This is a genomic window from Pseudomonas fluorescens (assembly GCF_002837185.1).
In the GTDB taxonomy this organism is placed as follows: Bacteria; Pseudomonadota; Gammaproteobacteria; order Pseudomonadales; family Pseudomonadaceae; genus Aquipseudomonas; species Aquipseudomonas fluorescens_AM.
The window spans coordinates 57,672-173,014 of sequence record NZ_KZ477994.1 but is presented as its reverse complement, the minus strand read 5'-3'; the positions used below and the strand labels follow the sequence as shown (position 1 = coordinate 173,014).

The 115,343-nt window shown below is 61.3% G+C and carries 100 protein-coding genes and 1 tRNA gene (1 of these 101 only partly in view); 49 read left to right on the top strand and 52 right to left on the bottom strand.

What is annotated here, in order from left to right; genetic code table 11:
- The first annotated feature begins 189 nt into the window (after positions 1-189).
- Positions 190-834, top strand: coding sequence for a cAMP-activated global transcriptional regulator CRP (crp, locus tag CIB54_RS12290; RefSeq protein WP_101219915.1), 645 nt, complete (start codon positions 190-192; stop codon positions 832-834).
- Here the strand turns inward: crp and CIB54_RS12285 are convergent.
- The 4 genes from CIB54_RS12285 to CIB54_RS12270 form a co-directional block, all read right to left on the bottom strand.
- On the bottom strand, positions 831-1,526 hold the full coding sequence (locus CIB54_RS12285; RefSeq protein WP_101219923.1) for a lipoate--protein ligase family protein: 696 nt from the start codon (positions 1,524-1,526) through the stop codon (positions 831-833). The two genes, crp and CIB54_RS12285, sit on opposite strands and share 4 nt — an antisense overlap.
- Positions 1,527-1,688: 162 nt before the next feature.
- Positions 1,689-2,525, bottom strand: coding sequence for an indole-3-glycerol phosphate synthase TrpC (gene trpC / locus CIB54_RS12280; RefSeq protein ID WP_101219914.1), 837 nt, complete (start codon positions 2,523-2,525; stop codon positions 1,689-1,691).
- Positions 2,522-3,571, bottom strand: coding sequence for an anthranilate phosphoribosyltransferase (gene trpD / locus CIB54_RS12275; RefSeq protein ID WP_101219913.1), 1,050 nt, complete (start codon positions 3,569-3,571; stop codon positions 2,522-2,524). The genes trpC and trpD overlap by 4 nt, the downstream gene beginning before the upstream one ends.
- Before the next feature lie 9 nt (positions 3,572-3,580).
- Entirely contained in the window at positions 3,581-4,174 is a 594-nt protein-coding gene (locus CIB54_RS12270; protein ID WP_101219912.1) for an aminodeoxychorismate/anthranilate synthase component II, read from the bottom strand.
- Between the two features lie 420 nt (positions 4,175-4,594).
- Here CIB54_RS12270 and estP point away from each other — a divergent pair, with 420 nt between their 5' ends.
- Positions 4,595-6,517: an esterase EstP gene (gene estP, locus CIB54_RS12260; RefSeq protein ID WP_101219911.1), complete on the top strand. Its 1,923-nt coding sequence runs from the start codon at positions 4,595-4,597 to the stop codon at positions 6,515-6,517.
- A gap of 160 nt (positions 6,518-6,677) precedes the next feature.
- Here the strand turns inward: estP and trpE are convergent, their stop codons facing one another.
- The 10 genes from trpE to CIB54_RS12210 all read right to left on the bottom strand — a co-directional run bounded on the left by trpE (position 6,678) and on the right by CIB54_RS12210 (position 18,427).
- The gene (trpE, locus tag CIB54_RS12255; protein WP_101219910.1) at positions 6,678-8,159 is read right to left on the bottom strand and encodes an anthranilate synthase component I; all 1,482 of its coding nucleotides are present in this window, start codon (positions 8,157-8,159) and stop codon (positions 6,678-6,680) included.
- Positions 8,160-8,229: 70 nt separating this feature from the next.
- On the bottom strand, positions 8,230-9,048 hold the full coding sequence (locus tag CIB54_RS12250; RefSeq protein WP_065950900.1) for a phosphoglycolate phosphatase: 819 nt from the start codon (positions 9,046-9,048) through the stop codon (positions 8,230-8,232).
- The gene (rpe, locus tag CIB54_RS12245) at positions 9,045-9,719 is read right to left on the bottom strand and encodes a ribulose-phosphate 3-epimerase (RefSeq protein ID WP_065950901.1); all 675 of its coding nucleotides are present in this window, start codon (positions 9,717-9,719) and stop codon (positions 9,045-9,047) included. Before rpe ends, CIB54_RS12250 begins: the two co-directional genes overlap by 4 nt.
- An 83-nt stretch (positions 9,720-9,802) precedes the next feature.
- Positions 9,803-10,951, bottom strand: a complete 1,149-nt coding sequence (locus tag CIB54_RS12240) for an iron-containing alcohol dehydrogenase (protein ID WP_101219909.1) — start codon at positions 10,949-10,951, stop codon at positions 9,803-9,805.
- 217 nt (positions 10,952-11,168) lie between these two features.
- A complete protein-coding gene (locus CIB54_RS12235; protein ID WP_065950903.1) occupies positions 11,169-11,993 on the bottom strand; it encodes an ABC transporter permease in 825 nt (274 codons plus the stop codon).
- 12 nt (positions 11,994-12,005) lie between these two features.
- The gene (locus tag CIB54_RS12230; protein ID WP_101219908.1) at positions 12,006-13,232 is read right to left on the bottom strand and encodes an ABC transporter permease; all 1,227 of its coding nucleotides are present in this window, start codon (positions 13,230-13,232) and stop codon (positions 12,006-12,008) included.
- 148 nt (positions 13,233-13,380) lie between these two features.
- Positions 13,381-14,421: an ABC transporter substrate-binding protein gene (locus CIB54_RS12225; RefSeq protein WP_101219907.1), complete on the bottom strand. Its 1,041-nt coding sequence runs from the start codon at positions 14,419-14,421 to the stop codon at positions 13,381-13,383.
- A 43-nt stretch (positions 14,422-14,464) separates the two neighbouring features.
- A complete protein-coding gene (locus CIB54_RS12220; RefSeq protein ID WP_065950906.1) occupies positions 14,465-15,577 on the bottom strand; it encodes an ABC transporter ATP-binding protein in 1,113 nt (370 codons plus the stop codon).
- 204 nt (positions 15,578-15,781) lie between these two features.
- The gene (locus tag CIB54_RS12215) at positions 15,782-16,411 is read right to left on the bottom strand and encodes a response regulator (RefSeq protein WP_101219906.1); all 630 of its coding nucleotides are present in this window, start codon (positions 16,409-16,411) and stop codon (positions 15,782-15,784) included.
- A 21-nt stretch (positions 16,412-16,432) separates the two neighbouring features.
- On the bottom strand, positions 16,433-18,427 hold the full coding sequence (locus CIB54_RS12210; RefSeq protein ID WP_101219905.1) for a sensor histidine kinase: 1,995 nt from the start codon (positions 18,425-18,427) through the stop codon (positions 16,433-16,435).
- Positions 18,428-18,504: 77 nt separating this feature from the next.
- Between CIB54_RS12210 and CIB54_RS12205 the strand changes: the two genes are divergently transcribed.
- Positions 18,505-19,473, top strand: a complete 969-nt coding sequence (locus tag CIB54_RS12205; RefSeq protein ID WP_101219904.1) for an alpha/beta hydrolase family protein — start codon at positions 18,505-18,507, stop codon at positions 19,471-19,473.
- 148 nt (positions 19,474-19,621) lie between these two features.
- Here CIB54_RS12205 and CIB54_RS12200 read toward each other — a convergent pair whose 3' ends face one another.
- The 3 genes from CIB54_RS12200 to CIB54_RS12190 are packed head-to-tail and all read right to left on the bottom strand — an operon-like array spanning position 19,622 to position 22,087.
- Positions 19,622-20,389, bottom strand: coding sequence for a TerB family tellurite resistance protein (locus CIB54_RS12200; protein ID WP_065950910.1), 768 nt, complete (start codon positions 20,387-20,389; stop codon positions 19,622-19,624).
- 1 nt (position 20,390) lies between these two features.
- Entirely contained in the window at positions 20,391-21,065 is a 675-nt protein-coding gene (murU, locus tag CIB54_RS12195) for an N-acetylmuramate alpha-1-phosphate uridylyltransferase MurU (protein WP_065950911.1), read from the bottom strand.
- Positions 21,062-22,087, bottom strand: coding sequence for an aminoglycoside phosphotransferase family protein (locus tag CIB54_RS12190; protein ID WP_101219903.1), 1,026 nt, complete (start codon positions 22,085-22,087; stop codon positions 21,062-21,064). Before CIB54_RS12190 ends, murU begins: the two co-directional genes overlap by 4 nt.
- A 130-nt stretch (positions 22,088-22,217) precedes the next feature.
- On the opposite strand from CIB54_RS12190, the gene CIB54_RS12185 reads away from it, so the two are divergent.
- From CIB54_RS12185 to CIB54_RS12135, 11 genes are all read left to right on the top strand, one after another.
- A complete protein-coding gene (locus tag CIB54_RS12185; RefSeq protein WP_065950913.1) occupies positions 22,218-24,995 on the top strand; it encodes an LPS-assembly protein LptD in 2,778 nt (925 codons plus the stop codon).
- Entirely contained in the window at positions 24,976-26,310 is a 1,335-nt protein-coding gene (locus tag CIB54_RS12180; RefSeq protein ID WP_083217966.1) for a peptidylprolyl isomerase, read from the top strand. Before CIB54_RS12185 ends, CIB54_RS12180 begins: the two co-directional genes overlap by 20 nt.
- Positions 26,307-27,296 (top strand): 4-hydroxythreonine-4-phosphate dehydrogenase PdxA, encoded by a 990-nt coding sequence (gene pdxA / locus CIB54_RS12175; RefSeq protein ID WP_065950915.1) that lies wholly within the window; start codon positions 26,307-26,309, stop codon positions 27,294-27,296. Before CIB54_RS12180 ends, pdxA begins: the two co-directional genes overlap by 4 nt.
- A complete protein-coding gene (gene rsmA, locus CIB54_RS12170; protein WP_065950916.1) occupies positions 27,293-28,111 on the top strand; it encodes a 16S rRNA (adenine(1518)-N(6)/adenine(1519)-N(6))-dimethyltransferase RsmA in 819 nt (272 codons plus the stop codon). The genes pdxA and rsmA overlap by 4 nt, the downstream gene beginning before the upstream one ends.
- 202 nt (positions 28,112-28,313) lie before the next feature.
- Complete coding sequence (gene apaG / locus CIB54_RS12165) at positions 28,314-28,694, top strand: Co2+/Mg2+ efflux protein ApaG (protein WP_065950917.1); 381 nt, start codon at positions 28,314-28,316, stop codon at positions 28,692-28,694.
- Entirely contained in the window at positions 28,694-29,545 is an 852-nt protein-coding gene (locus CIB54_RS12160; RefSeq protein ID WP_101219902.1) for a symmetrical bis(5'-nucleosyl)-tetraphosphatase, read from the top strand. Before apaG ends, CIB54_RS12160 begins: the two co-directional genes overlap by 1 nt.
- 9 nt (positions 29,546-29,554) lie before the next feature.
- On the top strand, positions 29,555-29,884 hold the full coding sequence (gene glpE, locus CIB54_RS12155) for a thiosulfate sulfurtransferase GlpE (protein WP_065950919.1): 330 nt from the start codon (positions 29,555-29,557) through the stop codon (positions 29,882-29,884).
- Between the two features lie 285 nt (positions 29,885-30,169).
- Positions 30,170-32,092 (top strand): PrkA family serine protein kinase, encoded by a 1,923-nt coding sequence (locus CIB54_RS12150; protein ID WP_065885503.1) that lies wholly within the window; start codon positions 30,170-30,172, stop codon positions 32,090-32,092.
- 97 nt (positions 32,093-32,189) lie between these two features.
- A complete protein-coding gene (locus CIB54_RS12145; RefSeq protein ID WP_065950920.1) occupies positions 32,190-33,461 on the top strand; it encodes a YeaH/YhbH family protein in 1,272 nt (423 codons plus the stop codon).
- Complete coding sequence (locus tag CIB54_RS12140; RefSeq protein WP_065885501.1) at positions 33,458-35,023, top strand: SpoVR family protein; 1,566 nt, start codon at positions 33,458-33,460, stop codon at positions 35,021-35,023. The genes CIB54_RS12145 and CIB54_RS12140 overlap by 4 nt, the downstream gene beginning before the upstream one ends.
- 63 nt (positions 35,024-35,086) lie before the next feature.
- Positions 35,087-36,319 carry a multifunctional CCA addition/repair protein gene (locus CIB54_RS12135; RefSeq protein WP_101219901.1) on the top strand — a complete coding sequence of 411 codons (1,233 nt, stop codon included), beginning with the start codon at positions 35,087-35,089 and terminating at the stop codon, positions 36,317-36,319.
- Between the two features lie 72 nt (positions 36,320-36,391).
- Here the strand turns inward: CIB54_RS12135 and folK are convergent, their stop codons facing one another.
- A complete protein-coding gene (gene folK, locus CIB54_RS12130) occupies positions 36,392-36,910 on the bottom strand; it encodes a 2-amino-4-hydroxy-6-hydroxymethyldihydropteridine diphosphokinase (protein WP_101219900.1) in 519 nt (172 codons plus the stop codon).
- Positions 36,901-37,254 carry a dihydroneopterin aldolase gene (gene folB, locus CIB54_RS12125; protein ID WP_065894165.1) on the bottom strand — a complete coding sequence of 118 codons (354 nt, stop codon included), beginning with the start codon at positions 37,252-37,254 and terminating at the stop codon, positions 36,901-36,903. Before folB ends, folK begins: the two co-directional genes overlap by 10 nt.
- 74 nt (positions 37,255-37,328) lie before the next feature.
- Here folB and plsY point away from each other — a divergent pair, with 74 nt between their 5' ends.
- On the top strand, positions 37,329-37,898 hold the full coding sequence (gene plsY, locus CIB54_RS12120; RefSeq protein ID WP_057723660.1) for a glycerol-3-phosphate 1-O-acyltransferase PlsY: 570 nt from the start codon (positions 37,329-37,331) through the stop codon (positions 37,896-37,898).
- A 19-nt stretch (positions 37,899-37,917) separates the two neighbouring features.
- On the opposite strand, the gene tsaD is transcribed toward plsY, so the two are convergent.
- Positions 37,918-38,943: a tRNA (adenosine(37)-N6)-threonylcarbamoyltransferase complex transferase subunit TsaD gene (tsaD, locus tag CIB54_RS12115; RefSeq protein ID WP_101219899.1), complete on the bottom strand. Its 1,026-nt coding sequence runs from the start codon at positions 38,941-38,943 to the stop codon at positions 37,918-37,920.
- 202 nt (positions 38,944-39,145) lie between these two features.
- On the opposite strand from tsaD, the gene rpsU reads away from it, so the two are divergent.
- From rpsU to CIB54_RS12090, 5 genes are all read left to right on the top strand, one after another.
- Positions 39,146-39,361 carry a 30S ribosomal protein S21 gene (gene rpsU, locus CIB54_RS12110; protein WP_002551877.1) on the top strand — a complete coding sequence of 72 codons (216 nt, stop codon included), beginning with the start codon at positions 39,146-39,148 and terminating at the stop codon, positions 39,359-39,361.
- Between the two features lie 442 nt (positions 39,362-39,803).
- Entirely contained in the window at positions 39,804-41,774 is a 1,971-nt protein-coding gene (dnaG, locus tag CIB54_RS12105) for a DNA primase (protein ID WP_101219898.1), read from the top strand.
- Positions 41,775-41,841: 67 nt separating this feature from the next.
- On the top strand, positions 41,842-43,692 hold the full coding sequence (rpoD, locus tag CIB54_RS12100) for an RNA polymerase sigma factor RpoD (protein ID WP_065950926.1): 1,851 nt from the start codon (positions 41,842-41,844) through the stop codon (positions 43,690-43,692).
- A gap of 135 nt (positions 43,693-43,827) precedes the next feature.
- Entirely contained in the window at positions 43,828-47,199 is a 3,372-nt protein-coding gene (locus CIB54_RS12095) for a bifunctional diguanylate cyclase/phosphodiesterase (RefSeq protein ID WP_101219897.1), read from the top strand.
- Between the two features lie 17 nt (positions 47,200-47,216).
- Positions 47,217-47,293, top strand: a tRNA-Ile gene (locus CIB54_RS12090).
- Between the two features lie 138 nt (positions 47,294-47,431).
- Here the strand turns inward: CIB54_RS12090 and CIB54_RS12085 are convergent.
- Positions 47,432-47,680, bottom strand: coding sequence for a CsbD family protein (locus CIB54_RS12085; RefSeq protein ID WP_065885492.1), 249 nt, complete (start codon positions 47,678-47,680; stop codon positions 47,432-47,434).
- Between the two features lie 263 nt (positions 47,681-47,943).
- Here CIB54_RS12085 and CIB54_RS12080 point away from each other — a divergent pair, with 263 nt between their 5' ends.
- The 9 genes from CIB54_RS12080 to pqqE all read left to right on the top strand — a co-directional run bounded on the left by CIB54_RS12080 (position 47,944) and on the right by pqqE (position 56,840).
- On the top strand, positions 47,944-48,390 hold the full coding sequence (locus tag CIB54_RS12080; RefSeq protein ID WP_065950928.1) for an Lrp/AsnC family transcriptional regulator: 447 nt from the start codon (positions 47,944-47,946) through the stop codon (positions 48,388-48,390).
- 167 nt (positions 48,391-48,557) lie between these two features.
- Positions 48,558-50,240, top strand: a complete 1,683-nt coding sequence (locus CIB54_RS12075; protein WP_101219922.1) for a flavin monoamine oxidase family protein — start codon at positions 48,558-48,560, stop codon at positions 50,238-50,240.
- Positions 50,241-50,250: 10 nt separating this feature from the next.
- Positions 50,251-51,045: a carbon-nitrogen hydrolase family protein gene (locus CIB54_RS12070; RefSeq protein WP_101219896.1), complete on the top strand. Its 795-nt coding sequence runs from the start codon at positions 50,251-50,253 to the stop codon at positions 51,043-51,045.
- Between the two features lie 48 nt (positions 51,046-51,093).
- Positions 51,094-53,466 (top strand): pyrroloquinoline quinone biosynthesis protein PqqF, encoded by a 2,373-nt coding sequence (pqqF, locus tag CIB54_RS12065; RefSeq protein WP_101219895.1) that lies wholly within the window; start codon positions 51,094-51,096, stop codon positions 53,464-53,466.
- 159 nt (positions 53,467-53,625) lie between these two features.
- Complete coding sequence (pqqA, locus tag CIB54_RS12060; RefSeq protein WP_003194766.1) at positions 53,626-53,700, top strand: pyrroloquinoline quinone precursor peptide PqqA; 75 nt, start codon at positions 53,626-53,628, stop codon at positions 53,698-53,700.
- A 70-nt stretch (positions 53,701-53,770) separates the two neighbouring features.
- The gene (pqqB, locus tag CIB54_RS12055) at positions 53,771-54,682 is read left to right on the top strand and encodes a pyrroloquinoline quinone biosynthesis protein PqqB (protein ID WP_065950931.1); all 912 of its coding nucleotides are present in this window, start codon (positions 53,771-53,773) and stop codon (positions 54,680-54,682) included.
- Positions 54,683-54,692: 10 nt separating this feature from the next.
- Positions 54,693-55,445 (top strand): pyrroloquinoline-quinone synthase PqqC, encoded by a 753-nt coding sequence (gene pqqC, locus CIB54_RS12050; protein ID WP_057723649.1) that lies wholly within the window; start codon positions 54,693-54,695, stop codon positions 55,443-55,445.
- Positions 55,442-55,717 carry a pyrroloquinoline quinone biosynthesis peptide chaperone PqqD gene (gene pqqD, locus CIB54_RS12045; protein ID WP_065950933.1) on the top strand — a complete coding sequence of 92 codons (276 nt, stop codon included), beginning with the start codon at positions 55,442-55,444 and terminating at the stop codon, positions 55,715-55,717. The genes pqqC and pqqD overlap by 4 nt, the downstream gene beginning before the upstream one ends.
- A complete protein-coding gene (gene pqqE / locus CIB54_RS12040; RefSeq protein WP_065950934.1) occupies positions 55,659-56,840 on the top strand; it encodes a pyrroloquinoline quinone biosynthesis protein PqqE in 1,182 nt (393 codons plus the stop codon). Before pqqD ends, pqqE begins: the two co-directional genes overlap by 59 nt.
- A gap of 5 nt (positions 56,841-56,845) precedes the next feature.
- Here the strand turns inward: pqqE and CIB54_RS12035 are convergent, their stop codons facing one another.
- On the bottom strand, positions 56,846-57,004 hold the full coding sequence (locus CIB54_RS12035) for a YqaE/Pmp3 family membrane protein (protein ID WP_003194776.1): 159 nt from the start codon (positions 57,002-57,004) through the stop codon (positions 56,846-56,848).
- Positions 57,005-57,185: 181 nt separating this feature from the next.
- Positions 57,186-58,448: an aspartate aminotransferase family protein gene (locus tag CIB54_RS12030; RefSeq protein WP_101219894.1), complete on the bottom strand. Its 1,263-nt coding sequence runs from the start codon at positions 58,446-58,448 to the stop codon at positions 57,186-57,188.
- A gap of 209 nt (positions 58,449-58,657) precedes the next feature.
- Between CIB54_RS12030 and CIB54_RS12025 the strand changes: the two genes are divergently transcribed.
- Positions 58,658-59,557 (top strand): LysR family transcriptional regulator, encoded by a 900-nt coding sequence (locus CIB54_RS12025; RefSeq protein ID WP_065885481.1) that lies wholly within the window; start codon positions 58,658-58,660, stop codon positions 59,555-59,557.
- Between the two features lie 226 nt (positions 59,558-59,783).
- On the opposite strand, the gene CIB54_RS12020 is transcribed toward CIB54_RS12025, so the two are convergent.
- From CIB54_RS12020 to bioB, 10 genes are all read right to left on the bottom strand, one after another.
- On the bottom strand, positions 59,784-61,562 hold the full coding sequence (locus tag CIB54_RS12020) for an acyl-CoA dehydrogenase C-terminal domain-containing protein (RefSeq protein ID WP_101219893.1): 1,779 nt from the start codon (positions 61,560-61,562) through the stop codon (positions 59,784-59,786).
- 146 nt (positions 61,563-61,708) lie between these two features.
- Complete coding sequence (locus CIB54_RS12015; protein ID WP_101219892.1) at positions 61,709-63,478, bottom strand: acyl-CoA dehydrogenase C-terminal domain-containing protein; 1,770 nt, start codon at positions 63,476-63,478, stop codon at positions 61,709-61,711.
- Between the two features lie 90 nt (positions 63,479-63,568).
- A complete protein-coding gene (locus tag CIB54_RS12010; protein ID WP_065950938.1) occupies positions 63,569-64,858 on the bottom strand; it encodes a GGDEF domain-containing protein in 1,290 nt (429 codons plus the stop codon).
- Positions 64,859-65,199: 341 nt separating this feature from the next.
- Positions 65,200-67,005: a phenylacyl-CoA dehydrogenase gene (locus CIB54_RS12005; RefSeq protein ID WP_101219891.1), complete on the bottom strand. Its 1,806-nt coding sequence runs from the start codon at positions 67,003-67,005 to the stop codon at positions 65,200-65,202.
- 336 nt (positions 67,006-67,341) lie between these two features.
- On the bottom strand, positions 67,342-67,623 hold the full coding sequence (locus CIB54_RS12000; protein WP_065950940.1) for a pyrroloquinoline quinone biosynthesis protein PqqE: 282 nt from the start codon (positions 67,621-67,623) through the stop codon (positions 67,342-67,344).
- Positions 67,624-67,729: 106 nt separating this feature from the next.
- Positions 67,730-68,410: a dethiobiotin synthase gene (gene bioD, locus CIB54_RS11995; protein WP_101219890.1), complete on the bottom strand. Its 681-nt coding sequence runs from the start codon at positions 68,408-68,410 to the stop codon at positions 67,730-67,732.
- A complete protein-coding gene (gene bioC, locus CIB54_RS11990) occupies positions 68,407-69,219 on the bottom strand; it encodes a malonyl-ACP O-methyltransferase BioC (RefSeq protein ID WP_101219889.1) in 813 nt (270 codons plus the stop codon). The genes bioD and bioC overlap by 4 nt, the downstream gene beginning before the upstream one ends.
- Complete coding sequence (locus tag CIB54_RS11985; protein WP_101219888.1) at positions 69,212-69,943, bottom strand: alpha/beta fold hydrolase; 732 nt, start codon at positions 69,941-69,943, stop codon at positions 69,212-69,214. Before CIB54_RS11985 ends, bioC begins: the two co-directional genes overlap by 8 nt.
- Positions 69,936-71,117: an 8-amino-7-oxononanoate synthase gene (gene bioF, locus CIB54_RS11980; RefSeq protein ID WP_065950944.1), complete on the bottom strand. Its 1,182-nt coding sequence runs from the start codon at positions 71,115-71,117 to the stop codon at positions 69,936-69,938. The genes CIB54_RS11985 and bioF overlap by 8 nt, the downstream gene beginning before the upstream one ends.
- Positions 71,118-71,200: 83 nt before the next feature.
- Complete coding sequence (gene bioB, locus CIB54_RS11975) at positions 71,201-72,259, bottom strand: biotin synthase BioB (RefSeq protein WP_101219887.1); 1,059 nt, start codon at positions 72,257-72,259, stop codon at positions 71,201-71,203.
- 92 nt (positions 72,260-72,351) lie between these two features.
- Between bioB and CIB54_RS11970 the strand changes: the two genes are divergently transcribed.
- The 5 genes from CIB54_RS11970 (at position 72,352) to rarD (ending at position 78,114) form a co-directional block, all read left to right on the top strand.
- Complete coding sequence (locus CIB54_RS11970) at positions 72,352-73,089, top strand: ComF family protein (RefSeq protein WP_101219886.1); 738 nt, start codon at positions 72,352-72,354, stop codon at positions 73,087-73,089.
- Positions 73,090-73,146: 57 nt separating this feature from the next.
- Positions 73,147-73,911, top strand: coding sequence for a TOBE domain-containing protein (locus CIB54_RS11965; RefSeq protein ID WP_101219885.1), 765 nt, complete (start codon positions 73,147-73,149; stop codon positions 73,909-73,911).
- A gap of 79 nt (positions 73,912-73,990) precedes the next feature.
- Positions 73,991-75,889 carry a PhoX family protein gene (locus CIB54_RS11960; protein WP_101219884.1) on the top strand — a complete coding sequence of 633 codons (1,899 nt, stop codon included), beginning with the start codon at positions 73,991-73,993 and terminating at the stop codon, positions 75,887-75,889.
- A 182-nt stretch (positions 75,890-76,071) separates the two neighbouring features.
- Entirely contained in the window at positions 76,072-77,046 is a 975-nt protein-coding gene (locus CIB54_RS11955; protein WP_003176519.1) for a serine/threonine protein kinase, read from the top strand.
- A gap of 183 nt (positions 77,047-77,229) precedes the next feature.
- Positions 77,230-78,114, top strand: a complete 885-nt coding sequence (gene rarD, locus CIB54_RS11950; protein ID WP_065934285.1) for an EamA family transporter RarD — start codon at positions 77,230-77,232, stop codon at positions 78,112-78,114.
- Between the two features lie 221 nt (positions 78,115-78,335).
- Here the strand turns inward: rarD and CIB54_RS11945 are convergent, their stop codons facing one another.
- Positions 78,336-78,848: a glycine cleavage system transcriptional repressor gene (locus CIB54_RS11945; RefSeq protein ID WP_065949521.1), complete on the bottom strand. Its 513-nt coding sequence runs from the start codon at positions 78,846-78,848 to the stop codon at positions 78,336-78,338.
- Positions 78,849-79,211: 363 nt separating this feature from the next.
- Here CIB54_RS11945 and CIB54_RS11940 point away from each other — a divergent pair, with 363 nt between their 5' ends.
- Positions 79,212-81,389: a malate synthase G gene (locus CIB54_RS11940; RefSeq protein ID WP_101219883.1), complete on the top strand. Its 2,178-nt coding sequence runs from the start codon at positions 79,212-79,214 to the stop codon at positions 81,387-81,389.
- A gap of 163 nt (positions 81,390-81,552) precedes the next feature.
- Here the strand turns inward: CIB54_RS11940 and CIB54_RS11935 are convergent, their stop codons facing one another.
- Positions 81,553-81,999: a response regulator gene (locus CIB54_RS11935; protein ID WP_065949519.1), complete on the bottom strand. Its 447-nt coding sequence runs from the start codon at positions 81,997-81,999 to the stop codon at positions 81,553-81,555.
- A gap of 244 nt (positions 82,000-82,243) precedes the next feature.
- Between CIB54_RS11935 and CIB54_RS11930 the strand changes: the two genes are divergently transcribed.
- The 8 genes from CIB54_RS11930 to CIB54_RS11895 all read left to right on the top strand — a co-directional run bounded on the left by CIB54_RS11930 (position 82,244) and on the right by CIB54_RS11895 (position 91,220).
- Positions 82,244-84,166 (top strand): putative nucleotidyltransferase substrate binding domain-containing protein, encoded by a 1,923-nt coding sequence (locus CIB54_RS11930; protein WP_178084412.1) that lies wholly within the window; start codon positions 82,244-82,246, stop codon positions 84,164-84,166.
- Complete coding sequence (locus CIB54_RS11925) at positions 84,163-84,870, top strand: 3'-5' exonuclease (protein WP_101219881.1); 708 nt, start codon at positions 84,163-84,165, stop codon at positions 84,868-84,870. The genes CIB54_RS11930 and CIB54_RS11925 overlap by 4 nt, the downstream gene beginning before the upstream one ends.
- A gap of 94 nt (positions 84,871-84,964) precedes the next feature.
- Complete coding sequence (locus CIB54_RS11920; RefSeq protein ID WP_057723624.1) at positions 84,965-85,483, top strand: RNA polymerase sigma factor; 519 nt, start codon at positions 84,965-84,967, stop codon at positions 85,481-85,483.
- Positions 85,480-86,448 (top strand): FecR domain-containing protein, encoded by a 969-nt coding sequence (locus CIB54_RS11915; protein WP_101219880.1) that lies wholly within the window; start codon positions 85,480-85,482, stop codon positions 86,446-86,448. The genes CIB54_RS11920 and CIB54_RS11915 overlap by 4 nt, the downstream gene beginning before the upstream one ends.
- A gap of 204 nt (positions 86,449-86,652) precedes the next feature.
- On the top strand, positions 86,653-89,082 hold the full coding sequence (locus tag CIB54_RS11910) for a TonB-dependent siderophore receptor (protein ID WP_101219879.1): 2,430 nt from the start codon (positions 86,653-86,655) through the stop codon (positions 89,080-89,082).
- Positions 89,083-89,144: 62 nt separating this feature from the next.
- Entirely contained in the window at positions 89,145-90,248 is a 1,104-nt protein-coding gene (locus tag CIB54_RS11905) for a PepSY-associated TM helix domain-containing protein (RefSeq protein WP_101219878.1), read from the top strand.
- Entirely contained in the window at positions 90,245-90,427 is a 183-nt protein-coding gene (locus CIB54_RS11900) for a hypothetical protein (RefSeq protein WP_101219877.1), read from the top strand. Before CIB54_RS11905 ends, CIB54_RS11900 begins: the two co-directional genes overlap by 4 nt.
- Before the next feature lie 163 nt (positions 90,428-90,590).
- On the top strand, positions 90,591-91,220 hold the full coding sequence (locus CIB54_RS11895) for a glutathione S-transferase family protein (RefSeq protein ID WP_065949512.1): 630 nt from the start codon (positions 90,591-90,593) through the stop codon (positions 91,218-91,220).
- 91 nt (positions 91,221-91,311) lie between these two features.
- Here CIB54_RS11895 and creD read toward each other — a convergent pair whose 3' ends face one another.
- From creD to CIB54_RS11875, 4 genes are read right to left on the bottom strand one after another with little or no spacing between them, the layout of a single operon-like run.
- Entirely contained in the window at positions 91,312-92,661 is a 1,350-nt protein-coding gene (gene creD / locus CIB54_RS11890; RefSeq protein WP_101219876.1) for a cell envelope integrity protein CreD, read from the bottom strand.
- 51 nt (positions 92,662-92,712) lie between these two features.
- Entirely contained in the window at positions 92,713-94,152 is a 1,440-nt protein-coding gene (gene creC / locus CIB54_RS11885) for a two-component system sensor histidine kinase CreC (RefSeq protein ID WP_101219875.1), read from the bottom strand.
- Positions 94,152-94,820, bottom strand: a complete 669-nt coding sequence (gene creB / locus CIB54_RS11880; RefSeq protein ID WP_065949509.1) for a two-component system response regulator CreB — start codon at positions 94,818-94,820, stop codon at positions 94,152-94,154. Before creB ends, creC begins: the two co-directional genes overlap by 1 nt.
- A gap of 9 nt (positions 94,821-94,829) precedes the next feature.
- Positions 94,830-95,330 carry a retropepsin-like aspartic peptidase RloA2 gene (locus tag CIB54_RS11875; protein ID WP_101219874.1) on the bottom strand — a complete coding sequence of 167 codons (501 nt, stop codon included), beginning with the start codon at positions 95,328-95,330 and terminating at the stop codon, positions 94,830-94,832.
- 173 nt (positions 95,331-95,503) lie between these two features.
- Between CIB54_RS11875 and CIB54_RS11870 the strand changes: the two genes are divergently transcribed.
- A complete protein-coding gene (locus CIB54_RS11870) occupies positions 95,504-96,391 on the top strand; it encodes an acyltransferase (RefSeq protein ID WP_065949507.1) in 888 nt (295 codons plus the stop codon).
- On the opposite strand, the gene CIB54_RS11865 is transcribed toward CIB54_RS11870, so the two are convergent.
- A complete protein-coding gene (locus tag CIB54_RS11865) occupies positions 96,388-96,960 on the bottom strand; it encodes a DUF2780 domain-containing protein (protein WP_065949506.1) in 573 nt (190 codons plus the stop codon). The two genes, CIB54_RS11870 and CIB54_RS11865, sit on opposite strands and share 4 nt — an antisense overlap.
- 124 nt (positions 96,961-97,084) lie before the next feature.
- Here CIB54_RS11865 and CIB54_RS11860 point away from each other — a divergent pair, with 124 nt between their 5' ends.
- Positions 97,085-97,543, top strand: a complete 459-nt coding sequence (locus CIB54_RS11860; RefSeq protein ID WP_065949505.1) for an anti-sigma factor domain-containing protein — start codon at positions 97,085-97,087, stop codon at positions 97,541-97,543.
- Positions 97,544-97,602: 59 nt separating this feature from the next.
- Here the strand turns inward: CIB54_RS11860 and fdhA are convergent, their stop codons facing one another.
- From fdhA to CIB54_RS11820, 8 genes are all read right to left on the bottom strand, one after another.
- Positions 97,603-98,802 (bottom strand): formaldehyde dehydrogenase, glutathione-independent, encoded by a 1,200-nt coding sequence (gene fdhA / locus CIB54_RS11855; protein ID WP_005792122.1) that lies wholly within the window; start codon positions 98,800-98,802, stop codon positions 97,603-97,605.
- Between the two features lie 182 nt (positions 98,803-98,984).
- Positions 98,985-99,842 carry a formyltetrahydrofolate deformylase gene (gene purU / locus CIB54_RS11850; protein ID WP_016977808.1) on the bottom strand — a complete coding sequence of 286 codons (858 nt, stop codon included), beginning with the start codon at positions 99,840-99,842 and terminating at the stop codon, positions 98,985-98,987.
- A gap of 161 nt (positions 99,843-100,003) precedes the next feature.
- Positions 100,004-100,636 (bottom strand): sarcosine oxidase subunit gamma, encoded by a 633-nt coding sequence (locus CIB54_RS11845; protein WP_101219873.1) that lies wholly within the window; start codon positions 100,634-100,636, stop codon positions 100,004-100,006.
- Positions 100,637-100,752: 116 nt separating this feature from the next.
- Positions 100,753-103,770: a sarcosine oxidase subunit alpha gene (locus CIB54_RS11840; protein WP_101219872.1), complete on the bottom strand. Its 3,018-nt coding sequence runs from the start codon at positions 103,768-103,770 to the stop codon at positions 100,753-100,755.
- Positions 103,767-104,069: a sarcosine oxidase subunit delta gene (locus tag CIB54_RS11835; RefSeq protein WP_065885450.1), complete on the bottom strand. Its 303-nt coding sequence runs from the start codon at positions 104,067-104,069 to the stop codon at positions 103,767-103,769. Before CIB54_RS11835 ends, CIB54_RS11840 begins: the two co-directional genes overlap by 4 nt.
- Before the next feature lie 15 nt (positions 104,070-104,084).
- Positions 104,085-105,335: a sarcosine oxidase subunit beta gene (locus CIB54_RS11830; RefSeq protein WP_010207084.1), complete on the bottom strand. Its 1,251-nt coding sequence runs from the start codon at positions 105,333-105,335 to the stop codon at positions 104,085-104,087.
- Between the two features lie 22 nt (positions 105,336-105,357).
- On the bottom strand, positions 105,358-106,611 hold the full coding sequence (glyA, locus tag CIB54_RS11825) for a serine hydroxymethyltransferase (RefSeq protein ID WP_065949501.1): 1,254 nt from the start codon (positions 106,609-106,611) through the stop codon (positions 105,358-105,360).
- Between the two features lie 251 nt (positions 106,612-106,862).
- Positions 106,863-107,591: a TraX family protein gene (locus CIB54_RS11820; protein ID WP_065949500.1), complete on the bottom strand. Its 729-nt coding sequence runs from the start codon at positions 107,589-107,591 to the stop codon at positions 106,863-106,865.
- Between the two features lie 90 nt (positions 107,592-107,681).
- Between CIB54_RS11820 and CIB54_RS11815 the strand changes: the two genes are divergently transcribed.
- Together CIB54_RS11815 and CIB54_RS11810 are read left to right on the top strand one after the other, a co-directional pair.
- Complete coding sequence (locus tag CIB54_RS11815; RefSeq protein ID WP_065929441.1) at positions 107,682-108,722, top strand: threonine aldolase family protein; 1,041 nt, start codon at positions 107,682-107,684, stop codon at positions 108,720-108,722.
- A gap of 187 nt (positions 108,723-108,909) precedes the next feature.
- Positions 108,910-109,113 carry a hypothetical protein gene (locus tag CIB54_RS11810; protein ID WP_101219871.1) on the top strand — a complete coding sequence of 68 codons (204 nt, stop codon included), beginning with the start codon at positions 108,910-108,912 and terminating at the stop codon, positions 109,111-109,113.
- 96 nt (positions 109,114-109,209) lie between these two features.
- Here CIB54_RS11810 and gbcB read toward each other — a convergent pair whose 3' ends face one another.
- On the bottom strand, positions 109,210-110,310 hold the full coding sequence (gene gbcB / locus CIB54_RS11805) for a glycine-betaine demethylase subunit GbcB (protein ID WP_065949498.1): 1,101 nt from the start codon (positions 110,308-110,310) through the stop codon (positions 109,210-109,212).
- Positions 110,311-110,592: 282 nt separating this feature from the next.
- On the opposite strand from gbcB, the gene gbcA reads away from it, so the two are divergent.
- Positions 110,593-111,888, top strand: coding sequence for a glycine-betaine demethylase subunit GbcA (gene gbcA, locus CIB54_RS11795; protein WP_065949497.1), 1,296 nt, complete (start codon positions 110,593-110,595; stop codon positions 111,886-111,888).
- Between the two features lie 838 nt (positions 111,889-112,726).
- Here gbcA and CIB54_RS11790 read toward each other — a convergent pair.
- The 3 genes in view from CIB54_RS11790 to dgcB are tightly spaced (at most 10 nt apart) and all read right to left on the bottom strand, a layout consistent with a single transcriptional unit that may run on beyond the window.
- Positions 112,727-113,497 (bottom strand): electron transfer flavoprotein subunit beta, encoded by a 771-nt coding sequence (locus CIB54_RS11790; RefSeq protein ID WP_101219921.1) that lies wholly within the window; start codon positions 113,495-113,497, stop codon positions 112,727-112,729.
- A gap of 10 nt (positions 113,498-113,507) precedes the next feature.
- On the bottom strand, positions 113,508-114,728 hold the full coding sequence (locus tag CIB54_RS11785; RefSeq protein WP_101219870.1) for an electron transfer flavoprotein subunit alpha: 1,221 nt from the start codon (positions 114,726-114,728) through the stop codon (positions 113,508-113,510).
- Positions 114,728-115,343 carry the 3' portion of a dimethylglycine demethylation protein DgcB gene (gene dgcB, locus CIB54_RS11780; RefSeq protein ID WP_101219869.1) on the bottom strand. It continues 1,328 nt past the right edge of the window, so the window shows 616 of its 1,944 coding nt (coding positions 1,329-1,944); its start codon lies beyond the right edge, outside the window — the gene reads right to left on this strand; it ends in the stop codon at positions 114,728-114,730. Before dgcB ends, CIB54_RS11785 begins: the two co-directional genes overlap by 1 nt.

Sequence of the window (115,343 nt, the reverse complement as noted above, 5' to 3'; positions counted from 1 at the left end):
GCCGTGCGCTGCATGAAAATGATCAATAACCGCGTTTGCCGGTGAAATACGTTAATCGAGTCAGAATGTGTCTGGTAAGCTGGCGCCAAATCAATGGCGCATTGCCATCCTTTGTACAGCGTGCATCAATGCCAGCATCGCTGATAAAAACAAATCCAACCCCATCGCGCAGTCTTTCGGGATACAACCATGGTTGCTCTTACTCCCACACCCAAGATCAAGAACCTCGACAAGCTGCTGATGCATTGCCAGCGCCGGCGTCATCCGGCCAAGCACAACATCATCTGCGCGGGCGAGCGCTCCGAAACACTGTTCTTCATTATCAAGGGCTCGGTCACTATCCTGATCGAGGACGAAGACGGTCGCGAGATGATCATTGCCTACCTCAACACCGGGGATTTCTTTGGCGAACTGGGACTGTTCGAGCAGGCGGGCAAGGAGCAGCAGCGCAGCGCCTGGGTGCGCACCAAGGTGGAATGCGAAGTGGCCGAGATCAGCTACACGAAATTTCGCGAACTGGCCCAACAGGATCCGGGCATTCTGTATGCCTTGAGCGGGCAGATTGCCCAACGCCTGCGGGATACCACGCGCAAGGTCGGCGACCTGGCATTCTTCGATGTGACCGGACGTGTCGCTCGCTGCCTGCTGGAGCTGTGCAAGCAACCTGACGCCATGACCCACCCCGATGGAATGCAGATCAAAGTCACACGCCAGGAAATCGGGCGCATCGTGGGCTGTTCGCGGGAAATGGTGGGGCGCGTGCTCAAGGATCTGGAAGAGCGCAACCTGGTGCACGTCAAAGGCAAGACGATGGTGGTGTTCGGAACCCGTTAACCGGGCAGCAAGCCCGCCAACATCTGACGGTACAAGGTGTCGAGCCGGGTGATCGCGTCCGGCGCGGTGAAGACCTCGTGCAGTGCGATATGACTCTCGGCCCGCACCCGCTGCTCCAGGCCACAGGCTTCATTGAAACGATTGACCGCCATGATCAACTCATCGCGATCGTTGTCCAGCAATAAAGCACCGTGCACCAAGCCCACCGGGCGGCCACCGCTCTGCCGCCAACGCTGGGCCGTGCCGACCATTTTTCGGCCGTTGAGATTGACGTTGTAACGACCGTCGCAGAACGCGCCGTCGATTTCGCCAACGGATGCGTCGCCGCCCAACTCGATCAACACATCACAAATCGGCTGGCACAACCGTTGGTAGCCGGTTTCGATGCGCCCTTGATCACCTTCACTGTGCGGGGGCGCGTAGACCAGGGCGATATTGACCGTAGCGGCGGACTGCGGTACCGGCTCACCGCCGGTTTCGCGCAACAACACCGGCCAACCGGCGTCTGCCGAGACTTGGCTGGCGGCCTCAAAGGCCGGTAATCGGCTCAAACGGCGCGGCATGACCAACGCTTGGTCGCTGGGTTGCCAGAACAACAGTCCGAATGCCTGCTCTCCCGCACAAACGGCGGCCAGCAGCGCTTGTTCGGCTGCAAGCCCTGCTTCTACAGTCATTGAAACCGGCTTGGTCATCAACATTTACCTACCTGAAGGAGCACAAGACCAATGTGGGAGGGGGCTTGCCCCCGATAGCGGTGCATCAGCTGCGAATCAGCCAACTGAACCACCGCTATCGGGAACAAGCCCCCTCCCACACTTTTACTGCATGTCAAAAACATACCGACTGCGCTGGAATCAATCCAGGGTCGAACCGCTGACCGACACGCCACGCTCCGGGAAGAACAGACGCTGCAGTTCGGCCCCTGGGTTCTCAGCGCGCATGAACGTCTCGCCGACCAGGAACGAATACACTTCGCTGATTTCCATCAGCTCCACATCGGCGCGGTTGACGATGCCGCTCTCTGTGATCACCAGGCGATCACGCGGGATACGCGGCAGCAGATCGAGGGTAGTTTCCAGACTGACGTCGAAGGTATGCAGGTTACGGTTATTGACCCCCACCAGCGGGGTGTCGAGGATGTTGAGTGCGCGTTCCAGCTCATCACCGTCGTGCACTTCGACCAATACATCCAGGCCGACACCCTTGGCCACAGCCGCCAGCTCGGCCATCTTCACGTCATCCAGGGCGGAAACGATCAGCAGCACACAGTCGGCACCCAAAGCGCGGGCTTCGACGATCTGGTAGGGATCAACCATGAAGTCCTTGCGGATCACCGGCAACTTGCACGCGGCGCGTGCCTGCTGCAGGAATAAGTCTGAACCCTGGAAGTAATCGATATCGGTCAGTACGGACAGGCATGTCGCCCCACCCTTTTCATAACTGACGGCGATTTCATGTGGCACGAAGTGCTCGCGGATAACGCCTTTGCTCGGGGATGCCTTCTTGATCTCAGCGATCACAGCCGGCTGCTTGAGCTTGGCCTGGGCAATCAAGGCATTGGCAAAGCCGCGCGGTGCATCGGCAGCCTTTGCTTGGGTTTCCAATTCAGCCAGACTCACACGGGCACGGCGCTCGGCAACTTCTTGAGCCTTGCGCGCCAGGATTTTTTCCAGAACGGTCGGAACACTCATGCTTCATTCTCCATCTTGAATACGGCGGTGAATGCTCCGAGTTCTTCGAGTTTCTCGCGAGCCAGACCGGTGTGCAGTGCATCGTGGGCCAAGGCCACACCTTCCTTAAGACTATAGGCATGGTCCGCTGCGTAAAGTGCCGCGCCAGCATTGAGCACAATCATTTCCGCGGCTTTTTGACCGTTCTCAGTCTTGCGTCGCCCCAATGCATCGCGAATCAATTCCAGCGACGCCGCCGGGCTTTCCACCGCCAGGCCGTGCAGGCTCTGGCTCTTCATGCCCAGGTCCTCAGGCTCGACCCAGTATTCAGTGACCTGGTCGTTCTTCAACTCTGCCACGAAGGTCGGTGCGGCCAGGCTGAATTCATCCAGGCCATCTTTGGAGTGCACCACCAGCACATGCTTGCTGCCCAGGCGCTGCAGCACTTCAGCCAACGGCCGGCACAACGCCTGGCTGAAGACACCGACGACCTGATGTTTCACACCGGCCGGATTCGTAAGCGGGCCGAGCATATTGAACAGGGTACGCAGGCCGAGGTCCTTGCGCGGGCCGGCGGCGTGTTTCATCGCGCCGTGGTGGGACTGGGCAAACATGAAGCCAATGCCGACGCTGTCGATGCAGCGCGCCACCTGGATCGGCGTCAGGTTCAGGTAGATACCGGCTGCTTCCAGCAGGTCGGCGCTGCCACTTTTGCCGGACACCGCGCGGTTGCCGTGCTTGGCCACGGTGCAACCCGCTGCCGCGACCACGAACGAGGATGCCGTCGATACGTTGAAGATGTTCGCACCGTCGCCGCCGGTGCCAACCACATCGACCACGCCGTCGAGGGTCTTGAGTTCGACCTTGTCCGCCAGTTCACGCATCACCGACACGGCGCCAACGATTTCGTCGATGCTTTCGCTCTTCATGCGCATGGCCATCATAAAGGCACCGATCTGTGCGTCGGAGCACTGACCGGTCATGATCTCGCGCATCACATCGCTCATTTCAGCGGTGCTCAGGTCCAGGTGGCCGACGATACGACCCAGGGCAGTCTTGATATCCATGGAAAGTCCTTAGCGCGTGCCGCCGCTCTGCTTGAGAAAATTGGCGAACAGCTCGTAGCCCTGCTCGGTCAGGATCGATTCAGGGTGAAACTGCACCCCTTCGATATTCAATGTCTTGTGGCGCAACCCCATGATCTCGTCGACCGAGCCGTCCTCCAGCTGGGTCCAGGCCGTCAGTTCCAGGCACTCGGGCAGGGTTTCGCGCTTGACCACCAGGGAATGGTAACGGGTCACGGTCACCGGATTGTTCAGGGCCTGGAATACTCCCAGATCCCTGTGAAATACCGGGCTGGTCTTGCCGTGCATCACCTGGCGCGCGCGCACCACATCACCGCCAAAGGCCTGGCCAATGGACTGGTGCCCCAGGCACACGCCCAGAATCGGCAGCTTGCCGGCGAAATACTGGATGGTTTCCAGGGAGATGCCCGCTTCGGTCGGCGTGCACGGGCCGGGCGATACCACGATGCGCTCAGGGTTCAGCGCGGCAATCTGGGCGACTGTCAGCTCGTCGTTGCGCACCACCTTGACCTCGGCACCCAGCTCGCCCAGGTACTGCACAACGTTGTAGGTAAAGGAATCGTAGTTATCAATCATCAGCAACATGTGGGTTCAAACCTCTTGAATTCACTGATTTCAAATGACCGCCTTCAAAGCGTTTGGCCCGCTGCCAGACGCACGTTCCGGTTGCCGGGTGAGTGGCAAGGGGCGTCAAACAGGGTGAAGAAGGCAAATCGGTACAGGTCCGGCCAGGCCGGCAGAGAAAAATGTCAGGCGCGCCAACGCCAACGGGCGTGTGCCTTGACTACTCGCATCAAGAGTCTGCTGATGATCAACACGGGGAGGGTCTCATTCATACGTCCAGGCACAGTAACGTAGCCTCGCCAACGGTGCAATATGGCGCCGCAAATACGGGCTGCGCTCAAGGCGATGCCCACAGCAAAATTCGGTTTTGCGCTATAGAAAACGCTCGATACTTTGCTAGTGTTTCGGTTCCGACACAAAAACAACTCAATGGAATTTTCCATGCTCAGAACTCCGTTCTTCGCGCCCCTGGCCGCCGGCTTGCTTTCCCTGGCTTGTGCACAGGCTCATGCAGCATCGTCACCCTATTCAACGATGGTTGTATTCGGTGACAGCCTGGCCGATGCCGGCCAGTTTCCCGACGGCAGTGCCGGATCGACCCTGCGCTTCACCAACCGTACCGGGCCGACGTTCCAGGGAGACTATGGTCTGGTTTCTTCGACGCTGCTCGGCGCGAAGCTGGGTGTAGCGCCAAGCGACCTGAATGCCTCCACCTCACCGGTGCGCGCGATCCAGGGCTTGCCGGACGGAAACAACTGGGCGGTCGGCGGCTACCGTACCGACAATATCCTCGACTCCATCACCAACGTCTCCAACGCTGCGATCCCACCCGGCAATGCCGGGGGCGGCACGGTGCTGCGCAGTCGACAGGGTTACCTGCCGGCAAACGGCGGGCTGGCCGATCCGAATGCGCTGTACTTTCTGTCCGGTGGAGGCAATGATTTCCTCCAGGGTCGCGTACTCAGCCCCGCTCAAGCGGTCGCCGCCGGCGGGCGATTGGCCGACAGTGCCCAAGCCCTGCAACAAGCCGGTGCGCGTTACATCATGGTATGGATGTTGCCCGACATCGGCCTGACGCCGGCCGTCAACGGCACGCCGCAGCAGGCAGCGACGTCGGCCCTGAGCGCTGTTTTCAACCAGTCCCTGGTACAGCGCCTGTCGCAGATCGATGCGCAGGTCATCCCTCTGAACATTCCATTGTTGTTGAATGAAGCCTTCGCCAATCCGGCCCGCTTCGGCCTCGCCACCGGGCAAAACCTCACGGGCACCTGCTTCAGTGGCAACAGTTGCACCGCCAATCCGGTATACGGCATCGGTGGCACCAACCCGGACCCGACCAAGCTGATCTATAACGACTCGGTCCACCCGACCATAGCCGGGCAACAGCTGATCGCCGACTACGCCTATTCGCTGCTCGCCGCGCCGTGGGAAATCACGCTGCTGCCGGAAATGGCCCAGGGCACATTGCGCGCTCATCAGGATGAGTTGCGCAATCAATGGCAGGCAGACACCGGCCACTGGCAAGCCGTCGGCCAATGGCGAGCGATCGTGGCAGCCGGTGGCCAACGGCTGGATTTCGACGACCAGAACAGCTCGGCAAGCGGCGATGGCAGCGGTTATAACCTCAATATCGGCGGCAGCTACCGACTCAACGAAGCCTGGCGCGTAGGTGTCGCCGCAGGCCTGTACCGCCAGACACTGGAAGCCGGCGCCAGCGATTCGGATTACAAGCTCAACAGCTACATGGGCACCGCGTTTGCCCAGTATCAGCACAATCACTGGTGGGCCGATGCGGCGTTGACCGGCGGCAAACTGGACTTCGACAACCTCAAGCGCAAGTTCGCCCTGGGCGTCAGCGAAGGGTCGGAGAAAGGTGACACCGATGGCTGGCTCTGGGCCTTGAGCGGCCGCGTGGGCTACGACATCGCTGCGCCCGGCAGCGACTGGCACCTGTCGCCCTTCATCAGCGCCGACTACGCGCGCGTTGAAGTGAACGGCTACTCGGAGAAAGACAGCCGCTCCACCGCCCTGACCTTTGATGACCAGCAGCGCGACTCCAAGCGCCTTGGCGTCGGCTTGCAAGGCAGCTACCGCATCACCCCGCAGACCCAGGTGTTTGGGGAAGTGGTTCATGAGCATGAGTTCGAGAACGACACGCAGAAGGTCAACATCGCGCTCAACAGCGTGCAGGGGATCGACTTCAAGCTGGACGGGTACACGCCGCGCAGCAATTCGGATCGCTTGAGCCTGGGTGTCAGCCACAAGCTGACGCAGGAGCTGGCGTTGCGGGCGGCGTATAACCTGAGGAAGGACGACAACCTGACCCAGCAAGGGGTCAGTGTCGGGGTGAGCCTGGATTTCTAACGACAGCACAATGAAGGTCTAATGTGGGAGGGGCGGTGCGACGATTCGACTTGCCCCCGATAGCAATGTGTCAGCCAGTGCATCATGACCTGAAAGACCGCTATCGGGAGCAAGTCGAATCGTCGCACCGCCCCTCCCACAGTTTGATCTACATTTGGCTTTAGTCCTGCGGGGTCTGCTCCGCCAACGCCACCGCCCGGAACATCGCCCGGCGCTTGTTCAGGGTTTCTTCCCATTCCAGGGCCGGCACCGAGTCAGCCACAATGCCGCCACCGGCCTGCACATGCAGTTCGCCATCCTTGATCACTGCCGTACGGATCGCAATCGCGGTGTCCATGTTGCCGTTCCAGGCGAAATACCCCACGGCGCCGCCATAGACGCCCCGCTTGACCGGCTCCAGCTCGTCGATGATTTCCATCGCGCGAATCTTCGGCGCGCCCGACAAGGTACCGGCCGGCAGAATGGCACGCAGTGCGTCCATCGCGGTCAACCCGGCTTTCAGTTCCCCGGTGACGTTGGACACGATGTGCATCACATTGGAGTAGCGTTCGATGACCATCTTCTCGGTCAACTTCACCGAGCCGATTTCCGAGACACGCCCCGTGTCATTACGCCCCAGATCAATCAACATCAGGTGTTCGGCGATTTCCTTGTCGTCGCTCAACAGGTCTTCTTCCAGCGCCAGGTCCGCTTCTTCGGTGGCGCCCCGCGGGCGCGTACCGGCGATGGGGCGCACGGTGATCAGGTTGTCTTCGACGCGCACCAGCACTTCCGGTGAGCTGCCCACCACGTGGAAATCACCGAAGTTGAAGAAGTACATGTACGGCGTCGGGTTGAAGCAACGCAGCGCTCGGTACAGGTCAATCGGCGCCGCCTTGAAATCGATGGACATCCGTTGCGACGGCACCACCTGCATGCAGTCACCGGCGAGGATGTATTCCTTGATGGTGTCCACCGCGCGTTCGTAGTCCGCCTGAGTGAAGCTGGAGCGAAACACCGGATCTGCGGCAAGCGGACGGCCGAGGTCCAGGCCACGACGCGGCGTGATCGGTTGGCGCAGCTTGTCCAGCAATGCTTCGAGACTGGCCTGGCCTTGTTCGTAAGCATCCGCCTGGGACGGGTCGGCCAACACAATCGCGTGCATCTTGCCGGCGAGGTTGTCGAACACCACGACCGCATCGGAGACCATCAGCAGGATGTCCGGCACGCCCAGCGGGTCCGGGTTCGGACATTTACCCAGGCGCTGCTCCACGTAGCGCACGCAGTCATAACCGAAATACCCCACCAGGCCGCCGTTGAAACGCGGAAGGCCGGCAATGGTCGGCACGTTGTAGCGCGCCTTGAAGACCTCGACGAAGGCCAGGGGGTCGTCTACGTCATGGCTTTCGATCTCGACGCCATCATGAGTGATGCTCACATGATGGTCGTGAACCCGCAGTACCGTGCGGCACGGCAGGCCGATGATCGAATAACGGCCCCACTTCTCGCCGCCCTGTACCGACTCCAGCAGATACGAGTTCGGCTCGTCGGCCAGTTTCAGGTAGATCGACAGCGGCGTGTCGAAGTCGGCCAGGGTTTCGCGGGCCATCGGGATACGGTTGTAGCCGGCAGCGGCCAAACGCAGGAATTCTTCGCGGATCATCAGGTGCCTCGTGGTGTGAGGGTCAATCGGTCAGGTAGGCAAACGTGCCGCAAAATGCGGCCAGGATCAGTCAGGCGCGCCAACGCCAGCGGGCCAGGGCCTTGATGACTTTCATCCAGAGTTTGCGAGTGACCACCACGATGGGATTTCCAGAAGGAGACGGATCAATATCGGGCAACGTTATCTCAGCGCCCGCGCCCAGGCAACCGGGGATTAACAGACGCAGGTCGTCAATCACCAGCGCCGGCGATTCTTCGGCAATCGGCCGGCCATGGTTGTAGCCGTAACTCAAGGCCACGCACTGCACCCCTGCAGCTTTTGCCGCCAATACATCGCTGCGCGAATCGCCCACGAACAACGATTGGGACGCCGGGATATTCGCCATTTTCATCACGAAGAACAGCGCCGCCGGGTCGGGTTTTTTCTGCGGCAGGGTATCGCCGCCGATGATCCAGCGAAAATACCGGCCGATCTTCATCTGGTCCAACAGCGGTGCGACGAAGCGCTCCGGCTTGTTGGTGATCAAAGCCATTTCCACGCCCTGCTTGCTCAACCATTTGAGGGTGTCACGCACGCCGGGATACACCACCGTCAGTTCGTGGCTGCTTTCATAGGCGGCATTGAACAACTCCAGGGCATGTTCGGCCTCGACCTCATCCACACCGCTGGCGTCGATATTACCGGCCAGCGCCCGGCGCACCAGCATCGGCGCGCCGTTGCCGACCCATTCGCGAACCGCCTCGAGCCCCGCAGGCTTGCGCCCCAGTTTGAGCAGCATCTGGTCCACCGCCGCCGCCAGGTCGGGCACCGAGTCGATCAAGGTACCGTCCAGATCGAACATCACCAGCCGTGGCAATTTGCCGGGGAACAGCTGCTCAAAGCCGCTCATGGACGCGCCAGCGCCAGTTCGGCGTGCATCTTGGCGATCACTTCCTGGTAATCCGGGGCATTGAAGATCGCCGAACCGGCCACGAACGTATCAGCCCCCGCGGCAGCGATCTGGCGAATATTGTTGACGTTGACCCCACCGTCGATTTCCAGACGGATATCGCGGCCCGACGCATCGATCAGCGCCCGCGCTTCGCGCAGTTTGTTCAGGGTGCCGGGGATGAACTTCTGCCCGCCAAAGCCCGGGTTGACGCTCATCAACAGCACCATGTCGACCTTGTCCATCACGTATTCCAGCACACTCAACGGTGTGGCCGGGTTGAACACCAGGCCCGCCTTGCAGCCGCCTTCGCGGATCAGTTGCAGGGTACGGTCGACGTGCAGCGTGGCTTCCGGATGGAACGTGATGTAGGTCGCACCGGCGTCGATGAAGTCGCCGACAATGCGGTCCACCGGGCTGACCATCAGGTGTGCGTCGATCGGCGCGGTAATCCCGTACTTGCGCAACGCTGCGCAGACCATCGGGCCGATGGTCAGGTTGGGCACGTAGTGGTTGTCCATGACGTCGAAGTGCACGAAGTCGGCGCCGGCGGCCAACACCTTGTCCACTTCTTCGCCCAGGCGGGCGAAGTCGGCGGAGAGAATCGATGGAGCAATGACGAAGGGCTGCATGACGCACCTTTTTTGAGCTAAATCACGATGGCGCGCATTGTATACCTCAGCTTTGCCCTGCGCACCGTGACCTCACTCAACGATTAATATGCCGCCCGGTAGATTTTTTCGATATCGGCCGCGCTGAGCTGGCGCGGATTATTGCGCATCAGGCGCTCGATGCCCGCCGCTTCGGTGGCCATCGCCGGGATAGCCTCCTCAGGCACGCCGAAACTGCGCAGGCCGGCAGGGATCTCGACGGCGGCGCACAGTCGCGTCATCGCCTCGACAGCCTGATCGGCGGCATCATTCACGCTCAGCCCGCTGACATTCACGCCCATGGCCTGCGCGATGTCGCGCATCCGTTCGACACAGGCCAGCTTGTTCCAGTGCATCACATAGGGCAGCAACAGCGCATTGCTCACGCCGTGGGCGATGTTGAACCGGCCGCCCAACGGATACGCCAGTGCATGCACTGCGCCCACGCCCGCGTTGCCGAAGGCCATGCCGGCCATCAGGCTGGCGGTGGCCATATCGTCACGGGCCTGCAAGTTGGCCGGGTTGGCGTAAGCCTTGGGCAGTGCGCCAGCAATCAGCTTGATCGCGCCAATCGCCAGGGCATCGGTGATCGGTGAGGCGTTCAGCGACAGGTAGGACTCAATTGCATGCACCAGCGCGTCGACACCACTGGCGGCGGTGACGCTGCGGGGGCAAGTGAGGGTCATTTGCGGGCTGATCAGCGCCACATCCGGCAGCAGGTAGTCGCTGACGATGCCTTTTTTCAGCTGGGCGACCTTGTCCGAGAGGATTGCCACGTTGGTCACTTCCGAGCCGGTGCCCGCCGTGGTGGGAATGGCGATCAACGGTGGGCCCTTGCGCGGTACCTGGTCAACACCGAACAAATCCGCCAGGGCGCCGTGGTAACCAGCGTAAGCGGCCACGCTCTTGGCGATGTCGATGGCACTGCCGCCGCCCACGCCGATCAGGCCATCGTGCCCGCCATCGCGGTAGGCCTGCATGCAGTCTTCGACAATGGCGATTTCCGGGTCGGGCAGCACGCGGTCGAAAATTTCATAAGGGCGCCCGCCCAAGTGCTCGAGCGCCAGCGCGATCGTGCCGGACTTGACCAGCACGGCATCGGTGACGATCAACGGGTTATCCACATCCAGGCGGGTGAGTTCGGTGGCGAGCTGTTCGATGGCGCCAGCGCCGGTGAGCAGTTTATGGGCGATCTTGAATGAGGAAGTACTCATGTGCGCGGCCTCTTATTGAGAGATGGGCTGGCACAAGAGTAGCTCGGGATTTTGGGTTGCCCAGCATTCAGCAACTGAATGGTCATTATCTGAGTGAACACAAAACCAATGTGGGAGGGGGCTTGCCCCCGATAGCAGTGTATCAGCCAGCACATCTGAGACTGATACACCGCTATCGGGGGCAAGCCCCCTCCCACATTTTGCTCTGTTCGAGGCTTCAGACCTGGGCAGTGCGCAGCTTTTCGCCGCGTCCGCGCAGCCATTCAAGCGTCAGCAACAGCACCACTGAAAACCCAATCAGTAACGTCGCCGCCGCCGCAATCGTCGGGCTGAGGTTTTCACGGATGCCGCTGAACATCTGCCTGGGCAAGGTAGCTTGCTCCGGCCCGGCGAGAAACAATGTCACCACCACTTCGTCGAACGAGGTGGCGAATGCAAACAGCGCACCGGAAATCACCCCCGGCGCGATCAGCGGCAAGGTCACCCGGCGAAACGCGGTCAACGGTGACGCGCCCAGGCTGGCCGCCGCCCGCACCAGATTGTGGTTGAACCCCTGCAAGGTCGCCGACACGGTAATGATCACAAACGGCACACCCAGCACCGCGTGCACCACAATCAACGAGAAGAAGCTGTTACCCAGCCCCAGCGGGGCAAAGAACAGGTAACTGGCCACGCCGATAATCACCACCGGCACTACCATCGGCGAAATCACCAGGGCCATCACCAATGCCTTGCCGGGGAAGTTGCCGCGCGTCAGGCCAATCGCCGCCAGCGTGCCGAACACCATCGCCAGCACCGTGGCCGCCGGGGCGACGATGAGGCTGTTGCGCAGGGCGCGCATCCATTCGGCCGACGCGAAAAAGTCCTGATACCACTGCAGCGAAAAGCCCTGCAACGGGTACACCAGGAAACTGCCGCTGTTGAACGACAGCGGGATGATCACCAGTACTGGCAGGATCAGGAACAGCAGGATCAGGCCGCACAGAATCCGCAGGCTGTAGAACCACAGCCGCTCCACCGGTGACCTATATGGGCTCAGCATTGCAAGGTCTCCTCAGCTCAGGCGCAGGCGACTGGCGCCCACCAGCCGGTTGTAGATCAGGTACAGCAGCACCGTCGCCAGCAGCAGCAAGCCGCCCAACGCCGTGGCCATGCCCCAGTTGATGCTGGTGTTGGTATAGAAGGCCACGAAGTAGCTGACCATCTGGTCGTTCGGGCTGCCCAGCAAGGCCGGGGTGATGTAGTAACCAATCGCCAGGATGAACACCAACAGGCAGCCGGCACCGACACCGGCGTAGGTCTGCGGGAAGTACACGCGCCAGAAGCTGGCGAAGGGGTGACAGCCCAGGGAAATCGCCGCACGCATGTAAGTTGGCGAAATGCCCTTCATCACGCTGTAGATCGGCAGAATCATGAACGGCAGCAGGATATGCACCATCGAGATGTACACACCGGTACGGTTGAACACCAACTCCAGCGGCGTATCGATCAGGCCCATGCCCATCAGGGCGCTGTTGATCAGGCCGCCGGATTGCAGCAGTACGATCCACGCTGCCACCCGCACCAGGATCGAGGTCCAGAACGGCAGCAATACCAGGATCATCAGCAGGTTGCTTTTACGCGCCGGCAGGTTGGCCAGCAGGTACGCCAGGGGATAGGCCAGCAGCAGACAGATCACAGTGATGACCAGGCCCATCCAGAATGTTCGGGCGAAGATATCCAGATAGATCGCCTGGTCGGGTGTGGCCGGCGCGATTTCGCCCAGGTCGTCGATGCGGTGATCGACGGCCGCCAGCAGGTAGTAAGGCGTCAGGCTGCTGGTATTGCGTCGGATCGCCTGCCAGTACGCCGGGTCGCCCCAGCGTTCGTCGAGGGTTTCCAGCGCAGCTTTATAAGAGGCCGGCGCGTCGGTGAACGGCAGCGCCCGCGCGGTTTTGGTCAGCAGGCTGCGATAGCCGGCCAGTTCCATGTTCAAGCGTTTGGACAGATCGCCCAGGGTCTGGTTTTTGCGCGCTTCGCCCAGGTCTTCACTGAGCGCCTGGTACACCGGCTCGCCAGGCAAGCCACGACCGTCCCAGGCCGTCACTGCCACCACTGTGCGCGGCAAGCCTGCCACCACTTCCGGGTTGCCGACGCTTTTGTAGAGCAGCGCAACAATGGGCACCAGGAACACCAGCAGCAAAAACAGCACCAGCGGCGCAATCAAGGCCTGGGCTTTCCAGCGATTGAGCCGCTCGGCACGGGCCAGGCGCTGCTTGAGGGTGGGGATGGCGAGGGCCATGGAAAACTCCGGGTCTTGAAAGTGGATGCAATCTGTCAAACACAACAGATCCCCTGTGGGAGGGGGCTTGCCCCCGATGGCGGTGGATCAGTCAAATCAGCCGTCGTCTGACACACCGTCATCGGGGGCAAGCCCCCTCCCACATGGATTATTTAGCAGCCCAGGAATTGAAGCGCTGCTCGAGCTGCTCGCCGTTATCCGCCCAGAAGCTCACATCGATCTGCACCTGGTTGGCGATATTTTCCGGGGTGGTCGGCATGTCTTTGAGCACGTCTTTGGCCAGCAGCGGCACGGCCTGGGTGTTGGCCGGGCCGTAGGCGATGTTTTCCGAATAGATCTTCTGCTGTTGCGGCTGCACCGAGAAGGCGATGAATTTCTTCGCCGCTTCGGCGCGGTCCTTGGCCAGGCCCTTTGGAATGGCCCAGGCGTCGAAGTCGTAGATGCCGCCGTTCCACACCACTTTGAGGTTGCTTTCTTTCTGCACGGCGGCGATCCGGCCGTTGTAGGCCGAGCTCATCACTACGTCGCCCGAGGCGAGGTATTGCGGCGGCTGTGCACCGGCTTCCCACCACTGGATCGACGGTTTGAGTTCGTCGAGTTTCTTGAACGCACGGTCCTGGCCATCTTTGCCGGCCAGCACTTTATAGACGTCCTTGGGCGCTACACCGTCGGCCATCAGCGCGAATTCCAGGGTGTATTTGGCGCCTTTGCGCAGGCCGCGCTTGCCGGGGAATTTCTTGGTGTCCCAGAAATCCGCCCAGCTGGTCGGTGCACTGGCGAGTTTGTCGGCGTTGTAGGCGAGCACGGTCGACCACACAAAGAAGCCCACGCCGCAGGGCTGGATCGCGCCTTTGACGTAGTCGGCGGGGTTGCCGAACAGTTTCGGGTCCAGGGGCTCGAACATGTCTTCGTCGCAGCCACGGGACAGTTCCGGCGACTCCACTTCCACCAGGTCCCAGGACACGCTCTTGGTGTCGACCATGGCTTTGACCTTGGCCATCTCACCGTTGTATTCACCGGCGATGATCTTGCCGTTGCCCGCGCTTTCCCACGGGGCATAGAAGGCCTTGACCTGGGCCGCCTTGTTCGCGCCGCCAAAGGAAACGACAGTCAGGTCCGGGCCTGCCATGACCTGTGTCGCGCCCATCAAGCCGATAGCCAGGGCCGAATACTTAAGGGATCTCAACATTGTTGTGCTCTCCACGTGCAGGGTTGGTGAAGCCAGGGGGCGATCAATTCGCCTCTAGAAGTGGGTCGAGTGCGCGAACGTGCTCGACTTGCCAGCCAATCGGTACTACGTCGCCGACCGTCAGGGCCGGGTCCAGCTCGGCAATCGGTTGTTTCACGAAAAAATCGGTCTTGCCGCAGACTTCCAGGCGCACACGCACGTGGTCGCCCAGGTAGATGAACTCCGCCACCCGCCCGGAGAAACGGTTGATGCAGCGGTCACTTGCGCCATTGAGGCTGACGCGCTCCGGACGCACCGACAGGGTCACCGGGCCGCCGATCGCGCCGACATTCACCGCCAGCGCCTCGACCTTCTCGCCGCGCGCCAGCTCCACCACACAGCGCTCGCCGGTGTGGCTGTGCAGACGGCCATTGAGGCGGTTGTTTTCGCCGATGAAGTTGGCCACAAAGGTGTTCTTCGGTTCTTCATACAGGCTGCGCGGCGCGGCGATCTGCTGGATTTCGCCCTGGTGGAACACCGCCACACGGTCGGACATGGTCAAGGCTTCGCCCTGGTCATGGGTCACATACACCACGGTCACGCCGAGGCGCTGATGCAGGTGCTTGATTTCCATCTGCATGTGTTCGCGCAATTGCTTGTCGAGGGCACCCAGGGGTTCGTCCATCAGCACCAGTTGCGGTTCGAACACCAATGCGCGGGCCAGTGCCACCCGCTGTTGCTGGCCCCCCGACAGTTGCGCGGGGTAGCGCTGGGCGAAGGCGTCGAGCTGGACCATGCTCAGCACGCGCTTGACCCGCTCGCTGATGTCGGTCTTGCTCAAGCCACGCACGGACAGGGGAAACGCCAGGTTCTCGGCCACGGTCATGTGCGGGAACAATGCGTAGTTCTGGAACACCATGCCAATGTCGCGCTTGTGCGGCGGCACGTTATTGATCGAGCGTCCGGCCAGCTGGATTTCGCCGGCGGTGGGGGTTTCGAAGCCGGCCAGCATCATCAGGCTGGTGGTCTTGCCCGAACCGGACGGCCCCAGCAGGGTGAGGAACTCGCCCTTGCGAATCTCCAGGTTGAGGTCTTTGACGATCAGGTTTTCGCCATCGTAGCTTTTCTGCACGCCACGAAAGCTGACCAGCACATCATTTGTATCCGCCTCGCTCATACCCGCACCTTTGTGTTTTGGACCGCTGTGACACAAGCGTAGTCCACGCGCGAGGCCCCGGAAATCGGGGGCCAGGAGAGAATCGCATCAGCCGGATGGAAGGTTCGGGGTAGGGATCGCCCTACCCGGATGACGGGCATGGGACAGTGCAGCGGCAAGCCCGTGTCGGGCGGCGCTTGCGAGGTGTCGTTAATGGATACGCCGCTACAGCAGCTTGTGTTCCATGGCGTATTTCACCAACTCGGCCAGGGAGGTGATATTGAGCTTTTGCATCAAGCGCGCCTTGTGGGTGCTGATGGTCTTGCTGCTCAGGGCCAACTGCAGGGCGATGTCGTTGACGTTGGCGCCTTGTGCCAGACGTTCGAACACCGAGAACTCGCGCTCCGACAGCAGCGAGTACAAGGGGCGCGAATCCGTCAGGCCGACTTCGAAGACCATGCGGTCTGCCAGGTCCGGGTCGATATAGCGCCCGCCCGCCGCGACCTTGCGAATCGCCATCAGCAGCAGTGCCGGGTCGCTGTCCTTGGTGGCATAGCCGGCCGCGCCGACCTTGAGGGCGCGAGCAGCCATTTGCGCCTCATCGTGCATGGACAACACCAGGATCGCCGGCGGGTTGCTCAGCGCCCGGATACGCGCGATAGCCTCCAGGCCATTCACGCCGGGCATGGAGATATCCAGCAACACCACCTCGCACGGCACATGGCGCAGGGTCTCCAGCAATTGCTCGCCATTGCTCGCTTCGCCCACCACCAGCAGGTCCTTGGCCAGGCCGATCAATTGCTTGAGGCCTTCTCGGACAATGGTGTGGTCTTCGGCTACCAGTACGCGGATCACAGGGGTTTCCTCTTATTGTTGTCAGGCATCCAACGGCACCGTGACACTCAGGGTGGTGCCCTCCCCCAACTCGCTGACCAGGCTCAACTGCCCGCCCATGATCAGCACCCGTTCACGCATGCCGACCAGGCCGAACGACACCGCTCGCCCCTGCGCCTGCACGAAGCCGATTCCGTCATCGCTGATGGTCAGTCGCAGGTTCGGGCCATCTACGCCCAGCGTCAGCTCCACAGTATGCGCCTGGGCATGGCGCATCACATTGGTCAGCGCTTCCTGCAGGATGCGGAACAGACCGATGGCCTTGGCGTCGCTCAGTACCGGCGGGTTTTCCGGGACGCGTACCAGACAGGGAATCTGCGTGCGCGCTTCGAAACGGCGCGCCTGCCATTCGATGGCCGAGGCAATGCCGGCGTCGAGAATCGGCGGTCGCAGCGCGGTGGCGACATCACGGACCAGCTGGAAAAGCTGGGCGATCAGGCGCTTCATGCTGTTCAAGCGCTCGTTCAGGCCCGGGTCGAGTTGCGCATAGGCCAATTCACACATAGAGGTTTCCAGTTTGAGCACGGTGAGCATCTGCCCGAGTTCGTCGTGTACCTCGCGGGCGATACGCGCCTTTTCTTCTTCGCGCACCGTTTCCAGGTGGGCCGACAATTCGCGCAACTGTGCCTCGCTCTGCAGCAAGGCGGCCACATAACGGCGGCGCTCGGTGACGTCAGTCAGGTAAACCACCAGGTACTCGCCGTCGGCAAAGCGCAGAAAACTCAACGATACGTCCGCCGGCAGGATGCTGCCGTCGGCGCGCAGGCAGTCGGTGGCGAAGGTCTGCGCGCCTTCCTCGCTGGCACGCCCACGCTTCCACAGATTGAGCCAGCGGTCCATGGTCAACGTCGGGTCGAAATCGATCAGCGGTCGCTCGATCAACGCGCCAGCGCCATAGCCGAGCATGGTTTCGGCGGCGCGATTGGCGTAACGCACGTGACTGTCCCAATTCACCCACAGGATGCCGACCGTACTTTGATCGATGGAAAACTGCGTCAGGCGCAAGGCTTCAGCGCCAGCGGCGCGCGCTGCACTTTCCTCCCGCGCCGCCAACAGGTCGTGCTCCAGGTGACGCTGTTGGCGGCGCTGCCAGAGCACCGCCGCGAGGCTGGCGAGCAGCATCAGCCCCAACAGCACGCTGAGGTTTTTCCACAAGCCCATGGCGTCCGATAAACGCGGGTACTGAGGTTGCAGCCAGCGGCTGTGCAATTGATCCAGGTCGCGGGCGGGTATCGCCCGCAAGGCGCTTTGCATGATGCCGGCCAGCTGCGGCCATTCACGCCGAGTGGCCACTCGCAGCAACTGCGGCAAGCCGATATCGCCGACCACCGCCAGCCCGGCAAACTCCGCCTCGCCGGACAACCGCCCCAGTTGCGCCTCATCCACCACTGCATAGCGCGCCTGCCGACTCACCAGTAACTGCAGGGCCTGGCGCTCCATGGGCACGCCTTGCAGGTTAAGGTTGGGGTACGTACTGCGCAGGTAATCGGCCACCGTGCTGGGCATGCGCACCGCGATGCGCGATTGTGCGTCGAGTTTTTCCAGCTCCACCGCGCCGCCGCCTTCGCGAATACCGACGATATGCTGGGGCACACGCATATAAGGGTCGCTGAACAACCACAGGCGCAAGCCGGCCGGGGTTTGCTGCAGGCCCGGAGCGATATCCACCTCGCCATCGCGCACGGCGGCTTCCAACTGCTGCTGATCGGGAAAGTTGCGCCAGGTCAACTCGATGCCAAGCGCCTTGGCCAGCCATTGCATCAACTCGACATTGGCCCCGGACAACCGCTGCAGCCGTCGGTCGTATTGCGCGTAAGGCGCCTGCAATACCAGGCCCACCCGCAGTTGCGGGTGCTGCGCCAGCCACGCACGCTGCTGCGCATTCAGCTGCGCCTGGGGCACGACGGGAGCAGGCGCGGCGTTGCCCATCAAGGCAACACACAGACAGCCGATAACCAGCAGCAAGCGAAAACCCATGATCCACGTCTCACATCACTGACAAATACCGATCAACCCATTAGGCTGCTGGAATCACTTCTGGCCGGGATTTAACGATGCCACCTCGAAACCGTTCGGCACTGCCAGCATTGTGCCTGTCGCTGCTATTTACCAGCGCCTTTTCTGTTCAAGCCGCCGATGCGCCAGCAGCCGTCGCGGAAAAACCCGCCGAGCGCCAGCCCTTGCCCGAGCGCAGCGAGGCAGAAGCGCGCGCGCTCGAACGTCAGGTTGCGCAACAGGAACAACAACAATTGCAGGCCGGCAGCGAGTCGTTCCTGGCCCTGTGGAAGCCCGCCAACGGAGCCGACCCCCAAGGTGTGGTGATTATCGTGCCAGGCGCCGGCGAAAATGCCGACTGGCCGCAAGCAATCGGCCCGTTGCGCCGTAAACTGCCGGACGCTGCCTGGGGCACCCTCAGCCTGTCATTGCCGGACGTCAACCTGGACACCTTGCCGCCACGCGTCATCGAGCCGCCCAAAGCGGCGGTCGATACCAGCAGCAAGGACGGCAGCACGGTCGCCAAACCCGTCGAACAGGCTGCCAGCGCGGAAGCCGAAGGCACTGACCCGGCGGTGGTACCGGGCGCGGATGAACAGGACAAGACCGACGCCAAACGTATCTTCGACCGCATCGACGCTGCCGTCGCTTTCGCCCAGACCCAGGGCGCCCGCAGTGTGGCACTGCTCGGTCACGGCACCGGTGCATGGTGGGCTGCGCGCTACCTGAGCGAGAAACAACCCGCCCAGGTGCAGAAACTGGTGATGGTGGCCGGGAAGACACCCGCCGCTCGTCAACCGGACCTGCAGCAGTTGGCGCCGGCGTTGAAAGTGCCTACCGCGGATGTGTTCTACCAGGACGGCGCCCAGGACGGCAAAAATGCACTGGCCCGTATGCAGGCGGCCAAACGCGGCAAGAATGACGGCTACAAGCCGGTGCAACTCCACGCCCTGCCCGGCAACGATGCCGCCGAGCAGGAGCAGTTGTACCGCAGAGTTCGCGGCTGGTTGAGCCCGCAGGCCGATTGAACACATTTTTCGAAAGTGCTGAATAACCAATGTGGGAGGGGGCTTGCCCCCGATAGCGGTGTATCAGCTGCCACACGTGCTGACTGACACTCCGCCATCGGGGGCAAGCCCCCTCCCACATTCGATCGGCGTTCTCAGGCTGGCACTATCAACGAAAGTCCCGCCGCTCGCGAATCAATGCGTAAGCGTTATGCAACTCACGGGTACGCTCGGTCGCCTCGCGCACTTGTGCGGGGCTGGCGCCACTGCCGGCGATCTTGTCCGGGTGGTGGCGGCTGAGCAAGCGGCGATAGGCGTGCTTGATCACCGAGGGCTCAGCGGTTGCCGTCACTCCCAGAATCCGCAGCGCTTCCTGATAAGCCCCGCCACGGTTGGCCAACGGCTTGCGCGCCGGCGCGTAATCGGAAGCCAACGCGCGGATTTGCTGCGGCGTCCAGCCCAGCCATTTGCCCCACAACTGGATCAGCTCACGCTCGGTATCATCCGCCCGGCCATCGGCCCAGGCCATGCGCCAACAGGCACGTAGAACCCCCTCGGCGGCATGGGGTTGCGCCTTGAGCACGCGCAGATAACGGCGGACACGGTCAGTGCCGGACTTGCCGCGATTGAAGGCCATGATGGCTCGGCGCTGGGCCGGCTCGGTCATGTCCAGCGCGCGCATTTCCTGGCGCGCCTGCTGGATATGCCCGTCCACAATGCGCCCATTGCTTTTGGCCAGACGCCCCAGCAGCACGAACAACAATTCGTCGTTGCGCAACGCGGGGCGACCGCCAAGGCGTTCGCGTAACTGCGCCCAGCTGTGCAATTGCAGGCGCCGGTCCAGCGCCTGCCCCAGCAATGCACCCAACAAAGCCCCCGGGATGCTGGCAATCGCAAAGCCAGCCCCGGCGCCGATCAGCGTCCCTGGCCACAACATCCTATCGTCCTGCTGTCAGCAAGGTTTCGACCTGCGCCAGACGTTCAAGCGTTCCGACATCCACCCAGCGTCCCTTCATGTGTTCACCCGTTACCCGACCTTTGGTCATCGCCGCACGCAACAACGGCGCAAGCTTGAAGGCACCCGCACTGCAACCCGCGAATAATTGAGGGTCAAGCACAGAAATGCCACTGAAGGTCAGGTTATCGGCACCGGGCGCCGCATCATGAAGCACGCCGTCGCTCAGGTGGAAGTCACCGCCGGACGGATGATGCGCCGGGTTGTCGACCATCACCAGATGGGCCAGGCCCTGGAGCGGTCGCTTCAATTGGCTGAAGTCGTAATCGGTCCAGATATCGCCGTTGACCACCAGGAACGGCTCGTCCCCCAGCAACGCCAGCGCCTGGAAAATTCCGCCGCCGGTTTCCAGCGGCTCGCCTTCGGCTGAATAACGGATACGCACGCCGAACTGGGCACCGTCCCCCAGATAGCTTTCGATCTGCTGACCGAGCCAGGCATGGTTGATCACGATCTCGGTGAAGCCGGCCTTGGCCAGCGCTTCAAGGTGATACTCGATCAGCCGTTTGCCGCCTGCCTGCACCAGCGGCTTGGGCGTATGCAGCGTCAGCGGGCGCATGCGCTCGCCCTTGCCGGCCGCCAGGATCATCGCCTTCATACGCAAGCCTCGGCCGGTTGGCGCAGGCTGCCGAGCAGTTCGCCCAGGTCGCTCAACTCAGGTCGGTCGGCGAGCACCGCTTCTATATAGGCAAAGAAGCGCGGCACGTCCGCCAGATAGCGCGGCTTGCCATCACGGTGACAGATCCGCGCGAAGATACCGATGACCTTGAGGTGACGTTGCACGCCCATCAGGTCGCTGGCGCGCAGGAAGTCTTCAAAATCATCCTGCACGGGGATGCCCAACTGCCCGGCGCGTTCCCAATAGCCGCGCTGCCACGCGCGCACGCGGACCTGGGGCCAGCTGAGGAAGGCGTCCTTGAACAGGCAGGTAATGTCATAGGTCACCGGGCCATAGACCGCATCCTGGAAATCCAGCACCCCAGGGCTGGGCTCACTGATCATCAGGTTGCGCGGCATATAGTCGCGGTGCACCAGCACGTTGGGCTGGGCCAGGGCGCTTTCGATCAACCGTTCACTGACCCGCTGCCAGAGGGCCTGCTGCCGGGTATCAAGCTCGATACCCAGGTGCCGGCGTACATACCATTCAGGGAACAACTCGAGCTCGCGACGCAACAAGGCGACGTCATAGCTGGGCAGCGGCGCGTCCATCGGCAACTGCTGAAACGCCAGCAACGCATCGATGGCGTCGGCGAACAATTGATCGGCGTTTTGCTCGTCAATCACGTCCAGGTAGGTTTTTCGGCCCAGGTCATTGAGCAAAAGAAAGCCACGGGGCAAATCTTCTGCATAAATTTTTGGCACATTAATTCCCGATTTCGCGAGCAAATGCGCGATATCGACGAAAGGTTTGCAGTTTTCCTGGGGCGGTGGCGCGTCCATCACGACGAATGTATGCGCCCCGCCCTCCCACCGGAAGTAGCGCCTGAAACTCGCGTCACTGCTGGCCGCGGTCAATGTGGCCGGGGGTACGGCGCCCCAGTCCTGAGCGTTGAAGAGAATCGGCAACTGCTCATCCAGCCAGACTTCCAGCTGTTGTAAACGTAGATCGTGCTCGGGCATTACAAGGGTCTCCGACGGCGCTAGCCGTCAAGCGGGGCATGCTTTATTATCACGCATCTTTTTCAGACCATCGAGAGGCGTGCGGCCCAAACCGCGGGCAGATGGCACGCAGGAAGCCCGGACTAATAAGATGGCATTGAAATCCCCCGCGTTTCGTAGAAAATTTCCGTTGCTGGTAACCGGCAGTCTGCTGGCCTTGCAACCTTTCGCCACCTCATTCGTGGTCGCCGCGGAACAGTATGACTGCTCAGTCTCTGCTTCGGGTGCCTGGGATTGCGCGCCGAAGACGGCCGCCGCCCCATTGCCACCGCGCCCGGTGCATGACGGTTCTGCCGTCAGCTCGGCCAACAGCACGCCGCAGGGCGAAGCTGGCGGCAGCGTCGACGCCGAGCCCAAGACCATGCTGGTCACCGAAGCCAAGGGCCGTGGGCTGCGTTCGCGCAGCAAAGACTACAGCCACCTGGACTGGGTGCCTCGCGAGAAACTGACCGCAGCACAGCTGGCCGAAACCGGCCCTTACTGCGGCGGCTCCTACATCGAGCCGACGCGTCCTGGCATGAACGACAAGACGAACAAGAGCGATGCGCCGACTTTCATCGGTGCCAAGGCCTCTCGTTACGAGCAGGAACAGCAGGTTGCCACACTGGCCGGTGACGTCGTCATGCGCCAGGGCAGCATGCAGCTGGAGTCCGACGAAGCCAGCCTGTACCAGGCCGAGAACCGTGGCGAGCTGAACGGCAACGTGCGCCTGCGCGACAACGGCGCGCTGATCGTGGGCGACCGTGCCCAGGTCCAGCTCGATACCGGCGCGGCCCAGATCGACAACGCCGAGTACGTGATGCACAAGTCGCGTATCCGCGGTAACGCGCTGTACGCCAAGCGTGCCGAGAATGCGATCATCCGTCTCAAGGACGGTACGTACACCACCTGCGAGCCGGACAGCAACGCCTGGCAGCTCAAGGGCAACAACATCACGTTGAACCCGGCCACCGGTTTCGGTACCGCCACCAACGCGACGTTGCGGGTCAAGAACATCCCGATCCTGTACACCCCTTACATCTACTTCCCGATTGACGACCGCCGTCAATCAGGCTTCCTGCCGCCGAGCTTCAGCACCGGCAGTGAAACTGGCTTTACCCTCGTGACGCCGTACTACTTCAACCTGGCACCGAACTACGACGCCACGTTGTACCCGCAATACATGACCAAGCGCGGCCTGTTGATGGAAGGCGAATTCCGCTACCTCACCAAGTCCAGCGAAGGCCAGTTCGGCGGGGCGTACCTGAACGACGATAACGACGAGCGCAAGAACCAGACCGATTACGAAAAAACCCGCTACATGCTCAACTGGCAGCACAGGGGCGGGTTGGATTCGCGCCTGACGTCCCAGGTGGACTACACCAAGATCAGCGACCCTTATTACTTCCAGGATCTGAAGTCGTTCGAGGAAGGTGTAGAGAACCAGGACTTCCTGAACCAGCAGGGTTCCCTGACGTATCGCGGCGACTCTTATCAGGCTCGCTTGAATGTCCAAGCGTACCAGCTGTCCACAATCTCTCAGATCACGCCGTATGACCGGTTGCCGCAGCTCACGCTGAACGGCCAACTGCCGTTTCATCCGGGCGGCTTGAACTTCAGTTATGAAACCGAAGCCGTACGCTTTGATCGTGACTTGCAGAGCGGTACGTTCACCGACGAAAACGGCTTGGTTTCACCTCGCCTGGATAGCAACGTACTGGGTCTTACCCGCGCCAACGGTACTCGTCTGAACGTCGCGCCAGCCGTCGAATACCCGATGAACTGGACCTACGGCTTTATCACGCCGAAGCTCAAGTACGTCTACACCAAGTACGATCTTGACCTGGATGGTACAGGCAAGAGCCAAATGGCCCTTGCCGGTCAAACTTTCAAGAGCTCCCAGGACCGCGCAATACCTGTAGCCAGCGTAGACAGCGGCCTGTACTTCGACCGCAGAACCAATTTGTTCGGCAAGGACTTCAACCAGACCCTCGAACCGCGAGCCTACTACCTCTACGTACCAAACAAGGACCAGAGCGATATTCCGGTGTTTGATACCAGCGAATACTCGTTCAGCTATTCCTCATTGTTCCGCGACAACCGCTTCAGCGGTTCCGACCGGATCGGTGACGAGAACAAGCTGTCCCTGGGCGTAACCAGCCGCTGGATCGAAGATAACGGTTTCGAGCGCCAACGCGTTTCGGTAGGTCAGGCCGTGTACTTCAAGGACCGTGAGGTTCAACTGCCAGGCGTATTGGCCGCCGATCGTGATGACGCGCGTACCGACGTATCGCCTATCGCGCTGGAATACGAATTCCACTTCAACCGCGACTGGCGCGCCACAGCCGACTACAACTGGGATCCCGAGAGCCACTCTCCACGGTCCGGCAGCGCGATGTTCCACTACCAGCCGGAGAACGACCCGAACAAGGTTATCAACCTCGGTTATCGCTATCGCAACGACCAGGTCGTCTATAACCAGCTGACCAACAAATGGCAGTTCGGTGGCGACTACGGCAGGCCAGGCGAAGAGAACTACGTGAAGGATTACTACAAAATCCAGCAACACGACTTCTCGATGATGTGGCCGATCATTCCACAGTGGAACCTGATCACCCGCTGGCAGTATGACTATGCACGCAACCGTACCCTGGAAGCCTTTGGTGGTTTCGAGTACGACAACTGCTGCTGGAAACTGCGCGTGATCAACCGTTATTGGGTTTCCAACGACGAATATACCCAGATCGCCCCCCTTAACGAAAAGGGTGACCACGGGCTCTTCTTCCAGATCGTCCTTAAAGGACTCGGCGGCCTGACCGGCGCCAAGGTAGAGAGCTTCCTCGACAAAGGCATTGAAGGTTATCGTGAACGTGAAGACAAAGCTTTCTGAGTGTTTGCGCCCGCTAGTGCTGGGCGCGCTGTTCCTGGGTGCCGCCTCGGCGCATGCCGCGGTGCAACAGCTGGATAAAGTCGCAGCCATCGTCGATAACGACGTGATCATGCAGAGCCAGCTGGACCAACGGGTCAAGGAAGTTCAGCAAACCATCGCCAAGCGTGGCGGTGGGGTACCGCCGACCAGCGTCCTGGAACCCCAGGTGCTGGAACGCCTGATCGTCGAAAACCTGCAACTGCAGATCGGCGAACGCTCCGGCATCCGTATTTCGGACGAAGAGCTGAACCAGGCCGTCGGTACCATCGCTCAACGTAACAACATGAGCATCGATCAGTTCCGCGCAGCCCTGGCGCACGATGGCCTGTCCTATGAGGACGCGCGTGACCAGATCAAGCGGGAAATGATCATCAGCCGTGTACGCCAACGCCGCGTAGCGGAGCGGGTTCAGGTGTCGGAGCAGGAAGTGAAGAACTTCCTGGCCTCGGACCTGGGCAAGATGCAACTCTCCGAAGAGCTGCACCTGGCCAATATCCTGATCCCGACGCCAGACAGTGCCAACGCCGAGCAGCTCAATGCCGCTGCGGCCAAAACCCAGGCGATCTACGACCGCCTCAAGGCGGGCGCTGATTTCGCGCAGATGGCGATTGCCCAGTCCGGCAGCGACAACGCGCTCGACGGTGGTGACATGGGCTGGCGTAAAGCCGCGCAACTGCCACCGCCGTTCGACCGTGAGCTGAGTGCCATGAACGTGGGTGACATCACCCAACCGGCGCGTACCCCAGGCGGTTTTATCATCCTCAAGCTGCTCGGCAAGCGCGGCGGCGAGACCTCGCTGAAAGACGAAGTACACGTTCGTCACATCCTGGTCAAACCGAGCGAAATCCGCACCGAGGCACAAACCAAGGAGCTGGCCCAGAAGATCTATGACCGCATCGAAAGCGGTGAAGACTTCGCCACCCTGGCCAAGAGTTTCTCGGAAGACCCAGGCTCGGCCCTCAACGGCGGCGACCTGAACTGGATCGACCCGAAAGCTCTGGTGCCCGAGTTCCAGCAGGTGATGGCCGATACGCCGCAAGGCGTGCTGTCCAAGCCGTTCAAGACCCAATACGGCTGGCATGTACTGGAAGTCCTTGGCCGTCGCGCCACCGACAACACCAACCAGGCCCGCGAACAGCAAGCCCTGACCGTACTGCGCAACCGCAAGTACGACGAAGAGCTGCAAACCTGGTTGCGTCAGATCCGTGACGAAGCCTACGTAGAAAACAAGCTGCCAGGCGCCGAGCAAACAGGCACCGACCAGGCAGCCCAGTGAAACCCCAGCGTTTCGCGGTAACACCCGGCGAGCCGGCCGGCATTGGTCCAGACCTGTGCCTGCTGCTCGCCTCGCAACCCCAGCCACATCCCCTGATTGCCATTACCAGCCGCGACCTGCTCCTTGAGCGGGCCGCGCAACTGGGTGTGGCCGTCAACCTGCTGAGCGTCGCACCGGACAATTGGCCCGACCTGCCGGCGCCAGCGGGCAGCCTGTACGTGTGGGACACCCCTTTGCACGCCAGGGTCGTCGCCGGACAACTGGACAAGGCCAATGCCGCCTTTGTCCTGGAAACCCTGACCCGTGCCGGGCAAGGCTGCATCGACGGCGACTTCGCCGGCATGATCACCGCGCCCGTCCATAAAGGCGTGATCAATGAATCCGGCATCGCCTTCTCCGGCCATACCGAATTCCTTGCCGAACTCACCCAGACCGAACAAGTCGTGATGATGCTGGCCACCCGTGGCCTTCGCGTCGCGCTGGTTACCACCCATCTGCCGCTGCGCGATATCGCCGACGCCATCACCGCCGAGCGCATCGAACGCGTCACGCGCATCTTGCACGCCGACCTGCAACAAAAATTCGGCATTGCCCAACCGCGCATCCTGGTCTGTGGGCTCAACCCCCACGCCGGTGAAGGCGGCCATTTGGGCCATGAAGAAATCGACATCATTGAACCGACATTAGAGCGCCTGCGCCAAGAAGGCATGGACCTGCGCGGCCCATTGCCTGCAGACACTCTGTTTACCCCCAAATATCTGGAGCACTGCGACGCAGTGCTGGCGATGTACCATGACCAGGGGCTGCCCGTGCTGAAATACAAAGGCTTCGGCGCCGCAGTCAACGTGACACTGGGCCTACCGATCATCCGCACCTCCGTCGACCATGGCACTGCCCTGGACCTGGCAGGCAGCGGCAAGATCGATACCGGCAGCCTGCACGTGGCCCTGGAAACCGCCTATCAGATGGCCGAGACCCGTATATGACCGAGCATTACCAACACCGGGCGCGCAAGCGCTTCGGGCAAAACTTCCTGCACGACGCTGGCGTGATCGACCGCATCCTGCGCTCCATCCATGCCAAGCCAGAAGACCGCCTGCTGGAAATCGGCCCGGGCCAGGGCGCTCTGACCCAAGGCCTGCTGGCCAGTGGCGGTCAACTGGATGTGGTGGAGCTGGACAAAGACCTGATCCCGATCCTCAATCAGCAATTTGCCGACAAGCCCAACTTCAACCTGCATCAGGGCGATGCGCTGAAGTTCGACTTCAACACCCTCAACGCCGCGCCCAACAGCCTGCGCGTTGTCGGTAACCTGCCGTACAACATCTCCACCCCGCTGATATTCCACCTGCTGAACAACGCCGGGATCATCCGCGACATGCACTTCATGCTGCAAAAAGAAGTGGTGGAACGCCTGGCCGCCGGCCCAGGGGGTGGCGATTGGGGCCGCCTGTCGATCATGGTTCAGTACCACTGCCGCGTCGAACACCTGTTCAACGTCGGCCCGGGTGCGTTCAACCCGCCGCCGAAGGTCGACTCGGCCATCGTGCGCCTGGTGCCGCATGCGGTACTGCCGCACCCGGCCAAGGACCACAAACTGCTGGAGCGCGTCGTGCGCGAAGCGTTCAACCAACGCCGCAAGACCCTGCGCAACACGCTCAAGGCGCTGTTGAGCAATGCCGAGATCGAAGCAGCCGGCGTCGATGGCAGCCTGCGTCCCGAGCAACTGGACCTGGCCGCATTCGTGCGCCTGGCCGACCAGTTGGCCATCCAGCCTGCGCCAGTAGCAGACCAGGTGTAAGCACACATGTGGGAGGGGGCTTGCCCCCGATTGCGGTAGACCAGTCAATATATTCAGCGACTGGTACACCCCTATCGGGAGCAAGCCCCCTCCCACCTGTGAACCGCGTCATACCCGATAGCATGTCTGGCCTAGTGCCCTGCTCTTGGCCTAGACTGATCCGCATCTGCTGTCCTCCGCTTTTGCTTTTAAGGCCTCTTGCATGTCCGATCCTCGCTACCAGATCGACGTCAGCGTCGTCACCCGCTTCCTGGCGGACCAATCGCAACCTGAACTCAACCGCTTTGCCTTTGCCTACACCATCACGGTGAAAAACAACGGGCTGGTGCCGGCCAAGTTGCTGTCACGCCACTGGGTGATCACCGACGGTGATGGTCAGGTTGAAGAAGTACGCGGCGCGGGCGTTGTCGGCCAGCAACCGGTGATCGACATCGGCGCCAGCCATACCTACAGCAGCGGCACGGTGATGACCTCCAAGGTTGGCACCATGCAGGGCTCGTATCAGATGAAAGCCACCGACGGCCATTTGTTCGACGCCACCATCAAGCCCTTCCGCCTCGCGGTGCCCGGAGCCCTGCACTGATGGCGACATACGCGGTCGGTGACCTGCAAGGGTGCCTGGAGCCCCTCAAGTGCCTGCTTGAACGGGTTGCCTTCGACCCCGCGAACGATCGCCTGTGGCTGGTCGGCGATCTGGTCAATCGTGGCCCGCAGTCGCTGGAAACCCTGCGCTACCTCTATAACCTGCGCGATTCGCTGGTCTGCGTGCTGGGCAACCATGACCTGCACCTGCTCGCGGCCGGCCAGAACATCGAGCGCCTGAAAAAAGCCGACACCCTGCGCGAAATCCTCGACGCACCGGACCGGGCGCAGTTGCTCGAATGGTTGCGCCGACAAAAGCTCATGCACTACGACGAGGCCCGCAACATCGCCTTGGTCCACGCCGGCATCCCACCGCAATGGACCTTGAAGAAAGCCCTCAAGTGCGCCGCCGAAGTCGAAAGCGCCCTGGCCGATGACAACCTGTACACCGCCTATCTCGACGGCATGTATGGCAACGAGCCAGTGAAGTGGGACAACGCGCTCACCGGCGTCGCCCGCCTGAGAGTGATCACCAATTATTTCACGCGCATGCGTTTCTGCACGGCGCAGGGCAAGCTGGACCTCAAGAGCAAGGAAGGCGCCGACACCGCCCTGCCCGGCTACGGGCCCTGGTTCGCCCACAAGGAACGCAAGACCCGAGACACCAAGATCATCTTCGGTCACTGGGCCGCCCTTGAAGGCAAATGCGAAGAACCCGGCGTGTTCGCCCTCGACACCGGCTGCGTGTGGGGCGGCGCCATGACCCTGATGAACATCGACACCGGCGAGCGTATCAGTTGCCAGTGTGAATCCCCTGCACCCACCCTACAAACGGCCGCCGCCAAGCCCTAGGAGCCCGCCATGAGCGAATTCAAACGTATCCCTCCCGAACAAGCCCAGGCCTTGCGCGAGCAAGGCGCCGTGGTTGTGGATATCCGTGACCAGCCGACTTACGCCGCAGCCCACATTGCCGGCGCCCAGCATCTGGACAACGTCAACATCGCGGACTTTATCCGCGCCGCCGACCTCGACGCGCCAGTGATCGTGGCGTGCTATCACGGTAACTCCAGCCAAAGCGCCGCAGCCTATCTGATCAGCCAAGGCTTCTCCGACGTTTATAGCCTGGATGGCGGCTTTGAGCTGTGGCGTGCGACCTATCCTGCGGAAATTTCTTCAGGCGATTCGCAATAATTTTTTTCACACCCCGCTACCCCGCGTGACGCTTGGGCTTGCGCCGCTTCTGACGAACGGCGCAGCCAAACTAATTACGTATCGCGCCTTGACCTCCCCGATTCCGAACTATCCTTAAGCGCAGGCCATCCAAATCAGGGGAGAGCCGGTACACCGGCGCGCGGGTCATCGGTAACGTTTCAGGGTGTTCTGGGGGGAAAACAGCCATTGGGGAACACCAATGGCTGCCAGCATCGACTGATTGATCCGGCGTCGGCTCCACGTATCGAGCGAGGTGACGACGTCATGAGTATCTTTAGCCACTTCCAACAACGTTTCGAGTCCACGCAGCAGGAAGAACTCACGCTTCAAGAGTATCTCGAGCTGTGCAAACGGGACCGCAGCACCTATGCATCTGCCGCCGAACGCCTGCTACTGGCGATTGGCGAGCCGCAGTTGGTGGACACCTCGAACAATTCGCGCCTGTCGCGAATATTCTCCAACAAGGTGATCCGGCGCTACCCGGCCTTTGAAGACTTCCATGGCATGGAAGAATGCATCGACCAGATCGTCTCCTACTTCCGCCATGCCGCCCAGGGTCTGGAAGAGAAGAAACAGATTCTCTACCTGCTCGGCCCCGTTGGCGGCGGCAAGTCGTCCCTAGCTGAAAAACTCAAACAGCTGATCGAAAAAGTGCCCTTCTACGCGATCAAGGGCTCACCGGTGTTCGAGTCGCCCCTGGGCCTGTTCAACGCCACCGAAGACGGTGCGATCCTCGAAGAAGACTTCGGCATCCCACGGCGCTACCTCAATACCATCATGTCGCCCTGGGCCACCAAACGTCTGTCCGAGTTCGGCGGCGATATCAGCCAGTTCCGCGTGGTCAAACTTTATCCGTCGATCCTCAACCAGATCGGCGTCGCCAAGACCGAGCCGGGCGACGAGAACAACCAGGACATATCGGCGCTGGTGGGCAAGGTCGATATCCGCAAACTCGAAGAATTCCCGCAGAACGACGCCGACGCCTACAGCTACTCGGGCGCGCTGTGCCGGGCCAACCAGGGCCTGATGGAGTTCGTGGAGATGTTCAAGGCGCCGATCAAGGTGCTGCACCCGCTGCTCACGGCCACCCAGGAAGGTAACTACAACAGTACCGAAGGCCTGGGCGCGATTCCGTTCACCGGCATCCTGCTGGCGCACTCCAACGAATCGGAATGGCACACCTTCCGCAACAACAAGAACAACGAAGCCTTCATCGACCGTATCTACATCGTCAAGGTGCCGTACTGCCTGCGGGTCAGCGATGAGATCAAGATCTACGACAAATTGCTGTTCAACAGCTCACTGGCCAAGGCCCATTGCGCACCCGACACCCTGAAGATGCTCGCCCAGTTCACCGTGCTGTCGCGCCTCAAGGAGCCGGAGAACTCGAATATCTACTCGAAAATGCGCGTGTACGATGGTGAAAACCTCAAGGACACCGACCCCAAGGCCAAATCGATCCAGGAATACCGTGACACGGCGGGCGTCGATGAAGGCATGAACGGGCTGTCGACGCGCTTCGCGTTCAAGATCCTCTCCAAAGTCTTCAACTTTGACCCCCACGAGATCGCCGCCAACCCGGTGCACCTGCTCTACGTGCTGGAGCAGCAGATCGAGCAGGAACAGTTCCAGGCCGAAACCCGCGAGCGCTATCTGCGCTTCCTCAAGGAATACCTGGCGCCGCGCTATATCGAATTCATCGGCAAGGAAATCCAGACCGCTTACCTGGAGTCCTACAGCGAGTACGGCCAGAACATCTTCGACCGCTACGTGCTGTACGCCGACTTCTGGATTCAGGACCAGGAATACCGCGATCCCGAAACCGGCGAAATCCTCAACCGCGTGGCGCTCAACGAAGAGCTGGAGAAGATCGAAAAACCTGCCGGCATCAGCAATCCGAAGGATTTCCGCAACGAAATCGTCAACTTCGTGCTACGCGCCCGCGCCAACAATAACGGCAAGAACCCAACCTGGCTCAGCTACGAGAAACTGCGGGTGGTGATCGAGAAGAAAATGTTCTCCAACACCGAGGATCTACTGCCGGTTATCAGCTTCAACGCCAAGGCGAGCAAAGAGGACCAGCAAAAACACAACGACTTTGTCACACGGATGGTCGAGCGCGGCTACACCGACAAACAGGTACGCCTTCTTTCGGAATGGTACCTACGGGTCCGGAAATCGCAATGAAGTAGCTGCAAGCTTTTAGCTACAAGCTGCAAGTAAAAGCCGATCCGCTTTTACTTGTCGCTTGCAGCTTACAACTTGAAGCTCCCCGGAGGGGCCCATGAGCTATGTGATCGACCGACGCCTCAATGGCAAGAACAAGAGCACGGTAAACCGCCAGCGTTTCCTGCGGCGTTACCGTGACCACATCAAAAAAGCAGTTGAAGAGGCCGTCAGCCGGCGCTCCATCACCGACATGGAGCATGGCGAACAAATCAGCATTCCCGGACGCGACATCGACGAACCCGTGCTGCACCACGGCCGGGGCGGCAAGCAGACGGTTGTGCATCCCGGCAACAAGGAATTCACCACGGGTGAACACATTGCACGCCCTCAAGGAGGCGGTGGAGGCAAGGGCGCGGGCAAGGCCGGTAATTCCGGCGAAGGCATGGACGAGTTCGTGTTCCAGATCACCCAGGAGGAGTTCCTGGAATTCATGTTCGAGGACCTGGAGCTGCCCAACCTGGTCAAACGCAACCTGACCGGTACCGACACTTTCAAAACCGTACGTGCCGGTATCAGCAACGAGGGCAACCCGTCCCGTATCAACATCATCCGCACCCTGCGCTCAGCCCACGCCCGACGTATCGCCCTGTCAGGCAGCAGCCGTGCAAAACTCAAGCATGCCAAGGAAGAGTTGGCGCGCTTGAAGCGTGAAGAACCGGATAACTTCGGTGATATCCAGGAAATAGAGGCCGAAATCGAAAAACTCAGTGCGCGCATTCACCGTGTGCCGTTTCTTGATACCTTCGATTTGAAATACAACCTGCTGGTCAAGCACCCCAACCCCAGCTCCAAGGCCGTGATGTTCTGCCTGATGGACGTGTCCGGTTCCATGACCCAGGCCACCAAGGACATCGCCAAGCGTTTCTTTATCCTGCTGTACCTGTTCCTGAAACGAAACTACGACAAGATCGACGTGGTGTTCATCCGCCATCACACCAGCGCCCGGGAAGTGGACGAAGAGGAATTCTTCTACTCGCGCGAAACCGGCGGCACTATCGTCTCCAGCGCACTGAAACTGATGCAGGAAATCATGGCCGAACGCTACCCGGCCAATGAGTGGAACATCTATGCGGCCCAAGCGTCCGACGGTGACAACTGGAACGACGATTCGCCAATCTGCCGGGATATCCTGATCAACCAGATCATGCCTTTCGTGCAGTACTACACCTACGTCGAAATTACCCCCCGTGAGCACCAGGCGCTGTGGTTCGAATACGAGCGCATCGGTGAAGCCTTTGCCGACACGTTCGCCCAGCAGCAATTGGTCTCGGCCGGCGATATCTACCCGGTCTTCCGTGAACTCTTCCAGCGCAGGTTAGTGACATGACCGCCAAAAAAGAGCATAAGCGCCAACCTATCTCCACCGGGTCCGAGTGGACCTTTGAACTGATCCAGGCCTATGACCGGGAAATCAGCCGCATCGCGGCGGGTTATGCGCTGGACACCTACCCCAACCAGATCGAAGTGATTACCGCCGAACAGATGATGGATGCCTACGCCTCCGTCGGCATGCCGCTGGGATATCACCATTGGTCCTATGGCAAACACTTTCTCAGCACCGAAAAGTCCTACACTCGCGGCCAGATGGGCCTGGCCTACGAGATCGTGATCAACTCCGACCCGTGCATCGCCTACCTGATGGAAGAAAACACCATCTGCATGCAGGCGCTGGTGGTGGCTCACGCGTGCTACGGGCATAACAGCTTTTTCAAGGGCAACTACCTGTTCCGCACCTGGACCGATGCCAGTTCGATCATCGATTACCTGGTGTTCGCCAAGCAGTACATCATGCAGTGCGAGGAGCGCCACGGCATCGACGCGGTAGAGGACTTGCTCGACTCCTGCCACGCCCTGATGAACTACGGCGTCGACCGTTACAAACGCCCCTATCCGATTTCCGCAGAAGAAGAACGTCTGCGCCAGCAGGAGCGTGAGGAACACCTGCAGAAGCAGATCAACGATCTGTGGCGCACCATTCCAAAGCGTGCCGGCAAAAACAGCGACAAGGACAATGCACGCTTCCCCGCCGAACCTCAAGAAAACATCCTGTATTTCCTGGAAAAACACGCCCCGTTGCTGGAACCATGGCAGCGGGAAATCGTGCGCATCGTGCGCAAGATCGCCCAGTACTTTTATCCACAGCGCCAGACTCAGGTGATGAACGAGGGCTGGGCAACGTTCTGGCATTACACGCTGATGAACGACCTGTACGACGAAGGCCTGGTCACCGACGGATTCATGATGGAGTTCCTCACGTCCCACACCAGCGTGGTATTCCAGCCCGGGTTCGATAGCCCGTATTACAACGGCATCAACCCTTACGCACTGGGCTTTGCGATGTACCGCGACATCCGGCGCATGTGCGAGCACCCCACCGAGGAGGACCGTCGCTGGTTCCCGGAAATCGCCGGCAGCGACTGGCTCTCCACCATCAAGTTCGCCATGAGCAGTTTCAAGGACGAGAGCTTCATCCTGCAGTACCTGTCCCCCCAGGTCATTCGCGATCTGAAGCTGTTCAGCATCATGGACGACGACCTCAAGGAGGACCTGGTAGTCCCGGCAATCCATGACGAGCCTGGCTATCGGACTATCCGCGAGACCCTGGCAGCGCAGTACAACCTGGGCAATCGCGAGCCCAACGTGCAGATCTACAGCATCGACGTGCGGGGGGATCGCTCGCTGACCTTGCGTCACCAGCAGCACGACCGCAAACCCCTGGGCGAATCCACCGAGGAAGTGCTCAAGCATCTGCACCGGCTATGGGGCTTCGATATCCACCTGGAAACCCTGCAGGGCGACCAGGTGATGAAAACCCATCATGTCCCACCGCGCAGCGATCACAACGACAACGACTACGGACGCCTGGACCTGGCCGTCGTGCATCTCTGAAACGGTAAAGCCTCCATTGGCCAGGCACAGGCGGTATCCTGTGCCGCTAATGGAGGCTTTTTCATGAAAATCTACAAAGTCGGCGGCGCGGTGCGTGATCGCCTGCTGGGCATCAAGGTCACCGACATCGACCGCGTCGTCGTCGGCGCCACCACCGAAGAGATGCTGGCCAAAGGCTTCAAGCCGGTCGGCGCTGACTTCCCCGTGTTCCTGGACCCGAAAAACGGCGATGAATACGCCCTGGCCCGCACCGAACGGAAAAGTGGCAGGGGTTACGGCGGCTTCGTGTTTCACGCCAGCCCCGAGGTCACGCTGGAAGAAGACCTGATTCGTCGCGACCTGACCATCAATGCCATGGCGGAAGACGATGACGGCAATCTGACCGACCCCTACCACGGCCAACGCGATTTGGACGCGCGGACTTTACGTCACGTATCGCCCGCTTTCGCCGAAGATCCGTTGCGAGTCCTGCGCGTTGCGCGCTTCGCCGCGCGTTATGCGCACCTGGGATTCACTGTGGCTGCGCCAACGCTTGCGCTGATGCGTCAGCTCAGCGAATCCGGCGAACTGGATGCGCTGACCCCGGAGCGCAGCTGGAAAGAAATTTCCCGGGCATTGATGGAAGATCAACCTCAGGTGTTTATCCAAGTGCTGCGCGACTGCAATGCGCTGAAAACCTTGATGCCGGAGGTGGATGCGCTGTTCGGCGTGCCGCAACCCGAAGCCCATCATCCCGAGATAGACACGGGCCTGCACACGTTAAGCGTGCTGGAGCAGGCGGCCTTGTACAAGCAACCGTTGACCGTACGCTGGGCCTGCCTGTTGCACGACCTGGGCAAAGGCCTTACACCTGTGGATAAGTTGCCGCAGCATATTGCCCATGAACACCGGGGCTTGAAGCTGATCAAGACCGTCAATGAACGCTTCAAAGTGCCACGGGATTGCCAGGAACTGGCGCTGCTGGTGGGCCAATATCACACCCACGGCCATCGAGCCCTGGAGCTGAAGGCTTCGACGCTACTGGAGTTGCTGCAGAGTTTTGACGTCTACCGTCGTCCGCAACGCTTTGAGGAGTTTGTGGTCGCCTGCGAGATGGATGCGCGGGGTCGCAAGGGCTTTGAACAGCGCACTTATCCACAGGCCGATTATCTGCGTGGTGCGGCGAAGGTTGCGCGCGAGGTGCAGGTAGCACCGTTGCTGGACAAAGGCTTCAAAGGCCCTGAGCTGGGCGAGGCGCTCAAGCGCGAACGGCTTGACGCACTCAAAGCCTACAAGGAACAACAAAGCTCATTGTAGGAGCGAGCTTGCTCGCGAAAAACCTGAGAGCGCTGCGTTATCGTTCACGCTCTTCGCGAGCAAGCTCGGCTCCTACAGAAGCACGTCTGCCGTGAGTTGCAGGCCCTGCCATTCAAACCCGACAGGCGCCAGCACCTGGTCAATCTGCGCATCGCGCCACAGCTCGGCCATGCTCTTGCCCGCCTCAGGGTGAACACGATCCGGTGCCATCATCGACAGCGGCCACAGCACAAAAGCGTTTTTCAGGATTTCTGCCCGCGGCAGGATCAATCCATCGAAATTCCCCACCAGATCGCCATACAGCAGCACGTCGATATCCAACGGCAAGCCTTTACGATCGGGTGCATAACGACCATTGTCGGCCTCGATGGATTTCAACCGGCGGTCCAGCTCCATCAACGGCAGGTCGGTACAGCCCGATACCACCAGATTGAAGAAGGGCCCGCTCTTGATACCCACCGGCTGGCTTTCGAACACCGACGAACAGCGCATGTCCGTCAATAAGCTCGCCAGCGCATCAAGGCCCGCACGTAAATTGAGCTCGCGCTCGATATTACTGCCAAGGCCAAGGTAAACCTGAGTCAGCGACATCCGCGCTCGATCTCCACGCCCACGCCCTTGGCGGCCGGGACGGCGCCTGGCTTGGTCAATTTGAGGTGCAGCCAGGGAATCTGGAATTCACTCATCAGCACCTGGGCCAGGCGCTCGGCGAAGGTTTCCACCAGTTGGTACTGGGACTGCTCGGCAAAGGCCTGGATGCGCGCGGACACGCTGGCATAATCCAGCGCCAGGCTCAGGTCGTCACCAGCGGCGGCCGGACGGTTGTCCCAGGCAAAGCTCAGGTCCAGGCGCAGGCATTGACGGATACCGCGCTCCCAGTCGTAGGCGCCGATCACGGTGTCGACTTCCAGGCCTTCGATAAACACTCTGTCCAAGCACTCTTCTCCGCAGCACGACAAGGGCGCGATGCCCCGTTAGAATCAGGGCGTCCTCGCCCGGAATAGTTAGCATGTTTTGGTCACTGGCGATTCTCGCCTACCTGCTCGGCTCGCTGTCCTTTGCCATTTTGCTCAGCCGCCTGACGGGAAATCCCGATCCGCGAATGAGTGGCTCAGGCAATGCCGGCGCCACCAATATGTTGCGCCTGGCCGGCAAGAAACTTGCCGTGCTGACGCTGCTGGGCGACCTCTGCAAGGGCCTGTTGCCCGTACTGATCGCCAGCCTTGCGGGCCTTACCCTGCAACAGCAGGCCTGGGTGGGCATCTGCGCCGTCCTCGGCCACCTGTTCCCCCTGTACTTCCGCTTTCGCGGCGGCAAAGGTGTCGCCACGGCGGCCGGCATGCTGTTGGGGATCTACCCTCCGGCAGCCTTACTGGCGGTGCTCGCCTGGCTGCTGACGTTCTACCTGACCCGTACCAGCTCACTGGCGGCACTGATCGCCACACCGCTCACCCTGCCCTTGCTGGCCTGGCAGGAACCGGCGGCGCTGCTGCCGATGAGCGTGCTGACACTGCTGATCGTCTGGCGCCACCGCGGCAATCTACGCGACCTGTTTGCCGGGCGCGAACGGCATTTTTAAATAGGGTCCACGTTAACCCCTACAACGGCGACAACTGCTCCATCGGCCAACGGGCCTGCACGCTGATCGCCAGGCTTTCATGTTGCCCGGCCTGCAGGCGTTGACAACCGGCGTAGGCGATCATCGCGCCATTGTCGGTGCAAAACTCGGGACGCGCGTAGAACACATCGCCCCTCATCTCCCCGAGCATCTTCTCCAACGAACTGCGCAAGGCCTTGTTGGCGCTGACGCCGCCGGCAATCACCAGCCGCTTCATGCCAGCCTGCTTCAGGGCACGCTTGCACTTGATGGTTAAAGTCTCTACCACGGCTTGCTGGAACGCCAGCGCGATGTCGCAACGGGCTTGCTCGCCGTCGTCCCCGGCGCTGACGCTCTGCTGCCAGGTATTCAACGCCGAGGTTTTCAAGCCGCTGAAGCTGAACATCAAACCAGGGCGATCACACATCGGCCGCGGGAAGGTGTAACGACCGGCCACGCCTTTTTCGGCGAGGCGGGCGATTTCCGGTCCGCCGGGATAATTGAGCCCCATCATCTTCGCGGTCTTGTCGAATGCTTCGCCCGCGGCGTCGTCCAGCGACTCGCCCAACAACGTGTATTGACCGATGCCGTCGACCTGAACCAGCTGCGTATGGCCCCCCGAAACCAACAAAGCGACGAACGGGAACGCTGGCGGTGTTTTTTCCAGCATCGGAGCCAGTAAATGACCTTCCATGTGGTGCACACCGAGGGCCGGAATGCCCCAGGCAAATGCCAGCGCCTGGGCACAGGAAGCCCCAACCAGCAGGGCTCCGACCAATCCGGGGCCTGCGGTATAGGCAATTGCATCGATCTCGGTCGGCACGCAGCCGGCCTCGTCCAACACCTGGCGGATCAATGGCAGCATGCGTTTGACGTGATCGCGGCTGGCAAGCTCCGGTACCACGCCGCCATAGGCGCGATGCAGGTCGATCTGACTGAACAGTGCATCGGCCAGAAGCCCGCGTTCACTGTCGTAAAGTGCGACACCGGTTTCGTCGCAGGAGGTTTCAAGTCCCAGTACTAGCATGGGTTTGCGCCTTGTAGAGGCTGAATTCGAAGGCGCGCATAATAGTCGCCACTCCCCCTCCCGACTAGCGGTTTTCGATCAGAGGCTTTGCATTCCTGCCAATGAGGGGTTAACATCCGCAACCCTTAAAAACCGACGACCTCAGCCGCGAATTTTTTGCGACGAGAACGTTGATCCCGGTAATGAAAGAAGGTAGCTCTGGATGCCAGCCGTCAAAGTAAAAGAGAACGAACCCTTCGACGTAGCTCTGCGTCGTTTCAAGCGCTCCTGCGAAAAAGCCGGTGTTCTGGCTGAAGTTCGTAGCCGCGAATTTTATGAGAAGCCAACTTCTGAGCGTAAGCGTAAAGCAGCAGCCGCTGTTAAGCGTCACGCCAAGAAAGTTCAGCGCGAGCAGCGCCGCGCCGTTCGTCTGTACTAATACACAGACGTTCGTAGCAAGCTTCTGCCAAGCCCGGCCCTCAGCCGGGCTGTTGGCATTTGCGGACATCGCTTGATGCTTCATCGTCGACGCCGCACACGCGACCGAGACACCGCTTCAAACGTCAGGACTGGCTCTTTTGCCAGCGGTGCACGTCTCTTCTGACGAGCCTAACAAGGCTACTGACGAGCACACCTAATTCTTCAAGCAGGCGATCATACTGTGTCGACTGTGCCCACTGTCGAGCTTCCGAGACCGCCCGCAGGTCAAGACCGGACTCACGGGCAACTTTTATTCGTCGAACACTGATAGAGACTAACGTCAGCGAATGTTCGACAGATACACTCTCTGACATCCCATGCAGACGACAATGATCAGGCACCCAACGTGCGCTTGAACATTTCACGGGCCCTCATTTACACGAAGTGATGACGAGAACGCCATGGCCGGGCTGATTCCCCAGAGCTTTATTGACGACCTTCTGAACCGCACCGACATCGTCGATGTGGTCAGCTCACGCGTGCAATTGAAAAAAGCCGGCAAGAACTACACCGCCTGCTGCCCGTTCCATAAAGAAAAAACCCCGTCGTTCAGCGTAAGCCCGGACAAGCAGTTCTATTACTGCTTCGGTTGCGGTGCAGGCGGCAACGCCCTCGGCTTCCTGATGGACCACGACAACCTGGATTTCCCCCAGGCCGTCGAGGACCTGGCCAAAGCCGCCGGCATGGAGATCCCCCGCGAAGAAAGTGGCCGCGCGCACAAACCGCGACAGCCCACTGACTCGCCGCTGTATCCACTGCTGACCGCCGCTGCCGACTTCTATCGACAGGCACTTAAAAGCCATCCGCAGCGCAAAGCCGCCGTCGATTACCTTAAGGGCCGCGGCCTCACCGGTGAAATCGCCCGGGACTTCGGCCTCGGTTTTGCACCGCCCGGCTGGGACAACCTGTACAAGCACCTGAGCAGCGATACGCTCCAGCAAAAAGCCATGATTGATGCCGGCCTGCTGGTGGAAAACGCCGAGACCGGCAAGCGCTATGACCGCTTCCGTGACCGCGTGATGTTCCCCATCCGCGACAGCCGTGGCCGCATCATCGCGTTCGGTGGCCGAGTGCTGGGGGACGACAAACCCAAGTACCTGAACTCGCCGGAAACCCCGGTTTTCCACAAGGGCCAGGAACTCTACGGCCTGTTTGAGGCGCGCAAGAACAACCGCAACCTCGACGAAATCATCGTGGTTGAAGGCTATATGGACGTCATCGCGCTGGCCCAGCAAGGCCTGCGCAATGCGGTGGCGACGCTCGGCACCGCCACCAGCGAAGAGCACTTGAAGCGCCTGTTCCGCGTCGTGCCCAGCGTGCTGTTCTGTTTCGACGGCGACCAGGCCGGCCGCAACGCCGCCTGGCGCGCACTCGAGGCCACGCTGTCGAGCCTGCAGGATGGGCGCCGTGCACGTTTTCTGTTCCTGCCCGAAGGTGAAGACCCGGACACCCTGGTGCGCTCCGAAGGCACCGACGCGTTCCGTGCCCGCATCAATCAACACGCACAGCCGCTGGCGGACTATTTCTTCCAGCAACTGACCGAAGAAGCCGACCCCCGCTCGCTTGAAGGCAAGGCCCACATGGCCACCCTCGCAGCGCCGTTGATCGACAAGGTCCCGGGCGCCAATTTGCGCACCTTGATGCGCCAGCGCCTGCTGGAAATCACCGGACTGAGCGGCGAAGCCGTGAGCCAGCTGGTACATAGCGCCCCACAGGATGCGCCACCCGCCTACGATCCGGGCATGGATTATGATGCCATGCCGGACTATTCCGACTTCCACCAACCGCACGAGGCGTATACGCCCCAGCAGGAATGGACGCCGAAAAAGCCCGGTGCCGGCGGCAAGAAATGGGACAAGAAGCCCTGGAGCAAGAACGGCAAACGCGGCGACCGCGATGAGGCCCATGCCCCGCGCACTCCGGTCGCCGTGGAAGCGCCGACGCTGATTGCCTTGCGTACGCTCATCCATCACCCGCAATTGGCGGGCAAGGTTGAAAGCGCCGACCATTTCGCCAACGAGAGCAACACCTACGCCCAGGTGCTTATCGCCTTGATCGAGGCCGTGCAGAAAAATCCTAAGCTAAACTCAATCCAGCTCATGGCTCGCTGGCATGGCACGGAACAGGGCCGCCTGTTGAAGGCACTTGCGGAAAAGGAGTGGCTAATTGACGGCGATAACCTTGAACAACAGTTTTTAGACACCATTAATAGGTTATCCGCGGGTCAGCATACACAGACCCTCGATGAGCTCATTAAGAGAGCAAGACAGCCGGGATTGTCGGCTGAAGAGCAAATTCAGATAGCAAAACAGATGCGCGACCTTTTAAAACAGAACGTTTGCACATCAAACCCGACCTCAGCTGGCGTGTGAGGTCATAGCTCGGGTATAATCCTCGGCTTGTTTTTTGCCCGCCAAGACCTTCAGTGGATAGGGTGTTATGTCCGGAAAAGCGCAACAGCAGTCTCGTATCAAAGAGTTGATCACCCTTGGTCGTGAGCAGAAGTATCTGACTTACGCAGAGGTCAACGACCACCTGCCTGAGGATATTTCAGATCCTGAGCAGGTGGAAGACATCATCCGCATGATTAATGACATGGGGATCCCCGTACACGAGAGTGCTCCGGATGCGGACGCCCTTATGTTGGCCGACGCCGATACCGACGAGGCAGCCGCTGAAGAAGCCGCTGCCGCGTTGGCCGCGGTGGAGACCGACATCGGTCGCACGACTGACCCTGTGCGCATGTATATGCGTGAAATGGGTACCGTCGAGTTGCTGACACGTGAAGGCGAAATCGAAATCGCCAAGCGTATCGAAGAGGGCATCCGTGAAGTGATGGGCGCAATCGCGCACTTCCCTGGCACGGTTGACCACATTCTCTCCGAGTACACTCGCGTCACCACCGAAGGTGGCCGCCTGTCCGACGTTCTGAGCGGTTATATCGACCCGGACGACGGCATTGCGCCACCTGCCGCCGAAGTACCGCCGCCGGTAGATCCGAAAGCGCCGAAAGCGGACGACGACACCGACGACGACGAGGCTGAAGCCAGCACCGACGACGAAGAAGAAGTCGAAAGCGGTCCAGACCCGGTCATCGCTGCCCAGCGTTTCGGTGCGGTTTCCGATCAAATGGAAATCACCCGCAAGGCGCTGAAAAAGCATGGTCGTGGCAACAAGCAGGCGATTGCCGAGCTGCTGGCCCTGGCTGAGCTGTTCATGCCGATCAAGCTGGTGCCCAAGCAATTCGAAGGCCTGGTTGAACGGGTTCGTAGCGCCCTTGAGCGTCTGCGTGCACAAGAGCGTGCCATCATGCAGCTCTGTGTCCGTGATGCGCGCATGCCGCGTACCGACTTCCTGCGCCAGTTCCCGGGCAACGAAGTTGACGAAACCTGGAGTGACGCCCTGGCCAAAGGCAAGGCGAAATACGCCGAAGCCATTGGTCGCCTGCAGCCGGACATCATCCGTTGCCAGCAGAAACTGAGCGCACTGGAGGCTGAAACAGGCCTGACGATCGCCGAGATCAAGGACATCAACCGTCGCATGTCGATCGGTGAGGCCAAGGCCCGCCGCGCGAAGAAAGAGATGGTTGAAGCCAACTTGCGTCTGGTGATCTCCATCGCCAAGAAGTACACCAACCGTGGCTTGCAATTCCTCGACCTGATCCAGGAAGGCAACATCGGCCTGATGAAGGCGGTGGACAAGTTCGAATACCGTCGCGGCTACAAGTTCTCGACTTATGCCACCTGGTGGATCCGTCAGGCGATCACTCGCTCGATCGCCGACCAGGCCCGCACCATCCGTATTCCGGTGCACATGATCGAGACCATCAACAAGCTCAACCGTATTTCCCGGCAGATGTTGCAGGAAATGGGTCGCGAACCGACCCCGGAAGAGCTGGGCGAACGCATGGAAATGCCTGAGGATAAAATCCGCAAGGTATTGAAGATCGCTAAAGAGCCGATCTCCATGGAAACGCCGATTGGTGATGACGAAGACTCCCATCTGGGTGACTTCATCGAAGACTCGACCATGCAGTCGCCCATCGATGTCGCCACTGTTGAGAGCCTCAAGGAAGCGACTCGCGACGTACTCTCCGGCCTCACTGCCCGTGAAGCCAAGGTACTGCGCATGCGTTTCGGCATCGACATGAATACCGACCACACCCTCGAGGAAGTCGGTAAGCAGTTTGACGTGACCCGTGAGCGGATCCGTCAGATCGAAGCCAAGGCGCTGCGCAAGTTGCGCCACCCGACGCGAAGCGAGCATCTACGCTCCTTCCTCGACGAGTGATAACAGAACCCCCGGCCCAGGCCGGGGGTTTTGCTTTCCAGCCATTTCTTTCCACCGATTAACTGCCCCGCGTCACCCCGCCTTCGCAATGCCCGTCTACACTCGAGACATTCCCCGTGCCATAACGAGACCGTTATGCCCAGATTGCCGACCGTGATACTGCTGTCGCTGCTGACCTGGACCGCAACGGCTGGCGCGTTGACTCTCACTGATGATGAGCGTAGCTGGCTGACGGACCATCAGGAGCTGCGCATTGGGGTGGATGCGTCCTGGCCACCCTTTGAATACCGCGACGAAAATGGCCGATATCAAGGCCTGGCCGCCGATTATGTGCGCCTGATCCAGGATCGCCTGGGCGTCAGGGTCAAGCTGATCGAGCCGGCAAATTGGACCGCTGTGCTCGAGCAGGCACGCAATAATCAGCTCGACTTGCTACCCGGCATCATGTCCACCCCGGAACGCCAGAATTTCCTGGCCTTTACGCGCCCCTATCTCGACTTCCCCATCGTGATACTGGCCCATGAAGGTGGCGCCAAACCACGCAACCTCAAGGACTTGTACAGACTGAAAATCGCGGTGGTGGAAAACTATGCGCCCCATGAATTACTGCGCACCCATCACCCGGACCTCAACCTCGTCGCAATGCCTAACGCCAGTTCCGCGCTGCAGGCCCTGGCCACCGATGAAGTGGATGCGGTAGTCAGTGACCTGGCGTCCAGCGTCTGGAGCCTGCGCCAACTGAAACTCGATGGTTTGTACGTCAGCGGCGAAACGCCCTACCGCTATCAGTTGGCAATGGGCGTACCACGGGATGAAAAAATACTGGTGGGTATCCTGGACAAAGTCCTCGCCGATCTCAGCCCAACCGAGACCGATGCGATCCAGCAGCACTGGGTGGGCAGCGTCAGCGATCACCGCACATTCTGGGCAGATCTGTTGCTGTACGGCCTGCCTGCGGTGTTGCTACTGAGTACCGTGTTGGTCATAGTCATTCGAATCAATCGCCGGCTCAGCTCGGAGATTTCCCGCCGAGTGGCCCTTGAGCAGCAACTGCGCAGCAGCGAGTACCACTATCGCGGCCTGGTGGAGAGCCTGTCCGCCATCGCCTGGGAAGCCAGCATCAGCGATTTCACCTACAGCTACGTGTCGCCCCATGCCGAGCAATTGCTTGGCTACCCCCGCGCCCACTGGCTGATCCCCGGCTTCTGGCGCAACATCATTCACCCCGCCGACCTGGCGCGCGCCGAAACCTATTGCTTGCGTGAAACTCGCGCCAACCGTGATCACAGCATCGACTACCGTGTCATCACCGCCGACGGACGCTGCCTGTGGGTACGCGACATTGTCAGCCTGATCAAATACGGCCCGGAACCGGTGCTGCGCGGCCTGATGATCGACATCAGCGAGGCCAAACGTACGGAAGAGGCACTGCTGCTGTCCGAGCAGAAATTTGCCAAGGCTTTTCATGCCTCCCCCGATGCCTTGTTGCTGAGCCGTCAAAGCGATGGTCTGCTGATAGAAGTGAACGAAGGCTTCAGCCACCTGACCGGCTACACCAGCGCTATGCCGCTTGATCAGTCGGCCTTGGACCTTGCCATATGGGTCGACCTCAATGAACGCAAGCACATGCTGGAATTGATGCAGCGCGACGGTTTTGTGCGCGACTTCATCTGCCATATTCGCCACGTCGATGGTCGGATTCGCCTCTGCGAACTGTCCAGCCGTCCGCTGCCCATCGGCGAAGAAGACTGCATGCTGGTCATCGCCCGCGACATCACCGAACGCCAGCAAATGCAGGAAAAACTGCAACAGGCGGCTACCGTGTTCGAGAGCACCGCCGAAGGCGTATTGATCACCGACACGCGGCAGAACATCAGTGCCGTCAATCGCGCGTTCAGTGAAATCACTGGCTACAGCGAAGCCGAAGCGCTTGGCCACACCCCTCGCCTGCTCTCCTCCGGCCTGCACGACAGCGCCTTCTATGCCGCGATGTGGCACCAGTTGACGACCCAGGGACACTGGCAAGGCGAGATTTCCAACCGCCGCAAGAACGGTGAGCTCTATCCAAGTTGGCTCACCATCAGCGCCGTGCGCAATCGCGACCAGGTGGTCACGCACTTCGTTGCGGTATTTGCCGACATCTCCAGCCTCAAGCTCGCCCAGGCGCGCCTCGACTATCAGGCCCATCACGACCCATTGACCGGCCTGCCCAACCGCACGCTGTTTGAAAGCCGCCTGCAAGCCGCCCTCAATGGTCAGCAGGAAAGCGGCAATCAGGGCGCCGTGTTGTTTCTCGACCTGGACCGCTTCAAACACATCAATGACAGCCTCGGCCACCCGGTCGGTGACCTGCTGCTCAAAGACATCGCCGTACGCCTCAAGGAACAACTGCGCGATATCGACACCGTCGCCCGCCTGGGCGGCGATGAATTCATTATCCTGCTGCCCGGCCTGCAACAGGCCAGCGACGCGCAATACCTGGCGAACAAACTGCTCGATTGCTTCACACCGCCCTTCCAGGCCGGCGAACACGAATTCTTTATCAGCGCGAGTATCGGCACCAGCCTGTATCCACAGGACGGCACCGATGTTGCCACCCTGGTCAAAAACGCCGACGCTGCGATGTATCGTTCCAAAGCCAAGGGCCGCAACCGCGTTGAAAGCTACACCCGCGACCTGACGGCCCAGGCCAATGAACGCGTGGCGCTGGAGCATGAACTGCGCCGCGCCATCGAACGTGAGGAATTGAGCCTGTATTACCAACCCAAACGCAGCCTGATCACCCATGAACTGATCGGCGCCGAAGCCTTGATTCGCTGGCACCACCCCACCTTCGGCGACGTCCCGCCCGAACACTTCATCGCCCTGGCCGAAGAGAACGGCACTATTTTGCAAATTGGCGACTGGGTACTGGAACAAGCCTGTCGGCAACTGCATGCCTGGCAAGGCGCTTTCGAGGACTTCGGGCCGCTGTCGGTCAACCTCGCCGGCGCGCAACTGCGTCATCCCAATCTGTTGTCGCGCATCGAACAACTGCTGCGCGACTATCGCCTGGAACCCGGCTGCCTGCAGCTGGAGATCACCGAAAACTTCATCATGAGCCAGGCGGAAGAAGCCCTGGCGGTGCTGCACCAGCTCAAAGGACTGGGCGTACAACTGGCGATCGACGATTTCGGCACCGGCTACTCTTCCCTGAGCTACCTCAAGCGCCTGCCGCTGGACTTCCTCAAGATTGACCAATCCTTCGTCCGCGGCCTGCCCGACGACCCTCACGACGCCGCCATCGTGCGCGCCATCATCGCCCTCGGCCACAGCATGCAATTCACCATCATCGCCGAAGGCGTGGAGAACCCCGCACAGCAAGCATTCCTGGCTGCAGAAGGCTGTGAACAGATGCAAGGCTACATCGTCAGCCTGCCCCTGCCACCGGAGCTATTTGCCGAAACCTTCCTTCGTACACGGATGAGGGATTTTACGGATGGCACAGCGAGGAAACCGTCGCTATAATCCGCGTCCAGTTACAAGGGCCTATAGCTCAGTTGGTCAGAGCAGAGGACTCATAATCCTTTGGTCCACGGTTCAAGTCCGTGTGGGCCCACCAACTCCAAAGCCGCGCATTGCGCGGCTTTCGTGTTTTTGCGGTAAAAGAAACCTGACTGAAAATCGCCAGAAAATCTCTTCCGTCCACAAACCGCCCACACGGTTGAATTTTACTCATTGTTGAAGGTTTCCCTTCGCCTCAACGGCGCAGCAAACGGTCCAGCACCAACAGAGCCACTGCACCAATCGCGATGGCCGCAACCGGTTTTTCCTTAACGAACGTCGACACGCTGTCCAGCGCATCACCATAAGTTTGAGTCAGTTGCCCGGCAGCTTGGCGTCCTGCACCTTCGGCTTCCAGCTTCGAATCACCAAACAATTTACCTACCGCGCTCTGTGCCTTTCCAGCAAGCTTCTCTGTAACGCCTTCGACTTGTTCACTCTTCATAACTCACCAAACCTTTGCGTGTAAGTGGGAAACCCAGGGTCTGCCTGGGCCAGGGTTATCTGCAAATCTTTAGGGAGATGGGGTTTGGGATAAGTTCAAAGTAGATAAAGCGCCGGAGATACCAAACCACAGTTGGCGGGTGGCACTTGAGCCCAAAAAAGCCGAGCATTGCGCGGCTTTTTTGTATCTGGCATAGCGGTTCTGTAAGCCGAACCAAGCCTGTACCATGCATGCCCACTGCCCCCTGCACTGGAGTTCTTCTCTTGCCCACCCTGGACGAAATCGACCGCCAACTGATCGCCGCGTTGCAGCTCAACGCCCGCGAAAGCGTGGCCATGCTTGCCCGGCAGCTCGGCATCGCGCGCACCACGGTGACGTCGCGCCTGGCCCGCCTGGAGAAAACACAGGTGATTACCGGTTATGGCGTGCGCCTGGGCCAGCGCTTGGCGGATGGCGGTTTGCAGGCTTACGTCGGGATTACCGTACAGCCGCGCTCGGGCAAGGAAGTGCTGCGCAGGTTGAGTGCAATGGCCCAGGTGCAGCAGTTGTGCGCGGTGAGCGGCGAGTTTGATTATGTGGCCTGGCTGCGCACTGAGTCGCCGGAGCAGCTGGATCAATTGCTCGATCAGATCGGCAGTGTCGACGGGGTGGAGAAAACCACGACTTCGATCATTCTCAGTAACAAATTGGACCGCGGCCAGCCTGTCTGACCAAATATCTCGTCACAATGACTAAAATGAGTGCAATCCGACGACACATTGCGTCTTATTAACGAGCGCAACGCTCCCTAAACTGGCTGCCATCTTTTCCTATACTCAACGGGCCCTATCCCGCCGAGTCGTCAGTAAGGTCAGCCATGAGCATTCCGTCCAGCAGCATCGCCAAGCCCCATCGCCACCCTACCGACGGTAAAAAACCCATCACTATCTTCGGCCCGGATTTTCCGTTTGCCTTTGATGACTGGATCGAGCATCCCGCCGGCCTGGGCAGCATTCCTGCCGCTAACCACGGCGCTGAAGTGGCGATCGTGGGCGCCGGCATTGCGGGGCTGGTGGCGGCCTACGAATTGATGAAGCTAGGCTTGAAGCCGGTGGTTTACGAAGCCTCGAAGATGGGCGGTCGCCTGCGCTCGCAGGCGTTTGAAGGGGCCGAAGGCATTATCGCCGAGCTGGGCGGGATGCGTTTTCCGGTGTCGTCCACCGCCTTCTATCACTATGTGGACAAACTGGGCCTGGACACCAAACCCTTCCCCAACCCGCTGACGCCGGCATCCGGCAGTACCGTCATCGATCTGGAAGGCCAGACTCACTACGCGCAAAAACTGTCCGACTTGCCTGCGCTGTTCCAGGAAGTGGCCGACGCCTGGGCCGATGCCCTGGAAGCCGGTTCGCAGTTCAGCGATATCCAGCAAGCCATCCGCGACCGCGACGTGCCGCGCCTCAAGGCACTGTGGAATAAGTTGGTACCGCTGTGGGACGACCGCACCTTCTACGACTTCGTCGCCACCTCCAAAGCGTTCGCCAAGCTGTCGTTCCATCATCGCGAAGTCTTCGGCCAGGTCGGTTTCGGCACCGGCGGCTGGGACTCGGATTTCCCCAACTCGATGCTGGAAATCTTCCGCGTGGTAATGACCAACTGTGACGACCATCAACACCTGGTGGTTGGCGGCGTGGCGCAAGTGCCCATGGGCATTTGGCGTCACGTACCGGAGCGCTGTGCCCACTGGCCCGCCGGCACCAGCCTCAGCTCATTGCACAGAGGCGCGCCACGGGCTGGAGTGAAGCGCATTGCTCACGCCGCCGACGGTCGTTTCGCCGTCACCGACAACTACGGTGACACCCGCGAGTACGCCGCCGTGTTGACCACTTGCCAGAGCTGGCTGCTGACCACCCAGATCGAATGCGACGAAACCCTGTTCTCGCAAAAAATGTGGATGGCCCTGGACCGCACGCGTTACATGCAGTCGTCGAAAACCTTCGTAATGGTCGACCGCCCGTTCTGGAAAGACAAAGACCCGCAAACCGGCCGCGACCTGATGAGCATGACCCTCACCGACCGCCTGACCCGTGGCACCTATCTGTTCGATAACGGCGACGACAAGCCGGGGGTGATCTGCCTGTCCTACTCGTGGATGAGCGACGCGCTGAAAATGCTGCCCCAGCCCATCGATAAGCGGGTCAAGCTGGCACTCGACGCGCTGGCCAAGATCTACCCGAAAGTCGACATCAAGGCGCGTATCATCGGCGACCCGATCACGGTGTCCTGGGAAGCCGACCCGCATTTCCTCGGGGCCTTCAAAGGTGCATTGCCCGGCCACTATCGGTATAACCAGCGCATGTATGCGCACTTCATGCAGAAGGACATGCCTGCCGAGCAACGTGGGATTTTTATTGCTGGCGACGACGTTTCCTGGACCCCTGCCTGGGTTGAAGGCGCGGTGCAGACCTCGCTGAACGCGGTGTGGGGCATCATGAACCACTTCGGCGGCAGCACCCATCCGGAAAATCCGGGGCCCGGCGATGTGTTTGACGAGATAGGGCCCATCGCCCTGCCCGAATAAGGAGCCTGACATGCGTGTCGCCCTGTACCAATGCCCGCCACTGCCGCTGGATGTCGCCGGTAATCTCAAGCGCCTGCGGCAACTGGCACATGAAGCAGCGGGAGCCGATGTGCTGGTGTTGCCGGAGATGTTCCTGACGGGCTACAACATTGGCGCCGAGGCTGCGGGCGCGCTGGCCGAGGCTCAGAATGGGGAGTCTGCACAAGCCATTGCTGACATCGCGCAGAGTGCCGGGCTGGCGATTGTGTACGGTTATCCGGAGCGGGCCGAGGATGGCCAGGTCTACAACGCCGTGCAGTTGATCGACGCCCATGGCACCCGTTTGTGCAACTACCGCAAGACTCACCTGTTTGGCGATCTGGACCATTCGATGTTCAGCGCCGGTGACGACGATTTCCCGTTGGTGGAACTGAACGGCTGGAAGCTGGGTTTCATGATTTGCTACGACCTGGAGTTCCCGGAAAACACACGCCGCCTGGCCCTGGCCGGTGCCGAACTGATCCTGGTGCCCACTGCCAATATGGTGCCGTTCGACTTTGTCGCCGACGTCACTGTGCGGGCGCGGGCGTTCGAGAACCAATGTTTCGTGGCCTACGCCAATTACTGCGGGCACGAAGACGATATTCACTACTGCGGCCAAAGCAGCATTGCCGCGCCGGATGGTCAGCGCATCGCCCAGGCGGGCCTGGATGAGACGTTGATCGTCGGCACGCTGGAGCGGCAAGCGATCCTCGACGCCCGCGCCGCCAATCACTACTTGCAGGACCGTCGTCCCGAGCTTTACGCCGCACTGCACAAGCCCTGACCCACCGGGTTTGCTAGCATAGGCACTTGCCCCGTTTCGGAAGTGCCCATGCCTGCGCCGGTTCACCCTTATCCTCTGCACCTGACTCTGGCCAATGGCCTGAACCTTTGCCTGCGCCATGCGCCGCGCTTGAAGCGCTGCGCCGCTGTTTTACGCGTGGCTGCGGGCAGTCATGACGCGCCATTGGCATGGCCGGGGCTGGCGCATTTTCTGGAGCACTTGTTGTTTCTGGGAACCGAGCGTTTTCCCGCAGGCGAAGGGCTGATGGCCTACGTGCAGCGCCACGGCGGACAAGTGAATGCCAGCACCCGGGAGCGCGTCACTGAGTTCTTTTTCGAGCTGCCGGTTTCGACCTTCGCCGAGGGGCTCGTGCGCTTGGCCGACATGCTGACGCACCCTCGCCTGGCCATTGACGAGCAACTGCGCGAGCGCGAAGTGCTGCATGCGGAGTTCGTGGCCTGGTCTCAGGATGCCAAGGCGCAGCAACAGGTAGCCTTGCTGAAGGGCCTGGCCGCTGATCATCCGCTGCGTGGCTTTCACGCGGGCAATCGCGACAGCCTGCCAGTGGAACGTGAGGCCTTTCAGCAGGCGTTGCGCGAATTTCATCAGCACTTCTATCAGAGCGGGCAGATGACGTTGAGCCTGGCCGGTCCACAATCGCAGGAAGACCTGGAAGCGTTGGCGCAGCGATTCAGTGCACAGCTGCCCCCTGGCCCGCTGCACCCCCAGGCCGCGCCACCAGCGCTGATGGCCGGGCAAGCGCGGGGCTATCAGCACGTTGCCGATCATCATCTGCACCAGGTCATCACCTGTGATGCTCCGCGCGAAGCGCTGGCGTTTCTCTGTACCTGGCTTAACAGTGCGGCGCCGGGCGGCTTGCTCGCAGAACTCAAAGATCGACGCCTTGCGACTGCAGTGCACGCCTCGGTGCCGTATCACTTTGCCGGACAGGCCGTGCTGGATATCGACTTTACCCTCGACACCCAGAGCGACTCGACGACACAGATCGAGGCGCTGTTGTACGACTGGCTGAGTTTTTTCGCACACAGCGACTGGACGCCGTTACGCGAAGAGTTCGCCTTGCTCAAGGCGCGCCAACAGCAGGTCCAAGACGCCCTGACGCTCACACGCAACGACACGCAAGACTTATCGGAACAAGGCCTCGCAGCCCTCAAGGCCATGCTCGACGCCTTGCATCTGCCACCCGCCACGCATGGGTGGCAGCTTCCACCGAACAACCCGTTCCTGCGCCCGCCCGTCAAAGAAGAACGGGCCGGCTTGATTCGCGGCCAGACCAGCGCCCACCGTGGCTTGCGCACATTCGCCCAGGATCGCTCACGGGGGCGACGGGACATGTCGGCGCTGACCTTCAGCCAGGCATTGGCCAATGACACTGACGAAGGCGCGCTGTACCTGCGCTGGCGATTCGACTGCGGCGTGCCTGCCGGTCTGGAAAATCTGTTGCAGCCGCTGCGCGAGAGTGCCGCTCAAGCGGGCGTCGAGTTGTGTTTCGACACCATCGCCAATGACTGGCAGGTAAAAATGTTCGGTTTCCACGAGCCCATGCCCGCCGTGCTCGAAGCGCTGACGCACTGCTTGAGCACTGCCGATGAACGCCTGCCGCCGCCCGCGACACCGATGATCGCCATCCGCGAATTGCTCAAGGCATTACCCGGTTGCTGTGCCGATGTTCAGCCAACGCCCCAAGCCACGCCAGCCTCATGGGCGACCGCGCGCTGGCACGGGCTGGGCTCAGGTTTACCGGCGGCCTGTGAAGCGGCGATCAAGACCGTCGCGGCACGATTGCCTGGGCAGCCTGTACATCTCCAGTACCCGTTTCAAAATCTCCAAGGTCAGCGCGTCTGGCACGAGATAAACACCGAATCCAGCGAAGCGGCACTGCTGCTGTTCTGCCCAACACCCACCCAGGCCCTGAGCGATGAAGCCGCCTGGCGTTTGCTCGGTCACCTGCTTCAAGGGCCGTTCTATCAGCGCCTGCGCGTTGAACTACAAATCGGCTACGCCGTTTTCAGCGGCATCCGACAGATCAATGGGCAAACCGGCCTGCTGTTTGGCGTGCAGTCACCCAGCGCGTCCCTGGATGAAATCATCGAACAGGTGCAGACCTTTCTGGAACATCTACCGTCATTGATCGAACGCAGCGCGGACATGGGTAACGAGGCTCTGGCGCAGCAATTCACTGTCCAGTCGCTGCCCATGGCCCAAGCCGCCGATTTGCTGTGGCACGCGCACTTGGCGGGCCAGCCATCGGACTACTTGGAGCAATTACAAGATTTGATACAAACCTGCTCGCGGGAAGATGTGCGGCGCGCCGCTCACCACCTGAACGACGCCACAGGCGGCTGGCGTTGCCTCGCTAACGGGCCGTGCACCCAAGGGGCGTGGCAGCCGGCGGATTGATCGTTGCCAGCTTTGCAACAGGCTTTTTCTTTCAAGACAGCGCTAACTCGAAAAGAATTGCGTAATATTCACACGCAATATCTGAACATCTCCCATGGGAGGTGGACTATATGTACTACTTGGTAGTGAACATCCCCGTCCCTTGATAGGAGTATGAATATGACCTGGTCCAAACCTGCTTACACTGATCTGCGCATCGGTTTCGAAGTCACCATGTACTTCGCCAGCCGTTAATCTGCTGGGTACTACAACGCCTCGGTTCGCCCGGGGCGTTTTTGTTTTGAGCTTTGCTGATGGAGCGACCATGTTTGTCCAGATTCTAGGTTCCGCCGCCGGCGGTGGCTTCCCGCAGTGGAACTGCAACTGCGTGAACTGCGCAGGTTTTCGTGATGGCAGCCTGCGGGCCCAGGCGCGTACCCAGTCGTCCATTGCAATTTCCGACGATGGTGTGAACTGGGTGCTGTGCAATGCGTCGCCGGATATCCGCGCGCAGTTGCAGGGATTTGCGCCGATGCAACCGGGCCGCGCCCTGCGTGACACCGGCATCAGCGCGATCATCCTGATGGACAGCCAGATCGACCACACCACCGGCCTGCTGAGCCTGCGCGAGGGTTGCCCGCATCAGGTGTGGTGCACCGACATGGTCCATGAAGACCTGAGTACCGGTTTCCCGCTGTTCACCATGCTCACTCACTGGAACGGCGGCCTGGCCTGGAACCGTATCGAACTGGATGCCAGCTTCACCATTCCGGCGTGCCCCAACCTGCGTTTCACCCCACTGCCGCTGCGCAGCGCGGCGCCGCCTTATTCGCCGCATCGCTTCGACCCGCACCCGGGCGACAACATCGGCCTGATCGTCGAAGACCTGCGCACCGGCGGCAAATTGTTCTACGCCCCAGGCCTGGGCAAGGTCGACGCGCCACTGCTGGAGATCATGGCCGGCAGCGACTGCCTGCTGGTGGACGGCACGATGTGGGACGACGACGAAATGCAGCGCCGTGGCGTCGGCACCCGCACCGGCCGCGAAATGGGCCACCTGGCGCAGAACGGTCCTGGCGGCATGCTCGAGGTGCTGGAGCAGTTGCCAACACAGCGCAAAGTGCTTATCCACATCAACAACACCAACCCGATCCTTGATGAAGACTCCCCCGAGCGAGCCGAGCTGGTACGGCGAAATGTCGAAGTAGCCTACGACGGCATGAGCATTGAGTTGTAGGAGACCGCAAATGACTGATACACCGATGACCCCTGAAGCATTCGAACAGGCCCTGCGCGCCAAAGGCGCCTTCTACCACATCCACCACCCGTACCACGTGGCGATGTACGAAGGCCGCGCCACCCGCGAGCAGATCCAGGGCTGGGTCGCCAACCGCTTCTACTATCAGGTGAACATTCCGCTGAAGGACGCTGCGATCCTGGCCAACTGCCCGGACCGGGAAATCCGTCGCGAATGGATCCAGCGCCTGCTCGACCACGATGGCGCGCCCGGAGAAGACGGCGGCATCGAAGCCTGGCTGCGCCTGGGCCAGGCCGTTGGCCTCGACCCCGACCAACTGCGCTCCCAGGAACTGGTACTGCCCGGCGTGCGCTTTGCGGTAGACGCCTACGTCAACTTCGCCCGCCGCGCCAGTTGGCAAGAGGCCGCCAGCAGCTCGTTGACCGAACTGTTCGCGCCGCAGATCCACCAGTCGCGCCTCGACAGTTGGCCGCAGCATTACCCGTGGATCGACCCGGCCGGCTACGAATACTTCCGCACCCGGTTGGGCCAGGCCCGTCGCGATGTGGAACACGGATTGGCGATCACCCTGCAGCACTACACCACCCGTGAAGGCCAGGAGCGCATGCTGGAAATTCTCCAGTTCAAACTGGACATCCTGTGGAGCATGCTCGACGCCATGAGCATGGCCTACGAACTGAACCGCCCGCCGTACCACAGCGTGACCGCAGAGCGGGTCTGGCATAAAGGGATCACCCTATGAGTTTTGATCGCAGCAAAAAACCGACCTGGCGCCCGGGTTATCGCTATCAGTACGAGCCCGCACAGAAAGGCCATGTGCTGCTTTACCCGGAAGGCATGATCAAGCTCAACGACAGCGCCGCGCTGATTGGTGGCCTGATTGACGGCGAGCGCGACGTGGCCGCCATCATCGCCGAGCTGAACCAGCAATTCCCCGGCGTGCCGGAACTCGGTGATGACATCGAGCAATTCATGGAGGTCGCCCGTGCCGAGCACTGGATCACCCTTGCCTGAAAAACCCGCTATCGGCCTGCCGCTGTGGCTGCTCGCCGAGCTGACCTACCGCTGCCCGCTGCAGTGCCCGTATTGTTCCAACCCGCTGGATTTTGCCGAGCAGGGCAAGGAGCTGAGCACCGAACAGTGGGTCAAGGTATTTCGCGAGGCCCGCGAGATGGGCGCCGCGCAGCTTGGGTTTTCCGGCGGTGAACCGCTGGTGCGCCAGGACCTGGCCGAGCTGATCTTTGAAGCACGCAAGCTGGGGTTCTACACCAACCTGATCACCTCAGGCATCGGCCTGACCGAACAGAAGATCAGCGACTTTAAAAAGGCCGGCCTGGACCATATCCAGATCAGCTTCCAGGCCAGCGACGAACAGGTCAACAACCTGCTGGCCGGCTCGAAAAAGGCCTTCGCGCAAAAGCTGGAAATGGCCCGCGCGGTGAAGGCGCACGGCTACCCGATGGTGCTGAACTTTGTCACCCATCGGCACAATATCGACAAGATCGACCGCATCATCGAGCTGTGTATTGCGCTTGAGGCAGACTTTGTTGAACTCGCCACTTGCCAGTTCTACGGCTGGGCGCAGCTCAATCGTGTGGGCTTGTTGCCGACACGGGAACAACTGGTGCGCGCCGAACGCATCACCAACGAATACCGCGCCAGGCTCGAAGCCGAGGGCCATCCGTGCAAGTTGATTTTCGTGACGCCGGATTACTACGAAGAACGCCCGAAAGCCTGCATGAATGGCTGGGGCAGTATTTTTCTGACAGTCACGCCAGACGGCACCGCCCTGCCCTGCCACGGTGCCCGACAGATGCCGGTGCAATTTCCCAACGTGCGCGACCACAGCATGCAGCACATCTGGTACGACTCGTTCGGTTTCAACCGTTTTCGCGGCTACGACTGGATGCCCGAGCCATGCCGTTCATGCGATGAGAAGGAAAAGGACTTCGGCGGCTGCCGTTGCCAGGCGTTCATGCTCACCGGGGATGCGAGCAACGCCGACCCGGTGTGCAGCAAGTCCGAGCAGCACGGCATCATCCTGCAAGCGCGGGAAGAAGCCGAACATGCCACCCAGACCATTGAACAACTGGCGTTTCGCAATGAGCGTAATTCACGCCTCATCGCAAAAGGCTGAGGGTCTCAGCGCTTGGCGATGATGTACACGGCGTGAATGATGCCGGGGAAGTAACCGCACAGGGTCAGCAGGATGTTCAGCCAGAATGCGCCGCCGAATCCTACTTGCAGGAACACACCCAGTGGCGGTAGCAGAATGGCGATGATGATACGAATGATGTCCATGGGGCAGCTCCAGAAAATCGGCTCGTGTGAGCCGTGTAGCTAATCGACATTGGCGCTTCGTGAGGGTTCAGTGGTTTCTGGCATTGGGCCATCCTTTAAGGAGCACGCAAAAAAACGCCCCCAGCCAAAAGAATCAGACTGGAGGCGCCGCGTATCCCGCGAGACGGTTCAGGAAATGGGGTCAGACGGCAATGCCCTTGCGGCATTGCAGTTGGGCGGTGCGTACCCGAGAGAAGGCACGGGCCAGGCGCAGGAGCATTTCGTCAATGTGGTTCTTGCTGACGTTTAGGGCGGGGGTGAAACGCAAACAATCCGGCTGCGCAGCGGTGAGGATCAAGCCCTCGTGCAGCGCGGCCTTTACCACGGCAGCCGCGCAATCGTGCGACAGTGTCAGGCCCCACATCAGTCCGTTGCCGCGCAACTGCCCGTGCTCGTAACGGTAGGCCAGGCGAGTAAGGCCTTCTGCCAGGTAGAGGCCGGATTCGCGTACCTGTTCGAAAAAACCGCTGGTCAATACGGCATTGAGTACCGCACTTCCCGCTGCCGCCATCAGCGCGTTGCCGTGATGGGTACCGTCCAGCTCGCCCGTTTCGAAGCAACAGGCTGTGCCACGCGCCAGCAACGCCGCCAGCGGCACACCACCGCCCAGGCCTTTGCCGAGGGTAATGACGTCGGCACGGACGCCATATTGCTGCTCGGCGAGCAGACTGCCGCAGCGGCCGATCCCGGTTTGCACTTCGTCGAGAATCAGCAGGATGCCCAGTTCGCGGCACAGACGTTCAACGCCTTTGAGGTAGTGTTCGGTCGCCGGGATGACACCGGCGGCGCTTTGGATCGGCTCCAGCATGATGGCGACAGTGTGCGCATCGACGGCGGCGTGCAGAGCCGGCAGATCGTTGAAGGGGACATGACTGAAACCCGGCAATTGCGGCTCGAAACGGTTTTCGCAGGCAGCCGCCGAAGCCGCCATCGCGGCGAAACTATGGCCGTGGCAGCCGTTGCTCACCGTAATGATGTGATAAGCGCCGCCGCGATGCAGTTGGCCCCATTTGCGCGCCAGTTTGATCGCGGCTTCACAGGCCTGTGCACCACTGTTGAGCAGGTAGGCCTGATCGCTGCCGGTGTGATGGCACAGGCGATCAACCAGGTCGAGCTGCGCCCGGTTGTACAAGCCCATGCCCGGGTTGATCACGGTTTGCATCTGTTCGGTGATGGCGTCGCGCACCGCTTGCGGGCTGTGACCGAGGCTGTTGGCGCCGCCGCCCTGGCTGAAATCCAGGTAGGCACGGCCGTCACTGTCCGAGAGCCAGGCGCCTTGACCCTGGACGAAAACCTCGGATGGACGCGCAACCGTGGGCATCAGGCATTGGCTGCAAAAATCATGATGCGGAGCATGAAGGACCAGGTCGTCAAGGCTCGGCGCGGGGCGCCGGAACAGATTCACAGTTGCGCCCCGATAGCAACCGCACCTGAGTAGGTACTGGGTAGCAACAGTGCACCGAGGTATTTTGCCTTGCCTATGTAAACGCCATTACCAAAAACGTTATTCATTGCCCGATTCGGCCCTGTAAGCCCTGCGAATAGCCGCTAGACTAGGCGGCTCGGAGGCCAACGGCCATTTCGTTTTTCCAGCTTTTTCGATAAGCAAATCTTATGGATTTCAAGCAACTGCGTTATTTCGTCGCGGTGTATGAGGAAGGCCATGTAGGCCGTGCCGCGGAGCGTCTGTCGATCTCCCAGCCGGCCTTGTCGCAGCAGGTTCGCCAACTGGAGCAGAACCTCGACGTGAGCCTGTTCGAACGCAGCAGCAAGCGCCTGCTCCCCACCCTGGCCGCGCACACGCTGTACAACCACGCCTTGCCCCTGATCGACGGCATGCAGCAAGCCGTGGAGGCGTTGCGTAACTTCAAGGGCCAGGCGATGCGCACCTTGGCCATCGGTGTGCTGCAAACCGTGCACACCAGCCTGGTGCCGCAAATGCTGGAACGGGTGCGCAAGGCCCAGCCCCACCTGGTCGTGCAGATCTACGAATTGACCGGGCTTGAGATCGAGCGGCGGCTGCTCAACGGCTCGCTGGACATCGGTATCAGCTACCTGCCACCACGCCAACCCGGCCTGCATGGCGTGTTGTTGTACGAGGATGAATTGAAGGTGGTCATCCCTGAGCAACATCCCTTGCGGGAATTCAAGAAGGTCTCACTGAAACAGGCAGCGGAGTTGCCGATGTTGCTGCTGGGGGAGGAATTCCAGGTACGGCAGATCTGGCAGGGTCAGTTGGCCAACCTGGGCCGACGCCCGCAGGTGCAGGCCGAGCTCAATACCATGGCGGGGATTCTCGACAGCCTGCCTCATACCCAGTTGGCCACTGTGTTGCCGGGGCGTTCCCAGGACGAACACAACAGCCAGTCGCTGCTGTGGAAACCCTTGAGCGAACCCAGGGTGCCGTTGAAAGTCGGTTTGGTGTGCCGTGACGTGCAGCGCCAGCAAGCGACGGTGGCGTTGCTGCGCACGTTGCTCGAAGACGTGATGAATGCCCCGCAGGCAGGCGCCTGACTTTTTCGCGGGCAAAAGAAAACCCCGCCGAAGCGGGGCTTTGCAGACTGTTTCCCTGACATCCATTTCACTCCGCCATCCTGGCAGAATCCTACGTGTCCGTGTTGTTGCTTTGCGCTTCCTGCGCGACGTCCATGTGAAGTAGATTATCCGTGGATCCAATCTGGCGATAGAGGACGATTAGCAGCACGTCATGTAAGAGATTGCTTACACGCACGCCTCGCCCCTAGAACAGTGCTTCATCCATCAGGAACAGCGATTCGCTACCGGCTTTCACCGACGCGCTCAACGAGTGAATACGCGGCAACAGGCGCGCAAAGTAGAAGCGCGCCGTGCCCAGCTTACTGGCATAGAAATCGTCTTCGGTCTCTTTGCCCAACGCGGCCTTGGCCATGCGTGCCCACATATAGGCATACGCCATGTAACCAAACGCGTGCAGGTATTCCACCGATGCCGCGCCGATTTCATTCGGGTTGGTCCTGGCACGGTCCAGCACCCAGGCGGTCAATTCATCCAGGTTGTCCACCGCCGCGCCGAGCGGGCGGGTGAACTCGCCCAGTTGCGCGCCGGCACTGGCGATGAACTGGCGGATCTCATCGGCGAACAAGGTATAGAACGCGCCACCGCTGCCGACGATCTTGCGCCCCATCAAATCCAGCGCCTGAATACCATTGGTGCCTTCGTAGATCTGGGTGATGCGCACATCACGCACCAATTGCTCCTGGCCCCACTCGCGAATGTAGCCGTGGCCACCAAACACTTGCTGGCCGAGCACGGTGGTTTCCAGGCCCAGGTCGCTGAGAAACGCCTTGGCGACCGGCGTCAGCAACGCCACCAGATTGTCGGCGCGCTCACGGGCGGCAGCGTCTTCGCTGAACTTGGCGATGTCCAACTGCGTGGCCACGTAGGTGGAGAACGCACGACCGCCCTCGTTCGCCGCCTTCATGGTCAGCAGCATGCGGCGCACGTCCGGGTGCACGATGATCGGATCGGCTGGTTTGTCCCTGGCTTGTGCGCCCAATGGCGAACGGCTCTGCAGCCGGTCGCGGGCATATTCAATCGCGTTCTGATAGGAGCGCTCACCGGAAGCGAGGCCCTGGATACCCACCCCCAGGCGCTCGTAGTTCATCATGGTGAACATCGCCGCCAAGCCACGGTTGGGCTCACCGACGAGGTAGCCAACGGCTTCGTCGAAGTTCATCACGCATGTCGCGGAGGCCTGGATGCCCATCTTGTGCTCGATCGAGCCGCAGGTCACCGGGTTGCGTGCGCCAAGGCTGCCGTCGACGTTCACCATGAACTTGGGGACCAGGAACAGCGAGATGCCTTTGGGACCCGCCGGTGCATCAGGAAGCTTGGCCAGCACCAGGTGGATGATGTTTTCGGTCAGGTCGTGTTCACCGCCGGTAATGAAAATCTTGGTGCCGCTGACTTTGTAGGAACCATCCGCTTGCGGCTCGGCCTTGGTGCGAATCATGCCCAGGTCGGTACCGGCATGGGCTTCGGTCAGGCACATGGAACCGGCCCATTCGCCGGAATACATCTTCGGCAGGTAGGTGGCCTTGAGTTCGTCGCTGGCGTGGGTATTGATCGACACACAAGCGCCCGAGGTCAACATCGGGTACAGGCCGAACGCCAGGCTGGACGAGTTGATCATCTCCTCGACTTGCGCCGACACCGCCTTGGGCATGCCCATGCCGCCATACACCGGGTCGCCGCCGACACCCACCCAGCCGCCTTCGGCATAGGTCGCGTAAGCCTGCACAAAACCGTCCGGCGTGATGACAGCACCGTCCACCCAATGGCAGCCTTGCTCATCGCCAGCACGGCTTAACGGCGCGATGGATTTGGCGGTGACCTTGCCGGCCTCTTCGAGGATGGCTTCAACGGTTTCGGCGTCAACCGTGTCTGCCAGGGCAGGCAACTGCGCCCAGGTGGTGGCGACGTCAAAAACTTCGTTGAGGACGAAGCGCATATCACGCAACGGCGCTTTGTAATCAGCCATGGCAAACCTCGTGAGAACGTGAAAAGTGATTCGATAGGATCGGTTTTACAGGCTCCGAGTGTACCCGAACAACTTTTAAGACACATAGGGTCCGTTCGTGACCGACAAGTATTTACAAGTCACGAACGATCCTGTTGCCCGCACATCTACAGGGAAAACGCCTGCGCCGGCAAGCTCATCAGGCATTCGCTGCCCGCCTCCACTGCTGCCCGGTGCATCGTGGTGCGCGGCAACAGGCGTTTGAAATAAAAGTCACACGTCGCCCGCTTGGCCTGGGCAAACCCTGGGTCGTCGTGCGCCTGAGCCGCAATCGCCATGCGCAACCACAGGTAGGCGAGGATGATGTATCCGCTGTACATCAGGTAGTCCATGGCCGCCGCTCCCACTTCGTCGGGATTGCTCATCGCGGCCGTGCCGACCTTCAGCGTCAGCTCACCCCATTGCTGGTTCAACTGGTCGAGTTGCTCGACATGGGCCTTGAATTGCGCATGCTCGGCATTGGCGGCGCAGAACTTATGCACGATTCTGGTAAAGCCGCGCAGCAACTTGCCCTGGCTGCCCAGCACCTTGCGCCCCAGCAGATCGAGCGCCTGGATACCGTTGGTGCCTTCGTAGATCGGCGCAATGCGCGCATCACGGGCCAGTTGCTCCATGCCCCACTCGCGAATATAGCCATGGCCACCGAACACCTGCATACCGTGGTTGGTCACCTCCAGCCCGGTTTCGGTCATGAAGGCTTTGCAGATCGGTGTGAGGAAGGCCAACAAGTCTTCGGCCTCCTGGCGCTGGCCGGCGTCGCTGCTCAGGTGCGCGGTGTCGAGCAACTGGGCAGTGAAGTAGGTCAGCGCACGATTGCCTTCGTTGAAGGCTTTCATGGTCAGCAACATGCGACGTACATCGGCATGCACGATAATCGGGTCGGCGGCTTTTTCCGGGGCCTTGGCGCCGGTCAACGAGCGCATTTGCAGGCGCTCGCCGGCGTATTTGATCGCGCCCTGGAAGCTTGCCTCGCCATTGCACAACCCCTGCATCCCGGTGCCCAGGCGCGCGTGGTTCATCATGGTGAACATGCAGTTGAGGCCTTTGTTGGCCTCGCCAATCAGGAAGCCCTTGGCGCCGTCGAAGTTCAGTACGCAGGTGGCCGAGGCCTTGATGCCCATCTTGTGCTCGATGGAGCCGCAGTGCACGGCGTTGCGTTCACCGGAGTCGGCATGGAACTTGGGCACGATGAACAGCGAGATGCCCTTGGTCCCCGCCGGTGCATCCGGCAGCTTGGCCAGCACCAGATGGATGATATTGGCACTCATGTCGTGCTCACCGGCCGAGATGAAGATCTTGCTGCCGGTGAGCGCATAACTGCCATCGGCCTGGGGAACGGCGCGGGTTTTGATCAAGCCCAGGTCGGTGCCGCAGTGGGCTTCGGTCAGGCACATGGTGCCGGTCCACTCGCCGGCGGTGAGTTTGTGCAGGTACGTGGCTTTCTGTTCGTCGGTGCCGTGGGCGTGGATCGCCGACATTGCACCGTGGGTCAGGCCCGGGTACATGCCCCAGGACGTATTACTGGAGCCGATCATCTCGCTCAGCACCAGCCCGAGGGACTGCGGCAAACCCTGGCCGCCGTAGGCCGGGTCCGCCGCCACGCCGTGCCAGCCGCCTTCCACGTACTGGGCGAAAGCCTGCTTGAAGCCCTTGGGCGTGGTCACGACGCCATTGTCGAAATGGCAGCCCTCCTCATCGCCGCTGCGATTGAGCGGCGCGAGTACGTTTTCGCAGAACTTCGCGCCTTCTTCGAGAATTGCACTGACCATGTCGGGGCTGGCGTCCGTCGCGCCCAGGGCCGCGTAGTGGCCATGAAAATCGAACACGTTGTCGATCAGAAAGCGCATGTCGCGCAGGGGAGCTTTGTACTCAGGCATGGCAGTGTCTCCGGCGGCAGATGATCCCAACCTACTGCCGGCCAACGCCGCAAACAATCACTGTAGCGCTGCTGAATACAGCGCCATTACTCAACCGGCAGCGCTTTCCATGCGCACGGCACCGCGACGGTTCTGCCCGGCCGCGATCACGCAGTTGCGCCCGGCGCCCTTGGCGGCATAGAGCGCCTGATCGGCGCACTTGAGCACTTCTTCAGGACTACGCTGCTCGGCCTGGCGCTCGGCCACGCCGATGCTGACCGTCACCGACACACTGGACGCACCGCTGGCGGCCCGACGCTGGCGACCTTGATGGTCGTCATTGGGGCGGTCCGGGTTGCGCAACTTGATCGCATAGTTGGCAATGATTTCGCGGATCTCCTCCAGGTGCGGCAGGCATTCATCCAGGCTCTTGCCGGCAAACACCACGGCGAACTCTTCACCGCCGTAACGGTAGGCGCGCCCGCCGCCGCTGACCTTGGACAGCTTGCTCGCCACCAGGCGCAACACCTGGTCGCCCACGTCATGGCCGTGGGTGTCGTTGAAACGTTTGAAGTGGTCCACGTCGCTCATCGCCAACACATAGTTGCGCCCCAGCCGCTGCATGCGTTCGTTGAGGGCGCGGCGGCCCGGCAAGCCGGTCAGCTCATCGCGAAAGGCCATTTGATACGCCTCATGCGCCACACCGGCAGCGATCATCAGCATCACCTGGCTGCACATGATGTTGAGCGTAAACGGCAGGATGAAGGTTTGCGGCAGCATCCAGAACATCCCCAGCAACCCCACCAGTTGCGCGGCGTGCAACGGGCGCGGCTGATACCAGTACTGGGCGGCCAGGGTGATAAAGCCAATCAGAAACATCGGGTATGCAAGCTGGATCAGGCTCATCCAGGCGCCATGCAGCGCCGGCCAGCGGATCTCGGCCAACCAGTCCAGCACCCCTTGTGGGTAGCTTTGCTCCAGGGCCAGCGCCACGCTGCCGACGGCCAATAGCACCGCGCAGCGTGCGACGAAGTCACGGAACAGGTGGGTCTTTTCCTGCCACAGCGCGTACACGCTGAACAGCAACGGCAGCAGCAGGCAGCACAGGTGAAACACCACGGCCGCGTCTTCGCGCACGCGGCCATTGTCGCGGTAGAAATCGGTCTGGGTGTCCAGCAGAAAATACGTGATGTACACCGTGATCATCAGGAACAGCTCACGCTGGCGCCGATACACCGTGCAGTACGCTCCGCCGAGCAACAGCACCAGGGTCGGCAGCACGTTGAACAGCGAGGTGAAGAAAACGTTGAGGTCCTTGAGGTAGGCAGCCGAAAGCCCAGCCAGCAACAGCAGCAAAGAGGGAAGGAAATGACTGAAGCGCACAGCGGACACGCGTGACAAGGGTAGAACTCCGACCCGCAAAAAGTAATGGCATGGTGCTACTACGCAGCCAGTTAAACACAACCCGTCCGACCTGTATCACATTGCCATCACTGTAACGGCACGCTTCATTAAACCCTTAGTGTCAGCGCGCATTTTTCGGATCGACTGAAACCGCATTTGGGAGGGGGCTTGCTCCCGATGGCGGTGGGTCAGTCAAATAGCTATCGACTGACAGGCCGCTATCGGGAGCAAGCCTCCTCCCACATTGAGCGCATTTCAATGCTTGGCCAGCGGCTTTCGCACGGGCAAAAAAAAACCGCTTCCCCGAAAGGAAGCGGTTTTTCTGAACCCGGTAAGGCTTAGTAAGCCAGGCCGAAGTCTTCTTCTTTCATGTCCATCAGGTTATTGGCGCCCGACAGCATGGTCGCAACATGAGTGCGGGTACGCGGCAGGATGCGCTGGAAGTAGAAGCGCGCGGTCTGCAGCTTGGCGGTGTAGAACGCCTCTTCGCTGGTACCGGCGGCCAGTTTTTCGGCGGCCAGGCGTGCCATGTCGGCCCAGAAGTAAGCCAGGCACGCGTAACCGGAGTACATCAGGTAGTCCACCGAGGCGGCACCGACTTCTTCACGGTCTTTCATCGCGGCCATGCCGACCTTCATGGTCAACTCGCCCCACTCTTTGTTCAACGCCGCCAGCGGTGCAACGAATTCCTTGACGGCGTCGTTGCCTTCGTTGGCCTGGCAGAACTTGTGCACGATTTTGGTGAAGCCCTTGAGCGCTTCGCCCTGGGTCATCAGTACCTTGCGGCCGAGCAGGTCGAGGGCCTGGATGCCGGTGGTGCCTTCGTACAGCATCGAAATGCGGCTGTCGCGAACGTTCTGCTCCATGCCCCACTCGGCGATGAACCCGTGACCGCCGTAGATCTGTACGCCGTGGTTGGCGGACTCGAAACCAACTTCAGTCATGAACGCCTTGGCGATCGGAGTCATGAAGGCCAGCAGGCCGTCGGCCTGTTTCTTGGCTTCGTCATCGGTGCCGTACTTGACGATGTCCACTTGCTTGGCGGTGAAGTACACCATCGCACGGTTGCCTTCGGCGAAGGCTTTCATGGTCAACAGCATGCGGCGCACGTCAGGGTGCACGATGATCGGGTCGGCGGCTTTTTCCGGCGCTTTCGGGCCGGTCAGGGAACGCATTTGCAGGCGGTCACGCGCATATTTCAGGCCACCCTGGAAACCGATCTCGGCGTGGGCCAGGCCTTGCAGCGCGGTCCCCAGGCGAGCGGTGTTCATGAAGGTGAACATGCAGTTCAGGCCTTTGTTCGCCGGGCCGATCAGGTAACCGGTGGCCGCGTCGAAGTTCATCACGCAGGTGGCGTTGCCGTGGATGCCCATCTTGTGCTCCAGGGAGCCACAGGTCACCGCGTTGCGCTCGCCCACCGAACCATCGGCGTTGGGCAGGAATTTAGGCACGATAAACAACGAGATGCCTTTGGTGCCGGCCGGTGCATCCGGCAGGCGCGCCAGCACGATGTGGACAATATTATCGGCCATGTCGTGCTCACCGGCCGAGATGAAGATCTTGGTGCCGGACACTTTGTAGGAACCGTCAGCCTGAGGTTCGGCCTTGGTGCGCAGCATGCCCAGGTCGGTGCCGCAGTGCGGCTCGGTCAGGCACATGGTGCCGGTCCACTCGCCCGACACCAGCTTGGTCAGGTAGGCCTCTTGCTGCTCCGGCGTGCCGTGCTCGGAAATAGTGTTCATCGCACCGTGGGACAGGCCTGGGTACATGCCCCACGACCAGTTGGCTTCGCCGACCATTTCACTCACGGCAAGGCCCAGGGACTCCGGCAGGCCTTGGCCGCCGTGCTCCACGTCATGGGCCAGGCTTGGCCAGCCGCCTTCGACGAACTGTTTGTAGGCTTCTTTGAAACCAGCAGGGGTTTTAACGCCTGACTCGCTCCAGGTACACCCTTCGATGTCACCCACGCGGTTCAGCGGCGCCAGCACTTGCTCACAGAACTTGGCGCCTTCTTCGAGAATGGCGTCAACCATGTCCGGAGTAGCGTCCTGGCAAGCCGGCAGGCTCTGATAGTGCGCTTCATAACCGAGCAGTTCGTCACGAACGAAGCGAATATCACGCAAGGGGGCCTTGTAGTCAGGCATAGCGATAAACCTCTGCTGATGTATCTGGGATGAACAACCGCATGGATGAGTCAGGGCGGTCAAACAGGTGTTTGAAACATACGTTTACGACCTGGGGTTGTCAAGCGTCGGCCCGCTGCCGTTTGTCTTGATGCGGATCAATGGCGCGCACGGCAAAGCCTGTGGCGTGGTGCCACATGATTAAGAGAAGTGTAGGAGTCCAGCGCGAGGGCACAAAACACATGTGGGAGGGGGCTTGCTCCCGATGGCGGCAGGTCAGCTATGAATAAGCTGGCTGATGGACCGCTATCGGGGGCAAGCCCCCTCCCACATTGTGCAGTGCATTCAGCGTGAGAATCAGGCGTAGGTATCGATCAGCGTACCGAGCATTTCGTCCGAAGCCTTGGCGACTTTCGCGCCAAGCTCCACTTGAAACTTGCCCTGGGCCATTTCGACCATATTGCTCGCCGAATTGGACGCCTGAGCGCGATCGTTGGCTTGCAGACGGTCGCTTTGCGCGGCCGATGGCTGGGACGTCGCGGCGCTGGCGATCTTCCCAGCGGCCTGGTCGACACGGTTCTGCCCGGCCTGGATGGTGCTCAGGCCCGAATAAAACGCGCTGCTTCCAGAGATTTCCATGGCGTAAGCCTGCCTTTAGAGAATCGTGAGAGCCAATTGAACCAGACATCCTGGTGAAAGGCCCGTTAAAAACACTAATGGCACATTGCCTTAGCGATAGCCAAAATCAGTCAAGCAGGTCCATTTCCAGGTAAGCGGCCACCGCGGCTGCCCCGGCATGCTTGAGTTTCGGTACCCGTCCAAGGCAAGGCGCCGGTAAACGCTCGGCCAGGGTGGCGAGGTTCTCTTCCAGACGAGAGGTCTTCGGGTCGATGATATTGGCCACCCAACCGGCCAGCGGTAATCCATCGCGCGCGATCGCTTCGGCGGTGAGCAGCGCATGGCTGATACACCCCAGACGCACCCCCACCACCAGGATCACCGGTAACTTGAGCGCAATGGCCAGGTCCGACAGGTTGGCTTGATCGGCCAGCGGCACGCGCCACCCCCCTGCGCCTTCGATCAACGTGAAGTCCGCTTTGTGCTCGAGCATCCGCTGCATCGGCTGGAGCAGCGCTTGCACCGTCAGCGCAACGCCCGCCTCACGTGCCGCCAGATGCGGCGCAATCGCAGGTTCAAACGCCACCGGGTTGACCTCGGCATAGGTCAACGGCAACGAACATTCGGCTAGCAGTGCCAGGGCATCGGCGTTACGCAAGCCCTTGGGCGTGATCTGGCAGCCGGAGGCCACGGGTTTTCCCGCCGCCGTGGTTTTACCCGCCTGGCGCGCGGCATGCAGCAGGCCGGCGGCGATGGTGGTCTTGCCCACGTCGGTGTCGGTGCCGGTGATGAAATAAGCGGCGTTCATAGTGGTTTCTCCAGTACGGCGTACACCACCTGGTACGTAGCGGGCAAGCCCTGGACCTGACGGAGCTGTTCGTAAGCCTGGACCAGTGCCGCAACCCGCGCGCGGCCGGTCAACCCTCCCGGGCGACCGGGGTTGAGGTTATGTGCGCCCAGGGCTTTCAGCTCATGGGTCAGGCTGCGCACGTCCGGGTAATGCAGGACATGGGGCCGCCGCTCCAGGCTCGTCACCCGAAAACCGCTGGCTGCGCACAGTTGCTGATAAGCCTCGAAGGTGCGGAAACGGTTGACGTGAACCCAGCCATCCGCCGCGCGCCAGCTCTCGCGCAGCTCATCCAGCGTGCCCACGCACAGGCTGGCAAAGGCCAGCACGCCGCCCGGTTGCAGCACGCGAAGGGCTTCACTGAGGACTGCGTCGAAGTTCGCACACCACTGCACCGCCAGGCTGGAAAAAATCAGCGCAAAGCTTTCAGCCTTCAGCGGCAAGCGTTCCGCATCACCGGCGATGAAGTGCTGCGCGCCGCCTGAAGGCCGCGCATGGTTGAGCATGCCTTCGGCAATATCCAGCGCGGTGCCTTGGCTGGCAGGTAGCCGCTCAGCCAGTGCGCGGCTGAAATAGCCCGTGCCGCAGCCCAGATCGAGCCAGCGTTGTGGCGCGAGTCCCGCCGGTAATTGCGCGAGCAGGGCATGGCCCACCGCTCGCTGCAACTCGGCCACGCTGTCATAACTGGCCGCAGCCCGGGAGAACGACGCGGCCACCTGGCGCTTGTCGGGCAAGGCGCCCGGCAGGTGGGGATGGGATAGATCAGTCATCGACGCACTCATGCAAAAAAGCCTGGATGGCCCCCGCTACACCGTGGGGGTCCTCCAGAAGAAAAGCGTGACCGGCCTGTTCAATCAGGCCGATTTCCACATCGGGCAGCAGCGCCAGCAAGTCACTGGCGGCTTCGGCGGGCACCAGCCCATCCTGACCGGCAAACAGGTGCAGTTGCGGCCCGCGAAAGGCCTGCAACGCGGCGCGGGTGTCCAATTGGGCAAGCAATTCCAGGCCGGGCATCAACACGCTGGGCGAGGTGTTCGGTGCCCCACTGACCAACAGACGCGAGAGCCCGCGCGGGTCGGCCGCGCCCTTGGCGCACAACAGGCCAAAGCGCTTGAGGGTGACCTGGGAGTCGGCGTGGCAGCCGGCGAGGAACGCGTCGAATGTGTCGGCAGGCATGGCCTGCGGCCAAGCATCATGGGCGACAAAACACGGATTGCTCGCCAGGGTGAGCAACCCGCAGCAACGCTCCGCGCGTCGTGCCGCCAGCTCCGAGGCGAGCATGCCGCCCAGGGACCAGCCGCCGAGCCAGGCATTGTCCGGCAGCGTGGCATCCAGTTCGTCGAGCCATTCGGTCAAATCGCTGGAGTCCAGGGCCGGCAACGGTTCGATCTGCACGTGCAAGTGTTCATTCAAGCCGTGCAACGCCGCGGCCAGCGGTTCCAGCGGCGATACACCCAGGCCCCAGCCGGGCAGCAATACCAGTCGATCACGCATGCTCGGGCTCCATGGTGTTTAACAACCGGAAACACGCTTGCAATGCGTTTAACAATAGCTGCACCTGCGCTGCGCTGTGGGCCGCCGTCAACGTCACGCGCAAACGGGCGCTGCCGGCGGGCACGGTGGGGGGACGGATCGCGGTCACCATCAGCCCGCGCTCGCGCAGCATCTGCGACAGGCGCAAGGCTCGCGCGCTGTCGCCCATCAGGATCGGCTGGATCGGCGTAAAACTGTCCATCAACTTAAGGCCGATCTGCTCGGCGCCCTGGCGGAACTGACGGATCAACCCGTTGAGGTGCTCGCGGCGCCAATGCTCGGTGCGCAGCAGCTCCAGGCTTTTGAGGGTGGCGCACGCCAGCGCCGGCGGCTGGCTGGTGGTATAGATGTACGGCCGGGCGAATTGAATCAGGCTTTCGATCAGTTCTTCACTGCCCGCCACAAAGGCACCGGCGGTGCCGAACGCTTTACCAAGGGTGCCGACCAATACCGGCACATCTTCCTGGCTCAAGCCAAAATGCTCGACGATGCCCGCGCCGTTGGCCCCCAGCGGGCCGAAACCGTGGGCGTCATCGACCATCAACCAGGCACCTCTGGCTTTGGTTTCACGGGCCAGCGCCGGCAAATCGGCGAGGTCGCCGTCCATGCTGAATACGCCATCGGTCACCACCAGAGTGTTACCGGTGGCTTTCTCCAGGCGCTTGGCCAGGCTGGCGGCGTCGTTATGCAGGTAACGGGTGAAACGTGCCCCGGACAGCAAACCGGCATCCAGCAACGACGCATGGTTCAGACGATCTTCCAGCACGGTGTCGCCCTGCCCCACCAAGGCGGTGACCGCGCCGAGGTTGGCCATGTAGCCGGTGGTAAACAGCAATGCACGCGGGCGCCCGGTCAGGTCGGCCAGGGCTTCTTCCAGCGCGTGGTGCGGCGTGGCATGCCCCACCACCAGGTGCGACGCGCCACCGCCCACGCCCCAGCGGGACGCACCGGCGCGCCAGGCCTCGATCACCTGCGGATGGTTGGCCAGGCCCAGGTAGTCATTGTTACAAAACGCCAGGAGCGGCTTGCCGTCCACCACCACTTCCGGGCCCTGGGGGCTCTGCAGCAAGGGGCGTTGACGGTAAAGGTGTTCGGCACGGCGGGCAGCGAGGCGCGCGGCGAGATCGAAAGACATGCAGGCCTCGATTCAGCAGGGTGTTCGCGGTTCAAAAGGTGGGAGGGGGCTTGCCCCCCTCCCACCTTTGGAATGCATTTCAATCAAACGGCGGCGGCGTTGTAAAACTGCTCGCTGCTCTTGTGCTCCACCAACGCCTGTTCAATGGCAGCCTGGTGCACTTCATCGGCATGCTCTTCCCGCGCCTCCGGCAGGATCCCGAGGCGCGAGAACAGTTGCATGTCCTTGTCCGCCTGCGGGTTGGCGGTGGTCAGCAGCTTGTCGCCGTAGAAGATCGAGTTGGCACCGGCAAAGAACGCCAGGGCCTGCATCTGCTCGTTCATCGCCTCGCGGCCGGCCGACAGGCGCACATGGGATTGCGGCATCAGGATGCGCGCCACCGCCAGCATGCGGATGAAGTCGAACGGGTCGATGTCCTCGGCGTTTTCCAACGGCGTACCGGCCACCTTGACCAGCATGTTGATCGGCACCGACTCCGGATGCTCCGGCAGGTTGGCCAATTGAATCAGCAGGTTGGCGCGGTCATCCAGGGACTCACCCATGCCGAGAATACCGCCGGAGCAGATCTTCATCCCCGAATCACGCACATAGGCCAGGGTTTGCAGGCGTTCGCTGTAGGTGCGCGTGGTGATGATCGAACCGTAGAATTCCGGCGAGGTATCGAGGTTGTGGTTGTAATAGTCGAGGCCGGCCTGGGCCAACGCGACGGTCTGGTCCTGATCGAGACGGCCGAGGGTCATGCAGGTTTCCAGGCCCATGGCCTTCACGCCTTTGACCATTTCCAGCACGTACGGCATGTCTTTGGCCGATGGATGTTTCCAGGCGGCGCCCATGCAGAAACGCGTCGAGCCGATGGCCTTGGCGCGCGCAGCCTCTTCGAGGACCTTTTGCACCTCCATCAGCTTTTCTTTTTCCAGGCCGGTGTTGTAGTGACCCGACTGCGGACAATATTTGCAATCTTCCGGGCAGGCGCCGGTTTTGATCGACAGCAGGGTGGACACCTGCACGCGGTTGGCGTCGAAATGCGCACGGTGCACGGTCTGCGCCTGGAACAGCAGGTCATTGAACGGCTGCACGAACAGGGCTTTGACTTCGGCCAAAGACCAATCGTGACGCAGGGTGGCAGAGGTGCTGGCGCTCATGGGTGATTCCTTGATTATGCTTTGACTAACGCTGCGGGAGGGGCAATACCCACAGGCACGACACGGATGCTCGGCATATTTAAGGAAGATTCATGCACTGTCAACCAACCCACAAACACCAGGTTTACATCTGGTTAAAAAGCGTACAATCCTGTTTGATCTGCGATGAGCGCGCCGAAAGCGCCGATTGCGTCTGCAACGCCTGCGAGACCGAGCTGCCGTGGCTGATGGAGTGCTGTGAAGTCTGCGCCCTGCCCTTGCCCATGGACGGATTGGTGTGCGGCCAATGCCAGACACATCCGCCCGCGTATAAACACGTGATTGCGCCCTGGACCTACAGCTTCCCGGTGGACAGCCTGATCAGCCGGTTCAAGCATCAGGCGCGCTGGCCGTTGGGGCACCTGCTGGGACGCTTGCTCGGGCGGCTGTTGCAGCATCGGTTCGAGAATGCCGAACTCACCCGCCCCGATTGCCTGCTGCCGGTGCCGATGCCCCCCAAACGTCTGCGCCAGCGTGGCTATAACCAGGCCGTGATGCTGGCGCGCTGGCTCAGCACCGACCTGGACATCCCCTGCGATGAACACCTGTTGCTGCGTCCCCAGGAAACCATCGCGCAACAAGACCTCGACGCCAAAACGCGCAAACGCAACCTGCTCGACGCCTTCGCCCTGGCACCCGGCGCCCGGGTGCAGGGTCGCCACCTGGCGTTGGTGGACGACGTGCTGACCACCGGCGCCACCGCCCACAGCCTGGCGCGGTTATTGATGAAGGCCGGCGCGCGCCAGGTCGATGTGTATTGCCTGGCCCGCACGCCCAAACCCGGCACGTGACTTGACTCCCGGACCGCCGGGCGGCAACGTCCGCTCATTCCAGCCAGGCGTCATCCCATGTCACTGCCCTCGCCGCTCAGCCAGCACATCATCCGCCGCCCTCAGCGCATCGCGTTGCTGGCGCATATCGCCGAGCAGGGCTCCCTCACCCGTGCCGCCAAAAGTGCCGGCTTGAGCTACAAAGCCACATGGGACGCCATCGATGAACTGAACAACCTGGCGCAAACGCCGCTGGTGGAGCGCAGCGTCGGCGGCAAAGGCGGTGGCGGCGCCAGGCTGACGAGCGAAGGTGAACGCGTGCTGCGCCTATATCAGCGCCTGCAAGCCTTGCAAGCCGAGGTACTTGCAACAGACGAAGCAGCCCGCGACTTCAATCTGCTGGGCCGCCTGATGCTGCGCACCAGTGCGCGCAATCAACTGCACGGCCAGGTCAGCGCCATCGAGCGCCATGGGCGCAATGACAGGGTGCGCCTGGAACTGGCGGGTGGCCTGTATCTGGATGCACATATCACGCACGACAGCACGCAACGGCTGGAGCTGGAGCCCGGCGTGGAAGTGGTCGCCCTGATCAAGGCCGGCTGGCTGGAATTATTGGCCATCGGGCAAACCGCAACACTTGGACACAATTGCTTGAGCGGTGTGATTGAGACGATTCTCGACGCTGAAGACGGCCCCAGCGAAGTCCGAATCGGCCTGCCAAGCGGTCAGGTGCTATGTGCCCTGGCGCAGCCCGCCGCACTGAGCGCACTCAACGCCGCGCCTGGCCAGCCGGTCCAGGTGCAATTCGCCCCCGGCCAGGTATTGCTTGGCACGCCGGTGTAGCCGGCACCCGCCATCAAACTGCAACAATTTCGTCACGCCCGCTCCTTAAGGTGTCTGCAAAAACCGTAAGGAGCCTGACATGAGCCTGCTGGAAGAAAACCAAGCCACCGACCTCGAACAGATGGTCGGCCTCACCCGTCGCCGCTTTATCGGTGCCGGCGCCCTGTGCGGTGCGGCGATGTTCCTGGGCGGCAACCTGCTCAGTCGCAGCGCCCTGGCCGTGAATGCCGCCTCTGCCAGCCCGTTGCTGGGCTTTACCGGCATCGCCGCCGCCACCAGCGACACCATCAGCCTGCCGCCCGGCTACAGCGCCTCGGTGCTGATCAGCTGGGGCCAGCCCTTGAGCAAGCAGGCGCCGGCCTTCGATCCCTCCGGCAACGGCACGGCCAAGGCCCAGGAACAGCAGTTCGGCGACAACAATGACGGCATGAGCCTGTTTCCCTTCCCCGGCGACGACAACCGCGCCTTGATGGCGATCAACAACGAATACACCAACTACCGCTACCTCTACGCCCACGGCGGCGCACCGCAATCGGCCGAAGACGTGCGCAAGGCCCTGGCCAGCGAAGGCGTGTCGGTGATCGAAATACAGCGCAAGGGCGATACCTGGCAGTTCGTCCAGGACTCACGCTATAACCGGCGCATTCACGGCAACACGCCAATCCGCCTGAGCGGCCCCGCCGCCGGCCACGACTGGCTGAAAACCGGCGCCGACAACACCGGCAAGAACGCCCTGGGCACCTTCCAGAACTGCGCCAACGGCAAGACCCCGTGGGGCACTTACCTCACCTGCGAAGAGAACTTCACCGACTGTTTCGGCAGCAGCAACCCCCAGCAGGTCTTCGACGCCGGGCAAAAACGCTACGGCGCGGTCGCCGCCAGCAAAGACATCAACTGGCACCCGCACGACCCGCGCTTCGACATGGCCACGAACCCCAACGAACTCAATCGTCACGGCTGGGTGGTGGAAATCGACCCGTTCGACCCGCAATCCACCCCGGTCAAGCGCACCGCCCTGGGCCGTTTCAAGCACGAAAACGCGGCCCTGGCCGAGACCCGCGACGGTCGCGCCGTGGTGTACATGGGCGATGATGAACGTGGCGAATTCATCTACAAGTTCGTCAGCCGCGATCCGATCAACCACGACAACCCGAAGGCCAACAAGGATTTGCTCGATCACGGCACCTTGTACGTGGCGATCTTCGACGCGGGCAATGGCGATGCCGATCATCCCAAGGGCAAGGGCCAGTGGGTCGAGCTCACCCATGGCAAAAACGGCATCGATGCCGGCACAGGCTTTGCCAGCCAGGCCGAAGTGCTGATCCATGCCCGCCTGGCCGCCAGCGTGGTGAACGCCACGCGCATGGACCGCCCGGAATGGATCGTGGTCAGCCCCATCGACGGCCAGGTCTACTGCACCCTCACCAACAACGCCAAGCGCGGCGAAGACGGCCAGCCGGTGGGCGGGCCCAACCCGCGTGAGAAGAACGTCTATGGCCAGATCCTGCGCTGGAAAGCCGACGCCGATAACCACGGTGCCACGGACTTCACCTGGGACCTGTTCGTCGTCGCCGGCAACCCCGGCGTACACGCGGGCGCGCCGAAGGGCGGCTCGTCCAACATCAACCCGCAGAACATGTTCAACAGCCCGGACGGCCTGGGTTTCGACAAGGCCGGTCGCCTGTGGATTCTCACCGACGGCGACTACAGCAACGCGGGCGACTTCGCCGGCATGGGCAACAACCAGATGCTGTGTGCCGACCCGGGCACCGGGGAGATTCGTCGCTTCATGGTCGGGCCGGTGGCGTGTGAAGTCACCGGGATCAGCTTTTCGCCGGATCAGAAAACGCTGTTTGTGGGTATTCAACATCCCGGTGAAACTGGCGGCTCGACGTGGCCGGAGCATCTGCCGAACGGCAAGCCGCGTTCGTCGGTGCTGGCGATTCGGCGCGATGATGGCGGGGTTGTCGGCGCCTGACAGGGCCTCATCGGGGGCAAGTCGAATCGTCGCACCGCCCCTCCCACCTTTACCTGTATTCACAAATCAAGTGTGGGAGGGGGCTTGCCCCCGATAGCAATAGCACAGCCACCACCTATCTCAGCCCCGGTGCGTTACCATACCCGGCCGGACGCGGCGACCTGCTGCGCGCAGGAGTTCGCATGGCCCACCCGTTTGAAACACTCACCCCTGACCTGGTTCTCGACGCCGTCGAAAGCATCGGTTTTCTCAGCGATGCGCGCATTTTGGCGCTCAACAGCTACGAAAACCGCGTGTATCAGGTGGGCATCGAAGATTCCGAGCCCCTGATCGCCAAGTTCTACCGGCCGCAGCGCTGGACCAACGAAGCGATCCTGGAAGAACACCGTTTCACCTTCGAACTGGCTGAATGCGACGTGCCGGTGGTCGCGCCGCTGATCCACAACGGCGCAAGCCTGTTCGAGCATCAGGGTTTCCGCTTCACCCTGTTTCCACGCCGTGGCGGCCGCGCGCCGGAGCCGGGCAACCTCGACCAGCTCTATCGCCTCGGGCAACTGCTCGGCCGTTTGCATGCCGTGGGGTCCACCCGCCCGTTCGAACACCGCGAGGCCCTCGGCGTAAAGAACTTCGGTCATGATTCCCTGACCACCCTGCTCGAAGGCAACTTCATTCCCAAGAGCCTGCTACCGGCCTACGAGTCCGTGGCCCGCGACCTGCTCAAGCGCGTGGAAGAGGTCTACAAGGCCACCCCGCACAAGAACATCCGCATGCACGGCGACTGCCACCCCGGCAACATGATGTGCCGCGACGAGATGTTCCACATCGTCGACCTGGATGACTGCCGCATGGGCCCGGCGGTGCAGGACCTGTGGATGATGCTCGCCGGCGATCGCCAGGAATGCCTGGGCCAATTGTCGGAATTGATGGACGGCTACCAGGAGTTCCACGACTTCGACCCGCGGGAACTGGCCCTGATCGAACCCTTGCGCGCCCTGCGCCTGATGCACTACAGCGCCTGGTTGGCGCGGCGCTGGGACGACCCGGCATTTCCCCACAGCTTCCCGTGGTTTGGCAGCGAGCGCTATTGGGGTGATCAAGTGCTGGCGTTGCGTGAGCAGCTGTCGGCCCTCAACGAAGAACCGCTGAAACTCTTCTGACTGCTGCGCTTTAGGTGGGAGGGGGCTTGCCCCCGAAGGCGGCCTGTCAGCTGAGACATATCGCGACCGATACCCCGCTATCGGGGGCAAGCTCCCTCCCACATAAAAGCGAAGCGGGGCCCCATGCATGGACAAATATCCTTACAATCGCGCTTTGTAAGCTGCCTGAGCAAGGATTCTGCAATGCACGCCGCCAACCCCCGCAAGGGTTACATCCTGGGCCTGAGCGCCTATGTCATCTGGGGCCTGTTCCCGCTGTATTTCAAAGCCATTGCCAGTGTCCCCGCCGCCGAGATCATCGTGCATCGCGTGCTGTGGTCGGCGCTGTTCGGTGGCTTGCTGTTGATGGTGTGGAAACACCCGGGCTGGTTTCGCGAGCTGCGCGACAACCCCAGGCGCCTGGCGATCCTGGCCCTCAGCGGTTCGTTGATCGCGGCCAACTGGCTGACGTATGTATGGTCGGTCAACACCGGGCGCATGCTGGAAGCGAGCCTGGGTTACTACATCAACCCGCTGGTCAACGTACTGCTGGGGATGCTGCTGCTCGGCGAACGCCTGCGCCGCCTGCAATGGGTAGCCGTGGTTCTGGCGGCGGTCGGTGTGGCGCAACAGGTGTGGCAAGTCGGCAGTTTGCCGTGGGTATCGCTGGTACTGGCGCTGACGTTTGGCTTCTACGGGCTGATCCGCAAACAGGCGCCGGTAAAAGCCCTGCCGGGGCTGGTGGTGGAAACCTGGATGCTGGTCCCGATTGCCATCGCCTGGTTGCTGTTCAACCCGACGGCCCACAGCGCACAGCTGGAATTCTGGAGCACCTCCGAGGCCTGGTGGCTGGTGGCCGCAGGCCCGGTGACGCTGATCCCGCTGGTCTGTTTCAACGCCGCCGCGCGGCATCTGCCTTACACGGCACTGGGCTTTCTGCAGTACGTAGCGCCCACCCTGGTGCTGCTGGAAGCCGTGCTGCTGTTCGGCGAACACCTGGCGCCCAGCACGCTGACCGCCTTCGCCTTTATCTGGGCGGGCCTGGTGGTGTACAGCGTGGATATCTGGCTGAGCGTGCGCAAACGCTGATCAAAAAACGTTCAAAGCCCTGCACGCCATAGGCGGCCTGGCTTGCAGACATTCACCCCAAGGTTATCCACAACCTGGTCCCCGCCATTTGTGCACAAGCCCTTGAAACTGCTCGTTTTTTGCTCAGCTGGCGAAGAGGCCCGGCCAGCGGGGCCTGGCGTCGAGTCTCTACAGGTTATCCACAGGCCCATGCAAGATTTCCATGCATAACCTCATGGGGGTCATTCATCGTTGCGCAGTTCTACCATCAAATCGTCTGCCAGGGTTTCAAGGGACGCCTGCAACGTCTCCAGGGATAAGCTAGACGGCACCTGCAACAAGGCCTCGGCGTTGAACAGCGGATCGCCGCTCATCGGGGCCGGGCGCACATCGGTGCTCAAGCGCTCCAGGTTGACGCCCTGCCTGCTCAACAGCGCAGTGATCTCCCGCACGATGCCCGCGCGATCATTGCCCACCAGGGTCATCACGATCGGTTTGGACGCCGATGCCTGGCCGGAACTGCCCTCGCCCACCAGTACGCGAATGCCGTGGGTGGATAAGTCCTCCAGCGCCCCCACCAGTTCCTGACGGTTCTCTGCGGGAACGCTGACGCGCAGGATCCCGGCAAACTGCCCAGCCATATGGGCCATGCGGCTCTCCAGCCAGTTGCCACCGTGGGCAGCGATGTTGTGCGCGATGCGTTCAACCAGGCCGGGTTTGTCGGCGGCGATAATTGTGAGTACAAGATGATCCATGGCGAAGTACCTCGGGTGCGATTCCTGTAGGAGCGAGCTTGCTCGCGAAGGTCGTCAACGATAACGCGAAAAAACTGACACCAGCGGTGCTCTTAGGTTTTTCGCGAGCTAGCTCGCTCCTACAAGGTGGACGCGCGGTAGCTCGAAAACAAATCGTGTACCATTTTTATATTTATCTGGAACAATCCAATAGTTTTTTGAGAACATCCGATTCTCCGCTGTGACCGTACGACCAAAGTGGGTCGCTAAACGACGTATTTAGTCTAATTTTCACAACCGCAAGTCATCATGTAGTATGCCCAACCGTGCACTACATAATGAAAATCTGAAAAAGCGCATAAGCTCCGCAGAGTGAGGCAAGCAATGACTGAACACGTTCAAGTCGGTGGCCTGCAGGTCGCCAAAGTCCTGTTCGACTTCGTGAACAACGAAGCCATTCCCGGTACCGGCATCACTGCCGACCAGTTCTGGGCCGGCGCCGACAAGGTCATTCACGACCTGGCGCCGAAGAACAAAGCCCTGCTCGCCAAACGCGACGATTTCCAGGCGCGCATCGATACCTGGCACCAGACCCATGCCGGCCAGGCCCACGACCCGGTGGCCTACAAAGCCTTCCTGCAAGACATCGGATACCTGCTGCCAGAAGCCGCAGACTTCCAGGCTTCGACCCAAAACGTCGACGACGAAATCGCACGCATGGCCGGCCCTCAATTGGTGGTGCCGGTGATGAACGCCCGCTTCGCCCTCAATGCTTCCAATGCACGTTGGGGTTCGCTGTATGACGCGCTGTATGGCACCGATGCCATCAGCGAAGCCGACGGCGCGCAAAAGGGCAAGGGCTACAACAAAGTGCGCGGCGACAAGGTCATCGCCTTCGCCCGCGCCTTCCTCGATGAAGCCGCGCCGCTCAGCGCCGGCAGCCACGTCGACTCCATCGGCTACAAGATCGTCGACGGCAAGCTGATCGTCAGCCTCAAGGGCGGCAGCAACAGCGGCCTGCGTGACGACGCGCAGTTGATCGGGTTCCAGGGCTCTGCGGCCGAGCCGATTGCGATCCTGTTCAAGCACAACGGCCTGCACTTCGAGCTCCAGATCGACGCCGGCACCCCGGTCGGCCAGACCGACGCCGCCGGCGTCAAAGACGTGCTGATGGAAGCTGCGCTGACCACCATCATGGACTGCGAAGACTCCGTCGCCGCCGTGGATGCCGACGACAAAGTGGTGATCTACCGCAACTGGCTCGGCCTGATGAAGGGCGACCTGGCCGAAGAAGTGGCCAAGGGCGGCAAGACCTTTACCCGCACCATGAACCCTGATCGCGTCTACACCGGCGTGGATGGCAACGACGTCACCCTGCACGGCCGCTCGCTGTTGTTCGTGCGCAACGTTGGCCACTTGATGACCATCGACGCGATCCTCGATAAAGACGGCAACGAAGTGCCGGAAGGCATCCTCGACGGCCTGCTCACCAGCCTGGCGGCGATCCACAGCCTCAACGGCAACAGCTCGCGCAAGAACAGCCGCACAGGTTCCGTGTACATCGTCAAACCGAAGATGCATGGCCCCGAAGAAGCGGCGTTCACCAACGAGCTGTTCGGCCGCATCGAAGACGTGCTGAACCTTGCGCGTAATACGCTGAAAGTCGGGATCATGGACGAGGAGCGCCGCACCACGGTCAACCTCAAGGCCTGCATCAAGGCGGCCAGCGAGCGCGTGGTGTTCATCAACACCGGCTTCCTCGACCGCACCGGCGACGAAATCCACACCTCCATGGAAGCCGGCGCCATGGTGCGCAAGGCCGCCATGAAATCCGAGAAGTGGATCGGCGCCTACGAAAACTGGAACGTCGATATTGGCTTGAGCACTGGCCTGCAAGGGCGTGCACAGATCGGTAAAGGCATGTGGGCGATGCCCGACCTGATGGCCGCGATGCTCGAACAGAAAATCGCTCACCCACTGGCCGGTGCCAACACGGCCTGGGTACCGTCGCCAACGGCGGCTGCACTGCATGCATTGCACTACCACAAAGTCGATGTGTTCGCCCGCCAGGCCGAGTTGGCCAAGCGCGAGCGTGCCTCGGTGGATGACATCCTGACGATTCCTCTGGCGCAACATACCAATTGGTCCGAAGAAGAGATCCGCAACGAACTGGACAACAATGCCCAGGGCATTCTTGGCTATGTGGTGCGCTGGATCGACCAGGGCGTCGGTTGTTCGAAAGTGCCGGACATCAACGATGTGGGCCTGATGGAAGACCGCGCCACCCTGCGCATCTCCAGCCAGCACATCGCCAACTGGTTGCGCCACGGCATCGTCAATGAAGCCCAGGTCATGGAAAGCCTCAAGCGCATGGCGCCGGTGGTGGACCGCCAGAATGCCGGGGACGCGCTGTACCGCCCGCTGGCGCCGGATTTCGACAGCAACATCGCGTTCCAGGCGGCGGTGGAGTTGGTGATTGAAGGGACCAGACAGCCCAACGGTTACACCGAGCCGGTGTTGCACCGCCGGCGTCGGGAGTTCAAGGCTAAAAATGGCCTGTGAATGAAAAAAGCCCTGATCGCCAGATCAGGGCTTTTTATTTGCGGGTGGGGTGGCTGGACTGGCGCTATCGGGGGCAAGCCCCCTCCCACACTTTGATTTGTGAGCACATTCAAATGTGGGAGGGGACTTGCCCCCGATCAGGCCATCACACTCACCACAAAAATCAGGAAACCATCCCCAACTCGCGCTTCACCAGCTTCGCCAACTTAACGCTATCAATCGGCTTGAGCAGAAAGTCCACCACGCTCAAATGCATCGCATCAATCACATCCGGCGCTTCGGCGTCACCCGACATGATGATGATCGGCAACGCCGCACGGGTCGATTCGCGCACCTGGCGGATCAGCTGCAAACCGTTGCTCGGCGCCATGCGCAAATCGGTGATCAGCAGACCAATGGAACTGTGAGACTTCAACAACTCCCACGCGCGCTCCCCGTTGTCAGCCGTCATGCAGCGAATGCCGTCCAGCCCGAGGATTTCCGCCAGCAGTTCACGCGCATCCTTGTCGTCGTCCACGATCAACACGCGTTGTGGCGGTAAATCAGGCTCCAGCATCACGGCGCTCAGCGCCTCGCGCTCGGCATCACTCAAAATATCGTGGTCGGACATACGTTTCTCAGCAATTCTTATCAATCTCCCAGCACTCGTCAGACATCTGCGGAAGGGCGAACAATGTGCACTTCGTCGGAAAGTTTGCCTAGTGGGCGTTCCACGGGTTTTGGACGATAGTCATGTAAGGCTTTTCCCTAGTTGTGCGCAGGGGTCACCGACCTAGACTTACGTCCAATGGGCACCCGCCGTGCAGAAGTCGACCATGCAGCACGATAACGACAAAAAAACTGCGGTCACTGTTATGAGTAAAGCTGATGCTTTCACGCAGGCGGGTAAAACCGCCGTGTTGCAGAACATCCACGGCACCCTGCAATTCCTGCAGCGCTTCCCACCGTTCAACCAGATGGAAAATGCGCACCTGGCGTTTCTGGTGGAACAGTGCCAACTGCGTTTCTATGGCCCCGGCGACAGCATCCTCAAGCCGTCGGGCGGGCCGGTCGAGCATTTTTATATCGTCAAGCAGGGTCGCGTGGTCGGCGAGCGGCCGGACTCGACAGACCCCACCTTCGAGATCACCACGGGCGAATGCTTCCCCCTCGCCGCCTTGCTCGGTGAACGCGCCACCCGCACCGAGCACAAAGCCTGCGAAGACACCTTTTGCCTGCAACTGAACAAGATGGCGTTCATCAAGCTGTTCGCCCTTTCCAGCCCGTTTCGTGATTTCGCCTTGCGCGGTGTCAGCAGCCTGCTCGACCAGGTCAACCAGCAGGTGCAGCAAAAAGCCGTGGAAACCCTCGGCACCCAATACTCGTTGAACACTCGCCTGGGTGAACTGGCGATGCGCCACCCGGTCATGTGCAGCCCGGACACTGCGCTGCGCGAAGCGGTGCGGCTGATGCATGAGCAGCAGGTCGGCAGCATTGTGATTGTCGATGAGCACAAGGCGCCGCTGGGCATCTTCACCCTGCGTGACCTGCGCCAGGTGGTGGCCGACGGCACCGTTGATTTCAGTCAAGGCATCGCCGCCCATATGACCCAGGCGCCGTTCTTCCTGAGCCCGGACCACAGCGCGTTCGACGCGGCGATCGCCATGACCGAGCGGCATATCGCCCATGTGTGCCTGGTGCAGGACCAACGCCTGTGCGGCGTGGTCTCGGAGCGCGACCTGTTTTCCCTGCAACGCGTCGACCTGGTGCACCTGGCGCGTACCATCCGCAACGCATCCCGTGTGGAACAACTGGTGGCGATCCGCGGCGAGATCGGCCAGCTGGTCGAACGCATGCTGGCCCACGGCGCGTCGTCTACGCAGATCACCCACATCATTACCTTGCTTAACGATCACACCGTGTGCCGGGTCATCGAGTTGACCCTGGCGGAAAAAGGCGACCCTGGCGTGCCCTTCAGTTGGCTGTGCTTTGGCAGCGAAGGCCGCCGCGAACAGACGCTGTACACCGACCAGGACAACGGCATCCTGTTCGAGGCCCGAGACGCGGTGGAAGCCGCCGAGATTCGCGAGCGCCTGCTGCCCCTGGCGCAGCAGATCAACCAGAGCCTGGCGCTGTGCGGTTTCAGCCTGTGCAAGGGCAATATCATGGCCGGCAACCCGGAACTGTGCCTGTCACGGGCCGAATGGGCCCGACGGTTTGCCGCCTTCATTCGCGACGCCACGCCGGAGAACCTGCTGGGTTCGAGCATCTATTTCGACCTGCGCGTGGTGTGGGGCGATGAGCAGGGTTGCGCACAACTGCGCCAGGGCATTCTGGATCAGGTGGCGGACAACCGGCTGTTCCAACGCATGCTGGCCGAGAACGCCTTGCGCCAACGCCCACCCGTAGGGCGCTTTCGCGAGTTTGTGCTGACGCGCAAAAGCGGCGAAAAGGCCACCCTGGATCTCAAGGTGCAGGGCCTTACGCCGTTCGTGGACGGTGCGCGCCTGTTGGCCCTGGCCCATGGCATCCACGCCAACAACACCCTGGAGCGGCTGCGCCAGTTGGTCGCCAGACAGGTGATCGAGCCACTGGACGGGGCGGCGTACGAAGAGGCTTACCACTTCATTCAACAAACCCGCATGCAGCAGCATCAGGTACAGACCCGGGAAAACCTGCCGTACTCCAACCGCGTCGATCCTGACAGCCTCAATCACCTGGATCGGCGCATCCTGCGCGAATCCCTGCGTCAGGCCCAGCGCCTGCAAAGCAGCCTGACCTTGCGGTATCAGCTGTGAGCCTGTTCAGCTGGCTGCGCGCGAAAAAACCGCGGCTCAATGCGGCGCAGCAGCAACGCCTGGGCCAACTGCCCGCGCCCGCCGCACTGGGCGATGCGCCCTTGCGCAGCCAGCGCTGGGTGGTGGTCGACCTGGAAACCAGCGGCCTGCACCTCAACCGTGACCAGGTGCTGTCCATCGGCGCCGTGGTCATCGAGGACGGTGCGGTGGACTTCTCGCAGATGTTCGAACGCACCCTGCAACGCACCGCCGGCAAACTCAGCCCCAGCGTGCTGATCCACGGCCTCGGCCCCAGCGCAATCGCGGCCGGCAGCGACCCGGTGGATGCGCTGCTGGATTTCATGGCGTTCGTGGGCGACAGCCCGCTGCTGGCCTTCCATGCGCCGTTCGATCAACACATGCTGAGCCGGGCGCTCAAGGAAAGCCTGGGTTATCGCCTGGGCCATCCCTTTCTCGATGTGGCCGATATCGCCCCGCTGTTGTGCCCTGAGGCGAACATCCGTGAGGCCGGTCTGGATGAATGGATCAACCATTTCGGGTTGCAGGTGGGCGAGCGCCATCACGCCAGTGCCGATGCACTGGCCACGGCGGAGCTGATGCTGATCCTGTTCAGCCGCGCACGCCAGCAACACATCGACACGCCCCACGCGCTGCACGCGCGCTTGAGCCAATGGCGGCGGCGTAAACAGGCGCCATCGTTTTAGTGGCGCTGCCCGACAGACGCCAATTGCGCCCACCACACACCTCTGAGACAATCGCGAATAATTCTCGTTAGTTTAAACTTTATTCGGTGATGCCTTGTCGTCGGCCCAGACCCCACACAGTGAGCTTGTTGGCGCGTTGTACCGCGACCATCGTGGCTGGCTGCTGGCCTGGCTACGGCGCAATGTGGCTTGCCCGAGCCGCGCCGAAGACCTGAGCCAGGACACCTTCATGCGCCTGCTGGGCCGTGACGGCCTGCGCGAACCTCGCGAGCCACGCGCCTTTCTGGTGGCGATTGCCAAGGGTTTGCTGTTCGACTACTTCCGCCGCGCCGCCCTGGAACAGGCCTACCTCACCGAATTGATGCTGATCCCGGAAAGCGAACATCCATCGCCTGAAGCACAGCAACTGATCCTCGAAGACCTCAAGGCCATCGACCGTCTGCTCGGCAAACTGTCGAGCAAAGCCCGCGCCGCCTTCCTCTATAACCGCCTCGACGGCCTGGGCCATGCAGACATCGCCCAGCGCCTGGGTGTGTCGGTGCCGCGCGTACGCCAGTATCTCGCCCAGGGCATTCGCCAGTGCTACATCGCGCTGTATGGCGAGCCATCGTGAGCCTGATCAGCGCAAAGCCGGTGTCGGCCCGCGTGCTGGACGCCGCGATTGCCTGGCAACTGTCCCTCGATTCCGGCGACGGCAGCGTGGTGGAACAGGAAGAATTCGCCAAGTGGCTGGCCAGCGACGAAGAACACGCCCGCGCCTGGCGCCAGCTGGGCATGCTCGACCAACGTTTCAGCGCAGCTTCCGGCCCTGCGCGGGCTGCATTGTTGCAATCGCGCGATACTGCGCACCAGCGCATGCGCAAACTGGGCCGTGGCCTGGCGAGCATCGCGCTGGTGTGTGGCCTGGCATTGTTTGCCGGCGAGCGCTATGTGCCCATCCACTATTGGCTGGCCGATCAACGCACCGCCACCGGCGAGCAGCGCACCCTTGAGCTGGCGGACGGCACCCGGATCAACCTCAATACCCACACGGCCATTGACGTGCGTTTCGACGATAAACGCCGCGTGATTGTGTTGCAGGAGGGCGAAATCCTGGTCGAGACCGGCCATAACGATCCGCGCCCGTTCTCTGTACAAACCCGCGACGGCAACCTGCGGGCGCTGGGTACGCGGTTCATCGTGAGGCGCGAGGACGACGCCACGCGCCTGAGCGTGCTGCAATCGGCGGTGGCCGCCCAGCCTGAAGCATTGCCTCAGGAACAGATTTTCAAGGCCGGCGAGCAAGTGCTGATGCGCAGCGACGGCCTTGGTGCGCCGCTTGCCGTTCCGCCGGCCAGCGACGCCTGGACCCGCGGCATGCTGGTGGTCGACAACGCCCGCCTGGGCGATGTGGTGGCTGAGCTAGGCCGTTATCGCAGCGGCCATCTGGGTGTGGACGACAGCGTGGCCGACCTGCGCATCACCGGCAGCTTCCCGCTGCACGACACCACCCTGGCGCTCAATGCGCTGTTGCCGACCTTGCCGGTGCAGATCGAGCAGCACACGCCGTGGTGGGTGACCGTCAAGGGTAGGCCTTAGGTTCTGCGGCATCTGAAGACCGTTATCGGGGGCAAGCCCCCTCCCACACTTTAATTTGTGAACGCGGCCCATTGTGGGAGGGGGCTTGCCCCCGATGAGGCCCACAAAAACACCGCCCAAAAATATTTTCACCCCGCCCTATCACTTTCCGATTCTCGTCCGGCACCTAGGCAATTGAGAAATATTTCCATTCAGGAGCCGCCCATGTCCCGCACGCTAGACACTCTGTTGCGCCCCAGCCTGTTAGCCGTGGCCATTGCCCTCGGTGCCCCGCTGATCAGCCCCACGCTGATCGCCGCCGAACAGTCCACCAGCGTGCGCGCCTACAACCTGCCGGCCGCGCCACTGGCCGCCACCCTGAACCAGATTGCCAGCCAGGGCGGTCTCGCGCTCACCCTCAACCCGACGCTCGCCGCCGGCAAGACCTCGGCACCGGTCAAAGGCCAGTTCGATGCCCAGGGCGCGTTGCGCGAAGCCTTGCGCGGGACCGGGCTGCAGTTGGAGCAGAGCAGCGCCGGGACATTTACCCTGGTGGCGATTGCGGACGGCGTGGTGGCGTTACCGCAGACCAGTATTATCGGTCAAAGCAATTACGAGAGCGCCTGGGGGCCCGCGGAAGGCTACCTGGCCAAGCGCACTGCCGCCGGCACCAAGACCGACACGGCCCTGGTCGAGGCGCCGCGCTCGATCTCGGTGGCGACCCGCGAGCAAATGCAGGATCGCAACGTGCAGAACCTCGACGACGCGGTCAAATACATGCCCGGCATTGTGTCCGCCAGCTACGGCAGCGACACCCGTTACGACTGGATGCGCGTGCGTGGCTTCGAACCCACCCAATTCCTCGATGGCCTGCCTCTGCCCCGTGGCGTGTACGCCAACCCGAAAGCCGAAACCTGGAACCTCGACCGCCTCGCCCTGCTGCGTGGCCCGGCTTCCTCGGTTTACGGCCAGACCCCGCCGGGCGGCCTGCTGGACATGGTCAGTCGCCGCCCCAGCGCCGAACAGAGCAGCGCCATCCAGGTGCAATACGGCAGCGACAACTACCGTCAGATCAACTTTGCCAGCACCGGCAAGATCGATGATGAAGGCCAGTTCCTGTACGGCCTCAGCGGCGTGGTGCGCGATGCCGGCACCCAGGTCGACCACATCGACAACAAGCGCTACAACATTGCGCCGAGCCTGACGTGGAATATCGACACCGACACCAAGCTGACGCTGCTGTCGCAGTTCACGCGTGACGATACTGGCGCCACCAGTCAGTTCCTGCCGATCGTGGGCACCAAGATCAAATCGCCATTGGGCGACGTATCACATCACAAGAACCTGGGCGATCCAGATTACGAGTTCTACGACCGCACTTACTACGCGCTGGGCTATGCCTTCGAGCATCGCTTCAACGATACCTGGCAGTTCAAGCAGAACCTGCGTTACACCAAGTCGGAGTTGTCGTTCCAGCAACTGACCGTGGGTTCCTATGCCTTCGCTCCAGTGGATGCAGCGGGCAACATGGATCGCCTCTCGACCAACGTCGACGAGAACATCGGACAGTTCGCGGTGGATAACAACTTCCAGGCCGACTTCGCCACCGGTGATGTCACCCACACCCTGTTGCTGGGTCTGGACCACCAGCGGACCGACACCTCGTACCTGTCGATCTTCGGGGGGGCCGGGCGCGTCAATATCTTCAACCCGGTCAATACCACGCCGGTAGTACGCCCGGCGCGCTCCGATGCGTTCTACGACTACAACCAGAAAACCGTGCAGACCGGCCTCTACGTGCAAGACCAGATGGCCCTCAACAACTGGCGCCTGACCCTCGGTGGTCGTGAAGACTGGGTGCACCAGGGCACCACGTACTTCAACAAACAAGACGCGACCAACACCGACCGCAACAAAAACTTCAGCGGCAACGCGGCAGTCAGCTATGTGTTCGATTCGGGCTTCGTGCCATACCTGTCCTACGCCGAATCCTTCCAGCCAGCAAGCAACGCCAGCGCCGACCCGGTCAAGTCGTATAAGCCCACCGAAGGTAAGCAATGGGAACTGGGAATCAAGTATCAGCCACCGGGCTCCAATACCTTGCTGAGTGCGGCGATCTATAGCCTCACGCAGAAAAACGTACTGGTCACCAGCACCGGAACGAGCGGCACCCCGATCACCGACCAGACCGGCGAAGTGAAAGTCAAAGGCCTGGAACTGGAAGCCGTTTCTGACGTGACCGAGAACCTCAAGGTGATCGCGGCGTACACCCTGGCCAAATCCGAAGTGCAAAAAGGCGACTTCAAGGGCAACCGCCTGCAACTGATGCCCAACCAGCAGGCTTCGCTCTGGACCGACTACACCTGGCACACCGGCGTACTCGACGGCTTCGGTATCGGCTTCGGCGCCCGCTACACCGGCAATACCTATGGCGACCAGGGCAACACCTGGCTGGGTAAGGCCAACGCCTACACCGTGTTCGACGGTGCGGTGCATTACGACCTGGGCCGCCTCGACAACAGCCTCAAAGGTGCATCGGTCAAACTCAACGCTACCAACCTGTTCAACAAGGACTACATTTCCACCTGTGACGGTTCCTACTGCTACTTTGGCGACCAACGCAGCGTTGTCGCCAGCGCCACCTACCAGTGGTAATCGGCTGAGTTAACGACCAGGCCGTCCACAGGGGCGGCTTTGGTGTGTCTGAAGGCTAGAAAATGAAAAGCAAAACCATCCGCCGCTGGTCCTTCGTCCACACCTGGACCAGCCTGATCTGCACCGTTTTCCTGCTGCTGCTCGCCCTCACCGGCCTGCCGCTGGTGTTTCACCACGAGATCGATCACCTGCTGGGCAACGAACCCGAGCTCAAGCAGATGCCCGCCGAGACGCCACAGCTCAACCTGGAGCAGCTGGTGGCCAAGGCCCAGGCCCATCGCCCCGGCGAGGCCATGCAGTACCTGGCCTGGGACGAGGACGACAAAAACGGTGTGATCGCGATCATGGCCGCCACGGCCGGTACCGAGCCGAATGCGTCGCATACCTTCATGCTCGATGCGCGTACCGGCGAAACGGTGGAGATGCCTTCAGCCAATGGCGGGCTCACCCTGTTCCTGTTGCGCCTGCATGTGGACATGTTCGCCGGGCTGCCAGGCAAACTGCTGCTTGCGTTCATGGGCTTGCTGTTCGTGCTGGCGCTTGTATCAGGGACGGTGCTGTACCTGCCGTTCATGCGCCGCTTGAAGTTCGCCACCGTGCGCCAGGACAAATCCACCCGCCTGCGCTGGCTCGACCTGCATAACCTGATCGGCGTGGTCACCCTGACCTGGGCGCTGGTGGTGGGCGTGACCGGTGTGATCAGCGCCTGTGCCGACCTGATCATCGCCGCCTGGCGCCAGGACAGCCTCAGCGCCCTGATCGAACCCTACAAAGACGCCCCGCCACTGACCCAACGCGCGTCGGCAAGCGATTTGCTGAGCATCGCCGCCAAGGCTGCGCCCGGCATGCAACCGGACTTTATCGCCTTCCCCGGTACGCGCTTCTCCAGCGAGCATCACTACGCCGTGTTCATGAAAGGCAGTACCCACCTCACCTCCCATCTGCTCACACCGGTGTTGATCGACGCCAGCACCCTGGCCGTCACCGCCATCGCCGAACGGCCGTGGTACATGGACGCCATGGGCATGTCCCAGCCGCTGCACTTCGGTGACTATGGCGGCATGCCGATGAAAATCCTGTGGGCGGCGCTGGATGTGCTGACCATCGTGGTGCTGGTCAGCGGGATTTACCTATGGAGCGTGCGGCGCAAGGCGGGCAAGGCATGAAGCCGCGACAGTCGAGTTTTCGGAAGGTGTTTGGCATTCCGCTGGGGATTGGCCTGCTCAGCGCCGCCGGGTTGTTTGCGGCGTTGCTGGGGGATGGGGGGTGGGATTCGTTGAGTTGGGTGGGGTTGGGCATACCGGCGGGCATTGGTGCCTGGGCGTTGGTCAGGCGGCGTGGCTGATGGCCTCATCGGGGGCAAGCCCCCTCCCACATTTGATTTGTGAACACATTCAAGTGTGGGAGGGGGCTTGCCCCCGATGAGGCCATCAGCTCCAGCGAAAATCTCCCTCGCCAGCCACCGCGCAACCCTCTAGGCTAACCCCAGCCTATTTCGAGGAATGCCCATGTCCGCCCCCAGCATGACCTTGTTCCACAACCCCGCTTCGCCCTTCGTACGCAAAGTCCGCGTGTTGTTGATCGAGACCGGTCAGCAGGACCGTGTCGCCCTGCACGCCTGCCTGCCCACCCCCGTCAACCCGGACGCCGAGGTGGTGCAAGGCAACCCGGTCGGCAAGATCCCGGCCCTGCGCCTGGCCGACGGTTCGGTGCTGCACGACAGCCGAGTGATCCTCGATTACTTCGACCACCAGCACGTCGGCAACCCGCTGATCCCCCGCGACGGCTCGGCCCGCTGGCGCCGCCTGACCCTGGCCTCGATGGCTGACGGGATCATGGATGCCGCCGTGCTGGTGCGCTACGAAACCGCCATGCGCCCGGTGGAGAAACACTGGGACCAGTGGCTGGACGAGCAGCGCAACAAGATGCGGCGTGCACTGGCTGAGCTGGAACAGGACGCCATCGCTGAACTGGCCAGCCACTTCGACGTCGCCGCCATCAGCGTGGCCTGCGCCCTGGGCTACCTCGACTTTCGCCACCCGGACCTGCAATGGCGCGCGGACAATCCCAAGCTTGCCGCCTGGTACGCCGAGGTCAGCCAGCGGCCTTCGATGCAGCAGACCCAGCCGCCCGTCTGACCTTCACCCGGACCCAATGTGGGAGGGGCGGCGGCGTGATTGAGGAAGGTGACCATCCTGGCCTTCATTTGCTGGTCTTCGCGCAACCCGATCATTGCACCGCCTCCACCTTGCGCTTGCCTACCCCATACCAATCCAGCTTGCGTGTCAGCACCATCACCGTTCCGAGCAGGCCGAACAGCAGCAACGAGCCCATCAGCAACGCGTAATCCTCGGCACTCAGCAGCCCGTACAACAAGCCATACAATGCCGCCAGCCCCGCCGAAAAGCCCAGGCCGTGGGCCACGCTGCGCAGCACATGGCACACGTAGAAACCAATCAACACCACGCAGGCGCTGGCCGATATCAGATAAGCCAGGGCAAACCCCAAATGCTCGGACAGCGACAGCAACAGCAGGTAGAAGAACGCCAGCGCAACGCCCACCAACGCGTATTGGACGGGGTGCACCGCCAGGTTCTTGAGTACTTCGAACAGGAAGAAGCCGGCAAACGTCAGGGCGATGAACAGCAGCGCGTATTTGATCGCGCGGTCGCTCTTGAGGTACTGGTCCACCGGGTCGATGAAGTTCACACCGAAGCTGCGGTTGTTGAAGTCATCACAGCCTTGGCGGTCCAGGCAGGTTTGCAGGGCCTGTTCGAGGTTCGTGGCGAAAAACGAGGTCTGCCACTTGGCAGTGAAACCCTTGTCGGTGACCTCGCGCTGTGTCGGCAGAAAGTTGCCGACAAAACTCGGGTGCGGCCAGTTGGAGGCCAGTGATACCTGGCTGGTCTTGCCCACCGGCACCACCTGCAGTTGTTCGGTGCCCTGCAGGCGCAGGTCGAAGGCGAAATCCACGGCGGCAGGCTTTTTGCTGTCCTGCTCCGGCAGCATCACATGCACGCCCTCGCCCAACCAATCAACTTGAGAGCCCGGCGAAAACGCCAGGCGCTGCTGACCCAGCTCCAGCTCCAGCGCGTTTTCGATGCCGCGAATATCGCTGATGCCCATGGCCAGAAACGCCGGTTCAAAACGGTAATCGGCGAAGTTTTCCGTGATACCCAGTTGCGCAGGCAACTCGAAACGCCCACTGATGCGGTTGTCGGCATGGAACAACCGCGCCTGGTAAATGCCCCGGGCGCGCAGTTCGGTTTGCACCTGGCCGTCGAGTTCGAAACGCTCCGGCAGAAAATACAAGCGGCCGCGCTCTTCACGGGTTTCCTCGTAGCGTTTGTTGAGCTTTTCATTGAGCTTCCACTCGCGCACCGTCTTGCGAAACGGCACCACCAGCACCGGCCCGGTGAGCCGCTGGGCGAAGCTTGAGCTGCGGGCGATGTCCATCAATACGCCGTCGCGCAGTTGCTGGCGGTCGCTGATGATGCCGTTGATCATCAGCAACGGAATCAGCAACAGCAGGATCAGCAGCGCAATCGCGCCAAGTTTGAAAAGCAGGCTGCGGTTCATGGGTCTCTCCCTGTTTTGATGGGGAGAGTCTGGGCAGCCTGTGTGGGCGGTTTATGTGGGCAATGTGGAGACTGTGTGGAGATGCAGCACCGCTTGCACGCCACCCGGTACGTTGCCGACCTGCAACGCGCCGCCGTGCAGTTTCATCACTTCCTCGACAAAGTTGAGGCCCAGCCCGGTGCTTTTGCGTCCGCTGGCCGGGCGCGGCAGGGAATAGAAACGCTCGCTCAGGCGCGGCAAAGCGTAGTCGGGAATCGGCGCAGCCTGGTTGAACAGGCTGACGTGAACGTCGTTGTGCCGTACCTGCGCACTGAACCGCAGCGCGCCGCCGGGCGGGGTGAAATCCAGGGCGTTGTCCAGCAGGTTGCCCAGAGCCTGGCGCAGCAGGAAAGGCTCGCCATACACCTTCACATCAGCCGAAATCGTCTGCTCGACGTGCAACCCGGCGCCTTCGATCCGCGCACACTGGGCGTTGAGAGCAGCCTCGACCAGGGCCGCCAACGGGATGCTCGACTGCTCTTCCAGCCCCTGGCGTTGCTCCACCTGCGCCAGGTTCAACAGCCGCTCGATCAACTGCTGCAGGCGCGCGCTTTCGCTGTCGATATTGCCGACAAAACGCTGCTGCTGTTCGCGTGTCATGTCGCCCTGCAGCAACTCCGCCGCACCGCGAATCGCCGCCAGCGGGCTTTTCAGTTCGTGGGTCAGGGTATGTACATAGTGTTCGACATAGGCCTTGCCCTCCAACTGTGTGCGCATGTGCTCGACAGCGGTGGACAACTGCTTGAGCTCGCCGCCCCGGTAATGGGGCAACTCGGCACGACGGCCTTCGCTGACGGCCTCGGCATAGGCGGTCAAGCGTTTCAGGGCGACGCTCAGCCACCAAGACAACAGTGCGCCCAGCAGCAGGCCGAGAATGACCAGCCCGGCGCCGTACCACAGCAGACGGCGCTCGGTACGGTCAACGTAGGGCTGCAACGAGCTGTTGGGCTTGGCCACGGTGACCACGCCGATGATCCGGCCCTCGTCGCGAATCGGCGCGCCCACATGCATCACCGATGAAGCAGGGTCATCCGGCGCGCTGCGGGTGGAGCGCGCGCCATATTCGCCGCGCAGGGTCAGGTACACGTCGTTCCATTTCGAATAGTCCTGGCCCACCGCTTCACCGGTGGAGTCGAGCAACACCGTGCCGTGGGCGTCGGTCACGTAGATGCGGTGGTTGACCTGGTTTTTCGGCAGGCCCCAGATCACCGCGCCGGGTTGGCGATTGCCGTAAGCCTTGAGCAACTCTGGCCAATGGCTCTGGCCGAGGGTGCCGTTCTTCACATCATTGCGCAGGATTTCGGCGAGCAGGTTGGCGGTGTCCACCAGGGTTTCTTCGGTGGACTGGCGCACGCCGGGGCGGATTTCCTTCATCACAGTGCTGAGCACAAAATAGCCGGTGAGGCCGATGAACAGCGCGTACACCAGGAAAATCCGCAGCCCCAGGCGCATCAGCTGTGGCTCGGGTTGTAGCTGTAACCCAGGCCGCGATGGGTCTGGATCGGCTCAGCCTCGGCCGCCACGTTGCGCAACTTGCTGCGCAGGCTTTTGATATGACTGTCGATATTGCGCTCGTAGCCGGCGTCGGCCGGTACGCCCACCGCGTCCAGCAGTTGCTCGCGGCTGAACACACGTTCGGGTTGCTCCAGCAGGCTTTGCAACAGAAGGAATTCATGACGCGTCAGGCTCAGCGGCTGGCCGCGATAGTGGATCTGCATGCGCTCCAGGTCCACCTGGAAGACAGCAGGCGCCACACCCGGCCCGACACGCTTGAGAATCGCCCGCACCCTTGCGGCGACTTCACGCGGGCTGAACGGTTTGACCACATAATCGTCGGCGCCGATCTCCAGCCCCACCACGCGGTCGATCTCGCCATCCCGCGCGCTGAGGAACATCACCGGCACTTCGCTGAACCGGCGCAGCTGCTTGCAGGTTTCAAAACCTGTGATGTCAGGCAGGCCGATGTCGAGGATGATCAGGTCGGCCGGGGTATGACGCTGATGCTCCAGCGCCGCCTGGCCGAGGCTCAGCCAGGTGGTGGTAAAGCCCTCGCCCTGCAGGGCGAATATCAGCGTGTCGGCTATCGCCGCTTCGTCTTCGACAATCAGGATATGCGCCATGTGGGTCCGTCAGCAGTCCGGTTTGTCGGCAGTGTAGCGACGCGCCGGGTTAACCGCTGCACCGAATTCACGCAGGGCCTTGGCGCCGATCAGCAGCGGGTAGTTGAAGCTGCTGCGGTCGGTGAGGTTGACCTCCACGGTACGCTTGACGTTGCCCAGGCACATTTCCAGATCGATCACCGGGCGCTTGGCCACACTGGCTTCGTCCTTGTCGTCATCTTCATCGGCGCGGCTCTTGATCTTGCTGATGCGCGAGACCTTGTGTTCGTAGACTTTGTTGTCGGCGTCCTTGCCGCCGAGGCGGAAGCGCACCCAATCGTCGCCATCACGGGTGAAGGTCTCGATGTCACGGGCCGACAGCGAGGCGGTCAGCGCGCCGGTGTCCATCTTGGCCTTGAAGGTCTGGCCGATTTCCGGCAATTGGATGTATTCGTAGCGACCGTAGAGGGTCGGTTCGGCAGCCATGACGGGCAAGGCCGCGAGAGCGAGCGAGGCTAGGAGCAGTTTCACGACGTGATTTCCTCGGAGAGAAGTAGGCGAATTCTAGACCGCAAAGGCGGCACTTAGTTAGCTCGTTCCCGCGCTGCGCGTGGGAACGATCACATTGGTGCGGCGAATCGGGATTTGGCCTCTGGACTCAAGCTGCTTATCATGGTCCGTCCACAGAATTCCAAGAGTTATTTATGCGCCGCCTGCTCACCGGCTGTCTGGTCACACTGCTGCTGTTACTCAACACGCTGATCCTGATCGGCCCCTTGATGGTATTCGCCCTGCTCAAACTGGTGGCGCCGGGCCGCTGGCGTGACTATGCGTCCTGGGCGGTGATGTGGATCGCCGAGACCTGGGCCGAGATCGACAAGCTGATCTTCGCCGTGTGCATTCCAACCCAATGGGATATTCGCGGCGGTGAGGACCTGCGGGGTGACACCTCTTACCTGGTCATCAGCAACCACCAGTCCTGGGTGGATATTCCCGCATTGATCCAGGCGCTGAACCGGCGTACGCCGTTCTTCAAATTCTTCCTGAAAAAAGAGCTGATCTGGGTGCCCTTCCTCGGCCTGGCCTGGTGGGCGCTGGATTACCCGTTCATGAAGCGCTACACCAAGGCGTTCCTGGCCAAGCACCCGGAGCTGGCCGGACAGGACCTGAAGATCACCAAACAGGCCTGCGAGCTGTTCAAGCGCCAGCCGGTGACCGTGGTCAATTACCTGGAAGGCACGCGGTTCAGCGAGGCCAAACGCACCCAGCAGGATTCACCGTTCACCCGGCTGCTCAAGCCCAAGGCAGGCGGCGTCGCGTTTGTACTGGCGGCAATGGGTGAGCAACTGGACGCCATCCTCGACGTGACCGTGGTCTACCCACAACACAGGATTCCGGGGTTCTGGGATTTGATCAGCGGCGCGGTGCCGAAGGTGATTGTGGATATCCGCACCCGTGAACTGGACCCGGCGTTGTGGCAGGGGGATTACGAGAACGATCCGGCGTTTCGCCAGACCGTCCAGAACTGGGTCAACCAGCTCTGGACGGAGAAGGATGCGCGCATCGAACACTTGCGCGCGGAGCGGTCTTAGCTACCGGTGCCCCAGGCCTGGGCCAGTTTGCCCAGTACCGAGCTGTCGGCGCCCTGCCCGCCCAGGTATTGCAGGATCACCGGGGCAAACTGGCCGATCATGCCGCTGTCCATGCCCAGGGCGCTGAACGCAGTGTTCAAGTCATTGGTGTTTTTCACGTTACCCAGCAGGCCGTCCAGGCCGCTGGTCTTGCTGCCGCCGTTCTGGCCGAGCATCCCGCTCAGGGCACCAAGGCTGCCCAATGCGTTGTTACCCGACAACTTATCGAGGCCTGGCACGCTGTTGCCCAGCTGCGCAAAGTCGTTGCCGCTCAGTTTGTTCTTGGCCAGGCCCAGCATGGCGCCGGTGCCACCGACCGCTTGCTCCGGGGTGATATTGAGTTGCGAGGTCAGGGCCGTCAGCAGGTCGGCCGTTTCCGATGTTGGCGCGGCGGCGGCGGCTTTGTTGTTGCCACCCTGCATGCCGGAAATGGCGTTGGCTGCATCGCCAAGGCTGAAACCTGCGGCGAACACCGGGCCGGCGGCCACGGTCAACAGGCAGGAAAGGGCGAAACCGCGTGAAATCTTCATCAAGACAACCTCAGGAGATAGGTGCAAAGCAGGCGTTGGACTGGGTATCCCGTCGGTTGTTCCGGAACCCATTGGGGATAAGCGGGTCCATGAACTGACTACAAAATTTGTCAGGAAGAGACTTATGACTGCGATCCACCCCCAAGCGATTGAGCACAAGCCTGCGTTCTGGAGCCGCCCTCGCCTGTTCATTGGCGCCTGCGCCGTGGTGGTTGCCGGTATTGGTGGTGCGCTCTACACCCAGGACAGCGTCAAGTCCGCGGCGACGTTGGTGACCACCACCCAGCAGCCGGCCGCACAAATCATGGCCCACAAGGATTACCTGGAAGTGCAGCCGATTGCCGCCACGGCACCCGCGCCAGACCAGAGCCTGGAGCTGTGGGCAATTCCTAAAGATGGCACGCCTGTGTCCCTGGGCCTGTTGCCGGAGGACGGCAAGGGCATCATCGGCCTCAACCCGCGCCAGCAGGAAACCATCAGCCAGCCGGTGGAGTTGATGGTCAGTTCGGAGACCAAAGGTGGTTCCATCAGCAAACAACCGACAGGCCCGACCGTCTACCAGGGCGCACTGGCCACACGCTGATCCCCCCTCCCACAAAAAAAGGGCGACCCATAGGTCGCCCTTTTCATTTGCTCAACGCGTTACGCCGCGCTGAACAGCTTGTGCGGATCGATCACAAACTTCTTCGGCACACCCGCATCGAACTCGCCATAACCGCGTGGCGCGTCATCCAGGCTGATGACCTGCACGCCGACGATCTCGGCGATGTTGATACGGTCCCACATGATCGCCTGCATCAGTTGGCGGTTGTACTTCATCACGGGTGTCTGCCCGGTGTGGAAGCTGTGGGATTTGGCCCAGCCCAACCCAAAGCGAATGCTCAGGCTGCCCATTTTTGCGGCGGCATCGACGGCACCTGGATCTTCAGTGACGTACAGGCCGGGGATACCGATCTTGCCTGCCACGCGCACCACGCCCATCAGCGAGTTGAGCACGGTGGCCGGGGCTTCGGCCTTGACGCCGTCGTGGCCGTGGCCGCGTGCTTCAAAGCCCACGCAGTCGACGGCGCAATCCACTTCGGGCTCGCCCAATAGTGCGGCGATCTGCTCGTGCAGCGGGGTGTCGGTGGACAGGTCGACAATTTCGAAACCCTGGGCCTTGGCATGGGCCAGGCGGATTGAATTGACGTCGCCGATGATCACCACTGCCGCGCCGAGCAGGCGTGCGGACGCTGCAGCGGCAAGCCCGACCGGGCCGGCGCCGGCGATGTACACGGTGCTGCCAGGGCCAACCCCGGCCGTCACGGCGCCGTGGTAGCCGGTCGGCAGAATGTCGGAGAGGCAGGTCAGGTCGCGGATTTTTTCCATGGCCTTGTCGCGGTCCGGCAGTTTCAGCAGGTTGAAGTCGGCGTAGGGCACCAGCACGTATTCAGCCTGGCCGCCGGTCCAGTCGCCCATGTCCACATAACCGTAGGCGCCACCGGCACGCGCCGGGTTGACGGTCAGGCACACGCCGGTGTGTTGCTCTTTGCAGGAGCGGCAACGACCGCAGGCCACGTTGAAGGGAACGGAGACCAGGTCACCGATTTTCAGGTTTTCAACGTCGCTGCCCTTCTCGATCACCTCGCCAGTGATTTCATGCCCCAGCACCAGGCCGGTCTGGGCCGTGGTGCGGCCGCGCACCATGTGTTGGTCGGAGCCGCAGATGTTGGTGGAAACCACGCGCAGGATGACGCCATGCTCGATCTTCCTGCCACGGGGGTCCTGCATTTTGGGATAGTCGATTTTCTGTACTTCGACTTTGCCATTGCCGAGATACACGACACCACGATTACCAGACATGCTTTCACCTCGCTGTTGTTTTTATGGAACTGCGTTGCCTGTTTGGATGGGCAGCGCGTTTAAGTGCTCGGGTACAGATGCTGTTTCTTGGGTTGTGGGTGAGGGCCTCATCGGGGGCAAGCCCCCTCCCACAGGGGAACGCATTTCAAATGTGGGAGGGGGCTTGCCCCCGATGGCGTCAGTCAGAGCACCACCGTTCTATTGGCGTTCAAAAACACCCGCCGCTCAATGTGATACCCCACCGCCCGTGCCAATGTCAGCCCTTCGATATCCCGCCCCTTGGCAATCAAATCCTCGGGATAGTGGCTGTGATCCACCACCTCCACACCCTGGGCGATGATCGGCCCTTCATCCAGGTCGTTGTTGATGTAATGCGCCGTGGCGCCGACCAGTTTCACCCCCTTGTTGTACGCCTGGTGATACGGCTTGGCGCCCTTGAACCCCGGCAGCAACGAGTGATGAATGTTGATCGCCTTGCCGTCCAGCTTGCGGCACAGCTCCGGCGACAGCACTTGCATGTAACGCGCAAGGATCACCAGTTCGGCGCCGGTGTCTTCTACCACTTGCCACACTTGACGCTCCTGGGACGGTTTGTCGTTGGGGTCGAGGGGGAAATGGTAGTAGGGAATTTGATGCCAGTCGGCCAAAGGTTTCAAATCGGGATGGTTGGACACCACCGCGACCACGTCCATCGACAACTGGCCGATGCGCTGGCGGTACAACAGGTCGTTGAGGCAGTGATCGGCCTTGGAGACCATGATCACCACTTTTGGCCGGTAGTTCGGTGCCGTCAGCTCGAAGATCATGCCAAAGGCTTCACCGCGCGTGGCCAGGCCATCGCGAAAACCCTGCTCGTCAAATCCATCGGGCTGACGGAATTCCACCCGAATAAAAAAGCGGCCCGAGAGGCGGTCATCGAACGAATGGTGCTCGGTAACGTAGCAACCCTGCTCGAACAGGTAGCGGGTGACCGCGTCCACCGTGCCGAGCACGCTGGGGCAGTCGGCGGTCAAAATCCATGTATCGGGTGCGCGGCTCATAGCGGGTAACTCCTCAAACAACGCTATCTACTGTAGGAGCGAGCTTGCTCGCGAAGAACGCCAACGATGATGCGTGCATGCTGAATGAACGCGGCGTCTTTGAGTTTTTCGCGAGCAAGCTCGCTCCTACAGTGAAGGGGTGAGACAGCGCGAGCGCCATGTCAGGCTTGAACGCTCAGGCCGAATTCGGCCGAGGCGTCCTGCAGCCACAGCCACCAGTAATCCGAGAAGCTGCGGCGAATCAGCAGTTCCCAGGTGTCCTCAGCGGTATGGCGGATCACCAGTTGCGATTTCGCGAACACCGTGCCCACCGCCTTGCCCACCGGGAAGTTGTCGGGGTGCACATCGTAGCTGGTGGATTTCATCAACACATCGCGCACGTTCGGGCCGCTGAGTTCGAGCATCTGCTGGCCGCCACTGACGTTGACGATCTGGATATGCAGGTCGCCCAGAGCCGCGCGCAGGTTCTGTTCGGCGGCGAATTCTTCGCCGCCCGGGACAATGAGCAGCCATTCGTCCGGGCCGAGCCATTGCAGGCTCGTCTCACCCTTGAAGACCACGCTCAGGGCACCGGGCAGTTCGATGCCCAGGGCCGTGTGCACCCCGGCGGCGAACGCGGCATCGTGGCCATCGCCACGGAGGGTCAAGTGGCCGAGGAGTTTCTTTTCCCGCACGGTTACGCCGGCATTCTTGCGGCCCTTGCCGACCAGGCTGGCGAGGTCGGCATGGTGCAGCGACGACTCGGCCTTGGCGCCGGTGGTGGGGCGTTGCTGGTAAACATTGGCTGCTGTCATAAAGCACCTGTTCTGAATTCTGTTGTGAGGCTGATGGCCTCATCGGGGGCAAGCCCCCTCCCACAGGGGAATGCATTTCAACATGTGGGAGGGGGCTTGCCCCCGATGCAGGCGACTCAAATGTTCTGCCGATCACCCTTGGGGTCAAAGAACACCGAAGACACAATCTCCGCCTCGATCACACTGCCATCGGCCTGCGGCGAAAACACCCGCTCGCCGATGCGCTTCAAGCCGCCTTTCACCACGCCCATGGCAAACGAATAACCCAGGGAGTTGTGTGCATAGCTTGAGGTCACGTGGCCGACCATTTTCATCGGAATCGTCTGCTTCGGATCGAACACCAGTTGCGCGCCTTCCGGCAGCCATACGGTCGGATCAATCGGTTTGAGCCCGACCAGCTGCTTACGCTCTTCACGTACGCAGTCTTCACGGTTCATCCCACGCCAGCCGATCCACGAGAACGGTTTGGTACGGCCCACGCACCAACCCATGTTCAGGTCGTCCGGGGTCATCGAGCCGTCGGTATCCTGGCCGACAATGATGAAGCCCTTTTCGGCGCGCAGAACGTGCATGGTTTCGGTGCCGTACGGGGTCAGGTTGTACTTTTTGCCGGCCTCGACGATCTTTTCCAGCACGCCCATGGCGTAGTCGGCCTGCACGTTGACTTCATACGACAGCTCACCGGTAAACGAGATACGGAACACCCGCGCCGGTACGCCGCCGACCAGGCCTTCCTTCCAGGTCATGAACGGGAAGCCGTCCTTGTCCAGGTCGATGTCGGTGACCTCACTGAGCAGCTTGCGGCTGTTGGGGCCGGACAGGGTCATGGTCGCCCAGTGGTCGGTGACCGAGGTGAAATACACCTTGAGGTCCGGCCATTCGGTCTGCTGATAGATTTCCAGCCACTGCAGCACGCGGGCGGCGCCGCCGGTGGTGGTGGTCATCAGGAAATGGTTGTCGGCCAGACAGGCGGTGACGCCGTCATCGAAGACCATGCCGTCTTCCTTGCACATCAGGCCGTAGCGCGCCTTGCCCACGTCAAGCTTGGTCCAGGCGTTGCTGTAGATGCGGTTGAGGAACTCACGGGCATCCGGGCCCTGGATGTCGATCTTGCCGAGGGTCGAGGCATCGAGCAGGCCGACGCTGTCGCGCACCGCCAGGCATTCACGTTTTACCGCCGCGTGCAGGTCTTCACCGTTGCGTGGGAAATACCAAGGGCGTTTCCACTGGCCGACATCTTCAAACTCGGCGCCGTTCTTTACGTGCCAGGCTTGCAGCGCGGTGTAGCGCACCGGTTCGAAAATGTGCCCACAGTGACGCCCGGCTATCGCACCGAAAGTCACCGGCGTGTAGTTGGGGCGGAACATGGTGGTGCCCATCTGCGGGATGGTCACGTTCAGCGAGCGCGCCGCGATGGCCAAACCGTTGACGTTACCCAGCTTGCCCTGGTCGGTGCCGAAGCCCAGCGCGGTGTAGCGCTTGACGTGCTCCACCGACTCGAAACCTTCGCGGGTTGCCAGTTCGATGGCGGCAGCGGTGACGTCGTTCTGCAGATCGACAAATTGCTTCGGCGCCCGCGCGGTGGCTTTTTCGTGGGGCACCTGGAACAGCGCCAGGGTTGGTTCTTCCAGACGGCTCAGGGCTTTGGGCAACACCCCTTCAACCGGGGCAAAACCCGCTTCGCTGGCAGCGCGCACGCCACCTTCGAACCCATCGGCGAGGGAATCCCCAAGGCCGTAGACGCCATTGATACCGCCGACGCACACGCGTTTCTGCGGGGCTTCGCCTGGCACAAAACCGAGGATGTCTTCACGCCAGGTCGGCTTGCCGCCCAGGTGCGAAGCCAGGTGCACCACCGGGCTGTAGCCGCCGGAGCTGGCCACCAGGTCGCAGTCCAGCCACTCGCCGGGGCTGGTGACTTTGTGGGCTTTGACATCGATCGCAGCCACACGCGCAGCACTCACGCGCTTGGTGCCCCGGGCTTCGACCACGGCGCTGCCGGTGAGGATACGAATGCCTTTGGCGCGGGCTTCTTCAACCAGGGCACCGCGTGGGTTATGGCGTACATCGGCGACGGCGACCACTTGCAGGCCGGCGTCGAGCCAGTCCAACGCGACCCGGTAGGCGTGGTCGTTGTTGGTCGACAGCACCAGTTTCTTGCCCGGTGCCACGCCGTAGCGACGCACGTAGGTAGAGACCGCACCGGCCAGCATGTTGCCCGGCACGTCGTTGTTGCCGTACACCAGCGGGCGCTCGCACGCACCGGTCGCCAGCACCACACGCTTGGCGCGCACGCGGTGGATGCGCTGGCGCACCACGCCAATCGGCGCGCGGTCGCCAAGGTGGTCGGTGAGGCGCTCGTGAATGGTCAGGAAGTTATGGTCGTGGTAGCCGTTGACGGTGGCGCGGGGCAGCAGCACCACGTCCGGCAGGGCTTTGAGTTCAGCGATGACACTGGCAACCCATTCGGTGGCCGGCTTGCCGTCGAGGCTTTCACGCGAATCGAGCAGCGAACCGCCGAACTCTTCCTGCTCATCGGCGATGATCACCCGCGCACCGCTGCGCGCAGCCGCCAGTGCCGCGGCGAGACCGGCAGGGCCTGCGCCGACCACCAGCACGTCGCAGTGACGGTTGAAGTTGTCGTAGGTGTCCGGGTCGTTCTCGGTCGGCGAGCGGCCAAGGCCAGCAGCTTTGCGGATGTACTTCTCGTAAGTCATCCAGAACGATTGCGGGTACATGAAGGTTTTGTAGTAGAAACCCGGCGGCATCAGCTTGCCGCCGACCTTGCCGAGAATGCCCATCATGTCGTTGTTGACGCTCGGCCAGCCGTTGGTGCTGGTGGCGACCAAGCCCTGGTACAACGCCTGTTGCGTGGCGCGCACGTTGGGAATCTGGGTGGCTTCGGTGGCCCCGATCTGCAGCACCGCGTTCGGCTCTTCGGCGCCCGCAGCAAAGATGCCGCGAGGCCGCGAGTACTTGAAGCTGCGGCCGATGATGTCGACGCCGTTGGCCAGCAGGGCGGCGGCCAGGGTGTCGCCTTCAAAGCCTTTGTAGCTCTGGCCGTTGAACGTGAAGGTCAGGACTTTATTGCGGTCGATGCGGCCACCGTTGGACAGGCGATTGATCTGGCTCATACCTTCTCTCCAGAGGCCTTGGCGGTGAACTGAGGCTTCTCACCGATCTTGTAGGTTTCAAGAATTTCGTAGGTCACGGTGTCACGGGTCGCGTTGAAATACTGGCGGCAACCGGCGGCGTGAATCCACAGTTCGTGATGCAGGCCACGGGGGTTGTCGCGAAAGAACATGTAGTCGCCCCACTCGGCGTCGGTGCAGGCATTCGGGTCCAGCGGGCGCGGGATGTGCGCTTGGCCGGACGCGTGGAATTCCTCTTCGGAGCGCAGTTCGCCACAGTGAGGACAGAAGATATGCAACATAAGGTGGTTCTCCTGTTAGTGGGCGACGGCCGCAGCGCCGTGTTCGTCGATCAGCGCACCGTTGTGGAAACGGTCGATGGAGAAAGGCGCAGCCAATGGGTGCATTTCACCCTTGGCCAGGCTCGCGGCGAACACGTTGCCCGAGCCCGGCGTGGCCTTGAAGCCACCGGTGCCCCACCCGCAGTTGAAGAACATGTTCGGCACCGGGGTCTTGGAGATGATCGGGCACGCGTCCGGCGTGGTGTCGACGATGCCGCCCCACTGGCGATTCATGCGCACGCGTGAGAGCACCGGGAACATCTCGACGATGGCCTGGATGGTGTGTTCGATCACCGGGTACGAGCCGCGCTGGCCGTAACCGTTGTAGCCGTCGATACCGGCGCCGATCACCAGGTCGCCCTTGTCGGACTGGCTGATGTAACCGTGCACGGCGTTGGACATGATCACGCTGTCGATAATCGGCTTGATCGGCTCCGATACCAGTGCTTGCAGTGGATGGGATTCGATCGGCAGGCGGAAACCGGCCAGCGAAGCCATGTGCCCGGAATTACCGGCGGTCACCACACCGACGCGCTTGGCGCCGATAAAGCCTTTGTTGGTTTCCACGCCGATGCACACGCCGTTTTCCTTGCGAAAGCCGATCACTTCGGTCTGCTGGATCAGGTCCACGCCAAGGGCGTCGGCGGCGCGGGCAAAGCCCCAGGCCACGGCATCGTGACGGGCCACGCCGCCGCGACGTTGCACAGTGGCGCCGAGCACCGGGTAGCGGGTGTTTTTCGAGCAGTCCAGGTACGGGATCTCGTCGGCCACCTGCTTGGCATTGAGCAGTTCGCCGTCCACGCCATTGAGGCGGTTGGCGCTGACGCGGCGCTCGGAATCACGGATGTCCTGCAGGGTGTGGCACAGGTTGTACACGCCGCGCTGGGAGAACATCACGTTGTAGTTCAGGTCCTGGGACAAACCTTCCCAGAGTTTCATCGCGTGTTCGTACAGGTGCGCCGACTCGTCCCACAGGTAGTTGGAACGCACGATGGTGGTGTTGCGCGCGGTGTTACCGCCGCCCAGCCAGCCTTTCTCGACCACGGCCACGTTGGTGATGCCGTGCTCCTTGGCCAGGTAGTAGGCGGTCGCCAGACCATGCCCGCCGCCGCCGACGATAACCACGTCGTAGACCTTTTTCGGGGTCGGCGTGCGCCACATCTTCTGCCAGTTTTCGTGATGGCTGAGGGAGTGCTTGAAGAGGCCGAAGCCTGAGTAGCGTTGCATAGTCATTACTCCAAAACCGCGCTCAGCGATAAACCGGGAAATCAGCGCACAGGGCAGACACGTGCTTGGCCACGTTGGCCTCGACGTCGGCGTCGCCGAGGTTGTCGAGGATGTCGCAGATCCAGCCGGCCAATTCGATGCACTGCGCCACCTTGAAACCGCGGGTGGTCACCGCCGGAGTGCCGATGCGCAGGCCCGAGGTCACGAATGGCGACTGCGGGTCATTCGGCACGGCGTTCTTGTTGACGGTGATGTGGGCGCGACCAAGGGCGGCGTCCGCGTCTTTACCGGTGAGGCCCTGACGGATCAGGCTGACCAGGAACAGGTGGTTATCGGTGCCGCCGGAGACCACGTCGTAGCCGCGCTTGATGAACACCTCGGCCATGGCCTGGGCGTTATCGATCACTTGTTGCTGATAGACCTTGAAGCCAGGCTCCTGGGCTTCCTTGAAGCACACGGCCTTGCCGGCGATGACGTGCATCAGCGGGCCGCCCTGGGCGCCGGGGAATACGGCGGCGTTGAGTTTCTTTTCAATGGCTTCGTTGGCCTTTGCCAGGATCAGGCCGCCACGCGGACCGCGCAGGGTCTTGTGCGTGGTGGTGGTGACCACATCGGCGTACGGCAGCGGGTTCGGGTACAGGCCGGCGGCAACCAGGCCGGCGACGTGGGCCATGTCGACGAACAGCAGCGCGCCCACCTTGTCGGCAATCGCACGGAAACGTGGGAAATCCAGGGTCTTGGAGTAGGCGGAGAAACCGGCTACCACCATCTTCGGCTGGTGCTCCACGGCCAGGCGTTCGACTTCGTCGTAATCGATCAGGCCGGTGTCGGTGTTGATGCCGTATTGCACCGCGTTGTACAGCTTACCCGAGGACGACACCTTGGCGCCGTGGGTCAGGTGGCCGCCGTGGGCCAGGCTCATGCCCAGGATCGTGTCGCCGGGATTGATCAGCGCCAGGTACACCGCGCTGTTGGCGGACGAACCGGAGTGCGGCTGCACGTTGGCGTAATCGGCGCCGAACAGCTGCTTGGCGCGCTCGATGGCCAGGGCCTCGACCTTGTCCACATGCTCGCAGCCACCGTAGTAGCGCTTGCCCGGGTAGCCTTCGGCGTATTTGTTGGTGAGGCCGCTGCCTTGCGCTTGCATCACGCGTTTGCTGGTGTAGTTCTCCGACGCGATCAGCTCGATATGGTCTTCCTGACGCTGCTCCTCGGCATTCATCGCCGCCAGCAGTGCGTCGTCATATCCCTGGATCTGGTCTTGTTTGCTGAACATCGCGTCTCTCCCAGCCTTTCGTATTGTTGAGGCCCTCGCAGGGCCCTTTGATGCGATGGTAGGGCTGGCGCGTGCGGGCCAAATGCCTGCGCACGCCACGCAAAGGTGCGTTTACGACATTCCTCCAGCGACGCAGAACAAATGTGGAATAGGGCTTGTGTGGGAGGGAGCTTGCTCCCGATAGCGGTGGGTCAGCTTGCCTATGCAGAGGCTGACACTCAGCCATCGGGGGCAAGCCCCTCCCACAGGGGTCAGGCGATGATCTTGCGCACGAGCAGCAGCACAAGGAAGTGCATTGGATAGAGGGCATATGCCCAACGGCGCATGGCCGGTGGCGAGACGTTTCTGGCGTGTCGCAATAAGACCAATCCTGCCAGCGGCGCAATCAGGCATGCAGCCAACCCCGACAACGCCACAAACGTGCCGCTATTGAGCAGAATCTGCCATTGATTGGCGGCGACGCAGACCAAACCCGGCAGCACGCTGAAATACCAGGGCCGGCGAAACACCAGCAGCATCGCCAGCGGCAGCAATACGCCAAATAAACCGAACATCAACTGGGTTGAAAATACGGCCGCCACTGTGACAGCGATCAGCGCCAATCCTCGATCAACCAGCGCCTTCTGCCGCAAACCTCGGGCAACCAGCAGGCCCAGCGCCAGGGTCGGCAATACATTCAAGGTATCGGCATCTTCGATGAACATCCGATACGGCACTTCGCTGATCACACTGAACAGCAGCAACCAGGCCAGGTAGCGCCACTGGCCGGTCACTGGAGTATTTCGAGTCCGGTGCAGATTCGCCGCAATCGCCAGGCAAAACCACGGGAACGCCAGGCGCCCCGGTACATACAGGCCATCGAGGCTCAAGCCCACGTAGCGCAGGTGATCCAGCACCATGCTCAGCAGCGCCAGCCACTTGAGCAGGTCCAAAGCGCCATCTCGGAAACGTCCGACAGGCAAGGTGTCAGTACCGTGCATAATTCCCCACCGACTTTGCATTTACAGTGCGTGCGCCGCCCTCCCAATCTTGGTTAAAGTGCGCACCAACATCGACCACAGGAATGGGCCATGACTGACAAGAGCCAACAATTCGCCAGCGACAACTATTCCGGCATCTGCCCGGAAGCCTGGGCCGCCATGGAACAAGCCAACCAGGGCCATCAACGCGCCTACGGTGATGATGAGTGGACCCACCGCGCCGCCGACGGTTTCCGCAATCTGTTCGAAACCGACTGCGAAGTGTTCTTCGCCTTCAACGGTACCGCCGCCAACTCCCTGGCGCTGTCTTCGCTGTGCCAGAGCTACCATAGCGTGATTTGCTCGGAAACCGCCCACGTCGAGACCGATGAGTGCGGCGCGCCTGAGTTTTTCTCCAATGGCTCCAAGCTACTGACTGCGCGCACCGAAAACGGCAAGCTGACGCCGGAGTCGATCCGCGAAATCGCCCTCAAGCGCCAGGACATTCACTACCCGAAACCGCGCGTAGTCACCCTCACCCAGGCCACCGAAGTCGGCAGCGTCTACACCCCGGAAGAAATCCGCGCCATCAGCGTCACCTGCAAGGAGCTGGGCCTGAACCTGCATATGGACGGCGCGCGCTTCTCCAACGCCTGTGCGTTTCTGGGCTGCTCGCCGGCCGACCTGACCTGGAAGGCCGGGGTGGACGTGCTGTGCTTCGGTGGCACCAAGAACGGCATGGCCGTGGGTGAAGCGATCCTGTTTTTCAACCATAAGCTGGCCGAAGACTTCGACTACCGCTGCAAACAGGCCGGCCAGCTCGCGTCGAAGATGCGTTTCCTGTCCGCGCCCTGGGTGGGCTTGCTCGAAAACGACGCCTGGCTCAAACATGCACGCCACGCCAACCACTGCGCGCAGTTGCTCAGCAGCCTGGTGGCGGACATTCCCGGCGTGGAACTGATGTTCCCGGTGCAGGCCAATGGCGTGTTCCTGCAGCTCTCGGAACCCGCTATCGCAGCCCTGACGGCCAAGGGCTGGCGCTTCTACACCTTCATCGGCAAAGGCGGCGCACGCTTCATGTGTGCGTGGGACACCGAAGAAGAGCGTGTAAGAGAATTGGCGGCCGACATCAGGGAAGTGATGAACGCTTGAAGTAGAAATCAGACAGGTCCGTGCTGGCCGATTGCCGAGTCTGTTTTTTGATATTTCTGACAGCAGCGCACTCCAATTTCATTGGCTAGCCTCTTGGAACCTGGAAGGAAAACGCAGCGATACCTGCCACCTTCCGGGTTTATTGCCTGCCGAATAGTCGGCTGCAAATCCAATGGAGAGTTCAATCATGGAATATCAAAGCAACGTCAATAGCCTGGTGCAAGGTGACAACACCGTCAGCACCACCATTATCGACTGGGATGAGTTCAGGAAATACGCAAAGGTCGGCGACACCATCCGCGAGCCATCGAGGACGCTGAGGGTCTACGACAAAGTCTATGAACTGACAGCCTCAGGCCAGCATTTCGTAGTACATATCTACGCCCAGTAACCCTTCACACCGAGCATTCCCACGCTCCGCGTGGGAATGCAGCCATACCACTCAAGCGGGACGCGGAGCGTCCTGGCAGGCGTTAATGAGCGGCTGTCAGAACTCGATGCGCACATCACCCTTCGGCACACTGCAGCACGACAGGATATAACCCTCGGCTTCATCCTCTTCGGTGATCCCGCCGTTGTGCTCCATCTCGACCTCGCCGCCCAGCTTCATCACCTTGCACGTGCCGCAAATCCCCATGCCACAGGCTTTCGGGATCAACAGGCCGAGCTTGGCCGCCGCTGCATGTACGGTTTCGCCCGGTGCTACGCGAATGCTCTTGCCCGACGCAATGAACTCCACTTGGTGCAGATCCGCCAGATCAATTTCCGGTGCGTCGGCAGCTTGTTCGGCTTGCTCCACCGCATCGGCACGGGCTTCGGGCGGCGTGGCACCGAAGGATTCTTCGTGGTAGCGGGCCATGTCAAAACCGGCGGCTTCCAGCAGGCGCTTCACCGCGCTCATGTAGGGCGTAGGCCCGCAGCAGAACACTTCGCGCTCAAGGAAATCCGGCACCATCAGTTCGAGCATCTTGTGGTTCAAGTAACCGCGATAACCTGCCCACGGCTCACCCAACCCGTGTTTCTCGCAGATCAGGTGCAGGCTGAAGTTGTCGATCCGCGACGCCATGTGTTCCAGCTCGCGGTGGTAGATGATGTCTTTGGGTGAGCGGGCGCTGTGCACGAATGTCATGTCGACATTGGCGTTGGTGTCGTAGAACCAGCGCGCCATGGACATCACCGGCGTGATGCCGACGCCGCCGCTCAGATACAGCACTTTGGGGCTCGGGAAGTCGATTGCATTGAACAGCCCGACCGGCCCGTGCACCGCCAGTTCCTGGCCTTCATGCAGCGTATCGTGCAACCAGTTGGAAACGCGGCCGCCCGGCACGCGCTTGATGGTCACCGAGAAGCTGTACGGCACCGACGGCGAGCTGGAAATGGTGTACGAACGCATGATCGGCTGGCCTTCGATCTCCAGCTCCAGGGTGACGAACTGCCCCGGTTTGAAAAAGAACAGGATCGGCTGGTCGGCCATGAAGCAGAAGGTGCGCACGTCCCAGGTTTCCTGGATGACTTTGACGCAACGGACGATGTGCCGACCATTGGCCCAGGTCTGGGTGGTTACCGGGTTCAGGAAGCTGTTGGACATACTGTTCTCCACCGCCGAGGCTCGGCCTTATGGTGGCGATTCTGCGTAACGCGCGAATCGCCCATTTACCTATCTGCGACATTCACATACTTACCGCGACCAGCCCCCAACGACAGGGGCTTGCGCGTCGGGATCAGATTGGGCCATGTCGCCCATGGATAAGGTTCGACCCAACGCCGGGCCCACACTCGCTCCCAACAAAGACGCGTTCTTTACGCCTTGCTGCACACCTGATCAGCCACTATTCGCCGGCCACACCGAATGGCCATGAGGACATACACGATGGACGTCACCGCAACCTTAAGCTTGGGCGATCCGCTGGAACCCGCACGCAAGGCCACCGCGCACATGCTGCAAGAGCGCGAGCGCACCTTTTCGCTGCCGCAGCCGTTTTACTCTGATGAGCGGCTGTTCGATATCGACATGCAGGAAATCTTCCAGAAAGAGTGGCTGATCGCCGGCATGACCTGCGAAATCCCCACCAAGGGCAACTACCTGACCCTGCAGGTGGGCAAGAACCCGATCATCGTGATCCGTGGCGCCGACGGTGTGGTGCATGCGTTTCACAACGTGTGCCGTCACCGTGGTTCGCGCTTATGCACCAGCGACAAGGGCAAGGTTGCCAAGCTCGTGTGCCACTACCACCAGTGGACCTACGAGCTGGACGGCCGCCTGTTGTTCGCCGGCACCGAGATGGGCGCCGACTTCGACATGAAGCAGTACGGCCTGAAACCGGTGAACGTGAAAACCGCCGGCGGCTATATCTTCATCAGCCTGGCCGAGAACCCGCCGGCCATCGATGACTTCCTGTCGACCCTGAGCCATTACATGGAACCCTACGACATGGAGAACACCAAGGTGGCGATCCAGACCACCTTGTTCGAGAAAGCCAACTGGAAGCTGGTGCTGGAAAACAACCGCGAGTGCTACCACTGCAACGCGTCGCACCCGGAACTGCTGAAAACCCTGCTGGAATGGGATGACGTCACCGACCCGCGCGCCGACCAGGCGTTCAAGGATCATGTAGCCGCCTCCGCGGCCGCCTGGGATGCCGAGAAAATCCCTTACGCCCACGCCAGCTTTGGCCTGCGTAACCGCATCGTGCGCATGCCGCTGCTCAAGGGCACCGTGTCGATGACCCTGGACGGCAAGCAGGGCTGCGCCAAGTTGATGGGCCGGATCAAAAACCCCGATCTGGGCTCGATGCGTATCCTGCACCTGCCCCACTCGTGGAACCACTGCATGGGCGATCACATCATCGTGTTCACCGTGTGGCCGATCAGCGCCCAGGAAACCATGGTTACCACCAAGTGGATCGTGCACAAGGACGCGGTGGAAGGCGTGGACTACGACGTGGAGCGCATGCGCCAGGTATGGGACGCCACCAACGACCAGGACCGGCGCCTGGCCGAAGAGAATCAGCGCGGCATCAACTCCACCGCTTACCAGCCGGGGCCGTACTCCAAGACCTATGAGTTCGGTGTGGTGAATTTTGTGGATTGGTACAGCGAGCGCATGCTCAACAACCTCGGCGCGGCGCCAGCGCCTTACCTCAAGGGCGTGGCTGCGCACGAGTAACTGACACACCGTGGATCAAATGTGGGAGGGGGCTTGCCCCCGATTGCAGTGGTTCAGCCAGCAACTTTATTGGCTGATGCACCGCTATCGGGGGCAAGCCCCGTCCCACATTAAGAATCTGAGCTGTTCAAAATTTGAGCAACAATAGTCTAGCCCGCTGCGGCTGGGCGCTCCAGCCGTTACCCAACAACTTATCCACAGAGCCACCCACAGCAATTGTGGGCAACTGCCGGCTACCACCAAAATTAAATCAAGAAAATCCGTGACTTATTCAGAATCATGCATCTGACAAGCGCCTGATCGTTTTTTGATCAACCCACTGAAAGCCCCAGAATACGTGACCTGCAGCAGTACGCGAACACCTTATCCACAGAAGCACCAACAGACTTTGGGGGCAACTTTGCCCGCGCTGTGGAAAACCACCTCAAGGCTGCATATCTCGGGGCATACAGGGGTATTCAGCGGCGTATACGCGATAATTGATCATATTTTGATCGTATCGAGCAAAGCCTTTGTTTATAAGGCTCTCAGCCGACAGCGAACATCTTATCCACAGAAGCGCCAACAGACTTTGGGGGCAAGTCCAGGCGTCAGCCAAGGAAAAAACCGAATAAAAACCGCAAGTTAGGTTGGTTATTTTTCGTACAGTGGGCTGCAGGGCTTGATATACAGGGGGTGCAGACAACCGCGAACAGGTTATCCACAGGCAGATCAACAGCGATTGTGGGTAAACGCCATAACTCTGTGGGAGGGGGCTTGCTCCCGATAGCTGTGTATCAGTAACAGATGTACTGACTGGCACACTGCGATCGGGGGCAAGCCCCCTCCCACCAGGGGATCAGCGTACGACGCCTTCTTCTATGAGCAATTTGAGTATGGCTTGCGCGCCCTCTTCAGGACTTACGCCCTTGAGCACTTGCCCACCGCCCCCGCTGGCCTTGGCCGTCGCAGCCTTCATACGATCAGCGCCGCTCTTGGCCTTGATCACCTTGAGACGCTTGGGCCTAGGCTTGGCCGGTTGCAGCAGCGCGCCTGTGAATAACTCATCCTGTTCAATCTCGACGTCGTGGGCGGCAAGCTCGCCACGTTGCGCCGGGCCGTATGCACTCTGGCGTGGCTTGGGCGCAGCGTTATCCACCGTCGCCAGAAACGGCAAGCGGACCTTCAAGCGCCGTCGCTGGCCGCGTGGCAACGCCTGCAGCACATGGGCCACGCCGGCATCGATGGACTCAACCTGAGCCAGCCCCACAATCAGCGGCCAGCCCAGTTGCTCCGCCAACAGGAACGGCAGCATGCCCGAGCCCTCACCGGTTTCCGCCTGGCTGCCGGTGAGCACCACCTGGGCGCCGGCTTCGCGCAGATAGTCACTCAACACCGGCAACGCATCGGCGCCGGCCGGCTGCTCCAGCACATGCAGTTGCGCCAAGCCCATGCCCAGGTAGCTGCGCAGGGTCGGCTCGCTGATGTCGCCGGCGTGCAGCACCTGCAACTTATCCCCAGCCATCTGCAGGCCCAGCTCGACGGCACGCGCATCCTGTTCGGCACGGCGCGGGCGCCCGGAGGTGGGATGGGCGCCGATGGATACCAGGCTGATTACATTGGTTGTCATGGTCATGTCCCTAGGCTGCATCGCGCTTGGCGCCGTTGCGGTAGGGCTCGACCGCAGCGATCAAGGCGTGCAGAATCGCGGCGCTTTCGCCGATCACCGACAGGTCGGCACGCTTGATCATGTCGCAGCCGGGGTCGAGGTTGATCGCCACCACCTTGTCGCAGGCACCGATACCTTGCAGGTGCTGGATCGCCCCGGAAATGCCCACGGCCACGTATACCCGCGCCGTGACCCAGGTGCCGCTGGCGCCGACCTGGCGATCACGCGCCATGAAGCCATCGTCCACCGCGACCCGTGAAGCGCCTTCGGTGGCGCCCAGGGCGGCAGCGGTCTGGTGGAACAACGCCCAATCCTTCACGCCGTTACCGCCGGAGAAAATGAATTCGGCTTCGGCCATCGGAATCGCCGCCGGGTCCACTGCCACCGCGCCGAGGTCTTCGATACGCGGCAGGCTGCGCGCCAGGCTTGTGGATAACTCCACGGGCAACACTTCATGGCGCGTCTCGCTGACCGGGTCGGCGCATTCGGCGGCGGCGAGAATCAGGCGTGGCAGCGGTCGCGCCAGATCTTCCTGGCCCGCGCCGGCGCGACCGATACACGACTCGCCCGTGATCTGCCACACCCGCGTGGCCGGACGTTCCTTGAGACTGGCGGCAAAACGTCGGCCCAGTTCACCGCCACCGTTGCGGCTGTCGGGCAGCAACCAGTGACGCGGGTTGAATTGGTTATCCACAGCCCGCAGGCCCTGGACGCGTTGTTCCGGTGAATAACCGTCGAATTCGTGGCCTTCCAGCACCAGCAGGCGGTCTACGCCCGCTGTCGCAAACGCACTTTCCTTGTGTTCACCAAACACCACCGCCAGTACCGCGCCGTCGCTGCCGGCCAGTTGCCGCGCCAGGCCGAGCACATCGCGGTCGTGGCTGCTCAGGCGGCCGCCGACCATATCCGGCACCACATTGATGTAGAACGCCGGGGCCGGGACCTGGTGCAGCGGCAACTGCACCTCGACCGCCGCCGTACGCTTGGCCGCACCGCCCTGTTGCGCGCCGCTGCGGTCGATGCGCTTGATGCCGTTGGGGCCGATAAAACCCACACCGTGCACATTCTTGCGGATGACGCCGTTAGGCCCCATCCAACTCTGTTGCACCGGCTGCATCGCCGCGTGCAGCGGGTGCAGGCGATTACGGGCGATCCATTCGGCCCGTGGGTCGCGGCGGATAATGTCGCTCATCAATGCACCTCCGCAGGTTCACGTTTGGGGGGAGCTTTGGCCGGCGCGGCGTCTTCAAGCAACGCGTCGGCCACCAGCTCGGCGATGTCCTTGATCAGCGGGCGCGGTTCGACCACACCTTCGAGCATTGCGGTGCACTGCGGGCAACCCACGGCCACCAGTTCGGCGCCGGTTTCGCGGATATCGTCCATGCGCATATCCGGGATACGCTGCTTGCCGGGGATGTCAGTGATCGGTGCTCCGCCGCCGCCGCCGCAGCAGCGCGATCGAAAGCCCGAGCGTTGCATCTCCTTGACCTCGATGCCCAGCGCACGCAGCACTTGGCGCGGTGCCTCGTATTCACCGTTGTAGCGGCCCAGGTAGCACGGGTCGTGGTAGGTCACGCTGTTGCCTTTGTGCTGGCCCAGGTTCAGCGCGCCGTCGCCGATCAGTTCGGCCATGAAGGTGCTGTGGTGCTGCACGACGTAGTTGCCGTTGAAAGCGCCGTACTCGTTTTTCAGCACGTGAAAACTGTGCGGGTCGCAGGTGACGATGCGTTTGAAGCTGTACCTGGCCAACGTCTGGATGTTGCGCGAGGCCAACACTTGGAACGTCGCTTCATCGCCCAGGCGCCGC

Excerpts from the sequence above, each read along its gene's own strand:
- estP (WP_101219911.1), top strand. The coding sequence starts at position 4,595 with ATGCTCAGAACTCCGTTCTTCGCGCCCCTGGCCGCCGGCTTGCTTTCC.
- gbcB (WP_065949498.1), bottom strand. The coding sequence starts at position 110,310 with ATGTCCAACAGCTTCCTGAACCCGGTAACCACCCAGACCTGGGCCAAT.
- plsY (WP_057723660.1), top strand. The coding sequence starts at position 37,329 with ATGTTTTGGTCACTGGCGATTCTCGCCTACCTGCTCGGCTCGCTGTCC.
- CIB54_RS11845 (WP_101219873.1), bottom strand. The coding sequence starts at position 100,636 with ATGACAGCAGCCAATGTTTACCAGCAACGCCCCACCACCGGCGCCAAG.
- CIB54_RS12015 (WP_101219892.1), bottom strand. The coding sequence starts at position 63,478 with ATGCCTGAGTACAAAGCTCCCCTGCGCGACATGCGCTTTCTGATCGAC.
- CIB54_RS12005 (WP_101219891.1), bottom strand. The coding sequence starts at position 67,005 with ATGCCTGACTACAAGGCCCCCTTGCGTGATATTCGCTTCGTTCGTGAC.
- CIB54_RS11935 (WP_065949519.1), bottom strand. The coding sequence starts at position 81,999 with ATGTCCGACCACGATATTTTGAGTGATGCCGAGCGCGAGGCGCTGAGC.
- folK (WP_101219900.1), bottom strand. The coding sequence starts at position 36,910 with ATGTCGCTGACTCAGGTTTACCTTGGCCTTGGCAGTAATATCGAGCGC.
- creC (WP_101219875.1), bottom strand. The coding sequence starts at position 94,152 with ATGCGCCTGGGGCTGCGGATTTTCCTGGTGTACGCGCTGTTCATCGGC.
- crp (WP_101219915.1), top strand. The coding sequence starts at position 190 with ATGGTTGCTCTTACTCCCACACCCAAGATCAAGAACCTCGACAAGCTG.
- CIB54_RS11940 (WP_101219883.1), top strand. The coding sequence starts at position 79,212 with ATGACTGAACACGTTCAAGTCGGTGGCCTGCAGGTCGCCAAAGTCCTG.
- rpe (WP_065950901.1), bottom strand. The coding sequence starts at position 9,719 with ATGCAGCCCTTCGTCATTGCTCCATCGATTCTCTCCGCCGACTTCGCC.
- CIB54_RS12095 (WP_101219897.1), top strand. The coding sequence starts at position 43,828 with ATGCCCAGATTGCCGACCGTGATACTGCTGTCGCTGCTGACCTGGACC.
- pqqD (WP_065950933.1), top strand. The coding sequence starts at position 55,442 with ATGAGTTTTGATCGCAGCAAAAAACCGACCTGGCGCCCGGGTTATCGC.
- bioF (WP_065950944.1), bottom strand. The coding sequence starts at position 71,117 with ATGTCTTTCGATCTCGCCGCGCGCCTCGCTGCCCGCCGTGCCGAACAC.
- CIB54_RS11945 (WP_065949521.1), bottom strand. The coding sequence starts at position 78,848 with ATGGATCATCTTGTACTCACAATTATCGCCGCCGACAAACCCGGCCTG.
- rpoD (WP_065950926.1), top strand. The coding sequence starts at position 41,842 with ATGTCCGGAAAAGCGCAACAGCAGTCTCGTATCAAAGAGTTGATCACC.
- CIB54_RS12140 (WP_065885501.1), top strand. The coding sequence starts at position 33,458 with ATGACCGCCAAAAAAGAGCATAAGCGCCAACCTATCTCCACCGGGTCC.
- glpE (WP_065950919.1), top strand. The coding sequence starts at position 29,555 with ATGAGCGAATTCAAACGTATCCCTCCCGAACAAGCCCAGGCCTTGCGC.
- pqqC (WP_057723649.1), top strand. The coding sequence starts at position 54,693 with ATGACTGATACACCGATGACCCCTGAAGCATTCGAACAGGCCCTGCGC.
- CIB54_RS11900 (WP_101219877.1), top strand. The coding sequence starts at position 90,245 with ATGAAGCCGCGACAGTCGAGTTTTCGGAAGGTGTTTGGCATTCCGCTG.
- glyA (WP_065949501.1), bottom strand. The coding sequence starts at position 106,611 with ATGTTCAGCAAACAAGACCAGATCCAGGGATATGACGACGCACTGCTG.
- trpE (WP_101219910.1), bottom strand. The coding sequence starts at position 8,159 with ATGATCCGCGAAGAATTCCTGCGTTTGGCCGCTGCCGGCTACAACCGT.
- CIB54_RS12185 (WP_065950913.1), top strand. The coding sequence starts at position 22,218 with ATGGCATTGAAATCCCCCGCGTTTCGTAGAAAATTTCCGTTGCTGGTA.
- tsaD (WP_101219899.1), bottom strand. The coding sequence starts at position 38,943 with ATGCTAGTACTGGGACTTGAAACCTCCTGCGACGAAACCGGTGTCGCA.
- CIB54_RS12135 (WP_101219901.1), top strand. The coding sequence starts at position 35,087 with ATGAAAATCTACAAAGTCGGCGGCGCGGTGCGTGATCGCCTGCTGGGC.
- trpD (WP_101219913.1), bottom strand. The coding sequence starts at position 3,571 with ATGGATATCAAGACTGCCCTGGGTCGTATCGTCGGCCACCTGGACCTG.
- CIB54_RS12250 (WP_065950900.1), bottom strand. The coding sequence starts at position 9,048 with ATGAGCGGCTTTGAGCAGCTGTTCCCCGGCAAATTGCCACGGCTGGTG.
- CIB54_RS12235 (WP_065950903.1), bottom strand. The coding sequence starts at position 11,993 with ATGCTGAGCCCATATAGGTCACCGGTGGAGCGGCTGTGGTTCTACAGC.
- CIB54_RS11930 (WP_178084412.1), top strand. The coding sequence starts at position 82,244 with ATGAGTAAAGCTGATGCTTTCACGCAGGCGGGTAAAACCGCCGTGTTG.
- rarD (WP_065934285.1), top strand. The coding sequence starts at position 77,230 with ATGCACGCCGCCAACCCCCGCAAGGGTTACATCCTGGGCCTGAGCGCC.
- CIB54_RS12145 (WP_065950920.1), top strand. The coding sequence starts at position 32,190 with ATGAGCTATGTGATCGACCGACGCCTCAATGGCAAGAACAAGAGCACG.
- CIB54_RS11965 (WP_101219885.1), top strand. The coding sequence starts at position 73,147 with ATGTCACTGCCCTCGCCGCTCAGCCAGCACATCATCCGCCGCCCTCAG.
- rpsU (WP_002551877.1), top strand. The coding sequence starts at position 39,146 with ATGCCAGCCGTCAAAGTAAAAGAGAACGAACCCTTCGACGTAGCTCTG.
- CIB54_RS11905 (WP_101219878.1), top strand. The coding sequence starts at position 89,145 with ATGAAAAGCAAAACCATCCGCCGCTGGTCCTTCGTCCACACCTGGACC.
- CIB54_RS11820 (WP_065949500.1), bottom strand. The coding sequence starts at position 107,591 with ATGCACGGTACTGACACCTTGCCTGTCGGACGTTTCCGAGATGGCGCT.
- CIB54_RS11790 (WP_101219921.1), bottom strand. The coding sequence starts at position 113,497 with ATGACAACCAATGTAATCAGCCTGGTATCCATCGGCGCCCATCCCACC.
- CIB54_RS12085 (WP_065885492.1), bottom strand. The coding sequence starts at position 47,680 with ATGAAGAGTGAACAAGTCGAAGGCGTTACAGAGAAGCTTGCTGGAAAG.
- creD (WP_101219876.1), bottom strand. The coding sequence starts at position 92,661 with ATGAACCGCAGCCTGCTTTTCAAACTTGGCGCGATTGCGCTGCTGATC.
- apaG (WP_065950917.1), top strand. The coding sequence starts at position 28,314 with ATGTCCGATCCTCGCTACCAGATCGACGTCAGCGTCGTCACCCGCTTC.
- trpC (WP_101219914.1), bottom strand. The coding sequence starts at position 2,525 with ATGAGTGTTCCGACCGTTCTGGAAAAAATCCTGGCGCGCAAGGCTCAA.
- CIB54_RS12035 (WP_003194776.1), bottom strand. The coding sequence starts at position 57,004 with ATGGACATCATTCGTATCATCATCGCCATTCTGCTACCGCCACTGGGT.
- CIB54_RS12205 (WP_101219904.1), top strand. The coding sequence starts at position 18,505 with ATGCCACCTCGAAACCGTTCGGCACTGCCAGCATTGTGCCTGTCGCTG.
- CIB54_RS12190 (WP_101219903.1), bottom strand. The coding sequence starts at position 22,087 with ATGCCCGAGCACGATCTACGTTTACAACAGCTGGAAGTCTGGCTGGAT.
- CIB54_RS11830 (WP_010207084.1), bottom strand. The coding sequence starts at position 105,335 with ATGCAACGCTACTCAGGCTTCGGCCTCTTCAAGCACTCCCTCAGCCAT.
- CIB54_RS11960 (WP_101219884.1), top strand. The coding sequence starts at position 73,991 with ATGAGCCTGCTGGAAGAAAACCAAGCCACCGACCTCGAACAGATGGTC.
- bioD (WP_101219890.1), bottom strand. The coding sequence starts at position 68,410 with ATGAACGCCGCTTATTTCATCACCGGCACCGACACCGACGTGGGCAAG.
- CIB54_RS12160 (WP_101219902.1), top strand. The coding sequence starts at position 28,694 with ATGGCGACATACGCGGTCGGTGACCTGCAAGGGTGCCTGGAGCCCCTC.
- CIB54_RS12230 (WP_101219908.1), bottom strand. The coding sequence starts at position 13,232 with ATGGCCCTCGCCATCCCCACCCTCAAGCAGCGCCTGGCCCGTGCCGAG.
- bioB (WP_101219887.1), bottom strand. The coding sequence starts at position 72,259 with ATGAGCGCCAGCACCTCTGCCACCCTGCGTCACGATTGGTCTTTGGCC.
- CIB54_RS11785 (WP_101219870.1), bottom strand. The coding sequence starts at position 114,728 with ATGAGCGACATTATCCGCCGCGACCCACGGGCCGAATGGATCGCCCGT.
- CIB54_RS12020 (WP_101219893.1), bottom strand. The coding sequence starts at position 61,562 with ATGGCTGATTACAAAGCGCCGTTGCGTGATATGCGCTTCGTCCTCAAC.
- CIB54_RS12070 (WP_101219896.1), top strand. The coding sequence starts at position 50,251 with ATGCGTGTCGCCCTGTACCAATGCCCGCCACTGCCGCTGGATGTCGCC.
- CIB54_RS11865 (WP_065949506.1), bottom strand. The coding sequence starts at position 96,960 with ATGAAGATTTCACGCGGTTTCGCCCTTTCCTGCCTGTTGACCGTGGCC.
- CIB54_RS12240 (WP_101219909.1), bottom strand. The coding sequence starts at position 10,951 with ATGAGTACTTCCTCATTCAAGATCGCCCATAAACTGCTCACCGGCGCT.
- rsmA (WP_065950916.1), top strand. The coding sequence starts at position 27,293 with ATGACCGAGCATTACCAACACCGGGCGCGCAAGCGCTTCGGGCAAAAC.
- CIB54_RS11810 (WP_101219871.1), top strand. The coding sequence starts at position 108,910 with ATGGAATATCAAAGCAACGTCAATAGCCTGGTGCAAGGTGACAACACC.
- CIB54_RS11910 (WP_101219879.1), top strand. The coding sequence starts at position 86,653 with ATGTCCCGCACGCTAGACACTCTGTTGCGCCCCAGCCTGTTAGCCGTG.
- CIB54_RS12025 (WP_065885481.1), top strand. The coding sequence starts at position 58,658 with ATGGATTTCAAGCAACTGCGTTATTTCGTCGCGGTGTATGAGGAAGGC.
- CIB54_RS12270 (WP_101219912.1), bottom strand. The coding sequence starts at position 4,174 with ATGTTGCTGATGATTGATAACTACGATTCCTTTACCTACAACGTTGTG.
- CIB54_RS12210 (WP_101219905.1), bottom strand. The coding sequence starts at position 18,427 with ATGGGTTTTCGCTTGCTGCTGGTTATCGGCTGTCTGTGTGTTGCCTTG.
- creB (WP_065949509.1), bottom strand. The coding sequence starts at position 94,820 with ATGGCGCATATCCTGATTGTCGAAGACGAAGCGGCGATAGCCGACACG.
- purU (WP_016977808.1), bottom strand. The coding sequence starts at position 99,842 with ATGAGCCGCGCACCCGATACATGGATTTTGACCGCCGACTGCCCCAGC.
- gbcA (WP_065949497.1), top strand. The coding sequence starts at position 110,593 with ATGGACGTCACCGCAACCTTAAGCTTGGGCGATCCGCTGGAACCCGCA.
- CIB54_RS11835 (WP_065885450.1), bottom strand. The coding sequence starts at position 104,069 with ATGTTGCATATCTTCTGTCCTCACTGTGGCGAACTGCGCTCCGAAGAG.
- CIB54_RS11815 (WP_065929441.1), top strand. The coding sequence starts at position 107,682 with ATGACTGACAAGAGCCAACAATTCGCCAGCGACAACTATTCCGGCATC.
- fdhA (WP_005792122.1), bottom strand. The coding sequence starts at position 98,802 with ATGTCTGGTAATCGTGGTGTCGTGTATCTCGGCAATGGCAAAGTCGAA.
- CIB54_RS11895 (WP_065949512.1), top strand. The coding sequence starts at position 90,591 with ATGTCCGCCCCCAGCATGACCTTGTTCCACAACCCCGCTTCGCCCTTC.
- CIB54_RS11860 (WP_065949505.1), top strand. The coding sequence starts at position 97,085 with ATGACTGCGATCCACCCCCAAGCGATTGAGCACAAGCCTGCGTTCTGG.
- CIB54_RS12000 (WP_065950940.1), bottom strand. The coding sequence starts at position 67,623 with ATGGAAATCTCTGGAAGCAGCGCGTTTTATTCGGGCCTGAGCACCATC.
- bioC (WP_101219889.1), bottom strand. The coding sequence starts at position 69,219 with ATGACTGATCTATCCCATCCCCACCTGCCGGGCGCCTTGCCCGACAAG.
- pqqF (WP_101219895.1), top strand. The coding sequence starts at position 51,094 with ATGCCTGCGCCGGTTCACCCTTATCCTCTGCACCTGACTCTGGCCAAT.
- CIB54_RS12285 (WP_101219923.1), bottom strand. The coding sequence starts at position 1,526 with ATGACCAAGCCGGTTTCAATGACTGTAGAAGCAGGGCTTGCAGCCGAA.
- CIB54_RS12220 (WP_065950906.1), bottom strand. The coding sequence starts at position 15,577 with ATGAGCGAGGCGGATACAAATGATGTGCTGGTCAGCTTTCGTGGCGTG.
- pqqE (WP_065950934.1), top strand. The coding sequence starts at position 55,659 with ATGACATCGAGCAATTCATGGAGGTCGCCCGTGCCGAGCACTGGATCA.
- CIB54_RS12225 (WP_101219907.1), bottom strand. The coding sequence starts at position 14,421 with ATGTTGAGATCCCTTAAGTATTCGGCCCTGGCTATCGGCTTGATGGGC.
- CIB54_RS11840 (WP_101219872.1), bottom strand. The coding sequence starts at position 103,770 with ATGAGCCAGATCAATCGCCTGTCCAACGGTGGCCGCATCGACCGCAAT.
- murU (WP_065950911.1), bottom strand. The coding sequence starts at position 21,065 with ATGAAGGCGATGATCCTGGCGGCCGGCAAGGGCGAGCGCATGCGCCCG.
- CIB54_RS12200 (WP_065950910.1), bottom strand. The coding sequence starts at position 20,389 with ATGTTGTGGCCAGGGACGCTGATCGGCGCCGGGGCTGGCTTTGCGATT.
- CIB54_RS11955 (WP_003176519.1), top strand. The coding sequence starts at position 76,072 with ATGGCCCACCCGTTTGAAACACTCACCCCTGACCTGGTTCTCGACGCC.
- CIB54_RS11985 (WP_101219888.1), bottom strand. The coding sequence starts at position 69,943 with ATGCGTGATCGACTGGTATTGCTGCCCGGCTGGGGCCTGGGTGTATCG.
- pqqB (WP_065950931.1), top strand. The coding sequence starts at position 53,771 with ATGTTTGTCCAGATTCTAGGTTCCGCCGCCGGCGGTGGCTTCCCGCAG.
- dnaG (WP_101219898.1), top strand. The coding sequence starts at position 39,804 with ATGGCCGGGCTGATTCCCCAGAGCTTTATTGACGACCTTCTGAACCGC.
- CIB54_RS11870 (WP_065949507.1), top strand. The coding sequence starts at position 95,504 with ATGCGCCGCCTGCTCACCGGCTGTCTGGTCACACTGCTGCTGTTACTC.
- CIB54_RS11970 (WP_101219886.1), top strand. The coding sequence starts at position 72,352 with ATGCACTGTCAACCAACCCACAAACACCAGGTTTACATCTGGTTAAAA.
- CIB54_RS12150 (WP_065885503.1), top strand. The coding sequence starts at position 30,170 with ATGAGTATCTTTAGCCACTTCCAACAACGTTTCGAGTCCACGCAGCAG.